Source organism: Sporomusa sp. GT1, assembly GCF_014634905.1.
Lineage (GTDB): Bacteria > Bacillota > Negativicutes > Sporomusales > Sporomusaceae > Sporomusa > Sporomusa sphaeroides.
In genome coordinates this window covers 1-115343 of record NZ_BMBX01000004.1, presented here as the reverse complement: position 1 = coordinate 115343, position 115343 = coordinate 1, and the positions used below count along the sequence as shown (strand labels likewise).

The following is a 115343-nucleotide window of genomic DNA, read 5'->3' as shown; positions in this document are numbered from 1 at the left end:
GGAGCCGGCGGCAATGTCGGCGGTGTAACCATGTTTTTGCACCGGAATATGGCTGCTTATATCAAGAGTATTGAGGAAGGGCATAAGCCTGTTGCCGCGATGGCGCTGCAGCCTGAGGGCAGTGAGCTTCATAATATGGTTGTCGGCCAGCTGGAGCGGGGATATTTAAGTCTGCCCGTCCTGGCAAAACACTATGGGGCCGTTGTCTGGGAATTGGAAGCCCTGCTGGATATTTGGGAGTCACGTGGCCTGCTTAAGCGCCGGGCCGACCTTGTCCGCTTAACGGTGGCCGGACAGTTCTGGCATATGAATATTACGCAATCGGTATTAGAATGCCTGCATGCCCTGCTGGACGGGGACCATTCGGTGGAAGTGGAGCCGATCGCCGCCCAGGGCTGATGCCGGGAACATAAGAGAGCCTGTGAGCTCCATGACGGTTTATATCGCATGGAGTTTTGTTATTTTTATTTTAATTATACGAGGAGTTGTGGCGATGAAAAACGTGTTTAAAAATCCCGGGAAGCTGACGCTGCTGAGCCTGTCGGTGTTAACCGCCCTGGCCATGCCGGTCTATGCGGAGGAACAGGCCGTCGATACCCGCAATGTGACGATCACAGCCACCAGAACTGAGCAGGAGATTAAAGAAACCCCGTCGGCTGTTGAGGTTATTACCAGAGAGGATTTGGACAAAATCGGAGCGCATACGCTGGCCGACGCCTTGCAGCTGGCTACCAGCATCAATGTTTCCGCCCCGGCCATGGCTGGCAGTGAGGTAACCGTGCGGGGGATGTCGACACGGCACTCACTGATTCTGGTTAACGGCAAACGACTGATTTCGGAAGCCAGCTATGCGACTGCCAATTCGTATGAGCTGGAACGGATCAAAATGGAGAATATTGAACGGATTGAGATTGTCCGGGGACCGGTCAGCTCTATGTACGGGTCGGATGCCCTTGGGGGGGTAATTAATATCATAACCCGCAAACCGGAGAAGGAGGAATTTACTTTTTCCTTCAGTCCCCAGCGCTACAGTGACAGCATGAGTGACGGTCTGGACAATTATTTTCTCCGCTATGACAGCGGCAAGCAAGGCAAATGGTCCTGGATTGCCAGCGCCGACCGGACGAAGAGTGATATCATAGAAAATGACGACGGCACCAGCCAAAATCAATTCGGCCGCCGGGATAATTTTAACCTGGAGGGTACCTATGATTTAGCTGATAATACCTTCCTTGATGTCTCTGTTGATATATTGCGCGAGGACTTGAAGGCGCGCCAAACCACAACCGCGGGAGCTCCGCGCAATGACAAGTATGATAATACCCGGGACCAATACAGCCTGGGACTGCGCGGCAAAATGAAAAACGGTGATTATCAAATACGGACCTATTACGGGGAGCAGGAAAAAGTCGACAAAAACTTTTTAGCCAGCAACGGCGACTTAACCGGCTTCGATGTTTACAAACGTAAAAGCTGGACCCTGGAAGGCCATGTTTCCACCCAGGTTGCGGATAACCATCTGCTGACAGCCGGCGGGGAAATCCGGCAGGAGAAATACCGGGGAACGCGACTCGGCACCGGTGGCAAAAACATTTTTGACATCACCTACGGCAATATTACCAAACAAGGCTCGGAAGCCGATATCGATTATTCGGCCATTTATGTGCAGGATGAGTGGCTGGTCAATGACCGCCTGCTGATTATTCCTTCGGTACGGTATGACGACAGCGACCTCTTTTCCGGCAATGTCAGTCCCAAGCTGGGTATGACCTACAAAATGAGCGACCATTCCCGTTTAAAGCTGAATGTCGGCAAGGGCTTTAAAGCTCCCAGCCTGGACGACATGTATATGGAAATGACAAAAGTAATGGGTGGTATGACAATACATGTAACCGGCAACCCTGATTTGAAGCCGGAAAAATCCACCAGCTATGAGCTGGCTCTTGAAGGGGAGAGAGGCAATACCTTCGGCAAAGTAACCTATTTTGTCAATGATGTAAAAGACCTTATATCAACGAATACGGTGACAACTTATAACCCGATAACAGGACGACCGATTCGTATGGACTCAGAGTACTTAAATGAAGACAAGGCCGACATTGACGGTGTGGAATTTGAAATTGGCCGCAAGCTGACTGACAAGCTAATGCTGAAGCTCAACTACACCTATCTGGATGCCACCGGGACGACCGGGCAGCGGCTGGAAGGCCGGGCCAAGCAGCAGGGAACGGTACAGCTGCATTATGACAATACCCGGGAAAATGGCATCAGCGCGGTGTTATGGAACGAGTGGAAGAAAGATTACTTATATTCCTCCAAGGAGGATATTCATAAAACCTACAATTTATGGAATGTATCGGTTAATAAACAATGGAATGACACTTTCAGCAGCCAGCTTGGTGTAAAAAATATCTTTAATAAGAAGGACGATCACCTGCATCTACTGGGCTCCATGGTTCATGCCGGCATGACCTTTAAATTCTGATGAGTATAATAAAATATATTGTGGCGGTGATATTGTTGCTGACAGCGCCCACCACTGTGCAGGCGGCTCAGGCCGATTACCGGGTTTATACCGCCGCCGGCCAGGAAACAACCATCAAAGCAATGGCCGGACTCATTCAGCAGTATGATGTCCTGGTGTTCGGGGAGTATCACGATAATGCGGTTTTGCATGCACTGGAGCTGGAACTGCTGCAGCGTACCTTTGCCCATCAGCCCAAGCTGGCTGTATCGCTCGAGATGTTTGAGCGTGATGTGCAAGGTCAGCTTGACGACTATCTGGCAGGCCAGATTACTGAACAGGAGTTTCTGGCCAAGTCCCGTCCGTGGAATAATTATCAAGAAGCCTACCGGCCGTTAGTGGCGTTTGCCGGCGTTAACTCGCTGCCGGTCATTGCGGCCAATATTCCCCGCACACTGGCGGCACAGTATGCCAAAACCGGATCGCTGGCACAACTTGCACCAGAGATGACGGGTTACCTGCCGCAGCTTCATCTTACCCCGGACGGGGAATACCGGGAACGGTTTATCGCCCACATGACTGAAATCGGTAAAATGGGAACAATGCCGGTCAGCCCGGATAAGCTTGAAGATTATTACAAGGCGCAGTGCCTGAAGGATGATACGATGGCAGAGAGTGTTGCCAACTACCGTCAGGCCCATCCGGAGTATAAAATTATCCATTACCAGGGTGATTTTCACAGCAAATGGCGGCTGGGAGTCGTGGAAAAGCTGCAATTATTACAGCCGGATTTGCGGATAGCCGTTATTACGCCTGTTTATCTGGAGGATTCTGCTGATATACCCGACCTGTTGAAACAACATCAGCAGGCAGGCGATTGGATTGTGTTTGTACACCGGCAGCCTTGAGAGGCATTATAATTGGTAATGTTAGTAAGTAAAACCGGCATAGTGTGGTGAATTTTTGAGAGCAGTGGTATTATTAGAATAATACTACTGCTCTTTTTCTTTATGGAAGGATGATAGCATGAATGAACAAATTGTCAGGGCCGAAAACCTTGGCAAAACATATGGCAGCTTCCGGGCGCTTAAAGGCATTTCCTTCAGCATTCAGGCCGGGGAGTGCTATGGCTTTTTAGGCCATAACGGCGCGGGTAAAACTACGACTATGCGCATGATGTATGGCATGTCCACGGTGGAGGAGGGCAGGCTGTGGCTGTTTCAAGAGCCGGTCAGACTGACGTCGCCGGCGATTAAGGCCCGGTTGGGTGTTGTGCCCCAGGAAGATAATTTGGACGTGGAGTTGACTGTCCTGGAGAATCTGGAGGCTTATGGCGTGGTTTTTGGCCTTACTCGTACCGAGTCCAGGAAGCGGGGACAGGAGCTGCTCGATTTCATGGGACTTGAAGATAAGCAGCATAATAAGATCGAAAGCTTGTCAGGCGGCCTGAAGCGGCGGCTGGTCATTGCCCGGGCTCTGATAAACCAGCCGGATATTGTGATTCTGGACGAACCGACCACCGGGCTTGATCCTCAGGCCAGGCATTTGGTATGGCAAAAGCTCCGTAGCCTTAAAGCCAGTGGAGTAACGCTGATTTTGACGACCCATTACATGGAAGAGGCGGTGCAGCTATGCGACCGGCTGGTCATCATGCATGAAGGTATTATTTTGGCCGAAGGCAGCCCGCGTCATTTGATTGAAACCTATGTTTTGCCTGACGCGATTGAGGTGCACCTGCCGGTAAGCGAATTGCCGGCCGGTTTGGCGGAGAAGGTTACGGCCTGGGGCGGTCAGGTTATCCAGGTGGTGGATGGTCTCTTTTTATATGCTGCCGACGGGAAGGCCTTGTGGCACAGCCTGGAAGAGTGGGGGCTGCCGCAGCATGCCTGCCTGCTCAGACAGTCCAATCTGGAGGATGTGTTTTTGAAGCTGACCGGCGCAGGGGGCGAAGCATAATGGCCATTTTGCGAATTTTTGCCCGCCACCTGGCAGTGTTTAAAAAGATATGGTTTACGAATGTAATGTTCAACTTTATTGAACCGCTGCTCTATCTTACGGCTATGGGGTATGGACTGGGGAGCTTTGTCCGGGATATCGACGGGTTGTCCTATATCCAGTATATTGCGCCAGGAATGGTGGCTTCTTCAGCCATGTTTGCCGCTTCGTTTGAGTGTACGTATGGCAGTTTTGTCAGACTCCATTACCAAAAGACTTTTCATGCTATGCTGGCCGGTCCGGTTACTGTCCGCGATATTGTTGCCGGCGATATTTTGTACGGCACCTGTAAGAGTATGCTGTTTGGACTGGTTATTCTGACAGTCATTACCGCCTTGGGGCAAGTCCAGTCCTGGTGGGCATTATTGATTCCGCTGTTTTTGGCCATTCCGGGGCTGGCATTTTCCCTGTTAGCCATTTGTTATACCGGCCTCATTGAGAATATTGATAAATTTAATTACTACATAACCTTGTTTTTGACACCGGCTTATCTCTTTTCCGGCGTATTTTTTCCCATCCATTCCATGCCGGGCTGGGCACAGGCGGTAGCCTGGTTTAATCCGATTTATCACAGTGTGGAAGTATGCCGGGCGCTGGTTTTGGGAAACAGTAATCCCAGCCTGCTGGTGCATGCCGGGGTGCTGGCACTGCTGGCGGCTTTGTTAATGCCGCTGGCCGTAAAGCTCATGACTAAGCGGTTGATTTTGTAACTACTAAAATAACTGCAAAGGACGGGATCGCTTGCGTATTGACAATAGCAGTAAAGCAGGCCTAACCCTGGCTGCTGCCGCTGCCGGGTTTTGCCTGAGTTATCCCTGGCAATACAGTTTTTGGGGCGGGCTGGTGCATAGCGGCTTTGGTGCGGCTATGGTCGGGGGCCTGGCTGATTGGTATGCAGTAACCGCCTTGTTTCGCCGGCCGCTGAATATTCCATTCCGTACCGCCATTATCCCCAAAAATCGTGAACGCATTTTTAGCGCCATTGTTGCTATGGTGGAAGAAGAAATTATTACTGCCGCCAATATCAAAGACACGCTGGCCAAAGCCGGACTGGCCCGGCTGCTGCTGAGCTGTGCCAACAGGCCTGAGGCCAGGCAGCAGCTGCAGGTATTAACTGAAGATGTGCTGCGGGAGGCGGCAACCGGCATCCGGACGGCAGAACTGTCAGCGGCGCTGGACAGGCTGCTGGCAGAGCACCCGGGGCGTGTGCAGGCAGCACCGCTGGCCGGTCAGGCTTTACGTTGGTCGATAGAGCATGGCTTTGCGGATAAATGCATAGATTTTCTCATTACTGAAGGGAAACGCTTGCTGGGCGAGCCGTATATGACCAAGCTGATTGCCGATATATACCGCGGCGCGCTGAATTCCTATGCCGCCAGGCATGGTGAGCGCAAGCTGGTAAAATGGATATTGCAGGAATTATTAAAGCTTGATCCGGTTAACGTTGCCGTCATCATTCAGAAAAAAACGGCGGCATGGTTGGAAGCAATATACGACCAGGAGCATCCGCTGCGTGAGCGGTTGCGCGACTGGGCGGTCACCCTGGCCGATGGTTTGCAGACAGATCCGGTGTTGGCCGAGAAGGCTGAAGTGGAACTTCGCCCACTGGTGGTAAGGATTGCCGGGCAATTGGCAGAACTGCCGGCTTCTCAGCCGGAGATGCTTGCCGGCGGCAGTAAGTGGGCGGTTAGGCAGGCGATGAAGCTGGCCGATGAATTTGCCCACGACCCGGAGCGTCAGGCCGGTTTTGATAATTACCTGGCTGATTGGATTAGCCGCTGGGTCGGCCAAAATCATGGTGAAATTGGCCGGATTGTCAGCGCTTATTTGGAAAGCTTCAGCAATGATGATCTGGTGCACTATATCGAAGATAAAGTTAAGGATGACTTGCAAATGATTCGCATTAATGGTTCGGTTGTCGGGGGCTTTGCGGGTATGATCTTGTTTGTGATCGCCTACGTGGCAGGAGTGACGCCATGAAGCCGGTTAAGCGGCAGGCCAACAGGGTACTTGCGGCGGCAGCCGGTTTGTTTGCCGGGGCGCTGGCGTTAAAGTATTATTATCCCGGCAATGAGCTGGCAGCCGCCTTGTTAACGATCAGTGAAGCCAGCCTGGCCGGTGGTGTTGCCGACTGGTTTGCCGTTACGGCATTATTTCGCCGGCCGCTGGGATTTCCTTATCATACCGCGCTTGTTCCCCGCAACCGCGAACGGATTATTGAGGCATTAACCCGTACTATTGAGCAGGATTTCTTTAATAAACAGTCAATTGCCGACCGGATTCACCAGGTTAATATTCTGGATAAACTGACGGCATATGCCGGTACCCGTATAAGTAAGGCCGGTGTCAGAACGGTTTTGGATACTTTGCTGGCAGAACTGGCCCAGACGATAGATCCCGGGGCGGTTGGCAAATATGGTGAACGTTTGCTTAAAGTTATACTCAGGCGCCAGTCGGCTGCCCCGCAGGCCGCTGCCCTGCTTCGCTGGACCCTGCAGGAGGAAAAGGGAGGAGAGCTTTATACGGCAGTGGTTAACGAGCTTGCCGTCAGGTGTGCGCAGGAGGGCACCAGGGAGGCCATTTATAACTATCTGGAGCAGTTAAAACAAAACACAGCTCAGAAGAACTGGCTGGCTTCGCTGGTTACCGGGGTACTGGAGGGCATGGACGGCATTAACCTGGAGGATGCGGCAACGGCCCTGCATGAGGAGCTTATTCGCACAGTTGATGAATTGGCCGGACCGGAGCACCCTGTGCGCCAGTGGTTTCAGGAAGAACTTAAGGAGGTGTCCGTAAACCTGGAAACACCTGAGTGGGCGGCCATTATTGATGACTGGAAGAATGGCCAGCTTGCCAGAGCTTCGTTTGCCGGACCTTTGACTGCTGTCGTGCAGGCGATACTGGAGGCGTTTAAGCGGCCTTCGGCTTACCGCGATTCTGTGGCCGACTGGCTTGCCGGCCAATTGGCAAGTTATTGGCAGCAGGTTAAGGAAAGCACTCTTTTGCAGCACCGGGCAGAAACTTATTTGAAAACATTGCTGACCGACATCTTCAATAAGGAGCATTCACTTGTCGGCCAAGTCGCCGGCAGTGCGCTGCGTAAGCTTTCCGATGAGGAGCTTAACCAATTTATTGAGGATAAGGCTGGCGAAGATCTTGACTGGATTCGGATTAATGGCGTATTTGTCGGTGGCATAGCCGGCCTGGTATTGGCTGTTGTCCAGTGGCTGGTCTAACATAAAATCCCGCCCCTGAAAAGGGGCGGGATTTTATGTTAGACTCTCTTAGAGTCTTAATGACGCTTCGGCGGCAAGGGGGGAACGTTCGCATTCATCATGGTCTAAGGTTACCTGGAAGCATAGCTTGCTGCCTTTCATTTTCTCGGCCGCATAGACCAGACCGTTGGTGCGGCTGTCCAGGAAGGGATGGTCGATTTGCTCGGGGTCGCCTAAGAGAATGATTTTGGTGCCCAGGCCGGGACGGGTAATAACTCCTTTGGCCTGGCGGGGAGTAGAGTTTTGCATTTCATCAAGAATAATCCAGTATTTTTGCAGTGAGCGGCCACGTTGGTAGGCCAGGGCTTCGGTCTGAATAATGTGTTTATCAAACAGCATTTGCACCGTGTCTTCGGCTTGCTCAATTTCTTTTGGCTCAGTCATGTTGTGACTTGACATGAGGGTAAACAGATTGTCGCGAATAGCGCGCATATAGGGATCGATCTTATCCTGTTCCGAGCCGGGAAGAAAACCAAGATCTTCATCCATGGGTACATTGGGGCGGCAGATTAATACATGGTGGTAGGCACGCGGGCGGCAGTCCAGATGGTTATAGAGGCCGACGGCCAGTGAATAGAAGGTTTTAGCCGTACCGGCCGGGCCCTTAATAATAACAAGCGGTGCTTCTTCCGCGCTCAGCATCAGGCATTCTTGCATGAACACCTGCCCGACATTGCGCGGTGAAACACCGAAAGGATTACGGCTGCGGTATTTGAGATGCACGATTTTTTGACCGTCAAAACGCCCGAGGGCGGTATGGCGGTCGTTGTCGGTGGAACGAATTAATAAAAACTGATTGGTTACCAGCTCAATGGGAAGCATAGTGTGAGTAGCCTCGTCAAAAACCTGGAGCACGCTTGGGTCCAGATAATTGCTGTCATCCTGATGAAACGCATCAATGATGTTGGAGGCGGTATACACTATGGCGCGGCCTGTATATTGTTCTTCCACGCTGGCGACTTTTTCATTACGGAAATCTTCGGCCTGAATGCCTAATATAGCGGCTTTCACCCGCATATTGGTGTCACGGCTGACTAACACGGTAGGCAAATTGTCCTCGGCAAGCCCTTTGCATACTTGCAGGATACGGTTATCAGCTTTTAGTTTGTCCCAGTGAGGCGGCATATGGGTATCGAGGTGATTGGCTTCAATACGCACAAGTCCGCCTTGGTTGTTGAGAGATACGCCTGTCAATAAATTACCCTTGATCCGGAACTTGTCAATCATACGGCTGACCAGACGGCTGTTGGCACCCCGTTCACTGGTTTCAGATTTGAACCGGTCAAGTTCCTCAAGCACTACTTCGGGAATAATTACCATGTGTTCGTTAAAAGCAGTAATTGCGTAGGGAGAGTGTAGTAACACATTGGTGTCTAACACATAATACTTAATCAAAAAGCAATCCCCCTTCTTTATCTACTCATAATTGAAAGCGAATGTTGATTGGTTTCATGCTGATTGCTGTTTATTAAATTGTACTAATAGCAAGGCGTGAGTATGTTATCAATTTATTAAATATATATTAAGCATGAAGAAAGTTTAATGCCTAACATCCGCCTGTGCTTCACTAATGTTGATATTGTAAGGACTGTGCCGGCGGTTTTTCTTACTATAGGCGCAGTTGTGCACCACCTATGGCTTAAAGACATATATTAAAAGAGCTTACTGTATTGTATGAACACACAGCTAGGAAGGTAACCTGATAGACGAGGTGGCTAAAAGCGAATGAAAGAAGTCGGTTTAATTGGTGTAGGACGAATGGGCAAAGTTTTGTCAAGAAAATTATCTGGTCATGTTAAACTTAAAATTTTTGACCGTGATGAAAGCCGGCTGCAGGCTGTGGCAGAGGAGATTGGCATTCCCACCGCCGCCAGTCTGGAAGAGCTGGCAGAATTAGGAACCATTATTTTGGTAGTCCCTGACAGGGAGGTTATCAGTTTAATTAAAGACTTTAATCAAATGGAGCGAGCCCTTATTATTATTAATGTTGCTACCAATGTTGCCCGCCATGTACTTGTGGCAACGGCTTCCCCGCAAGTCAAATGTATTGGAGCCAAGTTTATTGGGCAAGCAAAAGAAATAGCGATGGGGGCTGAGCCGGTAATTCTTGTCGATGAACGGCCTGCCGAGCTTGCCGCCTTGGTACAGGAGGTTTTTGCACCGGTGGGTAAAATTGTTACCGGCAATGCTGATGCCGTTACCTATATCAACACACAGGCGGCAGAAAAGGCATTGACGGCTGCCGTGCTGATTGAGGAAACATTGCGCTCACAGCCATATGCGAACGCAGATGTAATAAAAAGCGCCATCAGTCAGGTGGCGGCCGGAATACTTAAGGCCTACGCCGAGGATGACCTGGGGCCGTTTGCCCGTGAAATTGTCAGAGCCATCAGGGCTAAACTAAGGAGACCATAAAGTTATTGTGCCGGTTGATCGTTTGGCCGGAATGAAGCAATGCCGCTGAAATCCCTGAGGGGATTTCAGCGGCATTGCTGATTGTGATGCAGAAAGGCAGGAGCCGTCCTTTTGTTTATACTCCGCAGTACAGGTTGACTCTGTCTATTTTCTGGAATACACTATTAATTGCCAACACGTTGGGAGGTGGCAAATGGCAGGATTAGCTGTGCGGGAGACCTTTCGGGCACTCAAGCACCACAATTTCCGCTTGTTTTACTTTGGTCATGGTATGTCGCTTATCGGTACCTGGATGCAGCGGACGGCTACCGTTTGGCTGGTATATCGTCTGACGCAGTCGCCGGAGGTTTTGGGGAATGTCGACTTTAGCGGACAAATTGCCGGTGTGGTGCTGATTCCTATTGCCGGGGTGCTGCTGGATCGCTGGAATCGATACCGGGTAATTATTTGGACACAGGTACTGAGCATGGTTCAGGCGCTGCTGCTGGCAGGTTTGGTATTCAGCGGCATAGTAGCTGTGTGGCATATTGTTGTACTTAATGCGTTTCTGGGTATTATTAATTCGTTTGATATGCCTGCCAGGCAGGCATTTATTTCTCAAATCGTTGAGGATAAGGACGATTTGGCCAATGCTATTGCCCTCAATTCTGCCATGTTTAATGGTGCGAGAATTATCGGTCCGTCGGTGGCCGGTTTGGCAATTGCCGTGTTTGGCGAGGGGCTGTGTTATTTGTTCAATGGTTTGAGTTATATTGCAATCATTGGGGCGCTGCTGGCAATGAAGATTACGGTAACGCAAACGGCTGCCGGAACTTCCAGCAACATAGCAGGCGGCTTAAAAGAAGGTTTTGTCTATACCTATAATTCGCTGCCGATTAGGATGGTGCTATTGTTGCTGGCGTTGATGAGTCTGGTAGGCTTTCCCGTTTTGCCGCTGATGCCGTTGTTTGCCGGGGAAGTACTTGGCGGCGGTCCCGATACTTTGGGGTGGCTCATGGCGGCGTTCGGTGCCGGGGCCTTTGTGGGAACTATTTTTTTGGCGTCACGTCCAAGTATTGTGGGAATTGAAAAGGTGATTGCCGTAACTTCAATTATTTTTTCGGTGGGTTTGATGGCGTTTGCGCTGTCGGTACGTCTCGAACTTTCACTGGTCATTGCTTTTATTATGGGTTTCGGCATTATTGCTCAGATGGCTTCCACCAATACCATTATTCAAACCCTGGTGGATGAGGATAAGCGCGGCCGGGTCATGAGTTTGTATGTGCTGTCTTTTGGCGGTATTGCGCCTATTGGCAGTCTGATGGCCGGTCATGTGGCCGGTATTATCGGGACTTCGTATACCTTTTTGCTGGGAGGGATCCTGGCGTTGGCCGGCGCGGTAGCCTTTGGCAGGAAGCTGCCTGCCTGGCGGTCGGCGGCGCGCAAGGTATATCTTGCCAAAGGACTTATTCATGAAACCTGTTCAGGAGAAATGAAACATTGGATTTAATCAGAGTCTACCCTGGGTGAACTTACGTCCTCCAACATAGGGGGTGTATTGACTCGCCGGTTAAGAAAATTTTTCTAACCTAGAGGATTTTACGATTTTAGTTAGAATTTATTTAATTATAAAAACTAAGTAATAATCGTTTTCCGAACGTGAGGAGGGACTTTTCATGTTTCAAAGTATCCAGTTTAAGCAGTCGCTTTATACCGGTTGTATCATTTTAGCAGTGATTGTTTTGCTGCTGAGCGGCAGTAGCTATTTTTTCACCCGTTATGCCGACAGTGTCAACCGGGAAGCGGCGGTTCAGGGTGTGGCCGGTTTGCGTTTAGAGCTTGACGGTTACCGGGAAGAGACTAATGCGGTGACGGCAATGGCGGCCAGCCGGCCGGATATTGTTCAGGCGCTGGCCGCTCAAGATCCTGCCGCCGCTTTGCGGGCGATTGCCGGTGTGAGCCAGGGACATGTTACTGCTGTTCAATTGCTGGACCGGCAGGGGCGTATGCTTGCCAGTACAGGCAAGCCTGTTAATCAACAGACAGCTGCAAAGCATATGCAGCAGGGCGCAGCCGCATATTATGAGGCAGTGCCGGGCGAGACCATTATGGTGGTGTCGGTTGTGCCTGTTAAAGATGCGGCAGGCAGTACGATTGGCGCAGTTGTCGCCGGTTCTGCCGTCAATCATGATGCTTTTGTTGACAAAATTAAAGCCATTCACAAGGTGGATGTAACGGTTTTTGCCGGCAATGTCCGGGTAGCTACTACCATAATGCAGGATGGCAAACGGGTAGTGGGAACTAATTTGGATGGCAAAATTGCCGAAATAGTGACCGGCAGCGGTCAGGCTTTTGCCGGGGATGCCAAGATTTTGGGTATACCGTATATTACCTATTATGAGCCGCTTATCGGCAGTAATGAGCAGCCGGTGGGTGTGCTGTTTGCCGGAAAATCAGAAGTCGAAGCGCTGGCTGCGCGGAATAAGATTTTGGTTACACTGGGAACAACCGGTTTGCTTGTTCTTCTTCTCGGGATTGGCTTTTCTGTCTGGTCGGCACGCAAGCTGACCAAGCCCATTCAAACCGTAGAAGCTTTGATGCAGCGGGCTGGTGCAGGCGACCTGACGGTGAAGGCGGAGGTAACTTCCAGGGATGAAATTGGCCGGTTAACGGAAGCGTTTAATACTATGATTTCCAATCAAGCTGAGCTTGTTGCCGCTGTCGGCCGGGCCAGCGGGGAGATAGCCGCGGCATCGGAGCATTTGGCTGCTTCCAGTCAGGAAATAAGTTCTACGGTTACGGAAGTAGCCGGTAATATGGTACGGGTGGCTGACAATGCTCAGTCCGGGGAAGCGGCAGCCCAGACAGCCGCCGAAGTGGTGTCCGACTTGGCTGGGTTAATAACTCTGGCCAAGGAACGGGCGGTCTCTGCCCAGGGCACTTCTGCCGTTACTTCCCAGGCGGCCATGTCCGGGCAGTCAACAGTAGCCGCTACAGTAGCCAGTATTACTCAGATGCAGACTAAAATCACCGAAACCGAAGGCTTCATCAACCAACTTAACGCCTATTCCAGCCAGATTGGTGTTATTACTGAAACCATTACCGGCATTGCGGCTCAAACCAACCTGCTGGCCTTAAACGCCGCCATCGAGGCCGCCAGGGCAGGCGAAGCTGGACGCGGCTTTGCGGTAGTGGCTGACGAGGTGCGCAGACTGGCCGAACAGTCAAGTCAGGGAGCCCAGGAAGTAGCCGCCCTCTTAGCCAAGGTCACAGATACTACCGTCGCTGCTGTGACAGCTGCCCAACACGGCCGGGCGGGTATGGAGCAGGTGGTGGACTCCACCGGTTCTGTCAGCAATGCACTTGACAGTATTCTGACGGCTGCCGGTGAAACGGTAGTTGATATTGACCAGATTATGAAGGTAGCTGAGGAGGAAGTGGCGACCTCAAGCCGGATTGTGGTGCTGATCAACAGCATGGCGCAAGGGTTGCAGGAGACTGCAGGGCTTAGTAAAGAAGTAGCCGACGGTGCCGAGCAGACAGCCGGCGTCGTGGAAACAGTGGCTGCCAGTGCCGAACAATTGACCAGCATGGCGGCAGAGCTAAAAGATATGATTATGAAGTTTAAGGTATAGGCAAAGAAAAAAACCGATGGATGTTTTTTGGCGTCCGTCGGCTTTTTTATGTCTGGGAGAGGTCGTTTCAACGCTGCCTCATAGGATACTGAGAGTTATATTTGGTTATTGTGCTGTTCCGGTAGCAATACTGCAGATGTCTGCATATTATGTAGCAAAGGCATGTAAAGGAGGGACTTACTTGAATAATAGAAACCGTCCCTATTGGGAAGAGCCTGAGATTGAAGACTGGGACGACGATGATGATGACGATGACTGGGAAGCAAAAGAATTCCAAACCAGAGAAGACCGGCAAGTATTGCCTTTTGTAGTTGGTTTGGGGTTAGGCTTAGGTTTTGGCTGCAATCCGCGGCGATACTGTAATCCCCGGTGGAACTGTAATCCGCGCTGGTCCTGCCGACCGCGCCAGTTCTGCCGTCCGCGTCAGGGGTGTTACCCATGGTTGTGTTTCCCACTGTAATAGCCGTAGTTGGCTCAATGCGCATGGAAATCACCTTCTGTATTCGGCTAAAGGCAGAGCTAATACCTCTGCCTTTAAACAGTATGCTATAGACAGTTTTTTCATAGTAAAAATTCAACTATCAGGGGCCGTGCCGAAACTTTTATGTTTCAACACGGCCCCTTTTTTACATCGGGTTTCTTTATTATATGACTACCGGCCAGGGGCCGGGTTTACCAATATAGTATCCCTGGGAAAAATCTATATTACAATTCTTAACAGCGTCAAATACCGATTCCGAATGGACAAATTCGGCAATGGTTTTAATACCCATGTCCTGAGCAAAGGTGACTATGCTTTTGACTATTGTCTGGGAATGGGAATCTTTATCAATATTTTTAATCAGGGAAGCATCAATTTTCAGATAGTCAAAATCCAGGGAGAGGACGTAGGCAAAGTTGGAGTAGCCTGAGCCAAAATCGTCGACAGCCAGTTTACAGCCGGCGGCTTTTAGTGTTTGCAAAAACTGGACCGCCGCAGTGTGGCCTTCAAGACGATGGTTTTCCAGCACCTCAAAAACTACTCTGTCAGCTATATTATATTTTGCCAGCTGCTCTTGAATCAAGCTGGTGGTTGGGAGGTCTTCCATATCCTCAACATCAAGGTTTATCGAGATTTCGCCAGGCAGATCATGAAAGAGGGAAAAGGATTTTTCAATAATAGCCTTGGTAATAGCCGGATATTGTCTGGTGGTTTTGGCAATGTTGATAAATTGAAACGGCGAAATAATATTGCCGTGATTATCAATAAGGCGGGCCAGTACCTCATAATGCTGGTTATGCGGGTGTCGATGGTTATAGATCGGCTGAAAATAAGGCACGATACGATCATGCTTAATCGCATCCTGCAGTAAATTGGCCCATTTGATGTTATCCTGATAGCGGGCATCAATGCCTTCCGACTCTTTAAAGAACAGATAGGGTTTCCGGTGGCTGCGAGCTTCGCGTAAGGCGATATCTGCCTTTATGACCAGCTTTTCCGGATTGTCGCTTATCGTAAAGGCTATGCCCATGGTTACCCTAAGCTGCACTTCCTGCTGGTTGTTCGTGAACTTGTTGGAAGGTATGATTCCGGTAACTTGCTTGGCCAGCTGTTCAAAACTGTCTAAAACGTCCGGGAGGTTGGCCGCCCGCCGGGCATCCAGGAAGATGGCATATTCGTCGGCATGCACCCGGTAAAGCTGGTAGGCGGATGTAGGCAGTATATCTGCCAGCAGGTGCGCCAGGTGGACCAGAATAAAATCGCCTTTGGCATAACCATAAAAATTGTTTATTTGTTCAAAATCGTCGATATTGATGAGTGCTACTACCGGTACCTGGGATTTTTCCACATCCCGCAGCAGCCGCAAACGGTTAGGCAGTTTGGTGAGTGAGTCGGTATACAGCATATGAATAAGCTGAGCTTCACGGTCTTTGAGTTCTTGCGTCCGTTCATTTACTCTTTTTTCTAAGGTTTGATTGAGGGTTATTAATTGTTGTTCCAAACGCTTGCGTTCGGTGATGTCTTTAAGATTTTTTACGATACCAATTAATTGGCCGTCGGCATTAAATAGTGGTGTGACTGTTAGAATGTAATATTTTTGTTCATTAGTACCAGAAGTCATAGTAATGTCGGTGGAGAAGCCTTTGCCTGTGATTAATAGCTGGTTCAACGGGCAATGCTTAATTTTGCAGGCAGTCTTGGGCATTACCTCGAAGCACTTTTTACCGGGTGAAGTTTCGCGTGAAATCCCTGTCATGGCGCTAAATGCGTCATTCATTCTCAGTATGGTAAACTCCCGGTCAATAACGCAAATGCCGTCAACAGTGGCGTTAAATATTTGCTCTAATTCATCAAAATTAGCTTTAAACTGAGTCACACCCGGATTTACCTCCTAAATATAGACTGATAAATGTATAATACCATTTATGATGACAGTTTCCATATAGGACTTTTGACCTATGGACAAAATAGGCAGGAGGACTTTTCAGGGAATTGTTGAAAAAATATAACATAAATGTATTAGGTGAGGTTGTTATGATTGCTATAGAGGGTTTGGTAAAAAAGTTTGGCGAGCGTACAGCAGTTGATAATTTGAATCTAACCATTGAGCAGGGAGAAACCTTCGGCTTGCTTGGCCCTAACGGTGCCGGGAAAACGACAACAATAAGAATTCTAACCATGCTTACCCGGCCGACTGCCGGTGCTGTGACCATCAACGGCTGGCGTCTGCCGCATGATGAAATCGCCATTAAGTCGGTTATCGGCGTTGTTCCCCAGCACTTTAATCTTGACAGTGATTTAACTGCCAGGGAAAATCTTGATCTGCATGGGCGGTTGCACCATTTGCCGTGCGGTGAGCGGGAAGCGCGCCGGGAAGAGCTGCTGGAGTATGTGGAGCTAAGAGACCGGGGCAATGATATGGTTAATACATTTTCCGGCGGGATGAAACGGCGGTTAATGATTGCGCGGGCGCTCTTACATAAGCCAAAAGTCCTATTTCTTGACGAGCCGACGGTAGGACTTGACCCGCAGGTCAGACGGCGGCTGTGGGACCTCATCAGGCACTTGAATGCCGATGGTTTGACCGTGTTATTGACTACCCATTATATTGAAGAAGCCCAACATCTTTGCCGGCGGGTGGCCATTATGGAAAAGGGCCGGCTGATTGCGCTAAACAGCCCTACCGCACTTTGCGAACGACTGGGCAACTATGTTGTGGAGTGGGCCGAAAGCGAAGGCACACAATACCGTTTTTTCGCCAGCCGGACAGACGCAGCGGCGTTTGCCGGAACACTGGCAGTTAATGCGACGCTGCGGCATACCAGTCTGGAAGATGTATTTGTAGAATTAACCGGCCGCCGGGTGAGCGGCTAATGGAAACGGCCCGGAACATTATGGCGGCGCTGGCTGCTGCCGGCCATGAAGCCTATATTGTGGGCGGTGCTGTTCGCGATCTTTTGCGCGGGGTGCCGCCGGTTGATATTGATATTGCTACAAGTGCAGTGCCTGAGCGTATTGCCGGCATCGCTGAAAAACAGGGCTGGAAGGCTGTTATGGTGGGGGCGGCCTTCGGTGTGGTGGCCGTTGTTGCCGCCGGACACAGCTATGAGATAGCCACTTTCCGCAGTGAAAGGTATGGTGCCGACAGTCACCGGCCTGAGTCGGTCGAGCTGGGAGTTGGCCTGGCACAAGACCTGGCCAGACGGGATTTCACCATAAATGCTATGGCGCTGGCTGCTGACGGCAGCGTGATTGACCTATTCGGCGGGCGGGAAGATTTAGCTGCCGGGATTATCCGGGCAGTAGGCGCACCCAGAGAACGTTTTGCCGAGGATGGGCTGAGAATGTTCCGGGCTGCCCGGTTTGCCGCCAGGTTCAATTTTACGCTGGAAGCCGCTACTTTCCAGGCAATTACCGATAATCTCGAACGGGTTAGCGGCTTATCGGTCGAACGGGTTCGCAACGAACTAGAGAAAATCCTGCTGGCCGATTTTGCGGCCCAGGGTCTGGATATTCTTTTAAAAGCCGGGCTGTTGGCCGTCTGCTGCCAGGTGCGGAACCAGCAGCAGGTACAGGCTGTTCCCATTCTGCCGGAGCTTTGCCACCTTGACGGGTTGCCGCAAAATCCGCGCTATCATTTGTATGATGCCTGGCGGCATACCCTGGACGTTGTCGGCCTGGCACCATGTGACCCTGTGCTGCGCTGGGCGGCGTTGTTGCATGATATTGCAAAAGGCTGGCCGGGAGTGCGGACAGTCAATGGCGAAGGTCAGCCTTCCGACCCGGGTCATGACAAGGTTGGTGCTGAAGCGGCAGCGATCATTTTGCGTCGTCTGCGGGTAGAGCGTCATACAACTGAGCGGGTAGTATGGCTTATCCGGCATCATCTGATTTTCCCGGCAGTGGCGGAGAAGGCTGTGTTGAAATGGCTGAAACGTATGATAGGAGGGTTTAAAAGCCAAGATCAGTTCGAAACTGCTTTGTGGCAGTTGTTTGCCTTACATGAGGCTGATCGTCTGGGTGGGCATACACAACCGGATTGTAACGGTCTCTATGCCGTAAAGGAGATAACCCGGACTATTTTGTCAGAGATTCCTTTTTTCCCGGAGCAGCTTGCGCTTAGCGCCCGGGATATTGCGGCGAAATTGGGCAGTGGGCCTGAGGTAGGCCGGTTTCAGCAGAACCTGTTGCTAAGAATCCAGGCCGGACAATTACTGAATGAACCTGTCGCACTGACGGCGGCACTTAATGCCCGCAGGCAGCGGTTGGCCAAAAAACAGGAAGAATGTCTGTAAACGTTTTTGTCAAGAATACACTTGACTGTAGCCAGGGTATAATGTATAATCAAAACCAAGTTAAATAGCAATAGCACGATGAGCAGGAAGTTGATTGTATACAGGCTTCAGAGAGCCGGCGACAGGTGTGAGCCGGTGCAGGTAACAGTTGATTCCGCCTGGGAGTGGCTGATGATGAATCTGACGGGTCCGCCCGGTATAGCGGCAAAAGTTGGCTGAAAGGCAACATGGGTGGCAACGCGGGAAAATAGCTCTCGTCCCTGGTGGGGATGAGAGTTTTTTGATTTACGCAACCCATGCCGGCTGTTTTGGCTAATTGGGTGGTACCGTGGGATGCTTGTCCCGCCCCAATATCTATATGGGGCGGGACTTTCTGTTTTGTCCTGGGACTAACCCTGCTCTAGGACGCCGGTTTTGCTGCCGGCGGTGTGCAAAGGTGAGCGGCTAAGTCCCCGGGCTTGGGGCGACTAATCTTATTATGAGGTGATGTAAATGGAAAAGAATGTAACAAGAGCACACAACTTCAATGCCGGACCGGGGGCTCTGCCGCTGACTGCGCTGGAGCAGGCCCAAGCGGAGCTGCTGAATTTTAACGGTACAGGGATGTCCATTATGGAGCACAGTCACCGGGGCAAAGATTATGATGCCGTACACAATCAGGCCATTGCCCTGGTAAAAGAACTGTTGTCCGTACCTGAAGGGTATGAGGTGCTGTTCCTGCAAGGCGGTGCCAGCCTTCAGTTTGCCATGGTGCCGATGAACTTTTTACCGGCAGGTAAACAGGCCGGCTATGTTATGACCGGTGTCTGGTCGGAAAAAGCGTATGAGGAAGCCGGGAAACTGGGCAAGGCATTTATCGCTGCCTCTGCCAAGGAAGGCAACTATTGCCGGATACCGGCCTTTGATGAGATAACCTATGATGCTGCCAGCGCGTACTTGCATATTACTTCCAATAACACTATCTATGGCACAGAGTGGCAGTCTTTTCCCGATAGCAAAGGCGTGCCCTTGATTGCCGATATGTCCAGTGATATTTTGTCCAGGCCGGTTGATGTAAGTAAATTTGCGCTGATTTATGCCGGTGCCCAAAAAAATCTTGGCCCGTCCGGCGTAACGGTGGTTATTATTCGCCGTGATTTGCTGGAACAGGCCAACCAAAACCTGCCGACAATGCTTAAGTACGGGACATATGCAAAAGACAATTCCATGTATAATACGCCGCCAACCTTCAGTATTTATATGGTAAAGCTCATGCTGGAATGGGTGAAAGCCCAGGGCGGCGCGGTGGCCATGGAGAAACGCAACCGGCAAAAAGCGGCGCTGCTTTACGATATCATTGATGCCAGCAATGGTTTTTACCAGGGGCATGCCCAGCCTGATGCCAGATCGTTAATGAATGTGACCTTCAGGCTGCCTAACCAGGAATTGGAGAAAAAATTTCTTGAGCAAGCCAAACAGGCAGGCTTTGTCGGCCTGAACGGTCATCGCTTAGTTGGCGGCTGCCGTGCGTCGATCTACAATGCCGTGCCTTATGAGTCCTGCCAGGCGCTGGGAGATATGATGCTGGCTTTCCAAAAGAAAAATGGTTAAAGTCCAATCCTGATTATGGTAAAATTAAATGAGTAGCCGATACCTAATACTATTCAACTACAGTCTTAAGGAGGAAATATGGCAATTACCCGGTTTATTTTAGTTCGGCATGGTGAGACCACCTGGAATAAAGAAGGACGTTATCAGGGGCAGATTGATACACCGCTTACCGCCTTTGGGCGGGAACAGGGCGAGTTGGCCGCCAAGGCCCTTAAGGATGTCCCTATCGATGTTTGTTATGCCAGCCCTCTTAGCCGGGCGGTGGATACCGCGAAGATGTGTGTGGCAGCACATGGCTTGAATGTCAATACCGATAAGCGCTTGCTGGAAATTAACCATGGCGAGTGGGAAGGGCTGCTGAGTGATGAGGTGGGCAAAACCTATCCTGAATTGCTGGAGAAGTGGAAAACCACGGTAGTGGGCGTTACTATGCCGGGGCCGGGCGGGGAAGATATTACCGCTGTCCGGGACCGTTCCATGGAGGTTTTTCGTGAGTTGGCGGCAAAACATCAGGGACAGACGGTGCTGGTGGTAGCCCATGACGCGGTTAACAAGGCTGTCTTATGCGATATCCTGGATATTGATTTGTCGCATTTCTGGCAGCTCAAGCAGGACAATACCTGTATTAATGTATTTGAGTACCAGGATGGCAAGTGGCGGTTAGTGCTGATGAACTCAACCACTCACTTAGGTTTTCTGTACAGCGGTATCGAGCAAAAAGGGTTGTAGTTTTTGCCCCGGGCGGGATTGCCACATATTGTTGCCTTCGCAATGACCTATCGGTTCTGGTCAGCGCTGGAGTGGCGGCGACAAGGCAGTCTCGTCTCTTTGTTTTTTACAGGTAAACAAAACCAGTGCGTTTTTGTAGTGCCGGATGATAAATTTGGAAATAATAGCAGGTATTAGACGGAAAGTCGCGAAATAGGGTAGTAGTTAATAACGATTACTCGTGGTTTGCCTGCGCTTTCCGTGCAGTCGGACCACGAGAACCATGCTTCGTTAAATTCGGTGAGGGAGTTGTTACTATGGATAAAGATAAGGTTTGCAATGAGGCGGCTTGCTCTCAGGAATGTGACTGCGGTTGCTCCGGGTGCGGCAGTGCGGGTACCAATACGGAAAGTCAGTTCAGTAAAGAGATGCGGGACCTTTATGAATCCGGTCAGACAGCAGACATGCTCACCGCATGTGATAAGGCTTTGAATGAGGACCCGGAAAATAGTGATGCTTATTTCTGGCGTGGCGTAGTAGCCGCCGTGGCCGGCAATTTTGAGCAAGCGCTGACAGACTATACGAGTGCTATTGAGCGTAATGAAAAACAGGCTGTTTACTATTCCTACCGTGGCAGTGCCTATGCCATGCTGGATGATATCAAAAATGCCGTACTGGATTATTCCAAAGCCATCCTGTATAACCCGGGGGACTGGGTTAATTATGCCAACCGGGGCGTAATCTATCTGAACAATGCCGCTTATGAACATGCCATTGATGATTTAAGCAAAGCCATCGAGTTAGAACCTGAAGATATGGGGGCATATTTACACCGGGGCGATGCTTTTACCGCCCGTAACCTGTATTCGGTGGCCATTGCCGACTATAATAAGGTACTTGAGCGTTTTCCGGAGGAAAGCGCTGCACTGATGAAACGCGGGCAGGCTTACTTTGAATTGGGCATGAACGAGGAGTCGCTGGCCGATTATAATAAAGTGGTTGAGCTTGAGCCTGATAACATCCAGGCGATTGCCATCCGGGCGTCCATCTATTTGGGGCAGGGAAAATTTGATGAAGCCGTTGCCGACTTTACTAAGGCTATTGAACTTGACCCCGGTGATGCCAGACCTTACTTCTTCCGTGGCATGGCCTATGCAGCCCGGAAATCCTATGATGAAGCCATTGCTGATTTCACCCGTGCGATTGAGCTTGATTCCACCAACGCCCTGGCCTATCACAACAAGGCGCTTTGCTGCGAAATCCTGGAGCGTACCGGTGAAGCGATTGCCACCTATAAAGAATTTTTAAGCAAGGCCGACCCTGAATCGCCGGAAGCTAAACATGCCCTTGAGCGTTTAGCGGTGCTGGTTCCGGGGGAAGGTGAAACTAAACTACAGTAGGAGGACAAATATGGAGAAGAGACGGTTAGGCCGCACCGGCCTTATGGTAACACCAATCAGCTTTGGCGCACTGCCCATGCAGCGCTGCACCATGCCGGAAGCAGGCGAAGTGCTTAAAGCTGCCTTGGATGCCGGCATAAATTTCATTGATACAGCCAGAGCATACACCGACAGTGAAGAGAAGATCGGCAGATATATAGCTGACCGTCGCAGTGAATATTATCTGGCAACCAAGAGTATGGCCAGAACCAAAGCGGCTATGCTCCAGGATATAGATACCAGCTTAGCCAATCTGCAGACAGATTATATTGATATTTATCAGCTGCACAATGTTAAGACCGAGCAGGACTGGGAAACCATTATGGCTCCGGACGGAGCGCTGGAGGCCCTTAAAGAGGCGCAGCAGGTTGGCAAAATCCGGCATATTGGGATAACCGGCCATAACCTGGATATGTTGATAAAGGCGGTAAAAACCGGGGAATTCAGTACTATTCAGGTGCCGTTTAATTGTGTGGAACAAAAAGCTATGGACGAGCTGTTTCCGCTCGCCAGAGCACAGGATATTGGCATTATTGTCATGAAGCCCCTGGGCGGCGGCTTGATTCCCTATGTGGATTTAGCGCTGCGGTTTATTTTACAGCAAGAAGGCTTGGTGGCCATTCCCGGTATGGATAAGATCGAGCATGTGACGGAGAATTTGGCTCCGGCAAACGACTTTAAACCGCTTAATGACGAGGAAGCGGCTAAACTGGCTGCCGAGGCCGAGGCGCTTGGTGCTAACTTCTGCCGCCGCTGCGGGTACTGTATGCCTTGTGTTGCCGGTATTGATATTCCGCAGATGTTTATTTTCTACTTACAATACACAAGATATGGTTTAACGGAAGCTATTCCGGGACGCTATAAAGGCATGAAGGTAAAAGCTTCCGCCTGTGTCGAGTGTGGTGAGTGTGAGGCACGGTGTCCGTACAATTTGCCTATTCGTGAGCGCATGAAACAGGTGGCCGCAGACCTCGGGTAGGATATAAGGCAAGGAGGAATACACATGGGCGAAGCTGCGAATTTTGACATTGCCGTTATCGGCGGCGGCCCGGCAGGGTTGTCGGCGGCGCTGACAGGGCGTATTCGTAATAAAAATATTGCATTGTTTGAGCATCTCGATTTTAGCCAGAAGCTGCAAAAAGCCCATCTGGTAGATAATTACCTGGGTTTGCCGGAGGTTACCGGTAAAGGCATGATGCAGCACTTTTCCGCACATGCGCTGGCCCATGGCCCGCAGCTTATTAAGGAAAAAGTAATTACCGTGTTTCCCGGAGATAACATGTTTACCCTGCTTACGCCGGGTAACACGTATGAAGCTAAGGCTGTCATTTTTGCTACCGGTGTGGTAAGCACACTGTTGTTTGCCGGCGAACGCGAGCTGCTTGGCCGGGGAGTCAGCTATTGTGCCACCTGTGACGGGCGCATGTTTCAGGGGCGGGATGTCGCGGTCATTTCCTATACCGAAGAAGGCGAAAATGAAACGGCTTTCTTAGGCGAGCTGTGCCGTAATGTGTATTATCTGCCCCAGTATAAGGGCGATTTCGGTGAGCTGCGTGCGCCCATTACCGTAGTATCCGGCAGGCCCAAGGCCATTGTCGGCGACGGGCAGGTGGAAAAGCTGGTCACCGACAAGGAAGAGCTCAAGGTGCATGGCGTATTTATCCTGCGCCAGTCCGACCCTGTTGAAAATTTGCTGCCAGGCCTGGAATTGGATGGCGAGGTTATCAAGGTAAACAGGGATATGTCAACCAATATTCCCGGTGTGTTTGCCGCCGGTGATTGTACAGGGAAACCGTGGCAGATAGCTAAGGCGACCGGCGAAGGGCTTGTCGCCGTGCTGAGTGCCATTACGCATATTGACAAAAAGTAAAATAAAAGCAAGATTGCCTGGCCTGTTCATCAGCGGCCGGTGAAGCAATCTTGCTTTCTTTTTTTAACAAACAGTAATAAAAAACGGTACTCAGTCAGTGACTGTTACCGTTTGGCGGCTTGACGCTGTTCGCGCCGCTGGCTGTAGAGTACCAGTAAATCTGGCGGCTCAGCGGACTTGAAAATGTATTCAGGCGCCAGCTCCTGACATTTTTCTACGGCTGCTTTCAGATCGTAATACACTTCCCATTTAGCTTTTACCAGGTCCTTGCCGACAAGGCGGAGCAGATAGGCCGGATGGTAGGTGGCAATGGCCGGAATACCGTATTTGGTGGTAAACCACTGACCGCGGTCTTTGGTGATCCGGGCCGTTGGCGAGAGCAGATACTTTAACGCCACACTGCCTAAAGCAATAATAACCTTTGGCTGAACAAAGGTCAGTTCCTGGTCCAGCCAGGCTGTAGCGCAAAATTCCCCTTCCTCTATGGTGGGGGTACGGTTATTCTTCGGACGGCATTTAATTACATTTGTAGTGTATATGCGGTCTCTGGTAATGGCGACACTGGCCAGCGCTTTGTCCAGCAGCTGACCTGACGGACCGACCAAAGGCACGCCATATTCATCCTCGACGCCGCCGGGTCCTTCACCGACAATTGCCAACGGGCTTAGCGGCGAGCCGTTATAGGATGTCGGGCCAATGGCGCTCTGACGAAGCGGGCAGGCGGCGCAGGTTAGGAGCGATTGTTCCAGTTGTTCATGGGTAGAGTATGTCATGGTCTCACCTCACTACATACATTCGCTTAATAATTGAAAAAATCCTTTTGGCGCAACACAAATTCCCGTTCCGGCAGTCTGTTGCAAATGCTGCACTTGTCAGATTTTTATAAAAAATATAGAATAGTGTAATAAATTTCCTTGACGGTTGCTGGCGCCGCAACTTAGAATATATAGTGGTAGAGCCATACGCCAAGAGGGGAATTTGAACTATGACTGTAACTCAGGCCGTTTGCCGGCTGATTGGCAAGCGGGACCGTTATACCGTTGAACACAGCAAAAATGTAGCCCGGCTAATGTCTGCTTTTGCCAAATATGCTGAACTGTCAACAGAGGATATCACCTTGGCGTATATTGCCGGTGCTGTTCACGATGTGGGCAAAATCAGTGTGCCTGATTATATTTTAAATAAGCCGGGGCGCTTGACTGAGGAAGAATTTGCCCAGATAAAAAATCATCCGATTGTTGGCGCCAATATTCTGGCTAAAGTGCCCGGTTTGGAGAAGGTAGCGGAAATCGTGCGTTATCACCATGAATGGTATAATGGCAGCGGCTACGGTGCCGGGCTGTCCGGGGAGGAAATCCCTTTTATTAGCCGGATGTTAGCCGTGTGCGACAGCTTTGATGCTATGACCACCATTCGTTGCTACCGGCAGCAGCCGTTAAGCAATCATAAGGCTTTGACGGAAATTATCAACTGTGCCGGCACACAGTTTGATCCGGTAATATCCCGTTGTTTTGTGGATTTTATTGAGTGCTGCCAGGATTATCATAACCGCTTTACGTTTAACCCTTAGTACCTGGGCTGCCAGTACTTTACAATTTACCTTGAATAAGGTATAATTTTATATTGCATAATATATTGTATATCTATAGCGTTTAGATGCAATGACAGGGCCGCGCATAATTCAGGGTTTTCAGAGAGCCGGTGGCAGGTGTGAGCCGGTAACACAATTATGTAATCCACCCTATGAGCATGCGGTGATGAGCCGCACGGTTCCACGCCCGTTATGCGTGCCGAGCGGACTGGCAAGCAGTCAATCAGGGTGGCAACGCGGGAGAAAAATACAGCTCTCGTCCCTATATTTGTGGGACGAGGTTTTTTTATGTGACAGACCTACTGAATTCTCTCAGGTGGAGAAGCTGCTATTGATTATATAAGGGAGGAATACATACATGCTAGACATTAAATTTTTACGGGACAACCCTGAGAAAGTAGAACAAGCGCTGCAAAACCGGGGTGCCGCCATGAGCTTGGACGAGTTTCTTGGCCGCGAGAAAGAGCGCCGGGAACTGTTAGCTGAAGTTGAGGTACTCAAAAACAAGCGGAATACGGTTTCTCAGGAAATCAGCAAGAAGAAAAAGGCCGGCGAAAATGCCGATGATATGATTGTTGAAATGCGGGAAGTGGGCGACCGCATTGGCGTTATTGACGCCCGGGTGAAAGAGACTGAAGCTGCGCTGGCGGCTATTCTTATGAATATACCCAATATGCCTCACCAATCGGTTCCTGTGGGTAAAGACGAGCAGGATAATCCGGAAATACGCCGCTGGGGGACGCCGCGCGAGTTTGCCTTTGAACCCAAACCACACTGGGAAATCGGCGAAAAGCTGGGTATTCTCGATTTTGAACGGGGTGGCAAAGTAACCGGGGCCAGATTCACCTTTTATAAAGGACTGGGCTCCCGGCTGGAGCGTTCGCTCATCAACTTTATGCTTGACCTGCACACGAAAGAGCATGGTTATACAGAGTTTTTCCCGCCGTTTATCGTTAATGAAGCCAGTATGATCGGCACAGGTCAATTGCCTAAGTTTGCTCAGGATATGTTCAAACTGGAAGGGCTTGACTATTATCTCATTCCCACTGCCGAAGTGCCTATTACCAACCTGCATCGCCAGGAAATCCTGGATGCCAAAGAACTGCCGCTTAACTATACTGCCTACAGCGCCTGTTTCCGGGCTGAGGCCGGTGCTGCCGGGCGGGATACCCGCGGCCTTATCCGTCAGCACCAGTTTAACAAAGTAGAAATGGTTAAATTCTGTCTGCCGGAAGAGTCTTATAACGAGCTGGAAAAGCTGACCCTTAATGCCGAAAAGGTACTGCAGCTGTTAGGTCTGCCGCACCGGACAATTCTGTTATGCACCGGTGATATGGGCTTTTGCTCGGCTAAAACCTATGATCTGGAAGTATGGCTGCCCAGCTTCAATACCTATCGCGAAATTTCTTCCTGTTCCAATTTTGAAGACTTCCAGGCCCGGCGTGCCGAAATCAAGTTCCGCCGCGAGCCCAAGGCCAAGCCGGAGTTCGTGCATACCCTGAACGGCTCCGGGGTAGCCATCGGCCGGACCGTGGCTGCTATTTTAGAGAACTATCAACAGGAAGACGGTTCAGTAATGATCCCTGAACTGCTGCGCCCCTATATGGGTGTTGATGTAATCAAGTAAGATTACTATTTAATTATCTCTCAGATACCATGGACAGAGACAAAGGGAATTATTCCGCTTTGTCTCTGTTTTTTTATTTCCTTTATTTCCGGAACAGGGCGGTTGACGGAACAATTGCGGAAATCGCTGCAGCATGGCGGCAAAGTTTTAGTGCTGGGCCGCATGAGTAAGCAACCGCCGAGATTGAGTTAAATGGCAAAAAAATGACAAAATACCAGTAGACAGGAAAATGTTTTTTGGCGTATAATGTATTTATAAATAATTATCATTTATTAATTATTAAGCTTAACTATCCATTTGGGATAAAAAAATGACCGCCAGTCCGCCATTCTGGTAAGGAGTGGATTTGGCGCTTTTTTTTATTTGCTTACTGAAAGGCTTTTGGTTTGGGACAGGTTGGTGTGATAGTAAGCTTTCTGTCTGTTCAGCTGTCCCTGTGGTAGTATCATGGCTGTCCTATTGACATGGCAGGCCTCTAAAATAGGAGGGATTGAGTGAAACCGTATGCTTTATTATTCATTGTTTGTGTGTTGACCGGAGGGCTTTTTGTTTTTTTCTCAGGTGATGATGTTCAGCAGCAAGCTCCGGAAGCTGTCTCAAAGCTGAAACCCGGAACTTATAAAGTAGAGTATGATCAGCCGGATTTTAGAGGCTGGAAGGCTTTTTTCGTCATGGAAGTCAATGCAACGGGAGAAATGGAGGAGATTACCTTTGATTATATCAATTCGTCGGGGGGCTTGAAGACACAGGATGTGGAATATAATAAGCGGATGAGAAGCAAGAGCGGTGTCGGTCCCAGCGATTACTGCCCGCGATTCGTAAAAAATCTGCGGGTATACCAAAATCCTGATGAGGTGGATGGTATTACCGGAGCTACCCATTCCTCTCATGATTTTAAGGATTTTGCCCAGGCAGCTTTCAAAAATGCTCAAATTGGCAATCAATCCACTGTTTACATACCTCAACCGGAATTAGTTGCCCCCGATGCTAAGGAGAAGAAGTAATGCGCGATTTATTTACAAATTTGAAAGTAAGCACCAAGTTATTGCTAAGTTTCGGGTTAGTGGCAGTCGTGTCGTTGCTGGTAGGGATTGTCGGTATCTTCAACATCAACCGTTTGCAGGATATGGATAACGAGCTTTACCGGTACCAGACCCTCCCGCTGCTGGAACTGCGGGTGATCAACGGGGCTTTTGAGCAGAACCGGGCGTATATGCGGGATATTATTTTGGAAAACGATCCGAAAAAAGTGGAAACAGCCATCCGGGCTATGGAGGAGAATAGCAAAAAAATTGATAGTTCCCTGCAGGTCTTTTCGCAAAGCCTGCTGACCCAGACCGAGAAAAAGGAGTTTGAATATTTTTCTAATGTGTTAGAGAATTTTGGCTACCACCGGGAACAGATTGTGGAGCTTTGCAAAACAGGCAATAAAGAATTTGCGCGTACTGTGCTGATGAATGACGGCCCCAAGCTGTCTGCCAATTTTTCCAGGGCTATTGACAAATTATCACAAATGAAGGCCGACAGCGGCAGGCAAACCGCGGAACTGAATGCAAGCCGGTCACAGGCGGCCATTGGGGTAACCGGCTTTCTGATCGTGCTGGCAGGTGTGCTGGCGATCGGGCTTGGTATTGGTATCTCACGCATAATCAGTGTGCCGCTGGTAGCGGTAGCGGCGGCAGCCAATAAAATTTCCCAGGGGGATCTTACCGGCAATATTCCCGCTCGCTACACTGTGGCCAAGGACGAGATTGGCCAGCTTGGTATGTCCTTCAGCGTAATGGCGACCAATTTGAAAAGCCTGGTGACTCAGGTTGGCCAGTCTGCCGGTCAGGTTGCCGCATCGTCGGAAGAGCTTACTGCCAGCATTGACCGGTCCGCCCAGGCGTCTGAGCAAATTGCCGGAACAGTAGCCGGGATAGCTCAGGGGGCAGAGCAGCAAATGCAAGCCCTGATGGATACGGTGGCAGTGGTTGAACAAATGTCGGCCGGAGTGGACAAGATTGCGGTCAATACTGCCACCGCCACTGCTACTGCCGACAGGGCGTCAAGCTCGGCCGGGGACGGCAGTCAGGCAATTTCACTGGTCATCAGCAAAATGAATGATATCAAGCAGAGTGTGGACAATTCCGCCGCTGTTGTTGCCGAACTGGGGGCCAGGTCCAAAGAAATTGGGCAAATAGTATCCACCATTGACGGGATTGCCGCACAAACCAACTTGTTGGCGTTGAATGCCGCGATCGAAGCGGCCAGGGCCGGTGAGCAGGGAAGAGGGTTTGCCGTTGTTGCGGAGGAAGTCCGGAAGCTGGCTGAGCAATCCCAGGCAGCCACTAAACAAATTGAGAGCCTGATCAGTAGTATTCAGCAGGATACCGGTCATGCCGTTATTGCGATGAGCCAGGGGACACAGGAAGTAAATGCCGGCGCGGAAGTAGTCGGTGCTGCCGGTGATCATTTCAGGGAAATCGCAGCGTTTGTCGTGGAACTGTCCGGACAAATCAAAGAAATTGCAGCGGCAGTCGGCCAAATAGCTGCAAGCAGCCGGCAAATTGCCGGGTCGGTAAGCGCAACAGAAGCAATCAGCCGGGATACCTCGGCTGTGACGCAAACGGTTTCGGCTGCCACGGAGGAACAGTCGGCGACTATGACGGAAATGGCAGTTTCCAGTGAGAAATTGGCCAAACTGGCAGAGCAGCTGCAACAGGTGTTACAACAATTTAGGCTGTAATTTTTTAGCATCATGGAGCGACCATGATGCTAAAAAAAATTACTTCATTAAATTACCTCACAACAGGCAAGGGAGTTGTCTGGGTGTTCTACAATTCAATGTTCACCATGGCACCAGGTGCCTGCTGCACCTTTGCCAGCAGCTGCCGCCACTCTTCCAAGGTCAAATCCACTTGGCCGGACTCAATAACATCGGCCGGGACCCGGAAGTTTACGGTGTTGCCGTAGCTGGAAGTTATTTTATATATGCAATGGCTATTGGTTATTTGTCCATGCTTTGAGACCGGGGCAGACATAATCTGCTTGACTTTTTGCACTTTTAATCATACAATTTAAATAACTTAATATGGAACAGGTGCCCGATTGGGCTTAATAGGGAAGCCGGTTGAAATCCGGCACGGTCCCGCCGCTGTGAAGGGGAGCTGCCTGCAACAAGCCACTGAAGTAGCTTGCTATTTTGGGAAGGCGCAGTTTGGCTATGAACCTGAGTCAGAAGATCTGCCTGTTTGACAATCACCGGTTTTCACCCACGAGCGATGGGGAGGGGATTTGCGCGTTAGTCTGGGCAATTTCTCTGTCAACCCTTTAGAGGTGACAGAGATTTATTTATTTTAAGGAGTTGTTTTGATAATGTCAGGGATTTTTTACGGCGTCGGCGTAGGCCCCGGCGACCCCGAATTACTTACTTTGAAAGCCATTAACGCCATTAAATCATCCGATGTGGTTATTGCTCCCCGTACCGAGAAAAAGGATGAAAGCACGGCACTTTCCATTGCCCGTCCCTACATCCAGGAGGGGACTGAGGTTCTTGAGCTGGTATTTCCTATGAACTACAATGCTCAGGCTTTGTCCGATGCCTGGGTGAACAACAAAGAGATCATTCTTGGATTATTAAACAGCGGCAAAAAAGTAGCTTTTCTTACCCTGGGCGATCCTATGCTATACAGTACTTATATGTATGTTTTCCGCCTGTTGGAAGCCTCCGGCCATGAAATTGTCAATATTCCCGGCGTAAACTCCTTCTCGGCAATTGGCAATCGTTTAGGGGTGGCTCTGGCTGAAGGCGGCGATATTCTGAGCATCGTACCGGCTACCATTGATGATGAGCGGCTGGAAAAAGTGCTGGCTGCCTCTGATAATGTGGTGCTGATGAAAGTGTATAAAAATTATACCGAAATTGTTGAAAAACTGCATAAGCACGGTATGGTAGAAAATGCCGTAATGGTCTCAAAATGCGGCCTGGAAGGCGAAGAAATTATTCGTGATTTGGCGGCTGCCGGTAACCAGAAGGTAAATTACCTCTCAACCATTCTGACCAAACGTTCAAAAGTGAGTAAGCACGCATTGGCATGAGCAGTACGTTAACCGCGCTCTTGAGCCGCCAGAAGGCCAAAACCCGTCTGGCGGCTATGGTGCTTTTGGTGGTAATGGTTCTGTTTACTTTAGCTGCCGTAGGTTTTGGCCGGGCGGATATCGGTATCGAGGACGCTGCGGTTGTTATTTATGGAAAAATTACCGGCAATGCTGACAGCTATAGCCACGTAAATGGGGCTATCACGGCCATTATCTGGGATATCCGCCTGCCGCGCATTCTGGCTGCCATTGCTGTTGGCGGCGGCTTGGCGGTGGCTGGTGTTGTCTTTCAGGCGTTGCTCAGGAATCCGCTGGCAGATTCCTATACCATGGGTGTATCGACAGGTGCAGCCTTTGGGGCCAGTATAGCTATCTATCTTAATATTCTTGCCCAGAGTAGCCTGCCTGTCACGCTGTTGGCCTTTGGCGGGGCGGTGGCCACCCTGCTTGTTGTCATGTCTATGGCCCGGGTAGGCGGCTATGTGTCATCTGCCAATCTGGTTATTGCCGGGATTATTGTCAGCAGTATTCTGTCAGCCGCCATCAGCATGGTTAAGAGTCTGGCCGGCGAACAGGTATCGGCCATTGTTGCCTGGCTGATCGGCAGCCTGGCAGCTAAAAGCTGGGAGCATGTCGTATATGGCTGGCCGCTTATTCTGGCTGCTTGCTTCGTATGCTATTACTATGCCGAAGATCTCAATGTTGTATCCCTGGGGGACCGTGAGGCCCGCAGTCTGGGCATTAACGCTTCCCGCCTGCGTATGATACTTTTGGCGGCCGGAGCCCTGATTACTGCCGTATGTGTGGCTATCAGCGGTATTATTGGCTTTGTCGGCCTCATTGTGCCGCATATGGTCAGGATGTTGACCGGTTCGGATAACAAGGTGCTTATTCCGCTCAGTGGCCTCACCGGCGGTATTCTGCTGCTAACGGCCGATACATTTGGCCGTTCTGTCGGCAATATTGAGATTCCGGTAGGGGTGTTGACTACCCTTTTAGGCGGTCCTTTCTTTGTCTATATTTTCAGGATGCGCAACAAGACGCTGCAATAGGAGCGTTATTTATGATAAAAGTAGAGAACGTAAGTTTTAAATATGCTGCCAAACAGGTATTGCAAGATATTAGTTTTAACATCAGGCAGGGCAGCTTCAACGGCATTGTCGGGCCTAACGGTTCAGGCAAAACAACCCTGCTTAACATTATTACCGGCCAGCTTGCGGCGGCAGCAGGCAGGATAAGCCTGAGAGGGCGGGATATCGGTTCTTACCGGATTGAAGAACTGGCCCGCCATATTGCTGTTGTGCCGCAAAACATGGATATCCGGTTTCCTTATACCTGTCTGGAGATTGTCGGCATGGCGCGTACTCCCTTTAAGACCAGGATGCAGGGGCTTAGTGACGAAGACCTGGCGATTATTGAAAATGCCATGCGGCTCACGAACACACTGGATTTTGCCGGGCGTTTAGTTACCGAACTTAGCGGCGGTGAACGGCAGCGGGTACTGTTTGCCAAAGCCTTGGCCCAACAGCCGGAGATTTTGTTTTTGGATGAGTCTTTTTCCAATATGGATATTTATTATAGTATTACCTGCCTGAATTTGCTGCGGGAGCTGTGTGCCAAGCAAGGGCTGACAGTGGTGTCCATTATCCATGACCTGAACTTAGTCAGCGCTTTCTGCTCGGATGCTATTGTGCTTGCTTCAGGCAGCCTGATTACACACGGTCCGGCACCTGCCGTACTTACACCTGAGCTTATTAAGGAAATATTCCGCATCCGGGTTGTGAGGGCAGGTGAAACCGGTCTTGCCGTGCTTTCCGACATATAGTAAGGGAGAAGAAAGCCGATGAAAGCTAAATTGCTAAGTGCTGTAGCTGTAGTCCTGCTGGCAGTGGCGCTGGCCGGCTGCGGCTCAGCCAAGCCTGCCGCCGGTTCTGTTGACGGCAATATAAAAATCACCGATGATTTCAATCAGACCATTGTGCTTAAGGCTCCGGCCAAACGCATTATCTCGCTGTACTCGGCCCATACGGAAAATCTCCTGGCCCTTGGTCTTGAAGCCGAAATTATTGGTGTGAGTCCGGCTGAATCTGCGCAGGCAGCCAAGGACAAGCCGGTGTTTGATTACCGCGCCGACCCGGAAAAGGTATTGGCGGCTCAGCCTGATGTTGTTATTATCCGGCCGTTTATCAAGCAAAGCCATCCTGATTTTGTCAAAACCTTAGAGCAAGCCAATATTAAGGTGGTTTGTCTTTATCCGGAGAGGTTTGAGGAGTTTGACGGCTATATTAAAAAGCTGGCTGTTTTGACAGGCAGGGAGCAGCAGGCTGGTGAACAATTGGCTGCTTTTCATGCCAGGTTAAACGCCGTGGCTGAACATACTGCCAAAGCGCAGGTTAAAAAGCGGGTGTATTTTGAGGCAACCACTACAGAATACCGGACCATAACTCCTGACAGTATGCCTGGCAGGGTATTGCAGCTGGCCGGAGGCGTAAATATGGCTGCCGATGCTCAGCCGCTCAAGACCTCCGGCAGTATAGCTGCCTATGGCAGCGAGCGCCTGTTGATGAAGGCTGAGGAAATTGACGTTTTTCTGGCCCAGCGCGGTCCGATGAATCCGGGGGTAACGCCGGAGGCGATTAAGCAGCGTCCGGGATTTGACAAAATAAAGGCGGTGCGTGAGGGCCAGGTCTATATTATCGATGAAAAGCTGGTGTCCACTCCGTCTTTCCGTTTGGCCGACGGTGTGGAACAATTGGCCAGACTACTGTATCCGGAAGTTTTTTCCGTCCAATAAAATAGGGGATTGGCTGCAATAGGGATCAGAAGAGCGCATCGCTCTGTTTGGTCCTTGTTTGTTTTGCTAAAGCTGGGCAGTGCGTAATTCCTCCTTGACAAGTCATGATTAATTTTCATATAATGTGCTTGAAAATAGATAGCAGTTATCGCCAGTTAGGTGGCGTAATTTTTTATTTAAATATTGATAATGATTATTGCTATTGGAAGGGGAATATATATGACACTTGCTCAAGCTACACGCGGTCAGCGTCTTTTGATTGCTGCTATTCCGGATGCTGCCATCAGAGCACAGGCTATCCGGTTTGGGATTGCAGAGGGCGCTGAAGTGGAATGTTATGAGAAATTGCCTGCCGGGCCGATTGTTGTCGGCAGAGGCAAACAGCAAATCGCCATTGGCCGCCGTCTTGCTGAGAATATTGAAGTGAAGCCGGCCTAAAAGCTTGGTTATTTGGTTATATAGAGAAGGCGGTACATAGCGCCTGTAGCAGAGGTTGTTATTAGTCATTGGAGGAGAAAATGAGTCATTGTCATAATAGCTTAAGTCATATGGACATCCCTGAGGGAGCCAGGAAGATTGTACTTGTTGGTAACCCAAATGTCGGCAAGTCAGTGTTTTTTAACGCATTAACCGGCATGTATGTGGATGTATCCAACTTTCCAGGCACTACTGTTGATATTTCGCATGGACGTTACAAACAGGATGTGGTAATTGATACACCTGGCGTGTATGGCATTTCTTCCTTTAATGATGAAGAGATTGTCGCCAGAGATGTTATTCTTTCCGCTGACTTAATTTTAAATGTAGTTGATGCGGTACACTTAGAACGCGACCTGTTTCTGACACTGCAGGTCATTGATACCGGAATCCCTACTATTGTTGCCATCAATATGATGGACGAGGCTGCTGCCCAGGGGATTAAAGTGGATCTTGATTTGCTGGAGCATCTTCTGGGGGTGCCGGTGATCTCAACCGTAGCGGTAAAGGGAAAAGGTCTTGATGAGGTTAAAAACCGGCTTTTTGAAGCCCGGACAGGTCTGATAGAACCTGAACTGAAAAGTAAGCTGCAAGGCATGCTTAACCGGATTGGCTCCTGGGGCGAAGCACTGTTAGTGCTGGAAGGAGATCCCCATGTGGCAGAACGTCACGGCATACCTGCAGGCGATATGCGGGAAGAAATTTACCATGCCCGCCGCTATAGGGTCAATGATATTGTCAATCATGTGGTAAAAGAGACACAAGAAGGTACTACGTTTGGTACTAAATTAGGACGGTATATGCTGCGGCCCTGGACCGGTATCCCCATTTTTGCCCTTGTGCTGTATGCTATGTATTATCTGATTGGTGTCATTGTCGCCCAGGACATTGTCGGTTTTACCGAAGAGACGGTCATGCAGGGGATGTATGAACCGGCGGTGCGGGATCTGATAGGGAGATTTGTCAGCGAGGAATCGGTGCTTGGCATAATCCTGATTGGTGAATTCGGCGTCTTAACCATGACGGTAACTTATATTCTGGGATTGCTGCTGCCACTGGTTGTGGGCTTTTATTTTGCGCTTTCCATCATGGAGGACTCAGGCTACCTGCCGCGTCTGGCCACCCTGGTTGACCGGGCTATGATCAGCATCGGCTTAAACGGACGAGCTATCATTCCCTTGATTTTAGGTTTTGGCTGTGTAACCATGGCCACCATTACTACCCGGATTTTAGGAACCAAACGTGAGCGGACAATTGCTACCGCCGTACTCGGTTTAGCTATACCCTGCTCGGCCCAGTTGGGAGTTATTGCCGGGATGCTGGCAGGCATTGGCGGCAAATATATTGCTATTTATGTTGGTGTCATTCTCCTGGTATTGGGTATAACAGGTAAAATTCTCAACAAAGTATTGCCAGGCCAATCCTCTGACCTTCTCATTGATTTACCGCCCATTCGTTTGCCGCGTGGAGAAAACGTCCTGAAAAAGACGGTTACCAAATCCTATGCATTTCTTTTGGAAGCATCGCCGCTGTTTATGCTGGGTGCGCTGATTATTTCCGTCTTGCAGGTTACCGGACTGCTGGAGGCTATCCAGGCAGCGCTGGCTCCTGTGACCGAAGGCATGCTCAAACTACCGAGGGAAACAGCTACCGCTTTTATCATGGGTCTTATCCGCCGTGACTTTGGCGCTGCCGGGTTAAGCGATATGGATCTTACGGCGGCTCAGACCTTAGTGTCGCTGGTAACCATTACTTTATTTGTCCCCTGTGTTGCCACCGTAATTGTCATGTTTAAAGAACGCGGCAGCAAAGAGGGTGGCTTGATTTGGCTTAGCTCCTGGGTATTTGCCTTTATTATCGGTGCTATTGTGGCGGCGTTCGTAATGTAGCCGCTTATTGAGGTGATTGCCATGCAACAGCAAATTTGCCCGCAATGCAAAATGGTCTGTGAACAGGGTGAGGTACGCTGCCCGCGCTGTTACAAACTATTATTAACCCAATGTAATGGAAATTGCAGCAAGTGCAAAGAAAAGCATAAATGTTCCTGAAAGCGACAAAAGACCGTCACAACGGGATGAGCAAAGAGACCTTGGAATTCACTGAATTCCAAGGTCTCTTTATCGCTGTTATCTGACGCAGGGTATCCTGCATATACCTTGTCGTCGATAGCGCAGCTTTTAGGAAACAAATTTATTTCGGCATGTCAGCCGGGTCCATAATGGCGATATCGCCTTCCTCACCGGTACGGATGCGCACGGCGTTGGCAACCGGGTAGACGAAGATTTTGCCGTCGCCAATTTTACCGGTACGGCAAGCGGCCTTGACGGCTTCCAGCACAAGTTCTACCGGGACTTCACAGACGACAATTTCGACCTTTACTTTAGGGACCAGGTTGATACTGTATTCCTGTCCCCGGTATACTTCGGTATGCCCTTTGGTTAGGCCACAACCGTAGACTTGCGTCACTGTCATACCGGTAACACCAATTTTTCTCAGAGCTTCTTTGAGTTCTTCCAACTTTTCCGGACGGGTAACAACATCAATTTTGGTTATTGGTCGCATAATTTTTCCTCCTTTTCCTCAAGCGCACAGTACCTGCCGCTTATGCCAGCGTTGTCTTTTTGACAGTGATTTCTTGAGTGGCAGCGTTTACCGCAGAGCCAAGACCAACCGGTGAACCTGCCATGAAGTCCTGGTAAGCGTAACCGCGTTCGCCATGTTCGGTGATGTCAAGGCCTTGCGTTTCCTGTTCAGGGTTAGCGCGGACTTGCATGAACATACCGATGGCTTTAAGAATAATAAAGGTCATAATGGCAGCAAATATCCAGCTGGCGCCAACACCGATGAGCTGGTTGACAAGCTGGCCGGGATTGCCGTAGAACAGACCATCGGCACCGGCAGGGTTAACTGCCGTGGAGGCAAACAGGCCGGTAGCGATAGCCCCCCAGGTGCCGCCAATACCATGCACGCCAAAGGCATCAAGCGAATCGTCATAACCCAGCCTCGTTTTGAGGACAGCTACCGCCAGGAAGCAGATAATGCCGGCACCCAGGCCGATAATGATGGCTGGAATGAGGCTGACAAAACCGGCAGCCGGAGTGATGGCAACAAGACCGGCAACACAACCGGAGGCAGCACCCAGGATCGTCGGCTTTCCATGCTGAAGCCATTCGGTCAATACCCAGGATACGGTGGCAGCCGCTGCGGCTGCATGGGTAACGACAAAGGCACTGGCTGCAAGGCCGTTGGCAGATAAGGCGCTGCCGGCATTGAAGCCGAACCAGCCAAACCAGAGCAGCGAGGCGCCGATTACCGTCATCGGCAGATGATGGGGCATCATAACCTCAGTGCCATATCCTTTGCGTTTGCCAATCATCATGGCGATAACCAGGCCGGAAACACCGGAAATGATATGAACAACCGTACCACCCGCAAAGTCAAGCACACCCAGTTCACGAATCCAGCCACCTACACCCCATACCCAGTGGGCAATCGGGTCGTAGACAAAGGTAGTCCAGAGTAAGGCAAATACGACAAAAGCGCCGAATTTCATCCGTTCGGCAAAAGCGCCGGTAATTAAAGCGACAGTGAGAACCGCAAACATACTCTGAAAAATCATAAAGGCCTGATGGGGAATGGTGGCGGAATAATCGGCATTTGGCGCCTGACCAACACCGTTTAAGCCTATCCAGTCCAGTGAGCCGATAAAATGGCCGATGTCAGGCCCAAAGGCTAACGAATAGCCAAAGAGTGTCCATTGCACAGTTACCAGACCGATGACAAAAAAGCTCTGCATGATGGTGCTTAAGGCATTTTTAGTTCTTACCATGCCGCCATAGAATAAGGCCAAACCAGGAGTCATAAGCATAACAAGTGCAGCACATACAAGAACGAAGGCCGTATCACCAGTATCAACAGTAGCCGGGGCGGCGGCAGTTTCATTAGCAAAGGCTGCCGGTATGAATGTGAGCATTACTAAGAGGCACACACTGAAAATAGTCCATAGTTTTCTCATTTTGCATCCCTTCCCTTATCTAATAATATTTTTACGATAAAAGCAAATGTATGGATAACAACATCCCTCCTTGTGAGGCTCCAATACAAAAAGCGCCCTAAAAGCCGCAGCTTTCAGGACGCCATTGTCCGGAACCGTAGACAGAAAAAGCCTTCGCAAATGAATTGCGAAGGCTTCGTTGCCTAACGTTATTTGGTTGATGTAGTCACTATAGCAGAGGCAATACGCCAGTGTCAAGTAACATTTTTTTACTGAAAACCCTATGTACTCTCAAATAAGGACATTAAAGGTTTGTGTTTGCGGACGGTGAACCTTGAATAATAAGAAGCCTCATGATATATTATATATGTAAAGTTCATATGGGAGTGGATGGGGCCTGGTGGCTCCTGCAGTCTTCAAAACTGTCCGTTCGGCATTAACCTGTCGATGGTGGGTTCGATTCCTACACACTCCCGCCAAAGAAAATACCATCTATTGATAAAAAGATTTTTGTCAGCAAATTATTTTTCGGTGTGTACTTCACATACGGGTGCGCCTACGCTCCCCCTACGCAGAAATACCATATTTCATAATATTACGTACAAATTGAATATATCAAGACATTGAGCAGGCTATATTTCTCCGATATAATAAATCGTGAAATATAGCCTGCTCGCTTGGGATTTTTAAGGGATATGCCAATTTGGTTTCCCGTCAGAAACGATAGTGGATAGGCAGTCGTATCAACTTACTTCCGTACCGGCCGAATATATTTAAAAAATCGCTCCGGATCATGATACATATAAATGATTCTGCTAGGCGTTGTATCAAAGCAATACCCTGTGCCTGAAAAGTCAAACGCTGACATGGCAGTTTCTATCTTTTCCTCCACGCTACGGTTTTCCTGCTCGTAATCGAACGGCCCATGTTCAAAAACGACATACTCTGCTTCGGGAATATCAATCATCAGCATTTGCGACGGTACTTCGCCCCGGTAATCAGCAGGAAGGCGCACACCATAGCACTCTGTGCGTGGAAAACCCCAATCGCAGAGCCTGCCCTCCGGATCGCTGATATACGCCATAAGCTGGCCGCTCCCGCTGTTTGCATCGCTTCCGCCGTCATCATCCAGTTTCCCCTTGATGCTTTCCAGCAAGCCGCAGATGGTTTCGCAGTCCTGCCCCGGAATCTGACTTTGCTTTTGCCAAAAATCCCAATATCCGTTGCTTTCGTAGTTTTTAATATGCAGAAACTTGTGTGCGGGAATGGTTACGAAATAAATTTTAACATCCTCTGTTGATTTTATCATGCCAATCTCTCCAAATCCGAAAAAGTAGCGGTCGAAAGGGTTGATTTTTGTACGAAGAACCACAGGCACAGGCTTTTTCCTGTATTCACTTGGCGTTACCCCATAGGTTCCCTTAAAAGCTCTTGTAAAAGCCTCGTGAGAGGAAAAGCCGTAATCAAAAGCAATATCCAAGAGGCTTCTTTCATGATCCCGAACCTCTTTGAGCGCAAAGGTCAGCTTTCTAAGCCGCAGATAATCCCGAAACTGCATACCCGATATTTCCTTGAACTTTCTGGTGGTATGAAATTCTGAATAACCCAGCTTGCGGGAAAGAAACCTCAGTGTCAGGGCTTCATTGTGATAGTGTCTGATACACTCGTCTATTTCATCAACGATGATTTGAATTTGCTTGTGCCACTCGTGCATTTGTCTGTTCACCCCGTTTCGAATGCCCTGCATTTATTATATAGGAGCAGAGAGCACACGGCTTGATTTTACTTGCTCTGATTCAATTACCCGCATTTTTTATCAAAACTTCGATTTTTCATAATTATATGGAATGCTGGTTCCGACAACCACGTCTTCAATTTTTTCGATAATCAGCCAGTCGTCCATATTGCCCTGATGGTCAAATGCCAGCGCAGGCTCAATCGCTTCCACCTGTTCAAACTCCACCAGACACAGGCATTTTTTATGCCAGCGCGTGCGCTGTTTATCGGTCAAATTCAGCTTGTCCTGATGATCATCAAAGGTTTTTACAATTTCATCTTCCGTCAGCTTCACGTAATTTTGTACGGATTTCACAACGGCTTTTGCCGCAATAAGAGCCGTGCCTTTTTCCATAAAGTACAGGCTTTCGCCCTTAAAAACACGGCTATGCGGAATTTTACGTCCTGCCGCACCCCTGACAATCATTGTTTTTGTTCCGGATAAGATTTTATCTAAAACATGCTCGCCCTTTTTGCCGGTGTTATCGCAATAAACTAAATGTACCATTGGTGTTTTCTCCTTCTCAAGTATGGATTATTTGACAGCCTGTTATGACACAACATCGCCAAAACATTATTTTTTATTAGGCTTTCGTTTAATCATTAACAGCTTCTCCATGTCTGAAAACAATGATGTATCAGTTAATTCAAACATGACCCATTTTCCGTCATGGTAGGTGGTCGCCTCGTCGTAAATACGTTGTGTTTCGGGCGACAAATCACTGCGGATTGCTTCAACTTTTTCCCGCTCCGCCTTGCCGAAAATAATCATAAAGCCGAATACATTTTCCTTTGCGTACAAAGCGCATAAGGATTTCCCGCCTCTTCGGTATTTATACTCATAGGTCCATTTCTTCCCGCCGTTGTTCCAAAGACGATCCATATCATATTTTGATTCAATAAAATCGGTCAGCTTCGTCCATACATCAAATAAGGGTTTTCCGATTAGAATAATCATTTCTTCATTCGTTGGTATTTTTTCAAGCATTGCCATCCCTCCGTTGTGTTATCTATATTTCATCTTGAATTCATATTACGCTCTATATCTTTACAGCCAAACAGCCCAATCACCGTAATCAAAGGTGCCGCTGCCATGATGTAGCTTTCCATCAACTTTCAGTTGACGAAAAGCGTTCCGCATACGGATCAAAATTTCGGGCTGAATGTCTAGGCTGTGATGTGCGGGGAACACATTTTTTACGGGTAGAGCAGAAACCTTTTCAAGTGACGTGAGATATTCCTGCGGATCGGTGGAAGGGTAATATGCAAACAGTGTGTCTTTATAGACAAGATCACCGGTGAATAAGTATCCATGTTGCGGTTCCCAAAAGCATAGATGCCCCGGAGAGTGCCCCGGTGTATGCAGCGCCGTGATTACGCGCCCACCCAGATCAATGGTGTCACCGTCTTTCAGCACCCGCGTCGGCATTCCCTGAAAAAACTTATAAGTGTTGACATCATAGCCCTCCGGTAAATCGCACCGGTCGATCACCATACCCCGGATGGTATCCATCGTCAGTGGGAACTCACCACACAGCCAGTTTAATTCTGCTTCATGAGCATAGAAATCTGGGTAGTATTCATGCCCGCCGATGTGATCCCAATGGATATGTGTTGCCGCGGCAATTACCGGCTTGTCCGTCAGTTTTTTCACTTCTTCGGAAATATTGCAGATGCCTAGCCCTGTATCGATGAGCAAACACCGCTCGTTACCTTCAAGCAGGTAGCAATGTGTTTCCTCCCAATGGCGGTATTCACTGATTATGTGAGTATATATATCAATTTGATCAAGCGTAAACCAGTTTTCCATTTTTTAGTCCTCCTTCGTGGTGCTTGTTTGCATATTGGAATTCAACAATTCTGAATAATAAATTCGGCTGTTTGCTCCGGTGTGATTTTCGATACATCAAGCTTATATGTGTCCAGTTTTTCATAAAGAGCGATGCGTTCTATGCTTCTACAAACTATATCTTCCGCTCGGATACCGGAATCTACATCCTTGCTCAGTCGGGCTTGTAGCGACTGTTTATCGCAGACTAAGGATATAAGATGAACACGGCAATTCGCCGTATCAAGATGTGAAAGAATGTCGTCAATAATGCTTTGTTCATGCATAACCCAGCAAAATACAATATGTTCATAAATAGAGCACTTGATAAAATTATTCAAAAGAAAGCAAATATTCTCCATGACCATTTGTTTTGTTTCTTCGGTAACTTGAAATGGGTACATGTCCCAGCACCAATCCCCATCAAGAAAAATGCTGTTGTTCAATTTTTTCTTCAAAATTTGGCAAGTAGCTGTTTTCCCTACGCCCATTGTACCGCCAATCAAAAAAACATCTTTCATTCTCAACCCTCGCTAGATTCCTATTTATCTGCGTGATATACTATTTCACTGATTTACTGCACAGGCCTAAACTCATGCAAAACACTGTATTTGAACAACAAATAGCTCTATTATAATTATACTTATTTAAAAGAGAATAAAAAGGAGAATGTATCTAGCAGTTGAAGAACATAAATATTTTTTCAGTGTGTACTTGACATATGGGTGCCTTAGGCCATGAAAACGCAATTAGTTGATTTTTGCTTATACCTCCTGTTACTCTAGGGGTATAACTTTCCCGCAAAACCCTACTTTCGCCAATCTGTATCACGTTTCTATCAAAACACATGTTGAGTGTGTTGCGATGACGGGATGTGCTATAATTATATGTAGACAATTGCACTTGTTTTTATTTGCTATGAAGAATTAGTTTTTATTTGCCCGTAAATTTGATAGTATTATCAAGAAATTTATTATTACTTTTAACTAAAAATTTTTAAGAGGTGAGTATATGAGTCAGGAAATAGACAAAATTATTTATTCCATGATCCGTGTATCTAAAAAACACGGGCAGAAAGAAGTCCTCAAGGACATTTCGCTCTCTTACTTTTACGGAGCGAAAATCGGTGTCCTGGGTCTGAACGGATCCGGCAAAAGTTCGCTCCTCAAAATACTGGCCGGAGAAGATCAGAGTTTTGACGGTAAGACCGTTATCGCCCCCGGCTACACCATCGGTTACCTCCCACAGGAGCCGTTGGTGGATGAAACCCGCACCGTGCGCGAGGTGGTGGAAGAAGGCGTACAAGAACTGGTTCAGATTCGTGATGAGTACGAAGCCATCAACGCCAAATTTTCCGAGCCCATGGAACCGGACGAAATGGACGCGCTTATCACCCGCCAGGGTGAAGTGCAGGAACTTATGGACATCAAGGGCGTCTGGGATCTGGACTCCAAGCTTGAAATGGCCATGGACGCCTTGCGCTGCCCTCCGCCCGACTCATCGGTTTCGGTGATTTCGGGCGGTGAACGCCGCCGTGTGGCCTTGTGCCGCCTGCTGCTGAAAAGCCCGGACATCCTGCTTCTGGACGAACCAACCAACCACCTGGACGCTGAATCGGTATCCTGGTTGGAACATTTTTTGAAAACTTTCCCCGGTACTGTAATTGCCGTAACCCATGACCGTTACTTCCTTGACAACGTGGCTGGATGGATTCTTGAACTTGATCGCGGTCGCGGCATTCCCTGGAAGGGCAACTACTCTTCCTGGCTGGAACAAAAGCAACAACGTCTGGCCAACGAAGAAAAAAGCGAAGACGAACGGCAGAAGACCCTGGCCCGCGAACTTGAGTGGATCCGCATGGCTCCCAAAGGACGTCACGCCAAGAGCAAGGCCAGGATCAACGCTTATGAAGCCATGCTTTCACATGAGTCTGAGCGCTTGGGTAAGGATTTGGAAATATACATTCCACCGGGACCGCGCTTAGGTAAGATCGTCATTGAAGCCGACAATGTCAGCAAAGCCATGGGCGACAAGGTGCTCGTGGAAAACATGAGTTTCATGATTCCGGCTGGAGCCATCGTCGGTATCATCGGCCCAAACGGAGCCGGTAAAACCACTCTCTTTAAGATGATCACCGGACAGGAAAAGCCCGACAGTGGTACCCTGAAAGTCGGCGAAACCGTTAGTTTGGCTTACGTGGACCAGAACCGCGACTCCCTTGAGCCCGAAAAAACCGTCTACGAAGTTATCAGCGACGGCTACGACACTATCAAGCTAGGCAACCGCGAGATTAACTCTCGGGCTTACTGCGCGCGCTTCAACATCATGGGACAGGACCAGCAAAAGAAAGTGGACGTGCTATCCGGCGGTGAACGCAACCGCGTTCATCTGGCCAAGATGCTGAAAACCGGGGCCAACGTAATCCTCCTTGACGAACCCACCAACGACCTGGACGTGAACACCATGCGTGCCCTGGAAGACGCACTGGAAAACTTTGCCGGTTGCGTGTTGGTCATCAGCCACGACCGCTGGTTCCTTGATCGCATCGCGAGTCACATCATGGCTTTTGAGGGTGACTCCGTCGTGACCTTCTTTGAGGGTAACTATTCGGACTACGAAGCCGAACGCAAAAAACGCCTTGGCAAAGAAGCCGATCAGCCGCATCGACTGAAGTTCAGAAAACTCACCCGCTAGGAAGCTACTGAAAAACCCGGATTTTTGGGCGTTTAGAAAGGTGGGGTATTTAAAATAATAATAAACCATTTTAAAATATGTATAAATAGGGTATAATAAGCATAGAAACTAAATGAACGCCCCTGTTGGCGCAGGGACGTTCGATGGATACCGGAGGTTAGCGGAACCAGACAGTGATTTTATCCGGTTTAAGTGCGATTATTGTTAGCGCAATAATCAACCAGACAATCACCTGTGGAGAAATCCACATGAAATCACCTCCCGTATTCAGTTTAGGACGGGCCGTAATCCCGTCCTTTACATATTATACCATAACCGTCCTTTGGGGGCGGTTTTTCTTATGTCTTTTTCCTCTTAGCATGTGACAACATAAAAGAGGCGGTTAGTCCGCCTCTTTGGGGGTGGAAATAAAAGGGGCTGGGTTACTGCGACAGCCCCTTTTTTGACATATAATTTTACATATACCGTAATTGCAAGTATTCTAACTAAACCGATAGAAGTGCGGAATAAATCCTTCTAGGTATTATAATCATAAAAGCCTTTGCCGGTTTTACGTCCCAGATATCCGGCTTCCACCATCTTCTTAAGCAGCGGGCAAGGACGGTATTTTTGGTCACCGTATTCCTTATACAGCACTTCCATAATATAGAGGACAGTATCATTGCCGATAAGGTCGGAAAGAGCAAGGGGCCCAATGACATGGTTAAAGCCAAGTTTGGCAACAGTATCGATATCTTCTGCGGTGGCGACACCTTCTGCCAGCGTGAAGATAGCCTCATTGATCATCGGAATCATGATGCGGTTGCCGACAAAGCCGGGTGCATCAAATACTTTTACCGGACTTTTTCCTAATTTTAGCGCAAGTTCTTTTACACTCTTGAAAGAGTCCTCACTTGTTGCCAGGCCGTTAATGACTTCAACAAGCTTCATAACAGGAGCGGGATTAAAGAAATGCATGCCAATAACCTGGGACGGGCGTCTGGTAAAGGCACCGATTGCCGTGATTGACAAAGAAGAAGAATTAGTTGCCAAAATAGTATGTGCCGGAGTCAATTCGTCCAATTGTTCAAAGATACTCTTTTTGATATTCATATTTTCAACAGCTGCTTCAATTACCAGGTCAACATTGCATACTGCAGAAGTAAGTTCAACTGCGCCGGAAATGCGTCCCATAATATCAGCTTTGTCAGCAGCAGTCAGTTTACCTTTTTCCACGGCTCTGGCCAAATTTTTGGCAATACCCTCAAGCCCTTTTTGCACAAATTCCTCTTTAATATCACGAATGATAACGGTTAAGCCGCTTTGGGCCATAACTTGGGCAATACCGCTGCCCATTTGGCCGGCTCCGATAATTAAAACCTTTTTGATATTCATCAAAGACCCTCCTGATAAGTTATATGACGTGTATTGATTAGTAGGCGTATCTTTCGATAATGGTGGCAATGCCCATGCCGCCGCCAATGCAGAGTGTAGCTAAACCGCGGTGCAGCTTTCTTTGTTCCAGTGCATGTAAAAGGGTTACAAGAATACGGGCGCCGCTTGCACCTATTGGATGTCCCAACGCGATGGCGCCACCGTTTACATTTACCTTTTCTTTTGGCAGCTTGAGGTCCCGGCCGGCGGCAATAAACTGAGCAGCAAACGCTTCGTTTGCTTCGAAAAGATCAATATCATCAACGGAAAGACCGGCCTGCTTCAGGGCTTTAATGGATGCCGGAACCGGGCCAATTCCCATTATGCTCGGATCAACACCGGCGGTGGCAGTGGCGATGATGCGGGCTAACGGTTTAATGCCCAGCTCTTTTGCTTTGGCTTCGGACATAAGGACAAGGGCTGCGGCACCGTCATTGATTCCTGAAGCATTGCCGGCAGTGACGGTGCCGTCTTTTTTGAAGGCGGGTTTTAATTTTGCCAGACTCTCGGAGGTAGTGCCGGCGCGCGGGAATTCGTCCACAGCAAAAACTATGTCTCCCTTTTTACTGGGAATGGTGACAGGACAAATTTCATTTTTAAAAGCGCCTGATTGTATAGCCTTGATTGCTTTGGTTTGCGATTCGTAGGCCGCTTGATCCTGTTCTTCACGGGTGATTCCATATTTTTCGGCAATATTTTCGGCGGTAATACCCATGTGATAGTTGTTAAATGCATCCCACAGTCCGTCATTTATCATGACGTCGGTTACGGTACCGTTGCCCATACGATAGCCCCAGCGAGCCTTATTCAAAACAAAGGGGGCATTACTCATGCTCTCCGTACCGCCGGCTACCACTATGTCGGCGGCTCCGCTGGCAATACTCTGGGCAGCCAAGGCCACAGTCTTCATTCCTGAACCGCAGACCAGGTTTACTGTGTAGGCTGGAACCTCAACAGGTATGCCGGCGCCTACCGCACACTGACGGGCTGGGTTTTGACCCAAACCGGCCTGCAGAACATTGCCAAAGACAACCTCGTCAACTGAAAATTTTTCGATGCCGGCGCGGTTAATTGCTTCACTGATAACGGTACTGCCAAGCTTAACTGCAGATACGGGAGCCAGAGAACCGTTGAAGCTGCCAAGCGCTGTCCGGACTGCACTTACGATTACGATATTAGTCATATGTATTACCACCTCTATGAGTTTACTTGTTAATCAATTTTCAAATTCATTGGTTCATCCCGGAAAATACGCTTGTCCATAATTTTTAGGCTAGGAGAGATGATAGGTTTAAAATCCATATAAGCCAGCACATCTTTTTCTAAATCTATACCGGGTGCTATTTCGGTAATTGTCATGCCTGCCGCTTGTAACTCAAAAACAGCTCTCTCTGTGATATACCTGACTGTTTGTCTGGTTTTTCTGGCATAATCGCCGCTGAAAGTAATTTGCTCTACTTTTTTTAAGAATTTTTTGGCTCTGCCTTCATTTACGATAGAAAGCTTATTAGTGTCAACCTGGACTTTTAGCCCGCCGGCGGTAAAGGTTCCGCAGAAAACTACTTTCTTAGAGTTTTGGGTGATATTAATAAACCCGCCGCAGCCGGCAACGCGGCCTTTGAATTTGCTCACATTGATATTGCCCTGTTCATCGGTTTCGGCAAGACCCAGAAACGCGATATCAAGTCCGCCGCCATCATAAAAGTCAAATTGATAGGGTTGATCAAGAATGGCTTCGGCATTGGCAGCCGCACCAAATTCCAATCCGCCGGCAGGAACGCCGCCGATAGGGCCGGCCTCGACCGTTAAGGTCATAGTATTGCTAATACCCTCCTCGGCAGCAACCATGGCAACGCCCTCCGGCATCCCAATTCCCAAATTCACCCTGGCGTTAGGGATTAATTCCATGGCTGCTCTTCTGGCAATAATTTTACGCTCGTTGAGTGGCAGAGCCGGCAATGATGATAAGGGAATACGGGTTTCACCGGAGTAAGCCGGATTATACTGCTGGACAAATGTCTGCATATGTTCGTCCGGACTGGCGACAACGATGTAGTCTACACTAATAGAAGGTACCTTGACCATCATCGGATGTATCGTTCCGTTGGCTACGATTCTTTCAACCTGGGCAATTACTATGCCGCCGCTGCTTTTTACTGCCTGGGCAATGGATAAGGATTCCGGGGAAACAGCTTCGCGTTCGATCGAAAGGTTGCCTTTTTCATCAGCGCTCGTACCGCGTATTAATGCAACATTTACAGGAAAGGGTTTATACCATAACCATTCTTCGCCGCCTAATTGAATGACTTCGACCAGATCCTGGGTAGTGATACTGCTGATCTTGCCACCCTCAATGCGAGGGTCTACAAAAGTATTAAGACCAACCTTGGTAATAACACCGGGCTTGTGTCCCGCCATTTCTCTGAACCAATGTGTCAGTGTTCCTTGGGGGAAATTGTAGGCCTCAATTTGGCTATCAACCGCCAATTGGCCTAATTTGGGTGCTAAGTTCCAGTGGCCGCCAATTACCCGTTTTACCAGACCGGCATGGGCTAAGTGGTTTAACCCTCGATCCTTGCCATCCCCCTGTCCGGCACAAAAGATTAATCCAAGATTGCGGGGCGTTTTTTCTTTGAGAAAGCGTTTTTCCAGAGCCGCTGTTAGAGCTTCAGGATGTCCGCTGCCGACAAAGCCGGTTGTGGCCACCATGTCTCCATCTTTTATGAGTTTTACAGCTTCATCGGCTGTGATTACTTTGGCCAAGCTCTTCACTCCTTGATTGTATTGTCTTTTTATCCACACAAAGAGTTAATGCAAAAATTGTGCCAAACTTCAAAATGAAAGGTAAGTTTGTGACAGATACAATCTAGACGGATATATATGGTTATAATAAATGCGGGCAAAAAAAGTCGTAGTTGCGCAATTTTTTGCGCAACTACGACTTTTTTTTGCTCATTTCATGGCTTAAATTATTTTACATGTTAGTAACATCAAGCAGAATGCGCTATTTTTTGATAAAATAATAGGTAATTTGACAGTATATTGAAATTAAAACATGGCACGAAACTTGCGACTGTGATTATTAAAGTGACATTGTACGAATACACAGGAGGTTATTGGATGATTCCTAAAAGTCTTAAGAGCTGGCTGCTTATACTAGTAATTATTGTGGCCGGGCTGCCTGTTCTCTTGTCTAGTTGCTATATTGTTAATACGGTGACAGAAGGTATGATGGAGGAGAAACAGCAGAAGTTGTTTGGCGCGGCGAAGATGCTGGATTATTATCTTACCGGCACTTATGACGATATATTGCGAAAAAATGGCGCGCAGGCTGCTGACAAGGCTACCCAGATTGCAATACTTAACCAAGAACTGCGAGCTTATACAAATGACGTAGCGCGTGCTTATCCCGGAATTGGGGTTGGCTATTACTGCCGGGAGTTAGAGGCAATTATTACGTACGGGCCGAGTGATATATATGACAATAAAGTGGGTTTGCCAATTAGTGATACTCATGAAGGCCGGATCGTTATGACTACCGGGATACCTCGGGTACAGGAGGGAGACTTAGTCAGGGGGCCAATTATGAATGCCATGGTTCCGGTTATTCGCAATAATACAATTATCGGTTACGTTTGGGCCAATGAATTGACGGAAAATGTTGAAACCCAGGTTCATGCTATAACGAAACATATTTACTGGGCGATGGCTGTTAGCTTAATTGTGGGCATTACCGGTATCATATTTTTGTTAATTCATCTAATGCGGGATATAAAACGCATTAAAAAAGGACTTATAAATATTAAAGAAGACTTATCATACAAAATAGTACCGCCCAGCGGCGAAATTGGTGAAATTGCTATGGCTATCAATGATATGGCTCATGGCTTAGAAGAAAAAAAGATACTGGAAGAACAGGTACAGCGAGCGGACCGCCTGGCTGTAATTGGTGAGATGGCTGCCGGTCTGGCTCATGAAATTCGTAATCCGTTAATGGCCATTAAAGGATTTTCGCAATTGCAAAATGAAGATATCACGCTTAGTGAGCGGCAGGAATATAACGACATTATCATCCATGAGGTAGACCGGATGAATTACCTGACGGAAAAGTTATTAGGTTTTTCCCGGCCGACATTGGATTTGGTGACCCGCACAAATGTTAACGAGGTGTTGAAAAATACACTGGTATTGGCTGAAATCAGGGCCCACGGAACAGAGGTGGTGTTTAAGCATCAACTGGCACCGCTTTTGCCTGATGTTATGGCCAATGAAGAGCAATTAAAGCAAGTATTTTTAAATATTTTAATTAATGCGATTCAGGCAATGGACAAGAAGGGGACGATTACTATTTCTTCCGGTTATGAAGAAGTTGCCGGCAAAGTTCGCGTAAGCGTCACCGATACAGGACCGGGGATTGAGCCCGGGACTATCAAAAAGATGTTTGATCCTTTTTTCACTACAAAGGTAAACGGAACCGGACTTGGTTTAGCGGTTGCCAATCATCTGATGCTAAGCTGGAACGGAGTTATCTTAGTTGAATCCAAAGCAAATCAGGGAAGTACGTTTATGCTGATTTTTCCAGCAGTAAAGGGGTGAAAAGATGTCAGAAGCGCCGATTCATAATTCTGTATTGATAGTGGATGATAAACTTACTGTTCGCCGGTTGATTTTCGATATTGCGACGAAAGCCGGATATCAGGCTTACCTGGCGGAAAACGGGTTGAAGGCTCTGGAAATGACAAAGCTTAATATGCCTTCTGTTATTATTATGGATATAAAAATGCCTGTTATGGATGGCTTAGAGGCGTTTAAGATAATCCATCAGGAGTATTCTGAAATACCGGTTATCCTCATGACTGCGTACGGAACTATTGATACCGCCATTGAAGCCATGAAGATGGGAGCCTTTGATTATTTGGTTAAACCCTCAAACGTTGATGAAATCCGTAACGTATTAGCCCGGGCGCTGCAAATGCGACGCATGAGAGATGAAGAAACGGTTTTAAAGGAAGACCATCTCAATACATATCACCTCAACAATATTATTGGGAAAAGTGCCTTAATGCAGAATGTTTATAAAATTGTAGGACGTGTTGCTCAGACAAATGCTACTGTTTTAATTACCGGGGAGAGTGGCAGCGGGAAGGAACTGATTGCTAAGACCATTCACAATAACAGCGTGCAGCGGGATGGCCCCTTTATCAAGGTGAATTGTGGGGCGTTGCCGGAGGGCCTGGTAGAAAGCGAGTTATTTGGTTACGAAAAAGGAGCTTTTACCGGAGCTACGGCCAGAAAACCCGGCCGCTTTGAACGTGCCAACAAAGGTACTATTTTTTTGGATGAAGTCGGGGAATTGCCGCCCCTCATACAAGTGAAACTGCTGCGTGTTCTGCAAGAAAAGGAGTTTGACAGGGTCGGAGGTACCGAGACCATTAAAGTGGATGTAAGAATTATTGCCGCCACCAACCGTAATTTGGAGGAGTCGATTCGCAAGGGAGAGTTCCGGGACGATCTTTATTACCGGTTAAAAGTCGTACCCATACATGTGCCGCCCCTACGGCAGCGTGCGGAGGATATTCCATTGTTTATTGACCATTTTATCCGTCGATTTGCCTTTGAAGCTCATTTGGAAGTGCCACTGATTACTTCTGAAGCAATGAATTTACTTTGCCAATATTCGTGGCCGGGTAATGTACGGGAATTGGCAAATGTGCTTGAACGTGCCGTTATTTTGTCGCAGGGAATTATTGATGTTCCCGATCTGCCGGGACTTTTGCCCACTCATGAGCAAGGGATAGTTCCGCTTGACGGTACAAATACCTTAAAAGACAGCATGCGCCGGATAGAAAAGGAAATCATTGCTAATATGCTGAAGCAGCATAACGGCAATAAGGTCAAAACGGCGCAAGCGCTGGATATAAGCCGCCGTGCTCTTCTGTACAAAATAGTAGAACACGGTTTGGGAAAGAAATCGCAAGTTGATAATCAAGACCATGACTAGATTATAGATTGCCAACAAAGGATTAAGTAAAAATATCAATATTTTCTGGAACTGCGGGCGAGAAGTGATACTATCCGGGTTTATTCCGGGTGGTATCACTTCTTTTTGGAGGTGGGTTACAGGGACGTAATACGAACAAGAAGTAGTCAACTGCGCAAACTTTTGCGCAGTTGGATGCTTTTTAATGTAAATAATTGGTCAAAAAATGTAATGTTTAGTACAAATTCGAGTATTCGGTGTATTTGGCATGCTACTTGCAACTAGTAAGGAATGGAAGCTTGATCAGAGCCATATCGTGGAGGAGGTGCAACCGTTCGTACATGTAAAGAGCCATGTTGTAATGATAATGGCAGATCAGCGGTATATGCAAACTACATACAGGAGGAGATAAGAATTTATGATCAAAGCAATTTCACGGTTTCTTACTTTAATGGTTCAGCGTTATTTGCCTGACCCGCTTGTTTTCGCAATATTCCTGACGATAATTGTATTTGTCTTAGGTATTGCCATAACGCCTAACGGTCCCCTGGCAATGGTTAAAATGTGGGGCGACGGTTTCTGGAACTTACTTGCATTTTCTATGCAAATGGCCATGGTGCTCGTAACCGGACACGCGCTGGCAAGCTCGCCGCTATTGCGCCGGGGCATGAGAAATCTTGCCGGCGTTGCCGCTACTCCGGCTCAGGGCGTTATGCTGGTGGCCTTTATGTCGGCAGTGTGCAGTGCTATTAACTGGGGGTTTGGCCTGGTTGTCGGCGCGCTATTTGCCCGTGAGGTAGCCCGCAGGGTTGCGGGGTCCGACTACCGTCTGCTTATTGCCAGTGCCTATATTGGCTTTATTACCTGGCATGGCGGTATGTCCGGCTCCGTACCGCTGGTTGCCGCCACCAAAGGCAATCCGATGGAGGCGACAATTGGCCTTATTCCCATTAGCCAGACGATATTTACCCCGTACAATATTTTTATCACCCTGGCCCTTATCGTAGTAGTTCCTTTCCTGTGCAAGTCGATGCTGCCAAAACCTGAGGACGTGGTTGCCGTAGATCCCAGCCTGCTGGCAGAAGAGCCGCCCACGTCGAAAGTTTTGGGACCAAACGCTTCCTGGGCTGAAAGAGTTGAGGAAAGCACCTTTCTGGCGATACTGGTCGGTGCCCTCGGATGTGTGTACCTTGTAATGTATTTTGTCAAGAATGGATTTAATATTAACGTTAATACCGTAAATTTGATTTTTTTCACCGCCGGTATTCTATTGCATAAAACGCCAATGTCCTATATGCGGGCCGTGGTGAATGCCGCCCGTGGCACTGCCGGTATTTTGGTTCAGTTTCCCCTGTATGCCGCCATTCAGGTCATGATGGAGCATTCCGGCCTGGGCGGCATTATTACCAACTGGTTTGTCAATATATCTACCAAAGATACTTTTGCGGTGCTGACCTTCTTCAGCTCAGGTCTGGTTAACCTGGCAGTTCCGTCCGGCGGCGGTCACTGGGTTGTTCAAGGACCATTTGTCATGCCGGCTGCTCAGGCCCTTGGAGCTGATCTGGGGAAGGCGGCTATGGCCATTGCTTATGGGGAGGAATGGATGAATATGGCACAGCCGTTCTGGGCTCTGCCTGCCCTGGCTATTGCCGGCTTAGGCGTGCGTGACATTATGGGCTATTGTGTTACCGCTTTAATTTGGACGTTGCCAATCTTCCTCATTGGACTGCATTTTCTGTAATTACCGGACAAACGCTTGCTGTTCTAAATAATGCACATTTCTTTATCTGGTTAGCACTAACCGGATAAAGAAATGTTGTGCATTGGCATGAGTTCTGCAAAAATAGGTTATAAGCACTAGTAAACAAATAGGAGGTAATTTGGATGAAAGTCGAAGGCATTAAAACTATATGCAACTTGGGAACCGGGACCATGGGGTTTGGAACAGCCGTAATGTTTGCGATGGCAGGATATCATGTGAAAATGTATGGACGTTCTGACAAGAGTGTTGACAGAGGTTTTGCGGGAGTGAAAGCCGCTCTGGCAACTTATCAGGAAAACGGCCTGGTAAAAGCAGCTGATATTCCGGCAATTAATGCACGGATTAAAGGGGTTACCACCCTTGAGGAAGCAGCAGCCGATGCGGATTTTGTTATTGAATCTATTGCCGAGGAATTGCCAATTAAGCAGGAGGTATTTACCAAGCTCGACAAAATATGCCGGCCCCATACTATTTTTGCCACAAATACATCTGGCTTAAGTCCGACCAAGATTGCAGAGGCAATTGGCCGTAAGGATAAATTTGTGGTTGCCCACTTCTGGAACCCGCCGCATATTGTTCCGTTGGTTGAAGTGGTGCCAGGTAAGCATACCTCTCAGGAAACTGTGGATGTAACCTGGCAGTTGATGGAGAAGATCGGGAAGAAGCCGGTCGCTTTAAACCGTGAGGCGCTGGGATTTATCGGCAACCGCCTGCAGCTTGCCTTGCTGCGTGAAGCTTTATATATAGTAGAGTCAGGTATTGCCAGTAAAGAAGCGGTTGACACCACTATGAAGTATAGCCTGGGAAGGCGTTTATCTACGACAGGGCCATTAGAAAGCACTGATTTGGGCGGGTTAGACATCTTCTACAACATCTCCGGTTACCTTCTGGAAGATCTATGCAATGACACAAAGATTTCGCCGCTGCTCAAAGCCGCTGTGGAGCAAGGCAAGCTGGGTGCCAAAACCGGAGAAGGCTTCTATACCTGGACTCCTGAGGCATTGGCCAAAATTAAAAAAAATCGTGAGACCATTCTGCTGGAATGGCTTCATAAAGATAAAAAGATGGAATTTTAAAGACAAGTAGTGACTTCAGTCTGCAGTCCGACTGCAGACTGAAGAATTAAGTTATTAGAAATTGTTAAACAATATGAGCAAATATAGCAGCTATCCCCAAGCTCAGCCCCGATTAAATTCAATAATCAAAGGGGAAAAGAATGTGAGAAGTATTCGATTCATTTTTGTGTTATTAACCATTATTGTACTGGTAATAACATCAGGAATCTTAACTGTTGTCAATTATACCAAAACACATGATGTAATTATTCAAAGCGTGGAGCAGAACCTGACAGATACAACAAAAGTCGCGGCAAATGAGATTAGCTATTGGCTGCAGATACGCAAAGCAGAAATGGAGGCCATAGCAAATTCACCAATATTAGTAAGCGGTGATCGGTCAGCGATTATTTCATACTTGTTAACGGAAAGCAAACGTATGACGTTATATAGCAGCTTTTGGGTATCAGATCCTCAGGGAGTCTGGTATTCTCCTGCCGGAACCTCCGGCAGCATTAGTGAACGGAGTTATTTCAAAGAGCTGCTGGCAACCGGCAAAACGGTCATCTCCGATCCGTTAATTGGGAAGGCCGATGGGAAAATGGCTATCGTAGTGGCAGTTCCAATCATGAACAATGGTCAATTAGTCGGTATATTAGGTGGTAATGTCAAGATCGACGAATTGATTCAGGTAGTGAAATCCATCCAAATTGGTCAGACAGGCTATGCGACCTTATATCAGTTTGACGGTACCGTTGTGGCAGATAAGGATGAAAATAAGATTTTAAAATATAATGCCCTCCAGGATGAAGGCAGTGCACTTGCGGGCATTATCAAAAAAATCCAGAATGAGGAAGCCGGAATTCAAGCTATTACAGAAAATAACCGGGACGAATATGTTGCCTATTCGGCTTTGCCTGGTGTGAAGTGGGCTATTATTTCCACAGCATTTACCGACGAATTTAAAGGACCGTTGCTTTCTATAGGCATGTGGTCAACTGGTTCGGCCGCTGCTTTGGTAGTGCTGGCAGCCTTTATTGTTGCATTAGTAACGCGGCGTATTGTACAACCTTTAGAGCAATTGCAAGGTGTTGCAGAGAAAATTGCACAGGGAGATTGCACTACTGTGATTGCTGTTCAGGAAAAAAATGAAATTGGCAATTTAGCTGACTCTTTCCGGACAATGACAGTAAATATTCAAAACTTGATTGGACATATTCGGAATTCGTCATTGCAGGTGGCCTCATCCTCAGAGCAGCTAACTTCAAGTGCTGAACAATCTGCGCAAGCGGCTACCCAGGTCGCCGGGGTTATTAATGAGGTAGCGCAAGGGGCGGAGATTCAGGCTAGAACCGTGAATAAGGCCAATGACGCGGTTGCAGCGATGGTGGCAAGTATACAGCATGCGACCGGCAGTGCTGGCAGTGTCGTTACGGTTGCCAATCAGGCAACCAGTGCTGCCCAGGAAGGTGACAAGGCGGTACATATAACGGTAACTCAAATGAAACAAATAGAAATTGCTGTAGATAATGCCGCGCAGGTAGTCGCTAAATTAGGGACGCGCTCCACAGAAATCGGACAAATTGTTGATGCTATTTCCGGTATCGCCGGGCAGACCAATCTATTGGCACTTAATGCTGCTATTGAGGCGGCTCGCGCCGGTGAGCAAGGAAGAGGGTTTGCTGTAGTTGCCGAAGAGGTAAGAAAATTGGCAGAGCAATCTCAAAATGCTGCTAAGCAAATCGCGCAATTAATTGGAGAAATTCAGGAAGATACCGCTCAAGCCATTGCTTCTATGGATGCAGGTACCCGCGAGGTCAAAGTAGGAACTGAGGTTGTTCATTCCGCAGGCCAGGCGTTTAAGGAGATTGTCAGGCTTATTGAGCAGGTATCCATACAAGCCGATGGAATTACTGCGGATGTCGAGCAAATGGAACAAGGCAGCCGGGAACTGGTTTTTTCTGTACAAGATATTGAAAAAATTAGTAAAAATACATTAGGTCAAACACAAAGTGTTTCGGCTGCCACGCAGGAACAATCGGCCTCGATGGAGGAAATTGCCGCTTCCAGCCAGGCATTGGCACGAATGGCAGAAGAATTACAAAAAGCAGTAGAACAATTTAAGGTATAAGCTCAAAACTGATGATGTTTTGCATCATATAGCTGATAATTTTCATCAGTGAAAAATGTTATATTTCAGGAAAATCTTGTTTTGGTGATGAATATTTTCATCAATATCCCTAAAGGGTGATTTTACTTAACATTTAATTGCTGAGTTTTCATTGGCATAATTTTTGCAATAGCATGTTAAGTATGCTCATAAATTATTTACAAAGGAGATGGAGTTCTATGCAGTTCCAACTTACAGAGGAACAAAAAATTATGCAAAAGTTAGTCCGCGATTTTGCTGAAAAGGAAGTAGCGCCAGGAGCGGCTGAACGTGATGAGAAAGAGGAATTTTCCCGGGAGATTGCTGACGCAATGGGAGAAATGGGTTTTGCGGGTATTTGTTTTCCGGAACAATACGGTGGCGCCGATGCCGACGTGTTAAGCTACATCTTAGCCGTAGAAGAATTATCCAGAGTTGATGCCGGGGTCGGCATTACTTTATCGGCCACTGTTTCGCTATGCGCCTGGCCAATCTTTAATTTCGGCACAGAGGATCAAAAACAGAAATACCTTGTTCCCTTGGCAGAAGGCGCAAAACAAGGTGCTTTTGGTTTAACAGAACCTAATGCGGGAACCGATGCGGCTTCGCAGCAGACTGTGGCCGTATTGGATGGCGACAATTATATTTTGAACGGCAGTAAGATATTTATTACTAATGCCGGTGAAGCAGAGATTTACATTGTTTTTGCTATGACGGACAAAGCAAAAGGCGTAAAAGGGATTACGGCATTTATCCTGGAAAAAGGCATGCCCGGATTCACTTTCGGTAAAAAGGAACATAAAATGGGCATACATTCTTCTCTAACAAATGAGTTGATTTTCCAGGACGTAAAAGTGCCTACGGAAAATATGCTGGGTCAAGAGGGACAAGGCTTTAAAATTGCGATGGCTACCCTTGACGGCGGACGCATTGGCGTTGCAGCCCAGGCGCTGGGAATCGCACAAGCAGCTCTGGAGTATGCTGTGAAATATGCTAAGGAACGCGTACAATTCGGCAAGCCTATTGCCAGCAACCAGGCCATTGGTTTCATGCTGGCCGATATGGCAACAAAAGTAGATGCTGCCCGTCTGCTGGTTTACCGTGCCGCTTACCTGAAAGATCAAGGCTTGCCTTATTCACAGGAAGCTGCTATGGCAAAAATGTATGCTTCCGATGCGGCTATGGCGGTTGCAACCGATGCAGTGCAGATTTTTGGCGGCTATGGTTACAGCCGGGAATATCCGGTAGAACGGCTCATGCGCGATGCGAAGATTACGCAAATCTATGAAGGTACCAATCAAGTGCAACGCATGGTTATTTCCGGCAGTTTGTTGCGGTAAGAAATAGGAGGGTTTATCCAATGGAAATTGTTGTTTGTGTCAAGCAAGTGCCTGACACCACCGAAGTAAAAATTGATCCGGTTACCAATACGCTTATCCGTCAAGGGATACCAAGCATTGTTAACCCCTTTGATAAAAATGCGGTAGAAGCGGCTTTGCAATTAAAAGAGAAGCATGGCGGCAAGGTCACTGTTATTACCATGGGGCCGCCCCAGGCTAAAGCTGCTCTTAAAGAATGCCTGGCAATGGGTGCTGATGAAGCCTTGTTAATTAGTGACAGAGCTTTTGGCGGCGCGGATACTTTGGCCACTAGCTATACCCTGGCCTGCGCCATAAAAAAACTGGGACACATAGACATGATTATCTGCGGCAAACAGGCGATTGACGGCGATACTGCCCAGGTAGGGCCTGAGATTGCCGAACATCTTGGTTTGACCCAGGTAACTTGTGTTTCCAAAATCGAAGTGGAAGGCCGCACTGTCAAAGTTGAGCGGGAACACGAAGAAGGCTATGAAATCATTGCAACCCAGACTCCGGTTTTGCTTACGGTGCTGAAATCCATTAACGAACCAAGACTCCCGACAGTTAAAGGAACCATGAAAGCTAACCGCAAAGAAATTCCTACCTGGACAGCCGGTGATATGGACGTTAATCCGGAGCAGCTTGGCCTTAAAGGTTCACCTACCCAAGTACGCCGTATCTTTACCCCGCAGCAACGCGTACAGGGGGAACTTATTCAGGCTGGTTCGGCTCGTGAAGCCGCAGCCAAGCTTGCTGGCAAATTATTAGAAGCAAAGATTGTATAACGGAGGCATTGACATGGCGGTAATAATTGATAAAGAAGAGTGTATTGGCTGCAGTGCATGCATAAGTTCCTGCCCCTTTGGTGCAATGGTTATGGAGGATGGCAAAGCCTGCATAACCGATGCGTGCACCGTGTGCGGAGCATGTGTTGATGCATGTCCTGTAGGTGCAATTACCAAGGAAGCCCAGGCAAGCTCGGTAAAAATTGATAAAGAAGCCTATACAGATGTCTGGGTATTTATCGAGCAGGTGGAAGGCGAAATCAGAAATGTAAGCCATGAACTTTTGGGTGAAGGCCGGAAATTGGCTGACACCAAAGGGCAAAAACTGGCCGGAGTGCTAATCGGCGACGGTGTGGAGGCATTGGCTAAGCAAGTGTTTGCCAGCGGCGCCGACAAAGTGTACTTGATAGAAGCTCCTGAGTTAAAACAATATAGTACTGATGGCTATACGGCTGTATTTACTGACTTAATTAATACCTACAAACCATCGGTAATTCTTATCGGTGCAACTAATGATGGGCGTGATCTTGGTCCCCGAGTGGCCTGCCGGGTTGGCACCGGCCTAACTGCGGATTGTACCAATCTGGGCATTGATGAGCAGACCGGACTTGTGGCCTGGACGCGGCCTGCTTTTGGCGGCAATATTATGGCCACAATTCTTTGCCCTGAGCATCGCCCGCAGATGGGGACTGTACGGCCGAAAGTATTTAAGCGGCCTGAGCAGGATTTTGCGCGCAGCGGAGAAATTGTACGGGTTGAAAGCCGGGTAAGGAGCCAGGATATCCGTACCAAGCTGCTTGACCTTGTAAAAGTTTGTACAACCTCCTGCAACCTGGAGGAAGCCGAGGTTATTGTTGCCGGCGGGCGGGGAATGTGCAAGCCTGAGAACTTTTGTCTGATTGAGGAGCTGGCTAATGTTCTTGGCGGTGTTGTCGGGGCATCCCGTGCTGTTGTCGATGCCGGCTGGAAACCGCATTTCCACCAGGTAGGACAAACCGGGAAAACAGTTGGCCCCAAGGTTTATTTTGCCTGCGGTATTTCCGGTGCTATTCAGCATGTAGCCGGCATGTCATCATCTGATGTGGTAATTGCCATTAATAAAGACGCCGATGCGCCGATCTTTAAGGTTGCAGATTACGGCGTAGTTGGTGACGTAATGGAAATTTTGCCTGCTTTAATTGAAGAATTTAAAAAGGCCAAGGCAGGCTAGTTTGTTTGTCCGGTAAGAAAGCAATTTTGCAACGTTTGGGAGGTGTCAAGGGTGACAACCTATAATAATGTACTGTATCAAACTGACAATGGGACTGGAATGATTACCTTAAACAGGCCGAAGGCGTTAAATGCCCTGAACTCTGAGCTTCTGACAGAATTGAATGGTCTGCTGGATGAGATTGCGCAGGATGATAGTGTGAAGGTAATAATAATTACCGGCAGTGGCGATAAAGCCTTTGTGGCTGGCGCCGACATTGCGGAAATGCAAAATATGTCGCCGCTGGAAGGGCGGGCCTTTGGGAAATTTGGCCAGGCTATCTTCAGGAAGCTGGAAAATCTTCCGCAGCCGGTAATTGCGGCTGTTAATGGTTTTGCCCTGGGGGGCGGCTGCGAGCTGGCTATGGCCTGCGACATACGCATAGCATCAGAAAAAGCTAAATTTGGCCAGCCTGAGGTGAGCCTGGGGATTGTACCGGGATTTGGCGGAACGCAGCGCTTGCCGCGGTTGATTGGTAAAAGCCGGGCCAAAGAGCTGTTGTATACTGCCGATATGATTAATGCGGAGGAAGCTTACCGGATTGGATTGGTTAATAGAATTGTTGCTGCCGATGCATTGCTGAGTACGGCTAAAGAACTGGCTGAAAAGATTATGGCACGCGCGCAGGCAGCTGTTCAGTTGTGCAAAGCGGCGGTAAATACCGGCATGGATACCGATTTGGAATCCGGTATTGCTTATGAAGCCGAAGTTTTTGGCTTATGCTTTGCCTCTGCCGATCAAAAAGAAGGTATGAGTGCATTTATAGGAAAGCGGAAACCGAATTTTTCCAATAAATAAGTAAAAAGCTCAAAATGAGTGACCTCAACTGCTAATTAGGAAAATATTGGGGTTATTGCTGAATAGGTGCTGTTTAATCCATGGTATGGTAATTGTCTTGAATAAAGTGAAGTTGTATACTGGCGGTAGGAGGTGGCAGTATGCATCAGCAGGAAGCAGTTGCTGCTCGCCTTACTCTTTTGGCTGATTCAATTTGCAGGAAGTGTCTGATGAGTGAGGCTTGCGACGGTATCCCAATGTGCGGAGATATTAAGCTATTGAAAGAGGCCGCAGAACTCCAGGAAAACCACTGATATCTTTGTGAGTTGCACCCGCTTGGGTGCAATTTTCTTTGTTTGTTGTTTGCGGACGGTGAACCTTGAATAATCAGAAGCCTCATGTTATATTATATATGTTAAGTTCATATGGGAGTGGATGAGGCCTGATGGCTCGTGCAGCCAAAACTGTCGGTTTGGTATTAACCTGTCGATGGTGGGCTCGATTCTTACATACTCCCGCCAGTTAACCCTAACGGGCCTGGAGCATATTATCGATGGAAGCATAATTTTGCCTGTGGGCAAGGTTATGCTTTTAAAAATTTGCGTAGGAAAATTAGCACCACTAAGCCGGGAGGCTGGTTATAAAGGGAGGGCTACTTTATGAATAGAATCAATCTTATTGCATTAGGTGTGCGTGACATTAAAAAATCCCGTGCTTTTTACCGGGATGGACTGGGATTTGCTACATGTAATAATGAGGAAGATCCACAAATTGTATTCTTTAATAATGGCGGCACAAAACTCGAATTATATCCACTTGAGGAATTGGCAAAAGATATTAACGAAGCCAATCCTCCCGCAATTAGCAACGGCTTTTCCGGAATTACCTTAGCCTATAATGCCAAGAGCAAAGAAGAAGTCGATAGCATATTCAGCAAGATTGAAAGTATAGGCGGCAGTATCGTCAAACAACCACAGCTCGTATTTTGGGGCGGATATAGTGGCTATTTCAGAGATCTGGACGGGTATTATTGGGAAGTGGCTTATGCTGATTCATGGAAGTTTGATGAAAACGATATGCTGATTATAGAAGAATAGTGTTTATGAGACCGTAAGGTATTCTTTAAAAATAATAGTAGGTATAACTGAAAAGCAGTCTGAGAATATCAACGGAATTGATAGATGGTTACATCAGTGAGCCGATTACAGACAGTATAATAACGAATTCCTAGATAGCCGCTTTTAATTCAAGTAAAGATCCAAATGAGTACCCTGATTTTTAAAGCCAGGGTACTTTTTTGCTTCTTGGCTATTTATAGTTTCGTTTTCGCACAGTCTTCTGCTACCCCCTTGACACACATCATTATTCATACTTATTAACGGAACGCAAATGGATGTCGGTATATAGCGGCTTTTGGGTACAGTCCGCAAGGAGTCTGGCAGAGAGAATGGCACATAGAGCTTGCACTACTGTAATTGCTGTTCAGGAAAAATGAAATTGGCAATTAATTGGTGATTTTACTTAACCATTCAAATGTTGAGTTATTATTGGCATAATTTTTGCAATAGCATGTTAAGTATGTTCATACATATTTTACAAAGGAGATGAATTTTTATGCAATTTCAACTTGCGAGGACAAAAAATCATGTAAATACGTCGTTTCCCTGGCTGAAAACAAATGAAAAGTTTATACTTTTTTCGAATAATAAAACAGGTGCCACATGAGTGTAGGCACCTGCTTGGTATTGACAAAGAGTTATTTTTGCGTATAGTATTCCGATGCTTTTAGCTGGTGAATTAGCTTTTTCATAAACTCTTTCTTAATACCGGGAATTTCATCCGGGTTATATTTATAGAAACCCTCGCCGGACTTAAGGCCGAGTTTCCCCTCTGCTACCTTTTGTTTTAAGAGGTCGTTGGCCTCCTTGCGATTGTCCATTTCTTTTAGGAGATTATCGCCGACGATGCACCAGATATCAAGTCCCCCAAAATCGGCAACTTCCAGTTGTCCGGTGGTTGCGTAGCGAAAAGCCGGTCCGAATTTGAGTGCTTTATCGATGTCGGCAGGTTCGGCGACACCCATCTCGATCAGGGAGAAAACCTCGCGGGCAACACCTTGCTGGATGCGGTTGGCAACCAGGCCGGGAACATCTTTAAGTACTTTAACGGTTTGTTTCTTAGCAGTGGCAAACATGGCTTCCACTTTATTATAAATATCTTCCGGCATGTTGCCAAAGTAGGATAATTCAACGATTGGCATTAAATGTGCAGGGTTATACCAGTGATTAACAAGCATGCGTTGTTGGCGTTCCGGAGGAACCAGCGCCATCATGCCATTAAGGGGAAGGCTGGAGGTATTGCTGGCTAAAATAGTATGTTTTGGACAGAAGTCATCAAGCTGCTTAAAAAGATTTTGTTTAAGCTCCAGCTTTTCGGGAGCAGCTTCGATTACAAAATCTCTGTCCTGAACTGCTTGCTGCAAATCACCATAGGTTTTGATTCTGGCAAGAGTGGCTTGTACGGCCTCAGGCTCAATGAAATGCTCTTCTACTAATAAGGCAAGTTCATCAGCTATATCAGCCAATGCTTTTTTAAGTTGATTTTCGTAAGTATCATATAAGTTTACGTCATAGCCATGCAGGGCAAATGATAAGGCAATACCGTGACCCATAGTGCCTGCGCCGATGACACCAATATTTTTTATCATGTTGTTCACCTGCCTATTTCTTTTTTAATCCCAAAATTTCTCTGGCTTCATCGGGAGTAGCGACTTCTTTGTTAGCTTCTTTAATTAAGCGGACAGCGCGGGAGACGAATTGGGTATTTGAGGTTGCCAATTGTTTTTTGGCGTAATATACGTTATCTTCCATGCCTACACGAATATGACCGCCTAAGGCGAGAGTTGCAAACAAAATCGGCAAATGACCTTGTCCGATACCCAAAGCCGACCAGGTTGAATCTTGGGGAATTAAGCTCTTGAGGTATACGAGGTTTTCAACTGTGGCTGCAGTGCCGCCAGCAGCCCCCAAAACAAACTGAAAGTGTGCGGGCGCAGCAACAACCCCTTTTTTCATATAGTAGAGGGTGTTATAAATCATACCTGCGTCAAAAATCTCAATTTCCGGTTTTACGCCATTTTCAAGCATGGTTTTACCGAGACTTTCTAAAAATTGCGGAGGATTAAGAAAGAGGCCGCTGTGCATCCAGTTCATAGAACCGGCATCATAAGAAGCCATTTCCGGTTTTAATTCAATAAAATGCGCCATTCTGGTCTCGTCAGTCGCGTGTAAATCACCAGAGGTAGTCAGGTTGAGGATAATGTCGCATTTGCTTCTGATAAGCTCGACTGTCTCACGGAACTTTTCTTTGGACATAGTGCCGTTGCCATTATCGTCCCGCATATGCAGATGGGCCACAGCGGCGCCGGCCTGCCAGCATTCATAGACATCGTTAGCGATTTCTTTAGGCGTTAAAGGAATATTTGGATTATGCTCTTTGGTTGGAAAAGCACCTGTTGTTGCAACTGTAATAATTGTTTTGTTCATGATAATTCACCTCATAATTTTTTTCCACTGTAGCAGCAATTCCCCGGGATTGCCGCCGTTACAAAAACTGCCAAATTTTTTTTGCTTGCGGGTACTGCATGCGTATCCTTGTGTGGTGTTGTAAGGCTCAATCAAAATACAAAGCAATTTTCGTGCCAAAAGATATAAAAGGGAACAATTTCTATTTATTTACATTTCCCCCAAATAAACTATCAGTGAAAAGATACACGGCTATTATTACGGTTAACTCTCTAAAAATCATACAGGGGGTAGAGGCATTGAAAGGCAAAATAGAAAACAGAGAAGCTGCTTTATTAGAAAATTTGATAGAAAAAATTCAAAATACTAATTTGGAACCGGCGACATGCCAAGAGATTGTTGACAGTTTGCGGAAGGTGTTTAGTGAACTGGCTGACCTTAGAGAGATTGGCGATTATTTGTATGATGGGATTTATATCACTGATGGTAAAGGAAAAACTTTGTATGTAAACAAGGCGTATACCAGAATTACAGGCATTCGCGCCGATGAAGTAGTAGGAAAATATGTCGACGACCTGTTGGCTGAAGGCGTCTATGTAAATGCAGTAACACCGGAGGTAATTCGCTGCAAAAAGCAAGTAAACGCTGTGGGAGCAAGTTTAAAAAACAGGACGAAAATGCTGATCACCGGAATTCCCGTTTTGGATGCAAAGGGTAATGTTAAAAAAGTTGTGACCATTGATCGGGAAATTACTAAATTACTGCAAATGAAAGACGAACTGGAAGCTTCGCAAAAAAAGATGAAAGCAGTGGAACAGGATAAGGTGAAACGTGTTTTAGAAGTAGAACACCTTAGAAAGCTGCAACTCAATAGCAATATGATTGGCAACAGCCCGGAAACTCAGAAAGTTATGAAGCTTATCAGACAAGTGGCTGATCTTGATGTTACTGTACTGATAACAGGAGAAACTGGTTCAGGAAAAGAAGTGGTTTCAACTGAAATCTATGCAAACAGTACGCGCAAGAAGGGGCCATACATAAAGGTTAATTGTGCGGCAATTCCTGCCAATCTATTGGAGGCGGAACTTTTTGGCTATGCCAAGGGAGCATTCACAGGTGCAATTAGCTCCGGTAAGATAGGATTGTTTGAACTGGCCGACAAAGGGACGATATTGCTTGATGAAATCGGCGATATGCCCATGGAATTACAGTCGAAGCTGCTAAGAGTAATTCAGCATAAAGAAATAACCCGTATTGGCGGTACTAAACCCATTACTTTGGATGTAAGAATTCTGGCGGCAACAAATTGTGATCTTAAAGAACTTGTGAAGCAGGGGCGGTTTCGCGAGGACTTGTACTACCGGTTGCATGTTTTTCCGATACATATTCCGCCGCTGCGGTCACGGACGGAAGATATTGAGACCTTGGCCCGGCATTTTTTTGAAATATACAATTCAAAATATGCAAAAAACACTGCTTTGGATAAAACGGGATATATTATGCTGCAACAGTATTCGTGGCCCGGAAATATTCGCGAATTGCAAAATATAATTGAAAGACTTGTTATTATATCAGAACCAAATGGAACCATTAGTAATGAACAATTAGGAGCTTTGTTAAATATAAACCCGGCCTATGTGGCTGAACTTGATGTCGAAGTAATGGGGCTAAAGGAAATTGTTAATAATATCGAGAAAAGGACCATCGCAAAGGCATTGGCTCAATATGGCAGTACGAGAAAAGCTGCTCAAATCTTAAAGGTGGATCAATCAACCATTGTAAAAAAAGCCAAAAGACTTGGCATTGTGTTGAACGATGAAAAGACGCATCAATATTGATGCGTCTTTTCATCGTTCAACAATAGCTGAGCGGCAAGGTAAAAATGGAATTCATGCCATCCTGTTGATGACAATATTCATCAACAGGATGGCATGAATTCCATTTTGTCACAATAAAATAAGTTTTTTATATTGGCATGATTATTGCGAAAGAATATAGTGTGGAGTTGAAGGCTACATTTTTGGAAAGTGAGGAGAAAGCGATAATAAAGATAGATTTGGTATTCTAAGGTAATACAGAGGAATGGGGTGGGGTAATGATAAATCGCATACTGATGTTCTTTGTAAATTTGATGCAAAAGTATTTGCCGGATCCGTTTACAATTGTTTGGATTATCACTTTGTTTGTTGGTGCGCTGGCTATATTTATAACAAATAAATCGCCTCTGGAAATTGTTGAGTACTGGGGTAAAGGTTTTTTTGACATTTTAGCTTTTGCCATGCAGATGTCTTTGGTTTTGATAACCGGCTACGCTTTGGCTTCGGCGAAAATTGTGCGCAAGCTGCTTCAGAAGATTGTATTGATTCCGCGCACGCCAAAACAAACTATATTATTTATTGGTTTTGTCTCGATGGGCCTGTATTATCTTAACTGGGGACTCGGCTTGATTGCCGGTGGGTTTTTGGCTCGTGAAGCGGCAAAACAGCATACCGATACAGACTTCCGCGTATTGGTAACAGCCGTATTTTCAGGAATTATCATAACCCATGGGGGGTTATCGGCTTCGGTTCCGCTGGTAATTAACACCAAAGGCCATTTTCTTGAAAGTCAGATGGGCCTTGTTCCGTTAACTCAGACTATATTTCATCCCCAAGCATTATTTATCACAATTACGTTAGCAATTGTAATTCCCATCGTTTGCATGTTTATGCTTCCTAAAAAAGAAGATACCGTTATCGCCGATCCGGCGTTATTTCAAGACGAAGCAGAGTCGGATGCGGCTGCTTCCGGTTCTGAGCTGCAGTTGGCAGATAAAATGGATCAAAGTCCTATTCTCAACTATACGCTGGGATTAGCCGGTCTTGCTTATCTTATTGCTTACTTCATGAAACATGGATTTAACCTTAATGTTAATATTTTGATTTTTATGTTTATTGTATTAGGCATATTGGCTCATGGTACTTTGCATAATTATGCTAAGGCTATCAGTAAAGGCACTTCTACTGCCAGTGGCATTATTCTGCAATTCCCCTTTTATGCCGGTATTATGGGCATTATGCATGGCAGTGGATTGGTTCATGTTATTTCTGACTGCTTATTAAGCATTGCTACCTATGATACTTTTGAACTGGCTTGTTATTTTTCATCGCTAATTATTAGCATATTTGTCCCTTCCGCTGGCGGTCACTGGGTTGTTCAGGCGCCGTTTATGCTGCCGGCAGCAGCCACCTTGGGAGTAGAACCTTGGAAAGTTGCGATGGGGGTAGCCTGGGGCGAAAGTATTTGGAATATCGTTTGCCCGTTCTGGGCTTTGCCGCTGCTTGCTATCGCTAACATGAATCTTCGCGATTTAATGGGATTTTCTGTGCTTCTGTTCATCATCGGCAATATAGTTGCAATTGCAGGTATTCTTTTAATACCTCATTAAAGGCAAGTTATGTGGAATAAAATAGAAAAATCCTCCGACTGGGGGATTTTCTATTTGCTCCACATTCTGATAACAAAGAATGAGAAAGGATTACCTGTATGACAAACACAGAAGTACTGAATTATTTTCTTCATGTTGCCCCGTATTTGACAGAATTGCTGCCAAATGATTTTTGCGTTGCCGTAACTGACAGGGAAAAGTATTTATTAGCAAAACCAAGCAAAAAAATTGACTTAAGCATTTCCCCGGGAACCTTGCTAAAACCTGGAACATCAGTATTTACCGCCATGGAGGAGAATCGGCGGGTTGTTGTCAAGGCCGATAAGTCTCTTTTTGGTGTTCCGTATATTGCTTATGCGTACCCAATTAGCAATAAAATTGGGGAAGTAATAGGCTGCATATCTGTTGCTGAGCCGGTTGACCGCCAGGAAGAGCTAAAGGACATGGCGGAAAACTTAGCGGGAAGTATTAGTATGCTGGCAAGTACCTCGGAAGAGATTTCGGCACAAGCACAGGAGATTGCCGCTGTTAGTAACAAGTCTTCTCAGAGTATGAGTGAATCAATGAAATATGTTAAGGAAACCGAGGCTGTTTTAAATTTGATAAAAAATATATCAACCCAGACTAACCTTCTAGGGTTAAATGCGGCTATCGAAGCGGCCAGGGTTGGCGAGCAGGGCCGTTCCTTTGCGGTGGTTGCTGCGGAAATACGCAATCTTGCGGTTTCGTGTGCCGATTCGGTAAAAAAGGTTGAAACAGTGGTCAAGATGATACAAGCCGACAGCGAGGAAAACTATCGCCAGGTTAACAGCATTGAAAATATGATTGGTCAGGTATCTGGTGCTATAACTGAAGTGGCCAGAGAAGTTGAACAGGTGAATATAATGGCTGGAGAACTTGATGAGTTAGCAGTAAAGTTATTCCAGGGGTAGCACCAATAAAAAGTAAAAGCACTATTTGTCCAAGGAAGACGACAAATAATGCTTTCGTAATTTACTTTATAGATAATATTGTGGTTACTTTTGTTTGAGATAAGCATTGCCAATTGCGTCGGCGGCCAGAATGGCGGCATAAACAGTATTGGGGCTAACGCTGAAAGGCTGGTTATGGATGGTTTCGCCAGGAGCGCAGGTCGCCTCGGCTACCTGACGGATTTTTTCCGGGGTGATATGTTCGACACCGATTTCTTTAAGGGTAACAGGCAGGCCAACAGATTTGCAGAAATGCAGTACTTCCTCCAGCTCGCGGGATGAGCGATTTTCAAGTACTAACTGGACAAGTGTACCGAAAGAAACCTTTTCGCCATGATAGGCATGATGGGTTTCCGGCAATACGGTCAAGCCATTGTGTACTGCATGAGCTGCTGCCAGACCTGAACTTTCAAAACCAAGTCCGCTCAGCAGTGTGTTAGCCTCTACTACTTTTTCCACAGCCTCGGTGGCGACACCTTGCTCCAGTGCTAATTTGGCATGTAGGCCGTATTCGATTAAAATATCATAACATAGCTTGGCCAGACACAGGGCGGCGGAGGTGGATAAGCCGCCGGGGAGATTGCCGGCAAAGGCTTTGGCGCAGGCATCGGCTTCAAACCAGGTAGCCAGTGCGTCGCCCATTCCTGATACAAACAGGCGGACAGGAGCCTGAGCAATAACGGCAGTATCCACAAGTACCAAATCAGGATTTTTCGGCAATACCAGATAGGAATCAAAAACTCCTTCCGGGGTGTAAATGACAGATAAAGCGCTGCAGGGTGCATCGGTTGCAGCAATTGTCGGAACAATAGCAACCGGGATTTTTGCTGTGTACGCGGCGGCTTTAGCAGTATCCAGTGCTTTGCCACCACCGGCGCCAACGATGATATTAACATCATTCTGCCTGATGTTGGCTACTATCCGGTCGATTTCGGGGTGTGAGCATTCGCCGCCAAAGTGTTCAATGATATAGCTGACCTTGTGTTCTTTAAAACTGGCTTCCAGCACTTCTTGGATGGTGTCAAGGCCGCGTTTGCCACCAAGGACTAAGGCTTTAGTTCCCAGACCGGCAACATGTTTGCCGATGTCACCCAGAGCGCCGGCGCCCTGTACATAACGGCCTGGAGAAATCATGATTTTGTTCACATAAACCCCTCCTCTTTGTTTCGAAAGGCTATATACTGACTTTAACTAGTAGTTTCACTTTGGCGGGCAATTACCTGCCGGTAATTTTGCTCTAATAAGGTAGAATTTTGCTGTTTAATCATTTACTGGTTATGGCAAATGCCAATTAGGAGTTTAAAGTCTGCTGGCAAAAGCGCAGTAACTGTTATTGCCGGTTTATTCCCGGCTGTTCAAATCCTACTGTGGCGGCAGAAGAGGAATCGTGCGCCATGAAAGCGAATAAATGTGCAAGCAGGTGGCGGTTTTGAATCGCCATAAGAATGGAATTCACAGAAGCAAAAAGAGTGTCTATGTTGCTTCTTTTTAGGGGAGGTTTATATCTTGGATTGGAAAGTTACGGCGATGTATTTTAGTGCGACTGGAACCACGAAGAAAATAATAGTAGGCATAGCTGAAAAGCTGTCTGAGAATATCAACGGAGAGCGAGAAGTAACTATTCAGGATTTTACATTGCCGGTCAGCAGACAGGAACCGAAGCATTTTACAGAAAAGGATATTGTTGTTTTTGGTGTTCCGGTCTATGCGGGGAGAGTCCCGAATGTCTTATTAAAATACCTGAATTCGATTACCGGCAAGGGTACATTGGCGATTGCAGTCACTGTTTACGGAAATAGGAATTACGATGATGCTCTAGTTGAATTGACAGACATTTTAAATGCAAATGGTTTTACGGTTATTGCAGGCGGTGCTTTTATCGGTGAGCATTCCTTCTCCAAGACTCTGGCAAAAGACAGGCCGGATGATCAAGATATGGCAATAGCCGGGGAGTTTGCGAATCAACTAAAAGTAAAGCTAATTGATCAAAACAACGTTAATCCGGTCGAAGTCAGAGGTAACAGGCCTTATCGATACTACTACATTCCAAAGAATGAGCATGGCGAGTCTGTCGATATTAGGAAAGTAACGCCAAAGACAAATGACCGGTGTACAAATTGCATGGTATGTGCGCGCCTTTGCCCGATGGGTTCCATTGATAGTGAAGACGCAAGCAAGGTTACGGGAATCTGTATTAAATGTGGTGCCTGTGTAAAAATGTGTCCTGTGAATGCTAAGTACTATGATGATGCGAACTATATCCGGCATAAAGAAGAACTGGAAGTAGATTTTTTCTGTCGCCGGGAACCGGAGCTTTTCCTTTAGCTGAAGCAAGGTGATATCTGCTGAATTTGTGGCAGGTATCACCTCGAAAATTGTAGCGGCATATATAATTTCACCTGGAAGAATATTGAAAATTAGGAGCCGCCTTGATACTGTAAAAGGGTACCTATAACAGTGTGTTCGATACAGGACAAGGGGGGCCTTTATAGTTGAAATCACATATGATTTCAACTATAATAATTAGTATGAATACAAATAATATTAACAAGAAAGACAAGGAAAAACCCCGTTTAGTGAAAACACAGCTAGCTTATGAATTTATTCGTTTACGGATTCTTGACGGCACTTATGGGCCAGGAGATAGAATTGTTATCGACCGTGTTGCGGCCGAATTAAATTTAAGTATTAGTCCAGTCAGGGAAGCAATTCGCCAATTAGAAGCCGATGGATTAATTCAAATTACCCCATATAGTGGTGCTGTCGTACAACTCATGAATAGTACGGACCATGAAGAGACACATTTGGTTATGGCATTTCTCGATGCAGGAGCAACACTCCTCGCAGCCGGAAAAATGACAGAACAAGATATCCATGAACTTGAACAAATCAATCACGAGATACAGGAAGCGTTGGATGATATGGATTTTGAGCAAATTGGGGTGTTGAATAGAAAGTTTCATGAAAAAATTTATGAAAGATGCGGTAATACTTATCTTGTTGATCGATTGCAGCAGGCGTGGCAGCGGCTGGAACAAATCCGTAAATCGTTTTTTACATTCACGCCTCGCCGGGTAAAAGAGTCGATCAAAGAGCATTATGAACTGATACAATTGTTTAAAGAGAAAGCACCGCCGGAAAAGATTGAAAAGTTTGCGCAACAGCATAAAATGAGAGCACTACAGGCCATCCAGCAACGTAAGGATAAAAGAAAAAAATAAGACCATTTTGGCAATTGTATAATAACCACTCAAACCAAGAACATTAGTTCTTGGTTTTTTTGTTTCTAATACTAAAAATAAAATAGAATATACTGAAAATTTTCTTAAAAAGAACTATTGAAAAAGATAAAACAATCATGTATTATATAATCACAAATCATGCATGATTTAACACATTAAAAACGATGATTCGTAAAAGGGGAGTGATTTACTGAGTGGGATATATGGATTGTATGTGTCAAATAACCATATCCTGGTTCCTCTAGAAAAACCTACGCTCAGATAGGATAAAATAATCAAAGGGGGGCAGTTTGCTGATGTTAGAAAAAGTAGAAATGAATGCACCGAAGCAAGAAACTGAAATAAAGCCGACAAAACAGCGTTTTTTTATAGTAGGGATGCTTTTTATCGGTATCATGGTAGCCTATTTGGATCGGGTTAATGTATCTATCTTAGGTGCCAATGACGAGTTTTTGACATACATGGGAATTCAGGGAGAGCCAATTCAAATCGGCATGATGATGTCTATGTTTTTGGCGGCCTATGGAATCGCAAATGTAACACTCAGTCCGCTTGGAGACTATTTGGGACCCCGCAAGGCAATGTCTTTGTGTATTGTCATATGGACAATATCGCTTTTTATCGGAGGATTTGCAACTAGTTTCTCTATCTTTATTATCGCCCGGATAATACTAGGAGTTGGAGAAGGTTGGTATTATCCAATGCAGAGCGTGTTTATAAAAAACTGGATTCCGCCACAGGAGCGCGGCCGGGCCAACGCGGTATGGGTTATCGGTCAATCGCTGGCTCCGGCGATAGCCATGCCTTTGTTTGCTTATGTTGTTGGGCATTATGGCTGGCGTGACAGTTTTTATTTGTGCATAGTGCTCGGCTTAATTCCTCTATATTTGTTCTGGTTTCACTCTACTGACAAGCCCAGTACACATAAGAAGGTTAATGCGGCAGAGTTAAAACATATCGAAGACGGGTTAGCCAAAGAAGTTAAAAACTCCCAGCTTGGGGAAAAACAGTCGTTCTGGGAAAAAGTAAAGCCATTTTCAACAAATTATAAATATTGGTTGTTGGTTTGCTGGTATATGAGTTTGCAGTTTATGTACTGGGGGCTTGTCTCCTGGTTGCCGGCCTATTTAAAAACAGCCAAAGGGTTTACCTGGGCGGAAATGGGCTGGATGGCGTCTATGCCGTTTGTGTTCGCTGTGGTGGCGAAAGCGGCAGCCGGTTGGATAAATGACAAAATCGGCAGAAGCGGTCCGTTACTTTTGGCAGCTATGCTCTTAGGCTCCCTGTCAATTTATGGTGCAGCCACCATCAGTGGGAAATATCCCGCAGCTATCTTGTTAACTTGCGCATTTGGCTTTATTACGATGGCGACATCAGCAGCCTGGACGTTGCTGCAGGGACTGGTTCCTGCCAATTCCCTGTCTACCGCTGGAGGAACGATGAACGGTATTTCCACAGGGTTATCGGCTTTGTCACCGGTTATTATCGGGTCTGTTATAGCTATCACGGGGAGTTATGACAGTGGAATAATCAGTTTGGTGATTGTAGGCCTTTTCGCGGCAACTGCGGCAGGTATTTTGACGGCAAAGAAATGCTAACTTGCGTAATCACCTCACGAGTTGGTGTGTAAATATTATTGATTATAGGGGGATATGAAAATGAAAATTACCAGTGTAGACATTATTGATGTGGCAAATGATTTCCGTTCTGCAACAAGCAAGTGGAGACCGGTAGTAGTTCGGATTAATACGGATGAGGGTATCAGTGGTTTTGGTGAAGTGGGACTAGCCTATGGTGTGGGTGCTTCGGCGGGTTTCGGCATGGCAAAGGATCTCGCTCAAATTCTTATTGGCATGGATCCTATGAAAAATGAGGCCATCTGGGACAAGATGCAGAAAAAGACTTTCTGGGGCCAAGGCGGCGGAACTGTCTTCACTGCAGGAATGAGCGGCATTGATATAGCGCTATGGGATATAAAAGGAAAAGCGCTTAATGTACCGGTTTATCAACTCTTAGGCGGCAAAACCCGCGACAAAATCAGGACCTACGCCAGTCAACTCCAGTTTGGCTGGGGTGAGGGAGCTGATAAAGCCATGCTTGTCGAGCCGGAGCAATATGCAGAAGCGGCGCGTATTGCCGTGGCCGAAGGCTATGACGCAATAAAAGTAGATACAATTGCAATGGATGAACAAGGCAATTGGAATCAAAGAAATCTCAATGGAGTTCTTCCCGATAAAGTATTACGGTTAGGCTATAATCGGTTAAAAGCGATGAGAGAGGCAATTGGACCTGATGTGGATATTATCGCGGAAATGCACGCATTCACCGATACTACAGCCGCGATACAGTTCGGGAGAATGATCGAAGAATTAGGGATTTATTATTATGAAGAGCCTGTATCGCCATTAAATCCGAAACAAATGAAAAAGGTTGCTGAAAGTGTCAATATTCCTATCGCCTCCGGCGAAAGAATATATACGCGGTGGGGCTACAGGCCGTTCCTCGAAGACGGTTCACTTGATGTCATTCAGCCGGATATTTGTACCTGCGGCGGGATAACAGATGTAAAGAAGATTTGCGATATGGCTCATGTGTATGATGTAACTGTACAGATACACGTCTGCGGCGGCCCAATTTCGACTGCGGCAGCACTGCATATGGAAGCCGCGATTCCTAACTTTATCATCCACGAACTGCATAGATACGCGCTTCTCGAACCTAATACAAAGACTTGCAAATATAACTACCTGCCCAAAGGCGGTTTCTATGAGGTGCCGGAATTACCGGGACTCGGCCAGGAACTGACTGATGAAGCAATCAAAATATCAGATAAAGTCACTGTAAAGTAAGAGCATTGCTGCAATGATAGTGTCAAAGGACAAATACCAAGGGTGTTTGTCCTTTGACAGTTAAACTCTGTTTCAAATATATTAGGAGCTGCTTTCGGGGCTTCAGCGTGGTAGCTGAAGAAATCCGTAAATTGGCTGCTAACACTCATATAGCCGGAACTACACAGGAGTTGCGGACAATGGCGCATATGCTGGATGAGAAAGCCGATGTATTCTAAATTTCGATATTCCAATAAGGCCCACGGCTGGTCTGCATATTAAGTAAAATAGGGGGGAACACCATGGCAATAATAGTAATGCTATATCCGAAGTCAAGGCTTGAAGCTGCGAAAATTGAGCTTCCCGCAGACATGACCTTCCGGTTCCTGGAATCGTACTCACATGAAGCGATTATCGAGGCGTGCCGGGGCGCAGACTGTTTACTTTTACCGGCGATGGTGGCATCACTTCCAGAAGCCGTGTTAAATCAATTGAGTGATATTAAGCTAATTCAATGTCCTGGAGCCGGATTCGATCATATTGATTTAGAGGCCACTGCCCGTATAGGAATTCCAGTTGCCAATGCTCCAGGACAAAACCTCGCCTCGGTGGCAGAATTCACTATTGGACTTATTATTGCTTTACAGCGGCAAATAATCGTTAGTGATCACAACATCAAATCAGGGAACTATCAAGTGTTTCGCGAGCAATTACTTAACCAGGGCATCACGGAAATCGGTGGAAGCCGAGTGGGGCTTATTGGTCTTGGGGCTATTGGCTATCAAACGGCAAGGCTGCTTCATATGTTAAATGCATCAGTAAGCTATTATGCAAAAAGTAGAAAAAGCCCGGAAGTAGAGGAGTCGCTTCACATAGAATATCGATCCTTTGAGGAGCTGCTGGCTGCAAGTGATGTAGTGAGTATCCATGTACCGCTTACCGCAGAGACCCGGGAAATGCTTGGTCGTCGTGAGCTTGGGTTAATGAAACACGGTTCTTTGCTTATCAACACTGCGCGCGGTGAAATCATTAACCAGGCAGACTTGGCGGAATCCTTAGAAAATGGGCATCTTGGCGGTGCCGCTATAGATACTCTTTATCCAGAACCTCCTAAAGCCGATCATCCGCTGTTAAATCTTTCGTTAGCAGCAAAGAACCGCCTGCTGTTAACTCCCCATGTCGCAGGTGTGACAGTGGGGGCATTCAGAAGGATGATGAGTGTGGCATTTGAGAATATGAAGTGCGCTGCGCAAGGCAAATCAATTAATCATGTAGTGAATGGTATTAACCGGCTCGGAGGTCACAGGACGAGTAGCGAAGGGCTTTAAAAAATGACAGAATAAACGTTGGACAGGATAATGTTAAACATTGTCTCTTTTATGTGGTTACGTATCCGGCGAATATATATAAATTATTATTGAAGGGGCGTTTTTTATGTCCGTAAAATCTCCTAACCGTTGGCTAATTCTTTTATCTGGTGTTTTAATTAATATGTGCGTAGGCGCATCCTATGCCTGGAGTGTATATCAAAAGCCGCTCATCGACATGTTTAAATGGTCCACCAATGAAGTTTCCCTGGCGTTTACTCTTTCATTCGGCCTTGTGCCGCTGGCGATGATTATCGCGGGGAAATTTCAAGATCAGCAAGGGCCTAAGCGGGTCATCTTTTGGGGTGGAGTTATTTATAGCTCCGGTATCATCGGCGCCGGTTTTACTACCAGTCTCAGCTTTTTATATATGACTTACGGAGTGCTTTGCGGGTTGGGGATCGGTACAATCTATACCTGTACAGTAGCCAATACGGTAAAATTTTTTCCCGACAAACGAGGTTTGGCTTCCGGACTTGTAGTAGCAGGTTTTGCCTCAGGAGCAGTTATCCTGGCTCCCTTGTCTTCAACTCTAATTGAGGCATATGGTGTTTTGAACACCTTCAAGCTGCTGGGTTGTGCCTATTTACTGATAATCTCGGTTTGTACGTTACTTGTAGAAACAGCACCGCCAGACTACAGACCCGCGGGATGGAATCCCCCGGCGCCGTCAACCGCTGCAATAGTTGGCACCGATAAAAACTGGCGTGAAATGCTGGTAGATCCTACTTTTTATATCCTATGGGGCATGTATACGATTGGCTGTGTTTCCGGTCTGATGGTTATCGGGCATGCATCGCCGATTGCTCAGGAAGTCATCAAACTCGATTCTCAGACTGCGGCTATGGCTGTCAGTTTCCTGGCATTGGCCAACACGGCCGGCCGGATATTGTGGGGATGGGTTTCTGATAAGATTGGTCGTTATAACGCAGTGATGATTATGTTCATCCTTGCAGGAGCCATGATGTTTGCTATGACAAAAGTATCGACATTGTTACCGTTTATGGCTGTTCTGATGACAGTTGGTCTTTGTTACGGCGGCGTTATGGGAGTATTTCCCTCGATCACGGCTGATATGTTCGGCTCTAAAAACCTAGGCGTGAATTATGGAATCATCTTTACTGCTTTTGGAGCGGCCGCTGTTATCGGCCCGCGTTTAGCCAGTCATTTTAAAGAACTTAACAGCGGTGATTACAACCAGGCTTTCTTGATCTCTGCTGGACTTAGCATTATTGGTATTTTGCTTACCTGTATTGCGCAATACAAGAAGAAAAAGTCTGTTACAGTCGAGGAAGCTTTCTAGCAATATCCCATCTGGACAGTTGTAAGAAGTGAAAAGCCTAAAACTCCTTGAAAATAGGGATTCTAGGCTTTTCGATATTTTTAAAAAAGTGAGTAATATTTGAACGAGCGCTGTTTCACTCTTTAAAAGCGATTAATATTAATTTTGACGCTGCTAAATAAAAGGGTGGGATTCTAATTAAGTAAAATGGATAAAAGAAAAAGCTAACTTTGCCATTAAACTAAAAAATAGATTTACTTGACAAATGTATCCAGCATGATATAGTAATATTGATACAGATATTAGGCTAAAGGGGTGTTTGTTTATGTTTGCAATTTTTATTTTTGAGGTGCACAGAATTTAATAGCTTGTTTTTGAGACAACCAAACGCCTAATATTTTTATTGACGGCACGATAGGTTATCGTGTTTTTTTGTTGCCTTTTTTAGGGTAACTATAGGGTCGCAGCTTGGTTGCTGCGGCTTTTTTATGCCTTTTTGCAAATTGAATTATGAAGGGGAATTGCATGAGCAATATAACAATAATCACAAGTGAAAAGAATTGGATAGAGGATACCGCGATAAATCAACTAAAGGGGTTGGCAGCTTTACCCGGTGCAGTGCATACTGTAGGCTTGCCGGATTTGCATGCGGGAAAATCGCCTGTTGGAGCTGTAGTGGTAACCAAGGGAGTTATCTATCCGCACATTATCGGTGGCGATATTGGCTGCGGGATGGGGCTGTATTCTACTGGGGTTGAGTGCAGAAGGTTTAAGCTTGAGCGCTGGGTGACAAAGCTTAATAATATACGGGAACTAGCCGATATTCAGACCGTTAATCCATATGAGGAACCAAGCCCGATCTACGACCTGGGAACCATTGGCGGCGGCAACCATTTTGCAGAATTTCAGGTTGTCGAAAAGGTTTATGACCAGGAAACCTGTGCAGCGCTGGAACTTGACGAAAGACAGGTAATGCTGCTGCTGCACAGTGGGTCGCGCAGTTACGGGCAACGTATATTGAATGAGTATAAGGATTGCCATGGACTGGCGGCAGAGAGTGAACCTATGCAGCGCTATCTGGCAAACCATGATCAGGCATTGCTGTGGGCCGCGAGAAACCGGGAAATTGTTGTGAACAAGCTGCTCGGTTACTTGGGGTATATGTCGCAATTCCAAAAGTTAATCGATTGCCAACACAACTTTATTGAACAAAAAGGAGATGTCTATATTCACCGGAAAGGTGCTGTGTCTGCCGAGATGGGACCGGTCATTATTCCCGGGTCGCGAGGTTCGCTTACTTATGTTGTAAAACCTACCGATAACACGGAAGTGTCCGCCTTCTCTTTATCTCATGGAGCTGGACGAAAATGGGCCAGGAGTTTGTGTAAATCCCGAATTCGCAATAAGTATGACCGGGATACCATTCGCCAAACAAAATTAAAGAGCAGGGTGGTTTGTCATGACACCGAACTATTGTTTCAAGAAGTACCTGAAGCCTATAAAAATATTGATACTGTGATTGCCAGCTTGCTGCAATTCGGGCTAATCCATGTTGTTGCAACCCTGCGGCCGGTATTGACCTATAAGGGGTGATCGATATATTGATTCAAATAAGTTCTGGAAAAGGACCTTTAGAATGTGAATTGGCAGTGGGAAAATTTCTGAAGGCATTGCAAACGGAATTCGCTGACCTGGAAATAGTAAGTCAGGTACAAGGCAGTTATATTGATTGCTTCAAATCAGTAGTTATCAAAACACCAGCAAGGGTGGGAGGGATTGTTGGCACAATCAAATGGATTGTTCAGAGTCCGTTCAGACCAAAACACAAGCGCAAAAACTGGTTCATTGGGGTAAGTGAAATTCAGGAAAACCAAAAGCAGGTTTTTGATGCAGAACTTGTCCGTTTTGAAACATTCAGAAGCGGGGGCAAGGGCGGACAACATGTTAATAAGGTTGAGACAGCGGTGCGGGCCATACACATTCCTACCGGTGTTAGTGTTGTATCTACACAGGGACGCGATCAGCATACCAATAAAAAGCTGGCGCTAATCCGGCTGAACGAAATTATCATGGAGCAAAATATCGCACAAGAACTGTTGCTGAAGCAAACAATGTGGATTCAGCACGAATTACTGGAGCGGGGAAAACCGATCAGAGTCTATGAAGGGATGGAATTTAAACTGCGTAAAGCCGATTAATAAAGGTTGCAGGATTGAGTTAGAACAACAGTTAAAGTAGGGCTTGCTCTCAACAAAAGCCACTATTGCCGGCAGGCAATAGTGGCTTTGAATTTGACGAATAGGCAGAGGTAGGGCAGTATAAGTACTATTTGCTTATATGACCATCTCACCGAGGGGACACTCTGTTAGCAGTTTCTGCAAATAGCCGTTTTTGGTTTACTATGCGCTCAATAATTTGTTTTCTAAAATCTGCTGGACCTAATACGCGAATAACCGGCCCAAAGGAAAGCAGCGTAATTAATAACTCCATTTCATCAACTTCATAGTAATAAATTCTCATATGACAGGTTTTGGTTTGTTCGTCATATTCTGAAATACGTTCAAAATTGGATAGCTGGGTAAAAATGCGCTCAAAGCCGTTGCGTTCGTTTGTAATCTCGATTTCAACCGGCTGGGGCATACGCAGGCTTTGAATATAGCCGGCCAGGTCTGTGGGGGCATTCCAATCCATTACCGTTGCCGAAGTAATGCGGGCAAGATTTAATTTGTAGAGGCTTTTTAATTTCTTTTGGCGCATTCTAACGCCAATCAGCCTGAATTTATCGTCTTTCATCGAATACTCAAGTTTGTAAGGGGCGACATAAGCTGAAAGACGGTTGCCTTTACCGCTTTCGTAGGTAATCAGCAATATTTTGGAGGCTTGTATGGCAGTAAGAATCGTCGCGAAGATATACTTGTATTCGTTGTTGTCATAGGCATCACCATCATTAGCCATATCAACAGGCAGCAGGCAGTCTGGACAGTAGAGCGGTTCAACATCGGCAAGCAGGGAACTGTATAAATCATATTGGTTCCCGTTGGTAAAAAGCTTAAACCGCTTATCTGCCAGTATGGTTTTTAGCCAGCGCTTTTGTAATGTTGTCAGCATAGGCGGCGGAAGGTTTTGGGGGACAGGCTGAGAATAACCGGAAGGCCCATTGATTAGCAACCGGTAATTATTCTGGCCGGTATTGAGCAAGGCCGGAGTGAGGTTTAGGGAAGTTTCGGAAAAACCAAGCTCTGAAACAATGGCGGCGATATCGCGGGTTGTAAGGCGATGGCTGGAGGCTGCTTGCAAGACTTGGCTGATGATGTAGTAGTATCTGCTATGAATTTCGCTAAAAAGCTCCATCTGGTTTTCCCTCTCTAGTCTTCATACATGTGTGTCATGCACTTGATGTCCTCATGAAACTGCTTCATTATCCGCTGGTTAGAGCCGGTTAGGGAGATGATTCGTCCGATAAATGTTCGCAGCCAGGGTACCATTTCCTGCGTATCAGAGACTTCAATGCGGTAGACGAAGCGATTGTCAGCAAGTTTTTCGACTGTGCCGTGTTTGCCTTCCCGTTTCAGCCGTGTAAGAACATACGCTTCGGACTCTTCATCAATAGCCAGCACCATTTCCAGTTGTTCGATATGATTTTTTCTGCCAAGATAGACGCCCCAGGTTCGGAGAAGCCTGGCTTCCAGTTCAGACAAGTGTTTGGTAAAAACACTACTTTGCTCCAGTACTTTGACTTTTTTAAGATAATCCAGACGGTAGGAGAAAAAGTTGTGCGTCCGGTTGTTATAGGCAAGTAGATATCGCCGTCCATGTTTTACATTGATTGCGATTTTTAGCGGTAAGATTGTCTGGCGGAAGGGATTTTTTGACCGGTTGCTGCAGGTCTCAAACTGGATGCTTCTTTGCTCTTGGATGGCTGACAATATTTTCAGCAATACTTCGTCGTCAAGGGTATGGGAAGCAAAAAGATGCCTAAAGGAAAAGATTCCGGGATTCTGGCCGGTATCACGGCGGATGAAATAACCCAGAACGCCTGCCGGTGTAATATTTTCAAAAAAATGTATAGGGACGGCGAGTTCGTTTATTATCTCAGGCAAGGCTTTATCCAGTTGACTGTCACTAATAAAGTAATGGAGAGTTTTGCCGTTTTTGTGTTTTTGGAATAAGCCGGCTGTGACATATTCATTAAGCTTATTGCGGATGGTCATGGTATCCGGCATTTCGTAATCGGCAAAACACGACAGGTAATGATCGTAGAGGAGATCGGCAGCCGTCTGGGCAGTTGAACCGGGATGGTTATTAAGTATATCAAAAAGACAAAAATGCAGCAGGCAGTCATTGGCGGTAAAAGACTTTGTTTCCCATACGGAAAACAGCGGATTCTGGGAGAGGTCGCCGGTATCGGTACTGATAAACAGATTTTTCCCGCGAGCGCTGGTTTCCCATTGAATATATCCGGCAAGATAGCTTTCAATTCTTCGCCGTTCATTATCATAACTCCGGCTGCTTTTGTGCGTGTAGTCATTACGGCATTTATAGCCGTATACTAAAAAATCCCGGGCATAGTCTCTGATTTTATCAAAGTTTTTAATGAGTTCTGTAAATGCGGCCATTGTATCACCCTACTATATAATCGTTGGGTTTACCATTTTGAAATAGCATTCTCGGTGAAATGTTAAAAGCTCGCAAACTTTTTTTAATGATAGCTGAAGCTTAATTTGGTAAATTATACACGAGGAGATGATAGTATGTATGTTATTTATGACCAGGAAAAGAATCAACATCCAATAAAGGTTTGGCTGCAGGAAAAGGACAGCTTGGAAGAGGGTTGCCTCCAACAAGCCACAAACCTGTCTAATCTGCCATTTATACATAAATGGGTTGCACTTATGCCAGATACCCATATGGGGAACGGAATGCCTATCGGCGGGGTTATTGCCGCTGATGGCGTAGTGATTCCCAATGCGGTCGGGGTGGATATCGGTTGTGGGATGGCTTATATTCAAACCAATATTGAGGCTGATTTGCTTAGAAACACAAGTACAGCAAGCGGATCGCTCCTGCAGGTCCTGATCGGTGACATCATGCGGAATATTCCCGTGGGCTTCGCCCATCATAAACAGCGGCAGGCATCGGCTGTCATTGATGAGGCTATGGCCAATAAAGAGCACTATGCATTTGCCGAAAAACTCCTGCCGGAAATAGAGGCTGGATATTACCAAGCCGGAACGCTTGGCGGCGGGAATCATTTTATTGAGTTGCAGGAAGATGAAAACGGCCTGACCGGTATTATGCTGCATTCGGGCAGCAGGCATCTTGGATACCAAATCTGCCGCTTTTTCCATGAGGTAGCCCAAAAGAACAACAAAAAATGGTTTGCCGCAGTACCTGCTGAATATCAACTGGCCTTTTTGCCTGTTGACAGCAAAGCGGGGCAGGCTTATATCAACTGGATGCAACTGGCGCTCACCTTTGCCAAAGAAAATCGCGACCATATGATGGACGCGATAACAGGTCTGTTGGATAAATGGACAAACCGCTTGCTCGGTTGCCGGCCAGAGTATTCGAATTACATTAACTGTCACCATAACTATGCCGACCTGGAGCACCATTATGGGAAAAATGTCTGGGTACACCGTAAAGGAGCTATTCGTGCGAGAAAAGGCGATATTGGCATTATTCCCGGTGCTATGGGCTCCTATAGCTATCTTGTTGAAGGAAAAGGCAATGCGGAAAGTTTTTATTCCTGTTCTCATGGGGCGGGACGGCTTATGTCGCGGACTAAAGCCAAAGGAACATTTGCGGTTGAAGCCGTTATGAACGATTTAAAAAGCTGCGGTGTGGTCCTGGGCAAGAATAACAAGAGTGATGTAGCTGAGGAATCCAGATTTGCCTACAAAGATATTGATGCTGTTATTGAAAATGAGCTTGACCTCATAACACCTATAAAGAAACTGCGCACCATTGGTGTGGTCAAGGGTTAAGACATTAACGCTTGTATATTATCGAATAGTACCAATTTGGCTTCAATTGAGGCAGCATTAAGGTTTAACAGAATGAAGGTATACCATTTTTGGGTTCGCTTGCTGGTTGGGGAGCCGGGATTAAGCATCAAAACTTTATTTTTGGTCGTAATAGACGGCTGGTGGCTGTGACCGAAAACAATGATGTTGACATTGTCGTTCTCAAAGGCGGCGTAAGCCCGGTCAAGTGTAGATTTTCCTTTTCCATGGCCATGAAAGATACCTAACCGGTAAGAACCCAGCGTAAGTAATTCCTTCTCTTTAAGCGTATTCTGAATCCCGGCCGTATCGCAGTTGCCCCATACGCCGTGAAATCCAGGGATCTTTCTTAATGTATCGACAACGGCGTCATTTATGTAATCACCGGCATGGATGATCAGGTCCACTCCACCGAGCTTGTCTAACAATGTTTTAAGCGTATCAGTTTCTTTATTCAGATGGGTATCGGCTAAAATCACGATTTTCATGGTAAAACCGCCTTTCATTTACCATAGTGTATTCCAAATGTATGCCTGATATAAACCATTGGTAAAAGTGGCAATAGCCCTCGCCCTGCCGGGTTAGTTCCGGACGGTTATTTGCAATATTTTCCGGCATAAAAACAAATCCTTCCTCATATATTAAAATATTCTTTGTTTTTTAAAGGAGGGGGATTAATTATGTTTTGGGATATTGCTTATGGATTAATTTCTGTTGGTACCATTACCTTATGTTCTTTGGGGTATGCTTTTAATTGGCTACCATAAAGCGGATTAGCTGTTGCCGGATGGTGGAGATATGTGGATAATGTGAATGCAGAGTTTTAGTATGTTATCAATGGGAGCATAATTTTGCCTGTAGGCAGAAGGATGCTCCTGTTTTAGATAGTAAAGAAAATACTGAAACCATGCAGGATTTTTGCAGTTTATGAGAAATGTACTCCAATAGCGGAACAATAAAGATACTGGTGATGATGATGAATATAAGTGAGGCAGTGGCGCTGGTGGAGGCCTTTCAGCAGGCAACTCCCCAGTCTGTCAGAGTATTGTCTGCCTGTGGCACAGTGCGCCGCCTGGTTAAAGGGGAACATTTATTTTTTGATAAAGAACCGGTAGAGATGATTTATATTGTTATCAGCGGCCTTGTTACCCTCTATACGGTTGACACGCAGGGGGAGAAAAAGGTCATCTTTATTTTAGATAAAGGCAAACTGATTAACGAGGTGGTTTTGCAAGGAATTCCTGCCTCCATCAATTGTGAAGCATTTGAAGAGGCCCAGATTCTTTGCTTTGGCAGGCAGGATTTCCTGCGTGTCATGGAACGGGATTTTTCACTGACCAAAAGTGTGTTAGCTTCTCTGGCCATGAAAGTTCGGCGCCTTTACCGGCAAATGAAGAATACTCCCAACTCTGTGCGCGGCGATAAACGCATTGCCGCCAAACTGTGGAAGCTGTCCAGAGATTACGGTGTTCCCGGTCAGGGAGGAACTACGATTAACATCGATGTAAGTATTACCTATCTTGCGGAGATGCTGGGATCACGGCGTGAAACTGTATCACGCCAACTGAAAATTTTGGTCAGGCAAGGATTGATTCGGATTAATGATGGTCAAATAACGATAGTAGACCGTGATAAACTTTCAGAATATTTTAAGCTGCCGTGATTTTAGTCACGGCAGCCTTTTTTTGCCCACGCTACAATTAACTTGTTAAAAAATACACAAGGAACGTAAGTATCATTATTCCATACTACATCAATTAAAAGAAAGAGGTGTAAACATGGGCTACTGCTTAGAACAAACGGGCTTCAATCAGATATTGCAGGAGTGGTCTAAAGACTATTTTATCTATGCTCCTAAGCGTTTCAAAGATGGAGGTGGTTTCTCAGATACTGACCGTATTCGTTACGGGGAAATTCATACAGTGGAAGAAATCGTTTTTGATTTAAAATCAGAATTTTCCTTTAAAGAAGTGCTGTTGCCTCTGTCGCAGACTTTGTTTTTCTTTACCGAAGAGGTTGTCAAAGAAGCAGACCCTCCTAAAAAAGGGGCAGTAATTTTTTTGCGCAGTTGTGATTTGCATGCAGTAAAACGGCTTGATGCGATCTATCTGGAAAACGGTTGTGAAGACTATTATTATAAGCGGCTGCGGGATAAAGTAAAGTTTGTTCTGCTTGGCTGTCAGTATTCCTTTGAAAACTGTTTCTGTGTTGATATGGGAACAAATCGAACAGATGCGTATGACGCTTATCTTGAAATTATAAATGGCAAGGTATATGTGGATAATCATAATGAAGCATGGGAGGCCCTATTGGCTGCTCGCAGCGCAGCAACACCGGCTGTAGTTCCCGCCTGTGTAACCCGGAATGAAACCAGTGTCCATATTCCGGAGGGGATTACGCTGGAGGTAATGCGTGCAACTATGTGGGATGAGTATGACAGCCGCTGTATTAACTGCGGCCGCTGCAATTTTGTTTGTCCCACCTGCACCTGTTTTAGTATGCAGGATATATTTTACACCGATAACGGCAAGGCGGGAGAACGGCGCCGGGTGTGGGCCTCTTGTATGGTGGACGGCTTTACCGAGGTTGCGGGCGGCGGTTGTTACCGCCAAAAGAACGGACAACGCATGCGCTTTAAGGTGCTGCATAAAGTATATGATTACAAAAAACGCAATGGCTATCATATGTGTGTAGGCTGTGGCCGTTGTGACGACATCTGCCCGGAATATATATCGTTTTCGCATTCGATAAATAAACTGGCTGACGCTATCGAGGAGGTGGCTGCAAATGGCGGCAAATGAGTATCTTCCCTTCCGGTCCGAGATAAGGGATGTTATTAAGCACACGGAGATTGAATATACTTTTCGCCTTACGTATGAGGGCCAGGTAAAACCCGGACAGTTTTTTGAAGTTTCCATCCCGAAGTATGGGGAAGCCCCTATTTCTGTCAGCGGTATTGGCGACGGCACCGTGGATTTGACCATCCGCCGGGTGGGTAAGGTTACTAATGAGATTTTTGAGCATTATGTTGGCGACAAATTATTTATGCGCGGTCCCTATGGCAATGGTTTTGATATCGACAACTACAAGGGAAAAGAGCTGGTGGTCATTGCCGGCGGAACCGGCCTTTCCCCGGTAAAAGGGGTGGTGGATTATTTCTGCAGCCATATGGAAGAAACAACAGGTATGACGCTGGTGGCAGGATTTAAGACGCCAAAGGATATTTTATTTATAGAAGAGTTTGGTCACTGGCGGAAAAACCTGGATGTAATATTGACGGTAGACTGTGCACAAGACGATACTGCCTGCCAGATTGGTCTGGTTACACAGTATATTCCGGAGCTGAAGCTGAAACATGTTGATCAGGCGGTGGCCATTGTGGTTGGGCCGCCAATGATGATGAAGTTCGCTGCCCAGGGGCTTTTGCAGCGTGGCTTTCACAAGGAAAATATCTGGATTTCCCACGAACGGAAAATGTGCTGCGGTATTGGGAAATGCGGGCATTGTAAAATTGATGACACCTATGTTTGTTTGGAAGGGCCTGTATTTAACTATGTAAAGGGTGCTCAACTGCTTGATTAGAAGGGAGGGGTTCTAATGGATGTAAATACCAAAATGCTGAAGAAGAATGCGTTTCGTGTGACTAAACACAGAGGCTTGACAGCTTCACGGATTCGTGTTCCCGGTGGCTATCTGGAGGCAAAATATTTAGCGGTTATCCAAAATATTGCTGAAACCTATGGTAACGGTATTGTCAATATTACCACCCGGCAGGGCTTTGAGCTTCCGGGGATTAAATTTGCAGATATGTCTAAGGTTAATGAATTGCTCCAGCCTGTTATCGCAGGCTTGGACATTAATCAGGAGCTTCCGGGGAAAGGCTATACCGCCTCCGGTACAAGAAATGTTACGGCTTGTGTGGGGAATAATGTATGCCCTTATGCCTGTTATAACACCTCTGCTTTGGCGAAACGGCTTGAAAAAGCAATCTTCCCCAACGACCTGCATGTTAAGGTAGCATTGACGGGTTGTCCGAATGATTGCGCCAAAGTAAGAATGCATGATTTTGGGATTATGGGTATGACCCTGCCCCAGTATGACTCAGACCGCTGTGTTAGCTGCGGGGCTTGTGTGAAGGCTTGTACCAGGAAGTCGGTCAGTGCTCTGGAGACGGTAAATTTTAAAGTTGTGCGTGATACCGGGAATTGTATCGGTTGCGGGGAATGTGTGCTGAATTGCCCGACAGGGGCATGGACCCGCAGCCGGGAGAAATACTTCCGGTTAACCATTTTTGGCAGAACAGGCAAGAAAAATCCTCGTCTGGGCGAAGATTTCATCAAATGGGCCGATGAAGAGAGTATTACGAAAATCATTTGCAATACCTATGACTATGTGAAAAAGTACATTGACCCGTCTGCGCCCGGCGGCAAGGAGCATATTGGCTACATTGTGGATAGAACCGGTTTTGAGGAATTTAAAAAATGGGCATTACGAGAGGTTCAGCTTCCCGCAAGAGCCGAAGTATGCACCCCGGTTTACTGGAAAGGTGTTACCTATTGAGACCTGTTTATCAGTATTTTTGCTGACTGGCAGGAGAATTAGCCTAATAAGAAGAATGTAGAGCCATGATTCATGTGCACATGAATCATGGCTCTTTATCTTGACAGAAAGTGTACTTTCTCCGCCGTTGCCAAAGGCTCGCACAAGCCATGTATTGTACCTAATAAGATATAATATTGAGAGGATGGTCAAACTGAAACTATTCTTTAACCAAGCCGGCGAAGTCGATATTACCGGATTAAACCATACATCTACGGTGCAGGACTTTTTTGAGGCTGTCGATGAGTTTCTAACAGAGAATCCATTGCCCTGTGATGCCTGTAAAGAGCATTGCTGTAAAGGCAGATTCAAAATCAATATGGACAGTATCAGTGCTAAGAAAATATCCAAAGGTAAGCTTGAGCGGATTATTCCCAAACTGTTTGTTGATGTGGGCGAAAATAAACTGGAAATATTTATGGTTGCCGGACACAAAAAATGCCGCCATCTGGACGGCTTGGGAAGATGCCTTATTTATAAAGAACGGACGGCAAGCTGCCGGACGTATATCTGTATTCCGCAAAGCGCATGTTACCGGATTCTGGATGCAGCGATTGTTGCGGAAATGCATCATGCTATGCGGGCAGAATATCTTAATGCGGTGATAAAAGACCCGGCGACCCCGCCGGCGGCTATTGAGCCGGCAAAAGAGTTGTGTCAGGAAATAATAAACACCAGTATCGCTTACGGCTGCAGCAATTATAGTGAAATCTTAATTAAGGATTGCGTAAGGTCCGATTTTGCCCATTCCAACGTATCGCCGGCAGAGGTCTGCTTGTTTAATGAGCTCATCAGCAGAGAGGACCTGTAACAGTATGCTATATTCTCCCGGGAGGGATAGGGTTACCGCAGCCCTGCGTGTCCGAAAAGAGTGTGCTGTTCCTTTATCAGGAACAGCACACTTCTTGCGTTAGTATGGCTATTTCTTTTGTGCTTTGATTATATCGGCTATACCGGTTTCTTTTATCACTTTCGTCAGTTTTTCATTATCAGTTATCCATCTGTCCTTGAATTCAGCCGGCCCTAAATATTCGACAACCATTCCCAGTTCCTGCATATTTTTATTAAACTCGGGGGCATTGATCATTTCTTTTAAACCAGCAGCCAGCTTAGCTTTTTCAGCAGCGGGAATGCCCTTGGGAGCTACCACGCCAATCCAAAAGTCAAACGCGACATTGACTCCCTGCTCTTTGAAGGTAGGCACATTCTCAAAGCCGGGGAGGGCTAGCCGCTGCTCTTCGGCAACCCCGAGTATCCTTATTGTGCCACTTTTTGCATGCTCTCTTAAAGCAGACGGAGTACCCAGGATAAAATGAACATGGTCTCCCAGCAAGGACGCAAGGGATTCTGAATCGCCTTTAAACGGAACCTGGACGATATTGATATTAGCTTCTTTGGCAAACAGCTCACCGGTGATATGCATTGCCGTACCCAAACCGGCATGGCCAAACTTGATTTTTCCGGGATTTGCTTTAGCGTAGCTGACCAAATCATTCAGATTCTGCCATGGCTTATCAGCCAGAACAGCCAGGACTGTGGGGGAGGATACAACTTTTACCACCGGTTCCAGTGCGGTGGGGTAGTGGTATCTGGTTTCGCCATAGAGCGGCTGCAATATTACGTTTACGCCAATTACACCGATTGTATAGCCGTCAGGCTTGGCGCCGGCCATCTCGTTCATGCCGATGGTGCCTGCGCCTCCAACCATATTAAGCACAACCAACGGTTGGCCCAGATGTTTCTGCGCAGACTTTTCCAGTGCCCGCGCCATTATATCCGCACTGCCGCCGGCCGCAAACGGGACAATTACATTGATTGGTTTAGCCGGGTATTTTTCCGGAGCGGTACTTTCCTTCGCCCCCATATTACAACCTCCCAGCAATAATGTCATACACAAAAAGATGGTAAGCAACGGCAAAACAATACGCTTATTCTGCATTTAGCAACCTCCTTTTATATTGGTGCACCTGCTTTTTCCTCAAGAAGCTGTTTGCCGCATGAAAAACCAGCAAAGCAATCTCCACCCCAAAAAGACTGGTATTTGAGATAAATCCCCGGACTAACGGCACCTGTTCGCAACCTGCCTGTTTCGTTAGTACGGCTATTTCTTTTGTGCTTTGATTACATCGGCTATACCGGTTTCTTTTGTCACTTTCGTCAGTTTTTCATTGTCAGCTATCCATCTGTCCTTGAATTCAGCCGGCCCTAAATATTCGACAACCATTCCCAGTTCCTGCATACTTTTACTAAACTCAGGGGCGTTGATCATTTCCTTCAAACCAGCAGCTAACTTAGCTTTTTCAGCCGCCGGAATACCCTTGGGAGCTACCACGCCAATCCAAAAGTCAAATGCGACATTGACTCCCTGTTCTTTGAAGGTAGGCACATTCTCAAAGCCGGAGAGGGTTAGCCGTTTTTCTTCGGCAGCCCCGAGTATCTTTATAGAGCCGCTTTTTACATGTTCTTTTAAGGCAGGCGGAGTACTCAGGATTAAATGAACATGGTCTCCCAGCAAGGACGCAAGGGCCTCAGAATCGCCCTTAAACGGAACCTGGACGATATTAATGTTAGCTTCTTTGCCAAACAGCTCACCGGTGAGATGCGTTGTCGTACCCAAACCGGCATGACCAAACTTGATTTTTCCGGGATTGGCTTTGGCATAGCTGACCAAATCATTGAGATTCTGCCATGGCTTATCAGAGCGAACAGCCAGGACTATCGGTGAGGACACAACCTTTACCAAAGGTTCCAGTGCGGTGGGGTAATGGTATCTGGTTTCGCCATAGAGCGGCTGCAATATGGCATTTATGCCAATTACCCCGATCGTATAGCCGTCAGCCTGGGCACCGGCCATTTCATTCATGCCGATGGTGGCTGCGCCTCCTGGCATATTAAGTACAACCAACGGTTGGCCCAGGTGTTGTTGCGCAGATTTTTCCAGTGTCCGCGCTATTATGTCCGCACTGCCGCCAGCCGCAAACGGAACAATTATGTTGATTGGTTTAACCGGATATTTTTCCGGAGCGGTACTTTCCTTTGCCCCCATGTTACAACCTCCCAGCATTAGTGTCATACACAGAAAAACGGTAAGTAACGATAAAACAATACGCTTATTCTCCACCCAACAACCTCCTTTTTATATTTGTGTGCTCTGCTTTTTCTTCAAGAAGCTGCTTACAATATGAAAAACCAGCAAAGCAATACCACACCAAAGAATGGTACCTGAGATTGGTCTTGAGAGGAAAAACCAGGGGTTGCCGTCGCCGATAATTAAGCCCTGTGCCAGCCCGGTTTCCAGGGTAGGCCCGAGGATAAGGCCCAGAGCTAACGGCGCCGGTTCATAACCCGTCTGTTTCATGGCAAAGCCAAGTATCCCAAAACCAGCCAGCAGCACCAGGTCGAAGATACTGTGATTAAGCGAATACGCCCCTGTTATGGTAATGATCAAGACGACCGGCATCAGAATATGTATGGGAGTTCGCAGCAGATAGGCAAATAACCCTACCAGCGGCAGATTTATAATCAGCAATAGCACATTGCCAATATACATACTGGCAATAAGACCCCAGAATAAATCCGGATGCTGTGTGACTAAAGTCGGACCGGGGATGACACCGTGGATCATGAACCCGCTTAACAGAATGGCGGAAATGGCAGAGAAGGGCAGACCTAAAGACAATAGCGGAATCATGGCGGCGGAAGCTGCGGCATTATTGGCGGATTCCGGACCGGCGACTCCTTCAATCGCCCCGTGGCCAAACTCCTCGGGGTGTTTACTTTTTTTTCTTTCAACAGCATAGGATACAAAGGTTGAAATCGTGGCAGACGGTCCTGGAATTAAACCCACTAAAAATCCAATAATTCCGCCACGGAAAATCGGCATAACCGAACGCCGGATTTCTTCTTTGTCCGGGTATAATTCCCGCACCCGGAATGATTGTACTTTTCGTTGATTTGTGGTTGTAACAAGTGTATCCAATATCTCGCCGATACCAAACAGTCCCATTACCACAATGGAAAATTCCAAACCGCGCTGTAATTCATCCACTGCAAATGTAAACCGATTGATACCGGTTAAACTGTCCAGTCCTACTGTGCCAAGCATAATGCCGACGGCGACCATCAGGCCTGATTTGAGCATGGAAGTACCTGTTAACTTCATCAGAATTAACAGGCCTACTGTCGCAATCGCAAAATATTCCGGCGGCCCAAAGGTTACAGCAAGCCTGGACATAACCGGCGCAAAAAAGGTCAGGCCGATAAGCCCGATGGTTCCGGCAATCAGCGAGCCGACAGCGGCAACCGCCAGGGCTGCGCCTGCCCGCCCCTTTTTTGCCATAGCATAGCCATCGATACAAGTAACCACCGAGGAGGCCTCGCCGGGAATATTCAGTAATATCGAAGTGGTCGAGCCGCCAAATAAAGAGCCATAAAAAATTCCTGCAAACATTATGAGCGAAGTAGTTGCATCCATGGTAAAGCTAAAAGGCAAAAGCAGCGCGATAGCTCCTATCGGCCCGATTCCGGGCAACACCCCTACCAGTGTTCCGATCAGAACACCTATTAGGCAGGCTAACAAATTGGCAGGTGAAGTACTGATAACAAAACCATGGATGAGCATGTCTACAATGTCCACTGTCGTCACTCCAGCTTATGGCAATTTAGAGCCTAAAAATTTTTCGAAAATGAAATAGAAACTTAACGCAATTCCTGCTGAAAATAATCCTGGAGCCAGCCAGCCCGGTGTTTCCGCCATTTTTAACAAATAGAACAGGATGATGAAGGTGGCTGCCAGGTAGCCGGCTAATTGCATAATAATGATGTAAGCTACTATACCGATGATAATAAAAATGAGTTTTCTCCAGTTGACATTTCCGGTTTTGCCGGTGGCTTTCACCGGCCATGACCGTATAACAATAGTTAAGGCTAAACAAATGGCGATACTGCCGGTTAAGAGCGGCAGAAATCCGGCTTTGGGCGCCATGAAGCTGCCGAAGGATAAATTGCCGGCATAATAGGTGTAGCCAATACTAATTGCTAAAAAGAAGACAGATAGTAGTCTTTCCGCCATTCTCCACCTCGCAGCGTACTTTTATATTGTAAAGGTAATGGTAAATTTGGTCCCCCTTTCCGGTTGGCTTTCTACCGACATTGTGCCATTGTGACGCTGAACCACGCGATAACAAATAGCAAGTCCCAGGCCAACACCATTTTCTTTGGTGGTGAAAAAGGGTGTTCCCAGTTTGTCGATGAGTTCAAGGGGAATGCCTGTTCCCTCATCAACAAAAGTGAGTAATACTTGAGAGTTATGACAGTAAGTGGTAATCGTCAGCGTTCCGCCCTGCGGCATTGCTTCAATGCCATTGCGGACAATGTTTAAGATGAGTTGGCGGATACTGCTTTTATCTAAGCGAATGGCCGGAAGATCCTGCAGCTGCCTGTTAATTTGGCAGTTATAACGCAAAGCATCGGCTTCAAGCAGCGGTGTCATTTCCTGGATAATGTCGTTTAGGTCACAGTACTGAAAATTCATAGCTTTGTTTTTGGCTAACGATAGAAATTCGGTAATGATACTGTTGGCACGGTCAAGCTCGGTAATCATTAACGTAAACTGAGGCTTATAGTTTTCCAAGGCTGGCTTATTTCCTAAATATTGCAGAAATCCCCTGACGGTTGTCATGGGGTTGCGGACTTCATGACCGATACTGGCGGCCATTTCGCCGATGATGTTTAACCTGTCAAGCCGGGCCATTTGTTCGGTTTGTTCGTTGATATACCGCAAAATAGGATTAAGTTCGGTAATTTTACTTTCAAAGTTTCGGCCGCGGCCATTTACCGTAGCTTCAGCAAATAAAATGAGTTCTTTTCTTAATTGAACGAAAATTTCCTGGAATAATATGATGACAATCAATAATGCCACCAGGCTGCCAAAAATTGACCGCTGGGATGTCTGCCACTCTTCTTCCATAACTTTGTCGATATTCATGCAGACAAAGACATAGCCGACAATTTGGCTGTCAATTTTGATTGGCTTAACAACATAGGATGCCGGCGCGCCATACCACAGCACGGATTGCTTTTGTTGTCCAAATTTTACTGTATCTGTGTGGAACATGTCGTTAAACAATTTGGATTCTGTATTCAAAAGCAGGGTTTTATCTAAGTCGGGGCCAATTGCCACAATTCGTTGCAATTGGCTGGAATACACCCCGAATTTTATGATATCCAGCGGTGTAAAGGTGTTGTCCAAAATAGGCTGAACCTTATTATTGACAGCAAGTATTTGATTTTCCGGAGACTGGATTTCGGCAGTTGGCTTGTCCCCGTAATCCACCAACAATTTGGCAGGAACAACGCTTTCCAGATGATGGGCAAAACACTCCATATGCCGGTTATATATACCCTTTTTTTCCTGAAAAGATATCCAATGATTGTATATTATAAAAAACAGCATAAATACTGAAATAATACCTATAGCCTTGATGTTTAACCTGGTAGTCAGATTAGATAACTCCATGATATCCTCAATCTTTCGCTATAGTTTTGTTTTTGTTTTTTTATATAGTTGTCAATTACTGCTATATTCTGCTTTAAAAAACAAAATCCTTCATTTTTTGTATAAATATGGCAGGGGGATTGTCTGCTAAACTATTTTCAAATACATGGCAGAAGATGCGGGAAGCTCTATCAAAAATAAGAAGGCTGCCGGTGATCTTTTGGGCTGAGGAAGTGAATCATAATCCAGCCGCGACTGCCTTTATGTTCCACTTCCCAAAATTGGCCATCCGGTGATTTTTCATAGACTTTAACAATATCGCCCAATTTCAGTACTTTAACAACGGCAGCGGCAGCGGTTGGTTCGGATAATAACTTTACCTTATCGGTGTTAGTCACTGCAGTGAAGATAGCCTGCGCCGGCAGCATAGCGCAGGTAATCAGTACAAATAGGAACAGTACCCCGGCCAGAACCCGTAATTTTTTCATTGGTTATTCCTCCCGTCAGATAGTTTTAGGATGGTTATTCAACAAGTTATTGCGTAAGTCCTATGGCGCCGTATAATTTTGGCAAAATTTTAACGTGTTATCCAACCATCAGCAGGTAGGGTTTTCCGGTTGGATTCGCGAATACATGCATAGATAGAGAATGCAGGAGGCGCCACTATGGATCTGATAGAAGATTACAAGTACTTGCTTGCAGTGCATTTGCGCGATATTAGCAAACGTTATGGGGTATTGTACTATGACGTGCTCAGGGGAAAAGTACCGGCCGAGGTGCAAGAGGTGTATGCCGAGGGGTTAGCGCGGGTATTCGAGTACATGACGCTCCGGCACGGCTTGGATTTGACAGATACAATGGCAATTCATGAAACCATTATTGAAATAGTGCTTACAGAATTTATTGATAAGTCATTAAGTATGACTACATTGGACAATACTCAGCTGCTGCACTAAATTACAGCCGCAGTGGCCTGAGAAGCACAGACAAGGAGGCACCAACTGATTTGCAGACCAAGATGGCCTATACAACACGCATCGCAGTTCTGGCCAGTGCTGCCGCGATTTTAATGGCAATGGAACTTCCGGTTATTTTTATGCCAGGTTTTTTGAAACTGGATTTTAGCGAAATTCCGGCAATTATTGGCGCTTTTGCGCTTGGCCCGCTGGCCGGCTGCTTGATTGTGTTTATTAAAAATCTGATTCATGTGAGCAACACCCAGACTGCCGGTATTGGTGAGATGGCCAATTTTTTTGTGGGCACATGTTTTGTTGTGCCGGCAGCTTTTGTTTATCAGTATAAAAAGAACCGGGCAGGAGCGATGTGGGCGCTGCTTGCCGGCACATTTTCCATGACGCTGATGGCAGCGGTCTTAAATTATTGGGTATTATTGCCTTTATACCAAAAAGTCCTGCATTTTCCGGCAGAGGCCATGATTGCTATGGGGAAAGCCGGCAATCCGTTTATTGTGGATATTAAGACATTTATTGTATTTGCCATAATACCGTTTAATCTGTTTAAAGGTATTGTTGTCTCCGCAATTACACTGCTGGTATATAAAAAATTATCTCCTATTTTGCACTAACAGTAAGAGGTGTATAGTATGAGCAAGTCTGGAACAACCAAAATAAGACCCGGGATTTACCGCCATTACAAAGGGGCAAAATACCAGGTAATCGGGGAGGCGAAGCATAGTGAAACGCTGGAACCGCTTGTTATCTACCGGGCGTTATATGGAGAGTTCGGGTTGTGGGTACGTCCCAAAACTATGTTCTGCGAGCAGGTCCGGCTGGACGGCAGGGATATCCCCCGCTTTGCCTTGGAACTAGAGATTGATTAATAAACACAAAAAGGATACCGCCAGAGAGGTTGGCGGTATCTTTTTGCTAACCTTATTCCATTTTAGGCGGCAGCGTTACTTTGCCGATAATAGCCAGTATCTGATGTACGGCAATGGTAAGTGAACCGGTATTTTTTACCACATAGGTGGCTGATTGCCAGTTGTTGAATTCTCCGGCACTGGTAGCATGCTCAATCCGACGGTTAATTAGGGCATGATCATCGCCGCGCTCTAACATGCGGCCAATGACTGTATCTAAATCTGCCATGATGAATATTGATTCCAGCCGGTTGCCGAGCAGCTTTTTCAGCTGAGTTAGTCCCTGAATGTCGACGTCAACTGTGCTTAGCGGATAGGTATTGACTTTTTCAAGTACCTCAGTTTTGCTCAAACCGTATAAGTTGCCTGAATACTCGACCCGTTCAATCAGCTCGGTTTTCTGGAAATCCTCTTTGGTAACAAAATAGTAATGAATACCGTCAATTTCCTCAATTCTTGGCTTTCTGGTGGTGTGGCTGACCATCTCAGGAATACCATATTGCGCAAGTTCTTTGAGAATGCTGGTTTTACCTGAAGCCGGGGGACCTATAAGTGCGTAGAGTTTGTTCATAAATCCTCCCTATCCTGAAGTTATTTGTTATTGCCGGTGGTTGGGAAAAAGCTTCTGAGAATATCTCAGAAGCTTTTTTTATATTAAATAGAAATGTCAATAGTATTGCCTAAATGGGCTGGAGATAGCGCCGGTCCTGCGCCCATTAATTGAAGCAGACTTTGACTTTGGTCTGTCGCGGTATCCATCACCTTTTTCATCATGAGGATACTGGCTTGTTGACTAACATTGGCTTGTGCAGCCACCGTGGCAAGTGCGGCAATGTCCATATTGCTTCGCCTCCCGTGCTATTATATGTAAATTATACTATCTTATGGCATAATTAGTCAACGTATGCCTTACTTTGACAGGTTATGTAGCGCGAGAGCAGTTTATAGCCGAAGCCGTTTGCAGTAAATGCAAAACTGCAAAAGTGTAATATTGAGTTAATTGAAAATAATATTACGACATGATACAATTAAATTGTATATAATAGTTTCTTCATAACGGACAATTGTTTGATTAAAGATTATTGAACGGGAAATGAATGTATCATAGTACTTGCTGCATCTGCGAGCGGTAACATCATGTACAAATCAGCTTTCCGACAGTACGGAAGGCTTTTTTCCTATAGTACCCCAAAATAATTGGTCTAAAATAGCTTAAACCTCATATACTGTTTAATGCAGTATTAAAGTTAGTACTTTACTTGAATGGGGGCTCAGTCCCAATGAGAAATAGTCGATTTTATTTACCAGGGAATAATTTAGGAGGTGGCAGAATGTTGGTGCATATTCAATGTGGAGCTGTTATGGAAATTGATCAGGAGGGCAATCATGTTTGCCCGAAATGCGGTAAGGTAATTAAACCACGCATTTCCCGTAAATAGCTGGCAATAGAGCGGTTGACTGGTCTGGGTGATTTTGTTACACTAATACAATATGGCAGACAAGGTAAAAGGTAAGGGTGACAATATGCTGCATGAGTTTTCCCGGACAGAGTTATTAATTGGTGCAGAAGGCCTCGAAAAACTGGCACAAAGTAAAGTAGCTGTTTTTGGCATTGGCGGCGTCGGTACGTTTGTGGTGGAAGGGCTAGTGCGCTCAGGCGTTGGCAAGTTTGTGCTGGTGGATGATGATTGTATCTGCCTGACGAATATTAATCGGCAACTGCATGCTACCAGAAAGACTATTGGCAAACCTAAGGTTGAGGTTATGCGTGATCGCATTCTCGAAATTAATCCTAAAGCCGAAGTGACTGTCTTTCAGGAATTTTACATGCCAGATACGGCAGCAGGCTTGATTGCTGATGATTATACGTATATCGTTGATGCTATCGATACGGTTACTGCCAAGCTGGACTTGATTATCCAGGCTAAGTCCAGGAACATTCCGGTGATTTCCTCCATGGGAGCCGGTAATAAGCTGGACCCGACTCAGTTTGAAGTAGCGGATATTTTTAGCACTTCGGTGTGTCCTTTAGCTAAGGTAATGCGGCAGGAATTAAGAAAGCGCGGTGTAGCTTCCCTGAAAGTGATTTACTCCAGGGAACAACCGCGTAAGCCTGTGGAAACCGAGAGTTCGAGCTGTAGTGTTGGTTGTGTGTGTCCGCAGGGGACGACACGTAAATGTACGACCCGTCGGCAAATCCCGGGCAGTATTGCTTTTGTGCCGTCTGTTGCCGGTCTCATTATTGCCGGTGAGGTAGTCAAGGATATTATTAACAAGCAAAGTGAATAAAAGAAGCTTTATGGGCTATCCCCATAAAGCTTCTTTATATATATGCCGGTTCAACCTGTACAGGCATATTGAGATATTTGCGTTGCGGGAAACAGGATTACTTCTTTTCGGCACGTTTTTGGTTATATACTTCCCAGGCGGTCATGACTTTTTGGCGGGAATATTCCAGACGCTTGGCAGTTACTTTACTGCCGCCTCTTTCACTTTCAGCAGCAAGGTCATAAAGCGTGTTGTTGATAGAACCTACTATGGCTGTAAGCAATTCGTGTATTTCATCTTTGGACGATTCCATTGACAGGGCCTCCGTTCTTAAAAAAATTATCAGCAGCCTGCCGGTGGGCGGCAGGCTTTTACTAGCTTTTGCCGGATTTCATTTAGATTATAACGACATATTTATGGAAAAGCAAGGATACGGAAAATTTTTAAGCTATCGATAATTTAATTTTCCGAATTTATCCAGAACCTATTGCAGGGGGCTATTATCTATGGTATAGTTCTTTTAAACAAATATGGTTTTCAGCAATGGCGCTATGGGAGCAGAATTTTTTTGCCCCATAGTTTTTGTTTTTTTAGCTGGAAACCATGTAACATAATATGTTTAAAAAGCAATGAGGCTTACTGCATGGATGCGTGCGGTAAGCCTTTGTCCTTTTTAGGCAATATAAGGAGGTGAGAGAGTTAACGCATAAGTAAGGCTTCACAGGTATTACGAGTACCTGTGAAGCCGGGGGCCATCGCATTTCCCAAGTGACGGCAAGGGTTATTTGATATGCCCAACTTCATTATATTCCATGCACTGACAATTTTCAATAGAGTTTGGGAGTATAGGCTTGGTTGAACTCAGTCAGGGCGAAATAACCCGGCAGCCGGAGGAACTCATTAGTCAGTGAATAAAGAGGAGGCGTTTTTAATGAGACAGGTTGCTATTTATGGTAAAGGTGGTATTGGTAAATCGACTACCACACAAAACACAGTGGCGGCATTGGCTGAGGCTGGAAAGACAATTATGGTAGTTGGCTGTGATCCTAAGGCGGATTCTACCCGCTTGCTGCTAAACGGTTTGTGCCAAAAGACGGTACTGGATACGCTGCGTGACGAAGGCGACGATATTGAACTTGAGGATATATTAAAGCCAGGGTTTAAAAACACCCGCTGCGTGGAATCCGGCGGACCGGAACCGGGTGTAGGCTGCGCTGGCCGTGGCATAATCACCTCGATCAATATGCTGGAATCACTGGGAGCATATACTGATGAAATTGATTATGTATTTTATGACGTATTGGGCGATGTTGTCTGCGGCGGGTTTGCTATGCCTATCCGCGAAGGCAAAGCCGAAGAAATATATATTGTAGCCTCAGGTGAACTGATGGCTTTATATGCGGCCAATAACATAGCCAAAGGCATTCAAAAATATGCGGTATCAGGCAAAGTCCGGCTCGGCGGCATCATTTGCAATAGCCGGAAAGTAGATAATGAATTACCACTCTTGCAAGCCTTTGCTGAAGAACTGGGTTCACAGTTGATTCATTTTGTCCCCCGGGATAACTTGGTGCAGCGTGCAGAAATCAATAAAAAGACAGTTATTGATTTTGATCCCGGGGCAAATCAGGCTAATGAATATCGCGCACTGGCAAAGGCCATTGATGAAAATAAAATGTTTGTTATTCCCAAACCCATGACCCAGGACCGTCTGGAAGAGCTGATGATGCAGCACGGCTTTCTTGATGCCATTGCCTGAGCAAAGTGACGAAAATGAGGAGTGATTGTAGTGATATTAATCAGAGCCATTATTAGACCGGATAAGAAGGACGAAGTGTTGGCCGAACTGTCGCAGGCTGGATTTAATGCGGTCACTGTTATGGATGTTGTAGGCCGGGGCAAACAAAAAGGCATCAAAATCGGCGGTGTTGTGTATGATGAAATCCCTAAAACGCTGTTGTTAATGGCAGTACGGGCTGAATATAAACAAGAAATAATTAAAGTTATCATGGAAGCCGCCAAAACAGGTGAAAAGGGAGCATATGGCGACGGCAAGATTTTCGTCAGCCCTGTTACGGAAGTATATACCGTATCAAGCGGCATGAAAGAACTGTAAAGGAGGGCGATCGCCATGAAGGAGATATTTGCCATTGTGCGCATGAACAAAACTGGTGCTACCAAGAAGGCGCTGGTCGAGGCCGGTGTGGCCGGTTTTACTGCCGTCAAGGTAAGCGGGCGGGGTAAGCTGGTAGATGATCCGGCTGTGGTCGCCGGGCGGAAAGCGGCGATGATGGCTTTGGCCGATGCCGATGAAGCCGGTGCGGAAGCGCTGATTGACGGTTTTTTGGATGGACACCGGTTATTCCCCAGACGGCTATTTATCATCCTGGCTCATGATGAAGATGTGCCTAAAATTATTGAGGCCATTATGCAGGCCAACCGGACGGAGCACAAGGTAGGGGACGGAAAAATATTTGTTATGCCTATGCTGGATGCCATTCGGGTTCGTACCGGTGAATCCGGTAAAGACGCGGTGTAAAAGCAAGGAAAAAGGGGGGAGCAGCATGGCTGTTACTGAAAAAGAATTACAGGAAATTCTTGAACAATATCCGTCCAAGGTACAGAAAAACAGGAAAAAACACATTCTTATCAAGGACGCAGAGCAAATGCCTCAGGTAATTGAAGCAAATACCCGGACTATTCCCGGCATTATTACTAATCGCGGCTGTGCCTACGCCGGTTGCAAAGGTGTGGTGCTTGGCCCGCTGAAAGACATGGTGCATATCACCCATGGACCGATCGGCTGCGCCTATTATACCTGGGCTACCCGCCGTAATAAGGCCAAGTCTGAGGAGCCAGCGCAAAATTTCATTAATTACAGCTTCTCTACCGATATGCAGGAAAGCGATATTGTATTTGGCGGAGAAAAAAAACTGGCCAAAGTCATTGATGAGGTGGTGGATATCTTTCATCCCAAGGCAATTACCATTTCAGCTACCTGTCCGGTAGGACTCATCGGTGACGATCTGGGAGCTGTGTCCAGAGCGGCCGAAGCCCGGCATGGCATTCCGGTACTTGCTTTTAGTTGCGAAGGGTACAAAGGGGTCAGTCAGTCGGCCGGACACCATATTGCCAATAATATTCTTATGGACCGGGTTATCGGTGCAAGTGACCTGGAGGAAGCTGCCGGCAAGTATCCTATCAACATTCTGGGGGAATACAACATTGGCGGCGACAGCTGGGAGATTGAACGGATATTGAAGGAAATTGGCTATACTATCATTTCAGTTATGACTGGTGACGGTTCGTATGAAGAACTCCGGAATGCGCATGTTGCCGAACTCAATCTGGTACAATGCCATCGTTCAATAAACTATATTGCCGAGATGCTGGAAACCAAGTACGGCACACCCTGGTTAAAGGTAAATTTTATTGGAGTTAACGGTACTGCCGAGTCCCTCAGAAACATGGCTGTGTATTTTAGCGATCCGGCGCTTATAGAAAAAACCGAAGCAGTGATCTCGCGGGAACTGGCGCGGATTGAACCGCTGATGGAGCAGTACAAAAAGATTTGTGAAGGCAAGACCGCTTTTTGCTTTGTCGGCGGCTCACGCGGCCATCATTATCAGGGCTTATTCGCTGAACTGGGAATTGAGACAGTACTGGCAGGCTATGAATTTGCCCACCGGGATGATTATGAAGGACGGCAAGTCATTCCTACCATAAAACCTGATGCCGACACCAAAAACATTCCCGACCTGCATGTTAGTGCCGATGAACGGCGTTTCCGGCTGAAGCTGTCTCCGGAAAAAATGGAAGAATTAAAGCAGAAGATACCGCTTAGTTACTATGCGGGTATGAATATCGAAATGAAAGATGGCAGCATCATTGCCGATGATCTTAACCACTTTGAAACAGAGGAATTTATTAAAATCCTGAAGCCGGATATTTTTGCTTCCGGTATCAAAGATAAGTACGTTGTGCAGAAGATGGGTATTCCCGCCAAACAATTGCATTCTTATGATTATAGCGGTCCCTATGCCGGTTTTACCGGGGCAGTGAATTTTGCCAGAGATGTAAGTATGGGATTTGCCTCCCCTACCTGGAACTACATTGTGCCACCCTGGCAGGATGAACCGCTGTTAACCGGCACGGTAAATGAGGAAGGAGTGGGCTGATATGCTGGACTGTACACCAAAAGAACGAAAAGAGCGTAGTAGCGGCGGCATCATAAACCCGGCGAAAACCTGTCAGCCAATTGGGGCTATGTATGCAGCCCTGGGGATTCATAGCTGCCTGCCTCACAGCCACGGCTCGCAAGGCTGCTGCTCTTTCCACCGGATGCACTTATCCCGGCATTTCCGGGAACCGGCGATGGCATCGACTTCGAGCTTTACTGAAGGCGCTTCGGTTTTTGGCGGCGGTGCTAACTTAAAAACAGCCATCAAAAATGTTTTTTCTATCTATAATCCGGAGGTCATGGCCATTCATACCACCTGCTTGACGGAAACTATTGGCGATGATATTCCGAGCATTATCAAATCTGCTGAAATTCCTGAAGGTAAGTTGGTTATCCACGCTAATACCCCCAGTTATCAAGGGTCGCATATTACCGGATTTTCCAATATGACTAAGGGGATGGTCAGTTATCTGGCAGAGGCCGCTTTAACGGTAAAGAAGGAGCAGGTCAATATTATTCCCGGTTTTGTCAATCCCGGCGACATGCGGGAAATTAAACGGATAGTAAAGGCTATGGGCATTACCTTCATTATGTTTCCCGATACTTCGGGGGTTCTGGATTCCCCCTTAACAGGTAAGTTCTCCATGTATCCCAATGGTGGCGCTACCGTTGATCAAATCAAAGACAGTGGTAACTCCAAACTGACACTGGCGTTCGGTCGTTTTGCTGCCAGCGATGCGGCTGAACTGCTTGCGAAAAAATGTCAGGTTCCGGCCACCGTGTTAAAGACGCCCATTGGGATAAAGGCCACCGATGCCATGCTTATGGCTTTGCGCCGGGCCTTTTCTCAAGAGATTCCTGCCGAGCTGGAAGAAGAGCGGGGTCAGCTGGTCGATATTATGACAGACACGCATTTTCACTTTCATGGCAAACAAGTAGCTATATTTGGTGACCCCGATATTGTTACCGGTTTAACTGAATTTGTTCTCAGCCTGGGTATGAAGCCTGTTCATATACTGACAGGCACACCCGGTGGGGCTATTGGCTCAGGTATGGGAAGTTTTGAGGAAGATATTACCGACATGGTGTCAACGGCAGGCATTAAGGCCAATGTCAAAGCAGGCGGCGACCTGTTTACCTTCCATCAGTGGATTAAAAATGAGCCGGTAGATCTGATCATTGGCAACACATATGGTAAATATATTGCCCGGGCTGAAGACATCCCCTTAGTGCGGGTTGGGTTCCCGGTGCTTGACCGCAGTGTTCATTCCTATTTACCGATTGTTGGGTACCGGGGAGCCATGCGATTGCTCGAGAGTATCAGCGGGGCGCTGTTAGACCGGGCTGATCGTGATGCGGCTGACGAAGATTTTGAATTAGTTATGTAAGGGAACTGGGGGTGGAGCGAATGAACGAGACAGCTGCAGCTATCAATGAACGAGAAGATTTTATTGCCACCAAAGGCCGGCGTAAAAATACCTTGAAATGTGACGCTGACAGCATTGCCGGTTGCATCAGTCAGCGGGCTTGTGTGTATTGTGGTGCCAGAGTGGTCCTAAATCCGGTGACAGATGCGATTCACCTGGTACATGGGCCGGTAGGCTGCGCCAGCTACACCTGGGATATTCGCGGCAGCCTCTCCAGTGGCTCCGAACTGTATCGCAACAGTTTTTCCACCGATTTACGCGAACAGGATATCATCTTTGGCGGGGAAAAGAAACTGGCCGGAACGATTGATGACCTTGTGGCCAAATACCGGGCCAGGCTGGTATTTGTGTATTCTACCTGTATTGTCGGTGTTATCGGTGATGATTTAGCGGCCGTGTGCAAGGCGGCGGCCGTCCGTCATAATATAGAAGTTATTCCAGTAGAATCAAGCGGCTTTATCGGCAATAAATCAGCCGGTTACCGGGCAGCATGTGAGGCCTTGCTGAAAATCATTGATCCGGTTGACCGGCACGACGCGGCCGCCAGCTTTGCTATCAACTATTTGGGCGATTTTAATCTGGCCGGTGAGGCCTGGATTATCAAAGACTATCTAGCCCGGATGGGGATAAAAGTTAATGCCGTATTTACCGGTGATTCTACCAGCGCTACTATCAAACAAGCGGCCAGGGTATCGCTCAATATCGTGCAGTGTGCCGGGTCTATGAACTACCTGGCAGGCAAGCTGCAGGAGCTGTATGGCATCCCTTATCGTCAGGTCTCCTTTTTGGGGGTAGAGGACACCGCCCAGTCGCTGCGCAGTATTGCTGATGCTATGGGTGGTGGTGAGATCAGGGCCAAAGCCGAGGTGCTCATTCGTCAGGAAACAGACCGGGTAATGCCGGTTATCAAGCAATACCGGGAAAAACTTGCAGGCAAAAAAGCAGCCGTCTATGTCGGCGGTGGTTTTAAGGCCATCTCGCTCATTAAGCAGTTTAGGGAAATTGGCATTGAGGTAGTTATGGTGGGTACTCAGACCGGGCGGCAGGAAGAGTATGACACCATTCATGAGCTGGTCACCGATGGGACGGTTATCTTAGATGATGCCAATCCGGCAGAATTGGAGCGGTTTATGACCGGTCAGGGCGCGCACCTCTTGGTTGGCGGCGTCAAGGAGAGACCGCTGGCATACAAGCTGGGGCTGGCCTTTATTGACCACAATCATGACCGCAAACATCCCTTGAGCGGCTATGACGGTGCTATTAATTTTGCCCGGGAAGTGTATTCAACGGTGTGTTCGCCGGTATGGAAATATACTGTGCAGAAAGGAGGTGTCTGATATGGAAAATCCTTGCCACATGTGTATGCCGATGGGCGGGATTCTGGCACTTAAAGGTATTGAAGGCGCTATGGTTATGGTACACGGCTCACAAGGCTGCAGTACTTATATGCGGCGGCATATTGCCGAACATTTCAATGAACCTGTTGATGTCGGCTCTTCCTCGCTTAACGAAAAAGGAACAGTATATGGCGGGGAAGCCAATCTGCGGCAGGGACTGGATAATATTATCCGTGTGTATCAGCCTGGATTGATCGGAGTTATTACTACTTGTTTGGCTGAGACCATCGGGGAAGACATTATCAGAATCGTAAATGATTACCGGCAGGAACACCGGTTGTCACTGCCTATTGTTGCCGCTAATACACCTGGATATGGCGGCAGTCATAGTGACGGCTACTGGCTAACCGTGCGGCGCCTGGTTGAAACTTTGGCCACCGGGGCTGAGCGGCATAACAAAATAAATATTATTGTACCCAACATCAGCCCGGCAGATATCCGGGAGCTCAAACGTCTGCTAGCTGTAATGGAGTTTGAGTATACTCTGTGCCCGGACATCTCGGAGACGCTTGACCGGCCTTATCTGCCCTCCTACAGTAAGCTGCCGGCAGGGGGGACGCCAATCGCCGCGCTTTGCCGCATGGGTGGAGCGCCGGCTACCATTGAATTTGCAGTGACGATAGAGAAGGATGTTTCGCCAGGCCAATACCTGCAAGACACCTTTGGTGTACCGTTGTATTCTATACCTATTCCGATTGGTATGGAAAACACCGATGCTTTTATGGCTGTGCTTGAGACCATTAGTGGCCGCAGACGGCCGCCGGTATTGGCTGATGAACGGGGACGGCTTATCGATGCCATGATCGATTCGCACAAGTACAATTTTTCCGGACGCAGCGCTATTTTCGGAGATCCGGAACTGGTCTATGCGCTGACCCAAACGTGCCTGGAAAATGGTATTTGTCCAATTGTGGTCACCGGGGACAAAGGCGGAAAGCTGGCGAAGCTGCTGCCGCTAAACGAAATGACAAACGAAACAGTAGTGCTGTCAGATCCTGATTTTAATTTAGTCAGAGAACAGGCTAAGGCTGGTGCTGTCAATATCGCCATCGGTCATTCTGATGGCCGGTTTCTTACCGAACGGGACGATATCCCGCTGGTGCGGCTGGGTTTTCCTATTCACGACCGGGTAGGCGGCCAGCGTCTGTTATCTATAGGATATACCGGTACAACGCTTGTATTAGACCGGATTACCAATACACTGCTGGCAGCTAAGTACCAGGATTATCGTGAAAATATGTTTGCTAAGTACTATAAGCAGCCTCAAATTTAACAGGAGGAAAGGGGGTGGCCGCTCTATGTCGAGCGTGCTTACCGATAAACATCCTTGTTTTTCCGCTCAAGCTCAGCATCAATATGCCCGTATGCATTTGCCGGTGGCCCCACGGTGCAACATTAGCTGCAACTACTGCAGCCGCAAGTTCGACTGTGTTAATGAAAGCCGTCCGGGCGTAACCAGTGAAATACTGTCTCCCCAGGAAGCCAGAGAAAAGTTTGAACAGGTGAAAGCGGCAATCCCTAACCTTAGTGTTATCGGGATTGCCGGTCCGGGCGATGCTTTGGCCAACTGGGAGGAAACCCGCAAGACGATTGAACTGATTAAGCAGGAAAATCCCGAAATTCTTGTGTGTCTGTCAACAAATGGGCTATTACTGCCTGAATACGCGCCGGAACTTATTAAACTTGGTGTACGCCATGTCACCGTTACTGTTAACTGTATTGATCCGGTCGTGGGAGCACAAATCTATGGCACTATCAATTACGAGGGCAAACGCTATATGGGGGTGGAAGGCTCTAAAATCCTGATACATAATCAGCAGGAAGGCATTATGTATTTGGCCGGTCATGGTGTAAGTGTCAAGGTGAACCTTGTCATGATGAAGATAGTTAATGATTGGCATATACCTGAGGTAGTAAAACGAGTCAAGGAGCTGGGCGCATGCATGACAAATATCATGCCGTTTATTCCGGCACCTGGCAGCGTATTTTCCGGTTTACCGCAAACCAGTATGAACGAGGTTGCCGCTGTCCGGTCAGTCTGTGCCGGTGAAGTAAAACAGATGACTCACTGCCGTCAGTGCAGGGCGGATGCCATTGGTCTCTTAGGCCAAGACCGTTCTTCGGAATTTAGGCGTCGCCTAAGAGAGACTGAGCCGGTTGAACATAAGCCAGTCCCGTTTACCGGATATTGCAAGGTTGCCGTTACAAGTAAATTTGGCAAGCTGGTTGATCTGCATTTTGGGCAGGCGGAAGAGTTTCAGATTTACCATGTTAGTGGCAGACGATATGAATTAGTGGAGACGCGCCGGTTGGAAAAATACTGTGGCGGTACTGCCGAGTGCGTTACCGAAGATCAACGGCGGGATGGGATTCTGGCAGCATTGGCTGACTGCCAGGCGGTGTTGACCATGCGCATTGGCTATCCGGTACAAAAGCGTTTGCTGAAGCGGGGGATTATGTCGGTAGAGTATTGTTATACCGTTGAAAGCGGACTTTTATATACGGTAGAACAGCTTGCATTAAGAGCTGCCGTTGGTTAGTGCTGCAGCCGGTAATAACATGAAGTATATCACCGGCTGCAGCACTAGGCGAAAGGAGGGGGATGTGGTGCGGGAAATCGCAGTGTTTGTTGGCGATAATGGCAGTACTGCTGCTTTGGCGGAACCGGGAAGAGTGATTGTATACCAGCGGCAACAAGGAAAATGGAAGCCTGTGCGTGAGATTCTTTTTTCCCTGGAACGTTCCCTTGGTATGCCGGAGGTGCGGCGGCAGTTAGCCGCTATGCTTGAGGCTTTGGGGAATTGCCGGGTGTTTGTTGCCCGGACGGTATCCGGCCTTTTGTACAAGGAGCTGGAACAAGCAGGATTTAGTATCTGGGAGTTTGCCGGACGGCCAAGTAGTTTCTTGGAATATATTCTGGTTCAGGAAGAGTTTACTGTCCGCCAGCCTGCAACGCTTCAAACGGTAATCCCTGCCAGCATGGAGACAGAACCCGGGTGCTACCAGGTATCTTTAAAGGAAATTCAACAAAGCGGCAGTGGTTTGACATCCAAGCAAGTATTACAGCCGCTGTTAAACGGGAACTTTCATTGTGTTGAGGTTGTTTGCAGTCATATTCCGCCCTGGTTGGAAGCCGAGTGTGCGTGTGGACGGTTTGACTGTAAGGTTGAGCGGTTGGCTGAGGGTATTAAACTGGTAATAAAAAAGCAAATTTGCGGGTGAGGATATGAGGCGGTTAACTTGGCATGATCAGACGCTGAACACAGCTATTCACTGGCAGTGCAGTGACAGACAATTGGAAGAACTGGCACGTCTGCTGGCCGGATTAGGCATTAGACAGGCCGACATCTGCCTTGATGGATGGAGACGGTACTGTCCGGACTTGAAGGGAGTGCAAAAGTATCTTCACTTACGGGGCAGAACCAGCTTAGCTGAGCCCGAACTGGGACTGGCCGAACAACTTGGTATGAAAGGGGTGGCTTTAGTTTGTAATGCAGCCCGGCAAGACCGGTTTAATTTATTGCTTGCGTCTGCTATGCGTGATGCTGACAGGCGTTGTTTGCAAAGCTCACTTCAACTGGAAGACATAGCTGTGTTGAGCGCGCCGGAACTGGCAGCTATTGCTGAACAGGTTAATGGCTATGATGTTGCCAGTATTATTTATGATGACAGAAAAGCAAAGGGCGACCCATTGTCTGCCTTTGAACAGCTGGTTATTATTATCCGTAAGGTGAACTGTCCGGTAGAGGTCTGCTTAGGCAATGCCTTTGGTTTGGCAACCGCCAATAGTTTGGCCGCCGTAAAAGCTGGTATTACTCACATTACGACAGCAGTAGCCGGTATTGGCGGTTATGCCCCTTGGGAGGAAGCAGTTTTCGCAGTCAAGCAACTGCTCGGTTTTGACTATGAATTGCCGCAAGACATGGCCGGTATCTGCCAGCAAGCGGCTGCGGTACTGGAACTTAGCGTACCTGAGAGCAAAGCTATTATTGGGCAGTCTATTTTTGCCCATGAGTCTGGGCTGCATGTTGACGGAGTTATTAAGTCCCCGGAACTGTACGAGCCTTTTTCCCCGGAGTTAGTGGGACTGAAGCGTCAGTTGATTATTGGCAAACATTCCGGCAGTATTGCTATAAAAACAAAATTTTCCGCCTGGGGGATTGGGTTGGAGGATGTTGAATGCAAACACCTGCTTGACCGTGTGCGCACATTGGCTGTCAAAAAGAAAGCAGCCATTACGGATACTGAGTTACTGCAATTGTACCGGTCAAGCTTAAAGGAGCAAAACTATGCAAGAACTTAAACAGGCAGTTATTGTTGATACAACCCTGCGGGATGGTGAGCAGGCTGCCGGAATTGCATTTACGGCCCAGGAAAAGCTGGCCATTGCCACGGCGCTGGCTCAAGCTGGCGTAACTTGGATTGAGGCAGGCACTCCAGCTATGGGGCGGGAGGAAGTCGAAGCACTGCGGCTGATTGTTAACGCCCGCCTAAAGGCTATTGTGTTTGCCTGGAACCGTGCCTGTCGCGGGGATATTGAGGCTTCGCTGGCTTGTGGATTTGAGTTTTTGCATATTTCTGTACCTGTATCTGATCTGCACATTTACCAGAAATTGAAGAAAAGCCGGGAATGGGTATATCAGCAGCTAAAAGAAGCGGTACTTTTTGCCCAGAGTCATGGCTGCTACATATCAGTGGGCGCCGAAGATGCTTCCAGAGCTACTCCGAAACAATTCCTGGAGCTTGCTGAATATAGTGCCCGGCTGGGAGCGGTACGCATCCGTTATGCTGACACCATTGGGAGGCTCGATCCTTTTAGTACAAGCAGCATTATGAAGTATCTTGCAAGATATTGTCCACTGCCGATTGAGTTTCATGCGCACAATGATTTGGGGTTGGCAACCGCAAATACCCTGGCAGCCATGCAAAGCGGCGTCGTGTTTGCCAGCGTGACGGCCGCCGGTATTGGCGAGCGAGCAGGTAATGCTGCACTGGAAGAAGTGGCAGCGGCCATGAAGGAAATATACGGCACATCCAGTAGTATTGATGTAGCAGCAGCAAAAAAAATAGGCTGCCAAGTGGCAGCCCTGTGCGGCAGAAAGATTTTCCCGTATAAACCGGTTATCGGGACATTTTTTTGAGCCTGCCAGAATGTATAACTGCATTCTGTTGATAAGAACCACTAAGGCTCTGCCGTGACGCACCTGGATGGCATAGCAATTCGGCCCGGCCTGAGAGCCTTGGCACAAGCCAAGGCTTTTTCTTATGACCACGCCGGGTAAGATTCGTATTTCTAGGTTAGCAGCAGTTAAGTCGTCTCCGTATTATTTTCTGATTCTTATGCCCATATTAAAAGAATTGAGGAGACTGTCTGTTGCGAATTCTTTGCGGATGGGCCTTTTGAATATTTTCCTGGATTTCCTCATTGGTTCTCGGGCTGGCTAGTACTGTAACTGAGGAAAGGTTTTTGCTGAATCCTTTACCATGAGCATACTTAATGGTAGTTTTCACGGCAGGACCTCCTCTGACTGTGACTATTAATTGGAGAAGCGCTGATAAAATTCCCGGTACTTTTTAAAGGCGGGATCTGATTCTAAGTCTTGGTCAGGACTAAGCTCAAGTGTAGCTTTCGGGCAAAACTCTGAGGAAAATTCACAGGAGTTGCTTTCGATGCAACTATCGCAACCCAATGATTTGCGCTGCAGCATAAAATACCTCCTGAACGAGTATTGACGTAACATGCTAACGCCTATTACTAGTTTCCGGAAAAATGGGTGTAATTATTACAAGTATTTATAATAATTTTGTTGGAGTCCATCTAGATGGTATAATATAGTAATAAAACGGTATAAGAAAGTGGTGGAATGGATGCAAACAGGCCAGGTTGGTCAATTATATGAATATGGCCAGGACAAGCTTGAAGAAAAAATTGTTTATCGTTTAGATAGAGATGGTCATGGCCTTGTGATTATTGAAGCAGGAATTGCTGCCCGGGAAGTAGAAAGCATTGCATATGGCAGTGTCGAATTAGGTTTATATATTGATGGCCCCATTATATTTTTGCTTTTCAAATTTGGTACAAGCAGTTGGAACGATGCACCTTACTCCTGGCATACCGTACCAAGGGACTTGCGCGCGTATCCGGTGGAAGTGGCAGATGCAGATATACTAAAAGTTACTTTGGTTGACGCTGAGGACGGCCTTATCCGGGCTGTACGCAAAGTGGCACTGGCTCCCGCATTTGCCGATGCACTGAATGCGGCGATAACGGTTCAGGCAAATGGCAGTTTTAACGGACTATCTTATGCCAAACATATAAACAGCGTGTACAACCAGTATACGGCTGAAGACATGGCTGACCTGGCCGCTATGCACATGGTTTCCTGAACTCACATAATAAATGGAGGGATGTACAATGAGTGAATTTACAAACTGGCACAACCAAACCATTGGGGAAAAACTTGTAAAAGCACTGGAGAAGAACAACTTTATCGCTAGCTATGTCAACACCAGGCAGGAAGCTTTGGACAAACTCGCGGCACTCATTCCGGCTGACGCCACTGTTGGTATTGGCGGCTCATGGACAATTAAAGAAGTAGGAATTGACACCTTGTTGGAAGAACGGGGAAATACGGTCTTCAATCACAACAAGCCGGGTTTGTCTAAGGAAGAATCGATGGCGCTGCGGCGTAAACAAATGACTTGCGATATTTTTTTGACAGGTACTAACGCCCTTACCTTACAAGGCGAACTTGTTAATGTTGATGGTTCTGGCAACCGTGCGGCTGCTATGATTTTTGGCCCCAAGAAAGTCATTGTTATCACCGGTATTAATAAGGTTGTAACAAATACCGATGCCGCGATGGAACGGATTGAACTCTATGCTGCTCCCATCAATAACAAACGTATAGGTCTTCCCAATCCATGTACCACGACCGGCCAATGTATGGACTGTCAAGGGCCGACCCGGATCTGTAATGTTACAACAATTATGCACAAAAAGCCGTTAGGTACCGAGGTTGAGATCATTATTATCGGCGAAGAATTAGGCTTTTAGGGATAACGCAAAAGGTATAATTAGGCGGGAGTACGCGGGTACTCCCGCAATTTTTTTAGGCTTGTACAACTAATTAACGCATACTGCCAGGATTCCTCTCATATATGTTATTGTCGTAGGCATTTGTCATATGAGGGGATGACTGCATGGGTATGCGCATGTGTAGAAGGGTTCTTTGGGTAATTTTTTGTTTAGCTTTATTTGCTCTGCCTGGTTATGCTCAGGCTATGGAGCAGGAAGCTTTATCAAAGATCATTATCAATATCCCGAGCCGTACGTTGGAACTATATAAAAACAATACACTTGTTAAGGAATATCCAGTAGGCGTAGGCAAGCCTTCCATGCCGACACCTACCGGAGAATTCTCCATTATTGAGAAAGAAGTTGATCCCTGCTGGTATCCTCCCGGCAAAGACTATATAGTGCCGTCAGGCCCGGATAATCCGCTGGGGTATCGTTGGATAGGTTTTGCCCCTTTATATGGCATTCACGGCACCAATGCTCCCTGGTCCATTGGTTTGGCCGTTTCCAATGGTTGTGTGCGAATGCAGGAAGAGGACGTAGAAGAATTGTTCGAGCTTGTCGACTGTGAGACTTCTGTTTCCATAGAATACGAGCGGATTAAGGTGCGGGTGGATGCGCGCGGCAGAGGCTCTATCGGTATTTACTCCGATATATATGGACGGCAGCCGGTAACTCTGGCAAGTGTTAAACAAGCTTTAGCGCAAGCCGGGTTAGACGGATTGGCGGATGAATCATTTTTGCGGGCATTAATTCGGGATATTCCCGAAAAACAGGTGGTTTTTGCCCAATTTCATAATCTCAAAATAAATGGGGTATTGCGACCGGAACGCATTGTCTCCAGAGAAGGGCAAAAACAAGTGCCGGTACTGGCGCTGGCTGAGAGTCTGAACACCTTCGTGAACTGGAATGAAGATCAACAAACTCTGACCCGGCAAAATAAGACTGTACCAGGCATTAAGCACGGTACTACCGTGTACGTTAACGCCGAACATTTGCCAGACTTGGTTGGCGGGCGCGGCATCTGGGATGAAAGTGAAAATTGTTTAGAGTTAATGCTGCCGGTAGCCAATTTTGACGGTCAACTCTTATCAGGCGACATTGTGCGTGTCGGCAATCACTTTGCCATTCCGGCCCTAACGCTTGCCAAAGCATTAGGTGAACGTGTAAAATGGCAGGCTGATACCGGTCAATTGTTTGTGCAGGGCAGACCGGCGTCAGTTATGGTAATAGCGGGACAGCCGTTTGTTACCAGCGATACTATAGGGAAAGTATACAATGTGGCCGCTGCCTGGGACGATCAAACCCAAACGATGAATCTGTCATATCCACTGCATCCTATCGATTATTCCATGTACCTCAATCCTGGTGATGAATTTCTTTGACGATAAAGTAGACTTAACTTCAGGTGGGGTTTTAACCCCATTTGAAGTTAAGTCGTCCTTATCCAGGGGCTTAACTGCTCGCCTGTGCCCGTAGGGGTATAACTCCCGCTTGCAGAAGCGGAGTCTTAGAGCGGGTTAGTGATCGGATAATTATTTATGGTTAAGTAGATTGACATAAGGGGATGAGCATGCTAATATAGACAAGCTGCCTCACTACAAGTGACAGTTAATCAGTAGTTGTGCAGCGAAAAAAACAAACAAGATTATGTTGACACGATAGAATAACCGTGATAACATATAGAAACGTCATCGCGCTGAAACAGCGCAAAAAACTCCCGGACAAGCGCAAGCAATAGCATGTTCGAGAGACATCGTTCCCTGAAAACTGAACAATGTAAGTAATGCATCATAAAAAGCCAGATGTGCGGTGCTCAATGAGCACTTTAAATA

General features: G+C 46.9%; 107 protein-coding genes, 2 tRNA genes and 1 riboswitch (1 of these 110 running past the window's edge). Of the genes, 77 read left to right on the top strand and 32 right to left on the bottom strand.

The window, feature by feature from the left end; genetic code table 11:
* The 7 genes from hutW to GT1_RS07970 all read left to right on the top strand — a co-directional run.
* A protein-coding gene (gene hutW, locus GT1_RS08000) for a heme anaerobic degradation radical SAM methyltransferase ChuW/HutW (protein ID WP_223226117.1) crosses the window boundary here: on the top strand, positions 1-399 show its 3' portion. 972 nt of this gene lie to the left of the window's left edge; only the last 399 of its 1371 coding nucleotides appear in the window; the start codon falls outside the window, past its left edge; its stop codon occupies positions 397-399.
* 94 nt (positions 400-493) lie between these two features.
* Complete coding sequence (locus GT1_RS07995; protein ID WP_188398271.1) at positions 494-2485, top strand: TonB-dependent siderophore receptor; 1992 nt, start codon at positions 494-496, stop codon at positions 2483-2485.
* Positions 2485-3372 carry a ChaN family lipoprotein gene (locus GT1_RS07990; RefSeq protein WP_188398270.1) on the top strand — a complete coding sequence of 296 codons (888 nt, stop codon included), beginning with the start codon at positions 2485-2487 and terminating at the stop codon, positions 3370-3372. The genes GT1_RS07995 and GT1_RS07990 overlap by 1 nt, the downstream gene beginning before the upstream one ends.
* 118 nt (positions 3373-3490) lie before the next feature.
* Complete coding sequence (locus tag GT1_RS07985) at positions 3491-4420, top strand: ABC transporter ATP-binding protein (protein ID WP_188398269.1); 930 nt, start codon at positions 3491-3493, stop codon at positions 4418-4420.
* Positions 4420-5169, top strand: a complete 750-nt coding sequence (locus tag GT1_RS07980; protein ID WP_188398268.1) for an ABC transporter permease — start codon at positions 4420-4422, stop codon at positions 5167-5169. The genes GT1_RS07985 and GT1_RS07980 overlap by 1 nt, the downstream gene beginning before the upstream one ends.
* Positions 5170-5200: 31 nt before the next feature.
* Entirely contained in the window at positions 5201-6439 is a 1239-nt protein-coding gene (locus GT1_RS07975) for a DUF445 domain-containing protein (protein WP_188398267.1), read from the top strand.
* The gene (locus GT1_RS07970) at positions 6436-7695 is read left to right on the top strand and encodes a DUF445 domain-containing protein (RefSeq protein ID WP_188398266.1); all 1260 of its coding nucleotides are present in this window, start codon (positions 6436-6438) and stop codon (positions 7693-7695) included. Before GT1_RS07975 ends, GT1_RS07970 begins: the two co-directional genes overlap by 4 nt.
* Positions 7696-7743: 48 nt before the next feature.
* On the opposite strand, the gene GT1_RS07965 is transcribed toward GT1_RS07970, so the two are convergent.
* Positions 7744-9129 (bottom strand): PhoH family protein, encoded by a 1386-nt coding sequence (locus tag GT1_RS07965; protein WP_188398265.1) that lies wholly within the window; start codon positions 9127-9129, stop codon positions 7744-7746.
* A gap of 330 nt (positions 9130-9459) precedes the next feature.
* On the opposite strand from GT1_RS07965, the gene GT1_RS07960 reads away from it, so the two are divergent.
* From GT1_RS07960 to GT1_RS07945, 4 genes are all read left to right on the top strand, one after another.
* The gene (locus GT1_RS07960; protein ID WP_188398264.1) at positions 9460-10149 is read left to right on the top strand and encodes an NAD(P)-binding domain-containing protein; all 690 of its coding nucleotides are present in this window, start codon (positions 9460-9462) and stop codon (positions 10147-10149) included.
* A 193-nt stretch (positions 10150-10342) separates the two neighbouring features.
* Positions 10343-11638: an MFS transporter gene (locus tag GT1_RS07955; RefSeq protein WP_188398263.1), complete on the top strand. Its 1296-nt coding sequence runs from the start codon at positions 10343-10345 to the stop codon at positions 11636-11638.
* Positions 11639-11804: 166 nt separating this feature from the next.
* Positions 11805-13763: a methyl-accepting chemotaxis protein gene (locus GT1_RS07950; RefSeq protein WP_188398262.1), complete on the top strand. Its 1959-nt coding sequence runs from the start codon at positions 11805-11807 to the stop codon at positions 13761-13763.
* Positions 13764-13944: 181 nt separating this feature from the next.
* Positions 13945-14223 carry a hypothetical protein gene (locus tag GT1_RS07945; RefSeq protein WP_188398261.1) on the top strand — a complete coding sequence of 93 codons (279 nt, stop codon included), beginning with the start codon at positions 13945-13947 and terminating at the stop codon, positions 14221-14223.
* A 184-nt stretch (positions 14224-14407) separates the two neighbouring features.
* On the opposite strand, the gene GT1_RS07940 is transcribed toward GT1_RS07945, so the two are convergent.
* Positions 14408-16120 (bottom strand): GGDEF domain-containing phosphodiesterase, encoded by a 1713-nt coding sequence (locus GT1_RS07940; protein WP_188398260.1) that lies wholly within the window; start codon positions 16118-16120, stop codon positions 14408-14410.
* 158 nt (positions 16121-16278) lie between these two features.
* Between GT1_RS07940 and GT1_RS07935 the strand changes: the two genes are divergently transcribed.
* Both GT1_RS07935 and GT1_RS07930 read left to right on the top strand, forming a co-directional pair.
* Positions 16279-17118: an ABC transporter ATP-binding protein gene (locus tag GT1_RS07935; RefSeq protein ID WP_188398259.1), complete on the top strand. Its 840-nt coding sequence runs from the start codon at positions 16279-16281 to the stop codon at positions 17116-17118.
* Positions 17118-18539: a CCA tRNA nucleotidyltransferase gene (locus GT1_RS07930; protein ID WP_188398258.1), complete on the top strand. Its 1422-nt coding sequence runs from the start codon at positions 17118-17120 to the stop codon at positions 18537-18539. The genes GT1_RS07935 and GT1_RS07930 overlap by 1 nt, the downstream gene beginning before the upstream one ends.
* Before the next feature lie 107 nt (positions 18540-18646).
* On the opposite strand, the gene GT1_RS22145 is transcribed toward GT1_RS07930, so the two are convergent.
* Positions 18647-18832, bottom strand: a complete 186-nt coding sequence (locus GT1_RS22145) for a hypothetical protein (RefSeq protein ID WP_223226116.1) — start codon at positions 18830-18832, stop codon at positions 18647-18649.
* Between the two features lie 199 nt (positions 18833-19031).
* Here GT1_RS22145 and serC point away from each other — a divergent pair, with 199 nt between their 5' ends.
* From serC to GT1_RS07900, 5 genes are all read left to right on the top strand, one after another.
* Positions 19032-20129: a 3-phosphoserine/phosphohydroxythreonine transaminase gene (gene serC / locus GT1_RS07920; RefSeq protein ID WP_188398256.1), complete on the top strand. Its 1098-nt coding sequence runs from the start codon at positions 19032-19034 to the stop codon at positions 20127-20129.
* Positions 20130-20207: 78 nt separating this feature from the next.
* Positions 20208-20858: a histidine phosphatase family protein gene (locus GT1_RS07915; protein WP_223226115.1), complete on the top strand. Its 651-nt coding sequence runs from the start codon at positions 20208-20210 to the stop codon at positions 20856-20858.
* Between the two features lie 296 nt (positions 20859-21154).
* Entirely contained in the window at positions 21155-22237 is a 1083-nt protein-coding gene (locus GT1_RS07910) for a tetratricopeptide repeat protein (protein ID WP_188398255.1), read from the top strand.
* Between the two features lie 10 nt (positions 22238-22247).
* Positions 22248-23255, top strand: coding sequence for an aldo/keto reductase (locus GT1_RS07905; protein WP_188398254.1), 1008 nt, complete (start codon positions 22248-22250; stop codon positions 23253-23255).
* Positions 23256-23279: 24 nt separating this feature from the next.
* On the top strand, positions 23280-24146 hold the full coding sequence (locus GT1_RS07900) for an NAD(P)/FAD-dependent oxidoreductase (protein WP_188398253.1): 867 nt from the start codon (positions 23280-23282) through the stop codon (positions 24144-24146).
* A 104-nt stretch (positions 24147-24250) separates the two neighbouring features.
* On the opposite strand, the gene GT1_RS07895 is transcribed toward GT1_RS07900, so the two are convergent.
* Positions 24251-24919, bottom strand: a complete 669-nt coding sequence (locus GT1_RS07895; protein ID WP_188398252.1) for a uracil-DNA glycosylase — start codon at positions 24917-24919, stop codon at positions 24251-24253.
* A 212-nt stretch (positions 24920-25131) separates the two neighbouring features.
* Between GT1_RS07895 and GT1_RS07890 the strand changes: the two genes are divergently transcribed.
* From GT1_RS07890 to GT1_RS07875, 4 genes are all read left to right on the top strand, one after another.
* Complete coding sequence (locus GT1_RS07890; protein WP_188398251.1) at positions 25132-25716, top strand: HD-GYP domain-containing protein; 585 nt, start codon at positions 25132-25134, stop codon at positions 25714-25716.
* A 379-nt stretch (positions 25717-26095) separates the two neighbouring features.
* Positions 26096-27364: a serine--tRNA ligase gene (serS, locus tag GT1_RS07885; RefSeq protein ID WP_188398250.1), complete on the top strand. Its 1269-nt coding sequence runs from the start codon at positions 26096-26098 to the stop codon at positions 27362-27364.
* A 494-nt stretch (positions 27365-27858) separates the two neighbouring features.
* Positions 27859-28368, top strand: a complete 510-nt coding sequence (locus tag GT1_RS07880; protein ID WP_188398249.1) for an FMN-binding protein — start codon at positions 27859-27861, stop codon at positions 28366-28368.
* Positions 28368-30092, top strand: coding sequence for a methyl-accepting chemotaxis protein (locus tag GT1_RS07875; RefSeq protein ID WP_188398248.1), 1725 nt, complete (start codon positions 28368-28370; stop codon positions 30090-30092). The genes GT1_RS07880 and GT1_RS07875 overlap by 1 nt, the downstream gene beginning before the upstream one ends.
* Positions 30093-30180: 88 nt before the next feature.
* On the opposite strand, the gene GT1_RS07870 is transcribed toward GT1_RS07875, so the two are convergent.
* The gene (locus tag GT1_RS07870; protein WP_223226114.1) at positions 30181-30408 is read right to left on the bottom strand and encodes a hypothetical protein; all 228 of its coding nucleotides are present in this window, start codon (positions 30406-30408) and stop codon (positions 30181-30183) included.
* A 19-nt stretch (positions 30409-30427) separates the two neighbouring features.
* Positions 30428-30612, top strand: a riboswitch (cobalamin riboswitch).
* Between the two features lie 109 nt (positions 30613-30721).
* Between GT1_RS07870 and cobI the strand changes: the two genes are divergently transcribed.
* The 6 genes from cobI to feoB all read left to right on the top strand — a co-directional run bounded on the left by cobI (position 30722) and on the right by feoB (position 36604).
* On the top strand, positions 30722-31444 hold the full coding sequence (gene cobI, locus GT1_RS07865; RefSeq protein ID WP_188398246.1) for a precorrin-2 C(20)-methyltransferase: 723 nt from the start codon (positions 30722-30724) through the stop codon (positions 31442-31444).
* The gene (locus GT1_RS07860) at positions 31441-32496 is read left to right on the top strand and encodes an iron ABC transporter permease (protein WP_188398245.1); all 1056 of its coding nucleotides are present in this window, start codon (positions 31441-31443) and stop codon (positions 32494-32496) included. Before cobI ends, GT1_RS07860 begins: the two co-directional genes overlap by 4 nt.
* An 11-nt stretch (positions 32497-32507) precedes the next feature.
* Positions 32508-33269, top strand: a complete 762-nt coding sequence (locus tag GT1_RS07855) for an ABC transporter ATP-binding protein (RefSeq protein WP_188398244.1) — start codon at positions 32508-32510, stop codon at positions 33267-33269.
* An 18-nt stretch (positions 33270-33287) separates the two neighbouring features.
* Complete coding sequence (locus GT1_RS07850) at positions 33288-34238, top strand: ABC transporter substrate-binding protein (RefSeq protein WP_188398243.1); 951 nt, start codon at positions 33288-33290, stop codon at positions 34236-34238.
* Positions 34239-34457: 219 nt separating this feature from the next.
* Complete coding sequence (locus tag GT1_RS07845) at positions 34458-34676, top strand: ferrous iron transport protein A (protein ID WP_075756530.1); 219 nt, start codon at positions 34458-34460, stop codon at positions 34674-34676.
* A gap of 80 nt (positions 34677-34756) precedes the next feature.
* Positions 34757-36604, top strand: coding sequence for a ferrous iron transport protein B (feoB, locus tag GT1_RS07840; RefSeq protein ID WP_188398242.1), 1848 nt, complete (start codon positions 34757-34759; stop codon positions 36602-36604).
* 301 nt (positions 36605-36905) lie between these two features.
* On the opposite strand, the gene GT1_RS07835 is transcribed toward feoB, so the two are convergent.
* The gene (locus GT1_RS07835) at positions 36906-37277 is read right to left on the bottom strand and encodes a P-II family nitrogen regulator (protein WP_075756125.1); all 372 of its coding nucleotides are present in this window, start codon (positions 37275-37277) and stop codon (positions 36906-36908) included.
* A gap of 40 nt (positions 37278-37317) precedes the next feature.
* On the bottom strand, positions 37318-38730 hold the full coding sequence (locus GT1_RS07830) for an ammonium transporter (RefSeq protein ID WP_188398241.1): 1413 nt from the start codon (positions 38728-38730) through the stop codon (positions 37318-37320).
* A 361-nt stretch (positions 38731-39091) separates the two neighbouring features.
* Between GT1_RS07830 and GT1_RS07825 the strand changes: the two genes are divergently transcribed.
* Positions 39092-39188: transfer RNA gene (locus GT1_RS07825), tRNA-Sec, on the top strand.
* Between the two features lie 269 nt (positions 39189-39457).
* Here GT1_RS07825 and GT1_RS07820 read toward each other — a convergent pair.
* The 5 genes from GT1_RS07820 to GT1_RS07800 form a co-directional block, all read right to left on the bottom strand.
* Positions 39458-40423: a helix-turn-helix transcriptional regulator gene (locus GT1_RS07820; RefSeq protein ID WP_188398240.1), complete on the bottom strand. Its 966-nt coding sequence runs from the start codon at positions 40421-40423 to the stop codon at positions 39458-39460.
* A gap of 102 nt (positions 40424-40525) precedes the next feature.
* Positions 40526-40993 carry a hypothetical protein gene (locus GT1_RS07815; protein ID WP_075756122.1) on the bottom strand — a complete coding sequence of 156 codons (468 nt, stop codon included), beginning with the start codon at positions 40991-40993 and terminating at the stop codon, positions 40526-40528.
* 66 nt (positions 40994-41059) lie between these two features.
* A complete protein-coding gene (locus GT1_RS07810; RefSeq protein WP_188398239.1) occupies positions 41060-41473 on the bottom strand; it encodes a DUF3788 domain-containing protein in 414 nt (137 codons plus the stop codon).
* Between the two features lie 60 nt (positions 41474-41533).
* Positions 41534-42295 carry an MBL fold metallo-hydrolase gene (locus GT1_RS07805; protein ID WP_188398238.1) on the bottom strand — a complete coding sequence of 254 codons (762 nt, stop codon included), beginning with the start codon at positions 42293-42295 and terminating at the stop codon, positions 41534-41536.
* Between the two features lie 41 nt (positions 42296-42336).
* Positions 42337-42834, bottom strand: a complete 498-nt coding sequence (locus tag GT1_RS07800; RefSeq protein WP_188398237.1) for an AAA family ATPase — start codon at positions 42832-42834, stop codon at positions 42337-42339.
* Positions 42835-43336: 502 nt separating this feature from the next.
* On the opposite strand from GT1_RS07800, the gene ettA reads away from it, so the two are divergent.
* Positions 43337-45007, top strand: coding sequence for an energy-dependent translational throttle protein EttA (gene ettA, locus GT1_RS07795; RefSeq protein WP_349255073.1), 1671 nt, complete (start codon positions 43337-43339; stop codon positions 45005-45007).
* Positions 45008-45523: 516 nt separating this feature from the next.
* On the opposite strand, the gene GT1_RS07790 is transcribed toward ettA, so the two are convergent.
* Genes GT1_RS07790 through GT1_RS07780 form a run of 3 tightly spaced genes read right to left on the bottom strand, consistent with a single transcriptional unit; the run spans position 45524 to position 49183 of the window.
* Entirely contained in the window at positions 45524-46381 is an 858-nt protein-coding gene (locus GT1_RS07790; RefSeq protein ID WP_188398235.1) for a 3-hydroxybutyryl-CoA dehydrogenase, read from the bottom strand.
* A gap of 37 nt (positions 46382-46418) precedes the next feature.
* A complete protein-coding gene (locus GT1_RS07785) occupies positions 46419-47603 on the bottom strand; it encodes an acetyl-CoA C-acetyltransferase (protein WP_188398234.1) in 1185 nt (394 codons plus the stop codon).
* A gap of 29 nt (positions 47604-47632) precedes the next feature.
* Entirely contained in the window at positions 47633-49183 is a 1551-nt protein-coding gene (locus GT1_RS07780; protein WP_188398233.1) for an acyl CoA:acetate/3-ketoacid CoA transferase, read from the bottom strand.
* A 357-nt stretch (positions 49184-49540) separates the two neighbouring features.
* Here GT1_RS07780 and GT1_RS07775 point away from each other — a divergent pair, with 357 nt between their 5' ends.
* From GT1_RS07775 to GT1_RS07720, 12 genes are all read left to right on the top strand, one after another.
* Positions 49541-51016 (top strand): ATP-binding protein, encoded by a 1476-nt coding sequence (locus GT1_RS07775; RefSeq protein WP_188398232.1) that lies wholly within the window; start codon positions 49541-49543, stop codon positions 51014-51016.
* A 4-nt stretch (positions 51017-51020) separates the two neighbouring features.
* On the top strand, positions 51021-52421 hold the full coding sequence (locus GT1_RS07770; RefSeq protein WP_188398231.1) for a sigma-54 dependent transcriptional regulator: 1401 nt from the start codon (positions 51021-51023) through the stop codon (positions 52419-52421).
* 397 nt (positions 52422-52818) lie between these two features.
* Complete coding sequence (locus tag GT1_RS07765) at positions 52819-54141, top strand: TIGR00366 family protein (protein ID WP_188398230.1); 1323 nt, start codon at positions 52819-52821, stop codon at positions 54139-54141.
* Positions 54142-54284: 143 nt separating this feature from the next.
* Positions 54285-55238, top strand: a complete 954-nt coding sequence (locus tag GT1_RS07760) for a 3-hydroxyacyl-CoA dehydrogenase family protein (protein ID WP_188398229.1) — start codon at positions 54285-54287, stop codon at positions 55236-55238.
* A 142-nt stretch (positions 55239-55380) separates the two neighbouring features.
* The gene (locus GT1_RS07755; protein ID WP_188398228.1) at positions 55381-57348 is read left to right on the top strand and encodes a methyl-accepting chemotaxis protein; all 1968 of its coding nucleotides are present in this window, start codon (positions 55381-55383) and stop codon (positions 57346-57348) included.
* A 218-nt stretch (positions 57349-57566) separates the two neighbouring features.
* A complete protein-coding gene (locus tag GT1_RS07750; RefSeq protein WP_188398227.1) occupies positions 57567-58706 on the top strand; it encodes an acyl-CoA dehydrogenase in 1140 nt (379 codons plus the stop codon).
* A 20-nt stretch (positions 58707-58726) separates the two neighbouring features.
* Entirely contained in the window at positions 58727-59512 is a 786-nt protein-coding gene (locus GT1_RS07745; RefSeq protein WP_188398226.1) for an electron transfer flavoprotein subunit beta/FixA family protein, read from the top strand.
* A gap of 13 nt (positions 59513-59525) precedes the next feature.
* Entirely contained in the window at positions 59526-60722 is a 1197-nt protein-coding gene (locus GT1_RS07740) for an electron transfer flavoprotein subunit alpha (protein ID WP_188398225.1), read from the top strand.
* A 51-nt stretch (positions 60723-60773) separates the two neighbouring features.
* Positions 60774-61559 (top strand): short-chain-enoyl-CoA hydratase, encoded by a 786-nt coding sequence (locus GT1_RS07735; protein ID WP_188398224.1) that lies wholly within the window; start codon positions 60774-60776, stop codon positions 61557-61559.
* 140 nt (positions 61560-61699) lie between these two features.
* The gene (locus GT1_RS07730) at positions 61700-61852 is read left to right on the top strand and encodes a hypothetical protein (protein WP_188398223.1); all 153 of its coding nucleotides are present in this window, start codon (positions 61700-61702) and stop codon (positions 61850-61852) included.
* A 113-nt stretch (positions 61853-61965) separates the two neighbouring features.
* Positions 61966-62059, top strand: a tRNA-OTHER gene (locus GT1_RS07725).
* A gap of 138 nt (positions 62060-62197) precedes the next feature.
* On the top strand, positions 62198-62635 hold the full coding sequence (locus GT1_RS07720) for a VOC family protein (RefSeq protein WP_188398222.1): 438 nt from the start codon (positions 62198-62200) through the stop codon (positions 62633-62635).
* A gap of 659 nt (positions 62636-63294) precedes the next feature.
* Here the strand turns inward: GT1_RS07720 and GT1_RS07715 are convergent.
* Positions 63295-64245: a 3-hydroxyacyl-CoA dehydrogenase family protein gene (locus GT1_RS07715; RefSeq protein ID WP_188398221.1), complete on the bottom strand. Its 951-nt coding sequence runs from the start codon at positions 64243-64245 to the stop codon at positions 63295-63297.
* Positions 64246-64258: 13 nt separating this feature from the next.
* A complete protein-coding gene (locus GT1_RS07710) occupies positions 64259-65083 on the bottom strand; it encodes a 3-keto-5-aminohexanoate cleavage protein (protein WP_188398220.1) in 825 nt (274 codons plus the stop codon).
* Positions 65084-65361: 278 nt separating this feature from the next.
* Between GT1_RS07710 and GT1_RS07705 the strand changes: the two genes are divergently transcribed.
* The 3 genes from GT1_RS07705 (at position 65362) to GT1_RS07695 (ending at position 69421) form a co-directional block, all read left to right on the top strand.
* Entirely contained in the window at positions 65362-66900 is a 1539-nt protein-coding gene (locus GT1_RS07705) for a sigma-54-dependent Fis family transcriptional regulator (RefSeq protein ID WP_223226113.1), read from the top strand.
* A 257-nt stretch (positions 66901-67157) separates the two neighbouring features.
* Complete coding sequence (locus GT1_RS07700) at positions 67158-68489, top strand: short-chain fatty acid transporter (RefSeq protein ID WP_188398218.1); 1332 nt, start codon at positions 67158-67160, stop codon at positions 68487-68489.
* Between the two features lie 98 nt (positions 68490-68587).
* Complete coding sequence (locus GT1_RS07695; protein WP_188398217.1) at positions 68588-69421, top strand: methyl-accepting chemotaxis protein; 834 nt, start codon at positions 68588-68590, stop codon at positions 69419-69421.
* Between the two features lie 84 nt (positions 69422-69505).
* Here the strand turns inward: GT1_RS07695 and GT1_RS07690 are convergent, their stop codons facing one another.
* A complete protein-coding gene (locus tag GT1_RS07690) occupies positions 69506-70606 on the bottom strand; it encodes a glycerol dehydrogenase (protein WP_188398216.1) in 1101 nt (366 codons plus the stop codon).
* A 360-nt stretch (positions 70607-70966) separates the two neighbouring features.
* On the opposite strand from GT1_RS07690, the gene GT1_RS07685 reads away from it, so the two are divergent.
* From GT1_RS07685 to prfH, 8 genes are all read left to right on the top strand, one after another.
* A complete protein-coding gene (locus GT1_RS07685) occupies positions 70967-71785 on the top strand; it encodes an EFR1 family ferrodoxin (protein WP_188398215.1) in 819 nt (272 codons plus the stop codon).
* Positions 71786-71988: 203 nt separating this feature from the next.
* The gene (locus GT1_RS07680) at positions 71989-72681 is read left to right on the top strand and encodes a GntR family transcriptional regulator (RefSeq protein WP_188398357.1); all 693 of its coding nucleotides are present in this window, start codon (positions 71989-71991) and stop codon (positions 72679-72681) included.
* Between the two features lie 317 nt (positions 72682-72998).
* On the top strand, positions 72999-74300 hold the full coding sequence (locus GT1_RS07675; RefSeq protein ID WP_223226112.1) for an MFS transporter: 1302 nt from the start codon (positions 72999-73001) through the stop codon (positions 74298-74300).
* Between the two features lie 60 nt (positions 74301-74360).
* Positions 74361-75551, top strand: a complete 1191-nt coding sequence (locus GT1_RS07670; protein WP_188398214.1) for a mandelate racemase/muconate lactonizing enzyme family protein — start codon at positions 74361-74363, stop codon at positions 75549-75551.
* 281 nt (positions 75552-75832) lie between these two features.
* A complete protein-coding gene (locus GT1_RS07665; protein ID WP_188398213.1) occupies positions 75833-76858 on the top strand; it encodes a 2-hydroxyacid dehydrogenase in 1026 nt (341 codons plus the stop codon).
* 106 nt (positions 76859-76964) lie between these two features.
* Positions 76965-78200, top strand: a complete 1236-nt coding sequence (locus GT1_RS07660) for an OFA family MFS transporter (protein WP_188398212.1) — start codon at positions 76965-76967, stop codon at positions 78198-78200.
* Between the two features lie 504 nt (positions 78201-78704).
* Entirely contained in the window at positions 78705-79772 is a 1068-nt protein-coding gene (locus tag GT1_RS07655) for an RNA ligase RtcB family protein (protein ID WP_188398211.1), read from the top strand.
* Positions 79769-80377, top strand: coding sequence for a peptide chain release factor H (gene prfH, locus GT1_RS07650; RefSeq protein ID WP_198930926.1), 609 nt, complete (start codon positions 79769-79771; stop codon positions 80375-80377). The genes GT1_RS07655 and prfH overlap by 4 nt, the downstream gene beginning before the upstream one ends.
* A gap of 148 nt (positions 80378-80525) precedes the next feature.
* On the opposite strand, the gene GT1_RS07645 is transcribed toward prfH, so the two are convergent.
* Together GT1_RS07645 and GT1_RS07640 are read right to left on the bottom strand one after the other, a co-directional pair.
* The gene (locus GT1_RS07645) at positions 80526-81530 is read right to left on the bottom strand and encodes a WYL domain-containing protein (protein ID WP_188398210.1); all 1005 of its coding nucleotides are present in this window, start codon (positions 81528-81530) and stop codon (positions 80526-80528) included.
* 14 nt (positions 81531-81544) lie between these two features.
* The gene (locus GT1_RS07640; RefSeq protein WP_188398209.1) at positions 81545-82795 is read right to left on the bottom strand and encodes a WYL domain-containing protein; all 1251 of its coding nucleotides are present in this window, start codon (positions 82793-82795) and stop codon (positions 81545-81547) included.
* Positions 82796-82930: 135 nt separating this feature from the next.
* Here GT1_RS07640 and GT1_RS07635 point away from each other — a divergent pair, with 135 nt between their 5' ends.
* Complete coding sequence (locus GT1_RS07635) at positions 82931-84166, top strand: RtcB family protein (RefSeq protein WP_188398208.1); 1236 nt, start codon at positions 82931-82933, stop codon at positions 84164-84166.
* On the opposite strand, the gene GT1_RS07630 is transcribed toward GT1_RS07635, so the two are convergent.
* The gene (locus tag GT1_RS07630) at positions 84163-84672 is read right to left on the bottom strand and encodes a metallophosphoesterase family protein (protein ID WP_188398207.1); all 510 of its coding nucleotides are present in this window, start codon (positions 84670-84672) and stop codon (positions 84163-84165) included. The two genes, GT1_RS07635 and GT1_RS07630, sit on opposite strands and share 4 nt — an antisense overlap.
* A gap of 446 nt (positions 84673-85118) precedes the next feature.
* On the opposite strand from GT1_RS07630, the gene GT1_RS07625 reads away from it, so the two are divergent.
* From GT1_RS07625 to GT1_RS07605, 5 genes are all read left to right on the top strand, one after another.
* The gene (locus GT1_RS07625) at positions 85119-85847 is read left to right on the top strand and encodes a Crp/Fnr family transcriptional regulator (RefSeq protein ID WP_223226110.1); all 729 of its coding nucleotides are present in this window, start codon (positions 85119-85121) and stop codon (positions 85845-85847) included.
* 115 nt (positions 85848-85962) lie between these two features.
* Positions 85963-86985, top strand: a complete 1023-nt coding sequence (gene asrA / locus GT1_RS07620; RefSeq protein WP_188398206.1) for an anaerobic sulfite reductase subunit AsrA — start codon at positions 85963-85965, stop codon at positions 86983-86985.
* A complete protein-coding gene (gene asrB / locus GT1_RS07615; RefSeq protein ID WP_188398205.1) occupies positions 86972-87766 on the top strand; it encodes an anaerobic sulfite reductase subunit AsrB in 795 nt (264 codons plus the stop codon). The genes asrA and asrB overlap by 14 nt, the downstream gene beginning before the upstream one ends.
* A gap of 15 nt (positions 87767-87781) precedes the next feature.
* A complete protein-coding gene (gene asrC, locus GT1_RS07610) occupies positions 87782-88744 on the top strand; it encodes a sulfite reductase subunit C (protein WP_188398204.1) in 963 nt (320 codons plus the stop codon).
* 184 nt (positions 88745-88928) lie between these two features.
* Positions 88929-89594 carry a YkgJ family cysteine cluster protein gene (locus GT1_RS07605; RefSeq protein WP_188398203.1) on the top strand — a complete coding sequence of 222 codons (666 nt, stop codon included), beginning with the start codon at positions 88929-88931 and terminating at the stop codon, positions 89592-89594.
* Positions 89595-89702: 108 nt separating this feature from the next.
* Here GT1_RS07605 and GT1_RS07600 read toward each other — a convergent pair whose 3' ends face one another.
* From GT1_RS07600 to GT1_RS07575, 6 genes are all read right to left on the bottom strand, one after another.
* A complete protein-coding gene (locus tag GT1_RS07600; RefSeq protein WP_188398354.1) occupies positions 89703-90647 on the bottom strand; it encodes a tripartite tricarboxylate transporter substrate binding protein in 945 nt (314 codons plus the stop codon).
* 237 nt (positions 90648-90884) lie between these two features.
* Complete coding sequence (locus tag GT1_RS07595) at positions 90885-91829, bottom strand: tripartite tricarboxylate transporter substrate binding protein (protein WP_188398353.1); 945 nt, start codon at positions 91827-91829, stop codon at positions 90885-90887.
* A gap of 90 nt (positions 91830-91919) precedes the next feature.
* The gene (locus GT1_RS07590; RefSeq protein ID WP_188398202.1) at positions 91920-93419 is read right to left on the bottom strand and encodes a tripartite tricarboxylate transporter permease; all 1500 of its coding nucleotides are present in this window, start codon (positions 93417-93419) and stop codon (positions 91920-91922) included.
* Between the two features lie 15 nt (positions 93420-93434).
* On the bottom strand, positions 93435-93854 hold the full coding sequence (locus GT1_RS07585) for a tripartite tricarboxylate transporter TctB family protein (RefSeq protein ID WP_188398201.1): 420 nt from the start codon (positions 93852-93854) through the stop codon (positions 93435-93437).
* Between the two features lie 21 nt (positions 93855-93875).
* Positions 93876-95168: an ATP-binding protein gene (locus GT1_RS07580; RefSeq protein ID WP_188398200.1), complete on the bottom strand. Its 1293-nt coding sequence runs from the start codon at positions 95166-95168 to the stop codon at positions 93876-93878.
* A 302-nt stretch (positions 95169-95470) separates the two neighbouring features.
* Positions 95471-95767 (bottom strand): SH3 domain-containing protein, encoded by a 297-nt coding sequence (locus tag GT1_RS07575; RefSeq protein ID WP_188398199.1) that lies wholly within the window; start codon positions 95765-95767, stop codon positions 95471-95473.
* Between the two features lie 177 nt (positions 95768-95944).
* On the opposite strand from GT1_RS07575, the gene GT1_RS07570 reads away from it, so the two are divergent.
* The 3 genes from GT1_RS07570 to GT1_RS07560 are packed head-to-tail and all read left to right on the top strand — an operon-like array spanning position 95945 to position 97119.
* Positions 95945-96235, top strand: a complete 291-nt coding sequence (locus GT1_RS07570) for a hypothetical protein (protein ID WP_075756085.1) — start codon at positions 95945-95947, stop codon at positions 96233-96235.
* A gap of 50 nt (positions 96236-96285) precedes the next feature.
* Positions 96286-96864 carry an ECF transporter S component gene (locus GT1_RS07565; RefSeq protein ID WP_223226109.1) on the top strand — a complete coding sequence of 193 codons (579 nt, stop codon included), beginning with the start codon at positions 96286-96288 and terminating at the stop codon, positions 96862-96864.
* Between the two features lie 18 nt (positions 96865-96882).
* Complete coding sequence (locus GT1_RS07560; protein WP_188398198.1) at positions 96883-97119, top strand: DUF1653 domain-containing protein; 237 nt, start codon at positions 96883-96885, stop codon at positions 97117-97119.
* A gap of 52 nt (positions 97120-97171) precedes the next feature.
* Here the strand turns inward: GT1_RS07560 and GT1_RS07555 are convergent, their stop codons facing one another.
* Together GT1_RS07555 and GT1_RS07550 are read right to left on the bottom strand one after the other, a co-directional pair.
* Complete coding sequence (locus tag GT1_RS07555) at positions 97172-97729, bottom strand: guanylate kinase (protein ID WP_188398197.1); 558 nt, start codon at positions 97727-97729, stop codon at positions 97172-97174.
* Between the two features lie 83 nt (positions 97730-97812).
* The gene (locus tag GT1_RS07550; protein ID WP_075756082.1) at positions 97813-97998 is read right to left on the bottom strand and encodes a YjfB family protein; all 186 of its coding nucleotides are present in this window, start codon (positions 97996-97998) and stop codon (positions 97813-97815) included.
* Between the two features lie 684 nt (positions 97999-98682).
* Here GT1_RS07550 and GT1_RS07545 point away from each other — a divergent pair.
* On the top strand, positions 98683-99447 hold the full coding sequence (locus tag GT1_RS07545; RefSeq protein ID WP_188398352.1) for a ThiF family adenylyltransferase: 765 nt from the start codon (positions 98683-98685) through the stop codon (positions 99445-99447).
* Positions 99448-99544: 97 nt separating this feature from the next.
* Here the strand turns inward: GT1_RS07545 and GT1_RS07540 are convergent, their stop codons facing one another.
* Positions 99545-99739, bottom strand: a complete 195-nt coding sequence (locus tag GT1_RS07540; RefSeq protein WP_075756081.1) for a hypothetical protein — start codon at positions 99737-99739, stop codon at positions 99545-99547.
* 618 nt (positions 99740-100357) lie between these two features.
* On the opposite strand from GT1_RS07540, the gene nifH reads away from it, so the two are divergent.
* The 11 genes from nifH (at position 100358) to GT1_RS07485 (ending at position 111571) form a co-directional block, all read left to right on the top strand.
* Positions 100358-101185 (top strand): nitrogenase iron protein, encoded by an 828-nt coding sequence (nifH, locus tag GT1_RS07535; protein ID WP_075756080.1) that lies wholly within the window; start codon positions 100358-100360, stop codon positions 101183-101185.
* A gap of 30 nt (positions 101186-101215) precedes the next feature.
* A complete protein-coding gene (locus GT1_RS07530; RefSeq protein WP_075756079.1) occupies positions 101216-101542 on the top strand; it encodes a P-II family nitrogen regulator in 327 nt (108 codons plus the stop codon).
* Positions 101543-101557: 15 nt separating this feature from the next.
* A complete protein-coding gene (locus tag GT1_RS07525; RefSeq protein ID WP_188398196.1) occupies positions 101558-101965 on the top strand; it encodes a P-II family nitrogen regulator in 408 nt (135 codons plus the stop codon).
* Positions 101966-101990: 25 nt separating this feature from the next.
* On the top strand, positions 101991-103604 hold the full coding sequence (gene nifD, locus GT1_RS07520) for a nitrogenase molybdenum-iron protein alpha chain (RefSeq protein ID WP_188398195.1): 1614 nt from the start codon (positions 101991-101993) through the stop codon (positions 103602-103604).
* 1 nt (position 103605) lies between these two features.
* Positions 103606-104994, top strand: coding sequence for a nitrogenase molybdenum-iron protein subunit beta (gene nifK / locus GT1_RS07515; protein WP_188398194.1), 1389 nt, complete (start codon positions 103606-103608; stop codon positions 104992-104994).
* Positions 104995-105014: 20 nt separating this feature from the next.
* Positions 105015-106370: a nitrogenase iron-molybdenum cofactor biosynthesis protein NifE gene (gene nifE / locus GT1_RS07510; RefSeq protein WP_188398193.1), complete on the top strand. Its 1356-nt coding sequence runs from the start codon at positions 105015-105017 to the stop codon at positions 106368-106370.
* A 1-nt stretch (position 106371) separates the two neighbouring features.
* Positions 106372-107703, top strand: coding sequence for a nitrogenase component 1 (locus tag GT1_RS07505; RefSeq protein WP_188398192.1), 1332 nt, complete (start codon positions 106372-106374; stop codon positions 107701-107703).
* Positions 107704-107728: 25 nt separating this feature from the next.
* Positions 107729-108970, top strand: coding sequence for a nitrogenase cofactor biosynthesis protein NifB (gene nifB / locus GT1_RS07500; RefSeq protein WP_188398191.1), 1242 nt, complete (start codon positions 107729-107731; stop codon positions 108968-108970).
* Positions 108971-109037: 67 nt separating this feature from the next.
* Entirely contained in the window at positions 109038-109652 is a 615-nt protein-coding gene (locus tag GT1_RS07495) for a Fe-only nitrogenase accessory AnfO family protein (protein ID WP_188398190.1), read from the top strand.
* A gap of 4 nt (positions 109653-109656) precedes the next feature.
* Positions 109657-110733: a hypothetical protein gene (locus GT1_RS07490; protein ID WP_188398189.1), complete on the top strand. Its 1077-nt coding sequence runs from the start codon at positions 109657-109659 to the stop codon at positions 110731-110733.
* The gene (locus GT1_RS07485) at positions 110720-111571 is read left to right on the top strand and encodes a homocitrate synthase (protein ID WP_188398188.1); all 852 of its coding nucleotides are present in this window, start codon (positions 110720-110722) and stop codon (positions 111569-111571) included. The genes GT1_RS07490 and GT1_RS07485 overlap by 14 nt, the downstream gene beginning before the upstream one ends.
* 208 nt (positions 111572-111779) lie before the next feature.
* On the opposite strand, the gene GT1_RS07480 is transcribed toward GT1_RS07485, so the two are convergent.
* Together GT1_RS07480 and GT1_RS07475 are read right to left on the bottom strand one after the other, a co-directional pair.
* Positions 111780-111941, bottom strand: a complete 162-nt coding sequence (locus GT1_RS07480) for a hypothetical protein (RefSeq protein WP_158027065.1) — start codon at positions 111939-111941, stop codon at positions 111780-111782.
* Between the two features lie 26 nt (positions 111942-111967).
* Positions 111968-112138, bottom strand: coding sequence for a hypothetical protein (locus GT1_RS07475; RefSeq protein WP_158027064.1), 171 nt, complete (start codon positions 112136-112138; stop codon positions 111968-111970).
* Positions 112139-112298: 160 nt separating this feature from the next.
* Between GT1_RS07475 and GT1_RS07470 the strand changes: the two genes are divergently transcribed.
* The 3 genes from GT1_RS07470 to GT1_RS07460 all read left to right on the top strand — a co-directional run bounded on the left by GT1_RS07470 (position 112299) and on the right by GT1_RS07460 (position 114893).
* A complete protein-coding gene (locus tag GT1_RS07470) occupies positions 112299-112817 on the top strand; it encodes a hypothetical protein (RefSeq protein WP_188398187.1) in 519 nt (172 codons plus the stop codon).
* Between the two features lie 28 nt (positions 112818-112845).
* The gene (locus tag GT1_RS07465) at positions 112846-113487 is read left to right on the top strand and encodes a lactate utilization protein (RefSeq protein ID WP_075756068.1); all 642 of its coding nucleotides are present in this window, start codon (positions 112846-112848) and stop codon (positions 113485-113487) included.
* A gap of 227 nt (positions 113488-113714) precedes the next feature.
* Positions 113715-114893, top strand: coding sequence for a L,D-transpeptidase (locus GT1_RS07460; RefSeq protein ID WP_188398186.1), 1179 nt, complete (start codon positions 113715-113717; stop codon positions 114891-114893).
* The last annotated feature ends 450 nt before the right edge of the window (positions 114894-115343 follow it).

What these genes read in the sequence shown, in the direction of transcription:
- GT1_RS07995 (WP_188398271.1), top strand. Translation starts at nt 494, where the DNA reads ATGAAAAACGTGTTTAAAAATCCCGGGAAGCTGACGCTGCTGAGCCTG.
- GT1_RS07990 (WP_188398270.1), top strand. Translation starts at nt 2,485, where the DNA reads ATGAGTATAATAAAATATATTGTGGCGGTGATATTGTTGCTGACAGCG.
- GT1_RS07985 (WP_188398269.1), top strand. Translation starts at nt 3,491, where the DNA reads ATGAATGAACAAATTGTCAGGGCCGAAAACCTTGGCAAAACATATGGC.
- GT1_RS07980 (WP_188398268.1), top strand. Translation starts at nt 4,420, where the DNA reads ATGGCCATTTTGCGAATTTTTGCCCGCCACCTGGCAGTGTTTAAAAAG.
- GT1_RS07970 (WP_188398266.1), top strand. Translation starts at nt 6,436, where the DNA reads ATGAAGCCGGTTAAGCGGCAGGCCAACAGGGTACTTGCGGCGGCAGCC.
- GT1_RS07960 (WP_188398264.1), top strand. Translation starts at nt 9,460, where the DNA reads ATGAAAGAAGTCGGTTTAATTGGTGTAGGACGAATGGGCAAAGTTTTG.
- GT1_RS07955 (WP_188398263.1), top strand. Translation starts at nt 10,343, where the DNA reads ATGGCAGGATTAGCTGTGCGGGAGACCTTTCGGGCACTCAAGCACCAC.
- GT1_RS07950 (WP_188398262.1), top strand. Translation starts at nt 11,805, where the DNA reads ATGTTTCAAAGTATCCAGTTTAAGCAGTCGCTTTATACCGGTTGTATC.
- GT1_RS07935 (WP_188398259.1), top strand. Translation starts at nt 16,279, where the DNA reads ATGATTGCTATAGAGGGTTTGGTAAAAAAGTTTGGCGAGCGTACAGCA.
- GT1_RS07930 (WP_188398258.1), top strand. Translation starts at nt 17,118, where the DNA reads ATGGAAACGGCCCGGAACATTATGGCGGCGCTGGCTGCTGCCGGCCAT.
- serC (WP_188398256.1), top strand. Translation starts at nt 19,032, where the DNA reads ATGGAAAAGAATGTAACAAGAGCACACAACTTCAATGCCGGACCGGGG.
- GT1_RS07915 (WP_223226115.1), top strand. Translation starts at nt 20,208, where the DNA reads ATGGCAATTACCCGGTTTATTTTAGTTCGGCATGGTGAGACCACCTGG.
- GT1_RS07910 (WP_188398255.1), top strand. Translation starts at nt 21,155, where the DNA reads ATGGATAAAGATAAGGTTTGCAATGAGGCGGCTTGCTCTCAGGAATGT.
- GT1_RS07905 (WP_188398254.1), top strand. Translation starts at nt 22,248, where the DNA reads ATGGAGAAGAGACGGTTAGGCCGCACCGGCCTTATGGTAACACCAATC.
- GT1_RS07900 (WP_188398253.1), top strand. Translation starts at nt 23,280, where the DNA reads ATGGGCGAAGCTGCGAATTTTGACATTGCCGTTATCGGCGGCGGCCCG.
- GT1_RS07895 (WP_188398252.1), bottom strand. Translation starts at nt 24,919, where the DNA reads ATGACATACTCTACCCATGAACAACTGGAACAATCGCTCCTAACCTGC.
- GT1_RS07890 (WP_188398251.1), top strand. Translation starts at nt 25,132, where the DNA reads ATGACTGTAACTCAGGCCGTTTGCCGGCTGATTGGCAAGCGGGACCGT.
- serS (WP_188398250.1), top strand. Translation starts at nt 26,096, where the DNA reads ATGCTAGACATTAAATTTTTACGGGACAACCCTGAGAAAGTAGAACAA.
- GT1_RS07875 (WP_188398248.1), top strand. Translation starts at nt 28,368, where the DNA reads ATGCGCGATTTATTTACAAATTTGAAAGTAAGCACCAAGTTATTGCTA.
- cobI (WP_188398246.1), top strand. Translation starts at nt 30,722, where the DNA reads ATGTCAGGGATTTTTTACGGCGTCGGCGTAGGCCCCGGCGACCCCGAA.
- GT1_RS07860 (WP_188398245.1), top strand. Translation starts at nt 31,441, where the DNA reads ATGAGCAGTACGTTAACCGCGCTCTTGAGCCGCCAGAAGGCCAAAACC.
- GT1_RS07855 (WP_188398244.1), top strand. Translation starts at nt 32,508, where the DNA reads ATGATAAAAGTAGAGAACGTAAGTTTTAAATATGCTGCCAAACAGGTA.
- GT1_RS07850 (WP_188398243.1), top strand. Translation starts at nt 33,288, where the DNA reads ATGAAAGCTAAATTGCTAAGTGCTGTAGCTGTAGTCCTGCTGGCAGTG.
- GT1_RS07845 (WP_075756530.1), top strand. Translation starts at nt 34,458, where the DNA reads ATGACACTTGCTCAAGCTACACGCGGTCAGCGTCTTTTGATTGCTGCT.
- feoB (WP_188398242.1), top strand. Translation starts at nt 34,757, where the DNA reads ATGAGTCATTGTCATAATAGCTTAAGTCATATGGACATCCCTGAGGGA.
- GT1_RS07835 (WP_075756125.1), bottom strand. Translation starts at nt 37,277, where the DNA reads ATGCGACCAATAACCAAAATTGATGTTGTTACCCGTCCGGAAAAGTTG.
- GT1_RS07830 (WP_188398241.1), bottom strand. Translation starts at nt 38,730, where the DNA reads ATGAGAAAACTATGGACTATTTTCAGTGTGTGCCTCTTAGTAATGCTC.
- GT1_RS07820 (WP_188398240.1), bottom strand. Translation starts at nt 40,423, where the DNA reads ATGCACGAGTGGCACAAGCAAATTCAAATCATCGTTGATGAAATAGAC.
- GT1_RS07815 (WP_075756122.1), bottom strand. Translation starts at nt 40,993, where the DNA reads ATGGTACATTTAGTTTATTGCGATAACACCGGCAAAAAGGGCGAGCAT.
- GT1_RS07810 (WP_188398239.1), bottom strand. Translation starts at nt 41,473, where the DNA reads ATGCTTGAAAAAATACCAACGAATGAAGAAATGATTATTCTAATCGGA.
- GT1_RS07805 (WP_188398238.1), bottom strand. Translation starts at nt 42,295, where the DNA reads ATGGAAAACTGGTTTACGCTTGATCAAATTGATATATATACTCACATA.
- GT1_RS07800 (WP_188398237.1), bottom strand. Translation starts at nt 42,834, where the DNA reads ATGAAAGATGTTTTTTTGATTGGCGGTACAATGGGCGTAGGGAAAACA.
- GT1_RS07790 (WP_188398235.1), bottom strand. Translation starts at nt 46,381, where the DNA reads ATGAATATCAAAAAGGTTTTAATTATCGGAGCCGGCCAAATGGGCAGC.
- GT1_RS07785 (WP_188398234.1), bottom strand. Translation starts at nt 47,603, where the DNA reads ATGACTAATATCGTAATCGTAAGTGCAGTCCGGACAGCGCTTGGCAGC.
- GT1_RS07775 (WP_188398232.1), top strand. Translation starts at nt 49,541, where the DNA reads ATGATTCCTAAAAGTCTTAAGAGCTGGCTGCTTATACTAGTAATTATT.
- GT1_RS07770 (WP_188398231.1), top strand. Translation starts at nt 51,021, where the DNA reads ATGTCAGAAGCGCCGATTCATAATTCTGTATTGATAGTGGATGATAAA.
- GT1_RS07765 (WP_188398230.1), top strand. Translation starts at nt 52,819, where the DNA reads ATGATCAAAGCAATTTCACGGTTTCTTACTTTAATGGTTCAGCGTTAT.
- GT1_RS07760 (WP_188398229.1), top strand. Translation starts at nt 54,285, where the DNA reads ATGAAAGTCGAAGGCATTAAAACTATATGCAACTTGGGAACCGGGACC.
- GT1_RS07750 (WP_188398227.1), top strand. Translation starts at nt 57,567, where the DNA reads ATGCAGTTCCAACTTACAGAGGAACAAAAAATTATGCAAAAGTTAGTC.
- GT1_RS07745 (WP_188398226.1), top strand. Translation starts at nt 58,727, where the DNA reads ATGGAAATTGTTGTTTGTGTCAAGCAAGTGCCTGACACCACCGAAGTA.
- GT1_RS07740 (WP_188398225.1), top strand. Translation starts at nt 59,526, where the DNA reads ATGGCGGTAATAATTGATAAAGAAGAGTGTATTGGCTGCAGTGCATGC.
- GT1_RS07730 (WP_188398223.1), top strand. Translation starts at nt 61,700, where the DNA reads ATGCATCAGCAGGAAGCAGTTGCTGCTCGCCTTACTCTTTTGGCTGAT.
- GT1_RS07720 (WP_188398222.1), top strand. Translation starts at nt 62,198, where the DNA reads ATGAATAGAATCAATCTTATTGCATTAGGTGTGCGTGACATTAAAAAA.
- GT1_RS07715 (WP_188398221.1), bottom strand. Translation starts at nt 64,245, where the DNA reads ATGATAAAAAATATTGGTGTCATCGGCGCAGGCACTATGGGTCACGGT.
- GT1_RS07710 (WP_188398220.1), bottom strand. Translation starts at nt 65,083, where the DNA reads ATGAACAAAACAATTATTACAGTTGCAACAACAGGTGCTTTTCCAACC.
- GT1_RS07700 (WP_188398218.1), top strand. Translation starts at nt 67,158, where the DNA reads ATGATAAATCGCATACTGATGTTCTTTGTAAATTTGATGCAAAAGTAT.
- GT1_RS07695 (WP_188398217.1), top strand. Translation starts at nt 68,588, where the DNA reads ATGACAAACACAGAAGTACTGAATTATTTTCTTCATGTTGCCCCGTAT.
- GT1_RS07680 (WP_188398357.1), top strand. Translation starts at nt 71,989, where the DNA reads ATGAATACAAATAATATTAACAAGAAAGACAAGGAAAAACCCCGTTTA.
- GT1_RS07675 (WP_223226112.1), top strand. Translation starts at nt 72,999, where the DNA reads ATGTTAGAAAAAGTAGAAATGAATGCACCGAAGCAAGAAACTGAAATA.
- GT1_RS07670 (WP_188398214.1), top strand. Translation starts at nt 74,361, where the DNA reads ATGAAAATTACCAGTGTAGACATTATTGATGTGGCAAATGATTTCCGT.
- GT1_RS07665 (WP_188398213.1), top strand. Translation starts at nt 75,833, where the DNA reads ATGGCAATAATAGTAATGCTATATCCGAAGTCAAGGCTTGAAGCTGCG.
- GT1_RS07660 (WP_188398212.1), top strand. Translation starts at nt 76,965, where the DNA reads ATGTCCGTAAAATCTCCTAACCGTTGGCTAATTCTTTTATCTGGTGTT.
- GT1_RS07655 (WP_188398211.1), top strand. Translation starts at nt 78,705, where the DNA reads ATGAGCAATATAACAATAATCACAAGTGAAAAGAATTGGATAGAGGAT.
- GT1_RS07645 (WP_188398210.1), bottom strand. Translation starts at nt 81,530, where the DNA reads ATGGAGCTTTTTAGCGAAATTCATAGCAGATACTACTACATCATCAGC.
- GT1_RS07640 (WP_188398209.1), bottom strand. Translation starts at nt 82,795, where the DNA reads ATGGCCGCATTTACAGAACTCATTAAAAACTTTGATAAAATCAGAGAC.
- GT1_RS07635 (WP_188398208.1), top strand. Translation starts at nt 82,931, where the DNA reads ATGTATGTTATTTATGACCAGGAAAAGAATCAACATCCAATAAAGGTT.
- GT1_RS07630 (WP_188398207.1), bottom strand. Translation starts at nt 84,672, where the DNA reads ATGAAAATCGTGATTTTAGCCGATACCCATCTGAATAAAGAAACTGAT.
- GT1_RS07625 (WP_223226110.1), top strand. Translation starts at nt 85,119, where the DNA reads ATGTACTCCAATAGCGGAACAATAAAGATACTGGTGATGATGATGAAT.
- asrA (WP_188398206.1), top strand. Translation starts at nt 85,963, where the DNA reads ATGGGCTACTGCTTAGAACAAACGGGCTTCAATCAGATATTGCAGGAG.
- asrB (WP_188398205.1), top strand. Translation starts at nt 86,972, where the DNA reads ATGGCGGCAAATGAGTATCTTCCCTTCCGGTCCGAGATAAGGGATGTT.
- asrC (WP_188398204.1), top strand. Translation starts at nt 87,782, where the DNA reads ATGGATGTAAATACCAAAATGCTGAAGAAGAATGCGTTTCGTGTGACT.
- GT1_RS07605 (WP_188398203.1), top strand. Translation starts at nt 88,929, where the DNA reads ATGGTCAAACTGAAACTATTCTTTAACCAAGCCGGCGAAGTCGATATT.
- GT1_RS07600 (WP_188398354.1), bottom strand. Translation starts at nt 90,647, where the DNA reads ATGGGGGCGAAGGAAAGTACCGCTCCGGAAAAATACCCGGCTAAACCA.
- GT1_RS07595 (WP_188398353.1), bottom strand. Translation starts at nt 91,829, where the DNA reads ATGGGGGCAAAGGAAAGTACCGCTCCGGAAAAATATCCGGTTAAACCA.
- GT1_RS07585 (WP_188398201.1), bottom strand. Translation starts at nt 93,854, where the DNA reads ATGGCGGAAAGACTACTATCTGTCTTCTTTTTAGCAATTAGTATTGGC.
- GT1_RS07580 (WP_188398200.1), bottom strand. Translation starts at nt 95,168, where the DNA reads ATGGAGTGTTTTGCCCATCATCTGGAAAGCGTTGTTCCTGCCAAATTG.
- GT1_RS07575 (WP_188398199.1), bottom strand. Translation starts at nt 95,767, where the DNA reads ATGAAAAAATTACGGGTTCTGGCCGGGGTACTGTTCCTATTTGTACTG.
- GT1_RS07570 (WP_075756085.1), top strand. Translation starts at nt 95,945, where the DNA reads ATGGATCTGATAGAAGATTACAAGTACTTGCTTGCAGTGCATTTGCGC.
- GT1_RS07560 (WP_188398198.1), top strand. Translation starts at nt 96,883, where the DNA reads ATGAGCAAGTCTGGAACAACCAAAATAAGACCCGGGATTTACCGCCAT.
- GT1_RS07555 (WP_188398197.1), bottom strand. Translation starts at nt 97,729, where the DNA reads ATGAACAAACTCTACGCACTTATAGGTCCCCCGGCTTCAGGTAAAACC.
- GT1_RS07550 (WP_075756082.1), bottom strand. Translation starts at nt 97,998, where the DNA reads ATGGACATTGCCGCACTTGCCACGGTGGCTGCACAAGCCAATGTTAGT.
- GT1_RS07545 (WP_188398352.1), top strand. Translation starts at nt 98,683, where the DNA reads ATGCTGCATGAGTTTTCCCGGACAGAGTTATTAATTGGTGCAGAAGGC.
- GT1_RS07540 (WP_075756081.1), bottom strand. Translation starts at nt 99,739, where the DNA reads ATGGAATCGTCCAAAGATGAAATACACGAATTGCTTACAGCCATAGTA.
- nifH (WP_075756080.1), top strand. Translation starts at nt 100,358, where the DNA reads ATGAGACAGGTTGCTATTTATGGTAAAGGTGGTATTGGTAAATCGACT.
- GT1_RS07525 (WP_188398196.1), top strand. Translation starts at nt 101,558, where the DNA reads ATGAAGGAGATATTTGCCATTGTGCGCATGAACAAAACTGGTGCTACC.
- nifD (WP_188398195.1), top strand. Translation starts at nt 101,991, where the DNA reads ATGGCTGTTACTGAAAAAGAATTACAGGAAATTCTTGAACAATATCCG.
- nifK (WP_188398194.1), top strand. Translation starts at nt 103,606, where the DNA reads ATGCTGGACTGTACACCAAAAGAACGAAAAGAGCGTAGTAGCGGCGGC.
- nifE (WP_188398193.1), top strand. Translation starts at nt 105,015, where the DNA reads ATGAACGAGACAGCTGCAGCTATCAATGAACGAGAAGATTTTATTGCC.
- GT1_RS07505 (WP_188398192.1), top strand. Translation starts at nt 106,372, where the DNA reads ATGGAAAATCCTTGCCACATGTGTATGCCGATGGGCGGGATTCTGGCA.
- nifB (WP_188398191.1), top strand. Translation starts at nt 107,729, where the DNA reads ATGTCGAGCGTGCTTACCGATAAACATCCTTGTTTTTCCGCTCAAGCT.
- GT1_RS07490 (WP_188398189.1), top strand. Translation starts at nt 109,657, where the DNA reads ATGAGGCGGTTAACTTGGCATGATCAGACGCTGAACACAGCTATTCAC.
- GT1_RS07485 (WP_188398188.1), top strand. Translation starts at nt 110,720, where the DNA reads ATGCAAGAACTTAAACAGGCAGTTATTGTTGATACAACCCTGCGGGAT.
- GT1_RS07475 (WP_158027064.1), bottom strand. Translation starts at nt 112,138, where the DNA reads ATGCTGCAGCGCAAATCATTGGGTTGCGATAGTTGCATCGAAAGCAAC.
- GT1_RS07470 (WP_188398187.1), top strand. Translation starts at nt 112,299, where the DNA reads ATGCAAACAGGCCAGGTTGGTCAATTATATGAATATGGCCAGGACAAG.
- GT1_RS07465 (WP_075756068.1), top strand. Translation starts at nt 112,846, where the DNA reads ATGAGTGAATTTACAAACTGGCACAACCAAACCATTGGGGAAAAACTT.
- GT1_RS07460 (WP_188398186.1), top strand. Translation starts at nt 113,715, where the DNA reads ATGGAGCAGGAAGCTTTATCAAAGATCATTATCAATATCCCGAGCCGT.